Raw genomic sequence first — 113,092 nt, forward strand, 5'->3', positions numbered from 1 at the left:
AGCGACCCGGACTGGGCCGGCCACGTGGTGTACACCGACCTGCGGGAGAAGACCACCACCGCCGCGCCGGAAGCGCTCTGGCGGGTGATCGAGAGCATCGGCGGAGAAAACGGCTGGTATTCCTTCCCGTTGGCCTGGGCCGTACGAGGACTCATGGACAAGCTCGTCGGCGGCGTTGGTCTTCGTCGAGGGCGCCGCAACCCCGACCATCTGCATGCGGGGGAGGTGCTCGACTTCTGGCGAGTGGAAAGCATCGATCATGGCAGTTTTCTGCGCCTGCGGGCCGAGATGCGATTACCCGGAAAGGCTTGGCTGGAGATGACGGTCATGCCCACCGAGGACGGCGGGGCCGTCTATCGCCAGCGCGCCGTGTTCTTTCCCCGCGGTCTGGGTGGGCGCCTGTACTGGGCGGCGATCCTGCCGTTCCACAGCATTATCTTCGACGGCATGGCCACTCGAATCACGGCGACGGCGGCGGCGGAAAGCCTCGACGTCTCGCTCGCTCCCGCCTAGGATGATCGGAAGAGCATGGCCCTCTGTGCACAGGGAGGCCAGACCGTGAGCGCAAAGGAGGCCCGATGTCAGTATCTGTCGTGTTCTTGGGCGACGGCCTCATCGCGGGAGGCCAATGGACCGAGTGGATACCCGAGTACGAGGTCACCAATCTCGGAGTGAGTGGCAACACAACGGATGAGGTCATCACAGCACTCGAGTCCGTCGTCGGGCTCGCACCGGATGCCATCGTCATTCACGTCGGCACCAACGATTTGGGGTGGCGCAAGTCAGACGAGTACGTCGTGCGCAACCTGGAAACCATTCTTTACCGCCTACGCAAGGCCCTGCCCGGAACCCGGCTCCTCGTTCAATCCGTCTTCCCGCGCGATCGCGAATTCGCCGAGACCATCCGCTCGATCAATCGCCACATTCGCCAGTATGCGCCGACACAGCACGCACAGTATCTCGATCTCTGGCCCGCGTTGGCACAGCCCGACGGTGAAATCAACTCGAACCTGTCGGAGGATCATCTCCACTTGACAAACGAGGGCTACCAGATCTGGCTCGGCGAGCTTCGGGCGGGCCTCGAGCTGCTGTTTGAGCGGCCACCGATCACGACGTCCATTCCTATTCAGCACGCCTGAACGACTGCCTGACGACCGCGCTGGCGCGGCCGCGGGTAGTCTGGGGACATGCCTCGATTGCTGCGCCGCTACCTCGCTGCCACCCTCGGTGCCCTGCTGTTTGTGTGCCTCAGCGTCACCGGTGCCGCCGCCTACGCCAGCGTGCCCGAGAAGGTTGCGCCGGCCGTTCCGTCCGCGCTGGCGAGCGGCACCGGTGATTTCACCTTCGACTCGTGGCATTCCGACTTCACCCTCGGGCTGGATGGAGACGGGCGCTCAAGCCTCACAACCGTCGAGACCATCACGGCGCGGTTCCCAGACATCGATCAGAATCGCGGAATTCTCCGTGCAATTCCCACAGATTACCAAGGGCACCCGACCGACGTCTCAATCGTGAGTGTCACGGACGAGAACGGTTCTCCGCGCAGCTTTGAGACGGAGACCGTGAGTGAGGACGGTAATTTCATCCACGTCACGATCGCGGCGTCGGAATACGTGCACGGTGCCCAGACCTATGTCATCACCTTTGAGCAATCCAATGTGACGCTGTATCCGGATAACGCGGACACCGAACAGTTCTACTGGGACGTTAACGGAACGGGGTGGGAACAGCCTTTTGCCGACGTGACCGCGTCAGTGTTCGTGGAGCCCGATCTCGTGGACCGGCTGACGGGGCAGGAGGCGTGCTACCAGGGGCCGGAGGGCTCGAGCGCGCCCTGCGAGGTGCTTGATTCGGCAGCGGATGACGACGGGTGGCGTGTCGACGCGGCTGCCGGCCAACTCGTGCCCGCTGAAAACCTCACCGTCGTCGTCGTTTTCGAACCCGGCACCTTCGTTCCCCGCGATGACTCCTTCACCGCCAACGCCTTGCCGAGCCTCGGCCTGGCCGGGGCCCTCGCGGCCATTCTGGTCGCAGCCCTCGCGGGGGCTGCGCGAGTGACGCGCTGGCGGAGCGCACAGGGGCGTCCCACCCTCATCGCCGAGTATCTGCCCCCGAAGGGCATCAATCTGCTGACCTCTGGCGAGGTCACGGGCCTCAGTGCCAAGGCCACGGCCGCACAGTTCGTCAGCTTCGCGGTGCGTGGAAACGTCCGCATCCTGGAAGCGACCGACAAGAAGACGCATTACCTGCTCGAGTTCCGGCACAGCAATCGCGTCGATGAGACTGAACTGCGCATCCTCGGCACGCTGTTCCCCACGCTGCAACCGGGTGAACGCCGGGACTTGAAGAAGAAGAGCACCTCGCTGACCACGGCGCTTCAGAAGGAAATCCCCGCCGCGCGCAAGGCCTCCCTGGCCGCCGGCCTGCGCGAAGCGAAAGACACCGGACTGCGTGTGTGGTTTCTCTTGGCCGCGGTCGTGAGTGCGATACTGGCCCTCGTCGGTGCGCTCGGCGCCATGATCACGGTGGTCGGCGGATTCTGGCCCGCGCTCATCATCGGCGTCGCCGTGCTGGCGAGCGTGGCAACGTTCGCCTTCGTCGGCAATTTTCGACCACTCACCGAGAGTGGCGCAGAACTTCGTGATTATCTGAAAGGTGTCAAATTGTACATAGGCCTGGCGGAAGCCGACCGACTGCGCGTACTGCAGAGCCCAGGGGGCGCGCTTCGCTCCCCGTACCGACAGGAAGCAGGCGGCCGACCGGACGCCGATCCCGTTCAGGTGGTCAAGGTCTCTGAGCGGGTACTTCCGCTCGCGGTGCTGTTCGGCCAGGAGAAGGAGTGGTCGGGTGTGCTCGGCCACTACTACGAACAGGCTGGAACCCAGCCCGACTGGTATGTGGGAACGAACGCCTTCAGCGCCCTGTACTTCGCGAGCGCGGTCAGCGGGTTCGCCGCGACCACGACGGCGTCATGGTCCGGCAGCGCCGCGAGTTCCGGCAGCTCAGGATCCGGAGGGGGCGGTTCCTCGGGCGGCGGAGGCGGCGGCGGCGGGGGAGGGGGCGTCTGATGGGCACTCCTGCCGCTCCCACATTCACCCGCGCCGCACTCGCCCCCGGCCTGCTCGGGGCGATCGTGCTTCTCGCCGGTTTGGCTCTGCTCGATGGCGAGGGGTACATCATCATCCGCTATGCCGTCAGCATTCTGGCCCTCATCATTTCGGTCTTCGTCATTCAGGCGAAATCGTGGTGGTGGCTGCTGGGTCTTGTTCCGATAGCAGTGTTGTGGAACCCGATCGCCGTCATTCCGCTCGAAGGTCAGGGCTGGGCGTCCGCCCAATACATCGCGGCTCTCATCTTCATCTTTGCGGGCATCCGAACAAAGGTGCCGGTGCAGCACGCCTGAGGTCGGGCTTTGTGGGCGTAGACTGGTGCCGCTTGGAGAACCTGGTTTCTGTGCTGTGAACATGAGGCGCTGTGAACGTTCGGTGCTGCCGGGTTCGGTGGAGTGATCGACGGCGTCTGTAGATGCCGTAACACGTGAGCGTGGCGCCCTGTGCCGCGCGGCTGTGAAGTGGAGAACAATGGCTTATACCCGCACCGACGGTTCGAACAACCGAGGCAGCGCCGGGCGACGAATGCGTCCGCGGTCCCGTGACGACGACGCTCCCATCATCCCCATCCTGGCCCGCAAGGTACGTGAGGTCGAAGCCAAGGCCCAGACCGGCACGAAGCTCGGTCCGACCAATCGCACCAAGTACCAGGTCATCGCGCTCCTCATGCGTGAAGAACGGGCACGGGTCAAGGCTGACGCCGACCAGACGGATGCCAACCGCGCTGAACTGCTCAAGCGCCTCGACGGTATCGCCCAGATTCTGGCCAAAACAGCAGCACGGGATACGAGCCTGATCACCCTCCTCGAGCCCGATGCGGGCGTGTCCACTGTGGCCCAGCGTTTTCGCCGGGACTGGCTCCTTGAATCCGGAGCGGAGCTCAGCCCCGACGAACTCATCATCACCCGGGAGCCAGAAGTCCCGCCCGAGGTTCCGCTTAACCAGGTCGTACCGGCCTCGGTAAGGGCCCGACAGCTCGCCAACCCGTTCTTGGCCCCCGATTTCAGTGCCGCTCAGGCGCAGCCCGTCGCCCGCCCGCGGCGGCTGGCCAACTGGGAGTTGCTCGGTCCATTGTTCAAATCCTTTGAATACGGCTCGGGCGGACAGGCCGCGAGTATGGACATGCCCGAGGCTCCGGGTCTTGACCGGCTGTCGCCCCATGGCATGGAATTGATGCGTCACCAGGCCCGATTTGTGGAAAGCGCGCGCCTCGGCCACCGGAGCTATCTGCTGGCCGACGAGCCCGGGCTCGGTAAGACGGCGCAAAGCCTGCTGGCGGCATCCGTCGCGAACGCCTATCCGCTCCTGGCCATTGTTCCCAACGTGGTCAAGATGAACTGGGCCCGCGAGGTGGAACTCTGGACTCCCAACCGCCGGGCAACGGTGATTCACGGGGACGGCGACACGCTTGACGCCTTCGCCGACGTAGTGGTCGTCAACTACGACGTTCTCGACCGCCATCTGGCCTGGCTCGGAACCCTCGGATTCAAGGGCATGGTCGTCGACGAGGCGCACTTCATCAAGAACCTTCAGTCGCAGCGTTCCAAACACGTGCTCTCTCTCGCCGAGCAGATCAGGCGCCGCACCCCAGGCGGCAACCCTCTGCTGATGGCCCTCACCGGAACCCCCCTCATCAACGACGTCGATGACTTTCGGGCGATTTGGCAGTTCCTGGGGTGGATCGACGGTGACAAACCGGCTCCTGCACTGCTTCAGCGTCTCGAAGAGACCGGCCTTACCCCGGCGGACCCCGGCTTCTACAAGGAAGCGCGTGCCGCCGTCATCGACATGGGAATCGTTCGTCGCCGCAAGGTCGACGTGGCTGCGGACCTGCCGGCGAAGCGGATCGCCGACCTGCCCGTTGAGTTGGACGACGACCTCGGTCGTTCCATCCAGAAGGCCGAACGCGAGCTGGGTGCACGTCTGGTGGTGCGGTACAACGCTCTCGTTGCCGCCCGTCATTCCGGGTCGGGACCGGTCAAGCCCGACGATGCCCAGCGCGAGTCCTACATCCGCGCTGTGGCCCACGCCGAGCTCGAGGATTCCAAGGGACAGACGACAGGTGAGAATGTATTCACCATGGTGCGAAAGATTGGTCAGGCCAAGGCCGGCCTGGCGGCCGATTACGCCGCCCAGCTCGCTCGATCGGTGGGCAAGGTCGTCTTCTTCGCGAAGCACATCGACGTGATGGACGCTGCCGAGGATCTCTTCGCCAAGCGCGAGCTGCGCACAGTGTCCCTGAGGGGTGACCAATCCGCGGTCGCGCGACAGGCCGCTATCGACTCGTTCAATAACGACCCGGATGTCGCCATCGCCGTCTGCTCGCTCACCGCGGCGGGAGTCGGGGTCAACCTGCAGGCCGCATCCAACGTGGTGCTCGCGGAGCTCAGCTGGACCGCAGCCGAGCAGACTCAGGCAATCGACCGCGTTCACCGCATCGGGCAGGACGAACCCGTGACGGCGTGGCGCATCATCGCGGCGCACACGATTGACGCCCGTATCGCCGATCTGATCGGCAGCAAGCAGGGTCTCGCAGCCCGGGCGCTCGACGGATCGCAGGAAGAAGACACCTCGGCAGATTCCGTCCAGGCCAGTGCCCTGGTCTATCTGCTCACGCAGGCGCTCGACGGTCTGCTCTAGCTCGCTCCGCCCCGGTCGATTTGGGCCGGGGCAGCTCGGGCCCCACAATGGGCTCCAGTAACTTTCTCGTTCGTTTGAAGGAATTGAGCACCATGAAGATCGGTATCCTCACCAGCGGCGGCGACTGCCCCGGCCTGAACGCGGTCATCCGCGGCGCCGTCCTCAAGGGCGGGCGCGTGCACGATGCCGAGTTCGTCGGAATACGCAATGGCTGGCGCGGTCTCGTGCAGGGCGAATTCATGACACTGGATCGCCACAGCGTGCGGGGACTGTCGAGGCAGGGCGGCACTATTCTCGGCTCCTCGCGCACCAACCCGTTCGAGGGCGCCAACGGCGGCCCAGAGAACATCCAGCGCACCCTCGACGCCGAAGGCATCGACGCGGTCATCGCGATCGGTGGGGAAGGGACCCTCACGGCGGCGCACCGACTCACCGACGCTGGCCTGAAAATCGTTGGCGTGCCCAAAACCATCGACAACGATCTGGAAGCCACCGACTACTCGTTCGGCTTCAACACGGCAGTTGAGATCGCCACAGAGGCCATCGACCGCCTCCGCACCACCGCGGAATCCCATGGCCGATGCATGGTCGTGGAGGTCATGGGCCGCCATGTCGGCTGGATAGCCCTGCACTCTGGCATGGCCGGGGGAGCGCACGCCATTCTCATCCCGGAGCAGCCCAAGACCATCGAGCAGATCTGCGAGTGGGTGGAGCACGTTCGCGACCGCGGGCGTGCGCCCGTAATTGTGGTCTCAGAGGGGTTTCTGCTTGCCGGTCTGGAACAGGCGCACTCCCACAAAGGTCTCGACGCGTTCGACCGTCCGCGTCTCGGCGGAATCAGTGAAATCATCGCGCCGCTGATCGAGGAACGCACCGGCATCGAGTCGCGCGCCACGGTGCTCGGTCACACCCAACGCGGCGGTGCCCCTTCGGCCTACGACCGGGTGCTCGCGACCCGATTGGGTATGGCTGCCATCGACGCGATCTACGCCGAGCAGTGGGGATCCATGGTGTCGCTGCGCGGCACGGAGATCGAGGTGGTCAGCATCGCGGACGCGACAATCGGTCTCAAGAAGGTTTCACCGGCGCGCTACGACGAGGCAGCCGTCCTCTTCGGATAGCAGTCTCCACGTTGTGGGAATTCTCAGAACGCGGTGCAAAACTTCATCCATGACCATCAACGAAGCGAACGAACAGAGTGAGCCCGTCCTCGACGGCAGCCTCGACGCCACCCTCGACGCCAAGCGCCAGGGGATCCTCGACCAGGTTGCCGCGGATTCGACGGGGCTGGCGCTCGATGACGTCATCGCCGGACTGACGCAGCGTTTGGCCGAGGCCGAGGTGCCCACGAGCGACGCGCGCATCCGTGAACTGGCCGCGATGATCGTGAGCTGACTCCGGCGAACGCCCGAGTCGACCGCGAGCTGAATCACACTTCGACGGTCGTCACCCGGTCTTTGCCGGTGCGCTTCGACTCGTACATCGCCGAATCGGCCAGCCGCAGAAGTTCCGTCGCGGTTAGCTTCGCTCCTTCGGTCGGCTGATACACAACCAGGCCCACGCTGGCCGTGACCGGGTAGGGTGACGCGGCTTCGGCAAGCGGACGACTAACGGCCGACCGGATCCTCTGCGCGAGGCCCAGCGCAGCATCCTGGTCAACGGTTTCGCACACCACCACAAATTCATCGCCGCCGAAACGAGCGATCGTATCGACTGCCCGCACTGTAGTGCGCAGGCGCTGTGCGATTTCACGGAGGACGGTATCGCCGGCGACATGGCCGAGATGGTCGTTGACAGCCTTGAAGCCGTCCAGGTCGAAGAAAATCAGCCCCATCGTGCTACCCCGGCGTTCGGCGGACGCGAGAGCAATCTCGAGTGTATAATTTAGTAGCTTGCGGTTGGCGAGGCCCGTCAACTGGTCGTACAAGGCCAGCTGGCGAAGCTCGTCCTGGAGCCTGACCCGCTCAAGGACTTGTGTCGCTTGGCGGGCAAGAGCTTCGTGAAGCTCTCGCGAGGGGCCGTCGAAGGCGCGCTTGCGACCATAGAAGCAGATCAGGACGCCGAGTATGAGCGGACCCGCCTGAAGCGGCACCAGGCTGATGGCCTCTAGGCGCACTGCACGCAGTGTCTCTTCGAGCCCAGGGTAGAGCTGCGCGGCCTCCGTGAGGCTCGAGATCGTGACCATCGACCCGGAGCGCGCGGTGTGAATCCAGGGCCTGGGGGCGAATGCAGGCATCACCTGATCCAGAAGATCGGTGCCGGCGACGACGTTCAGCGTCCCTGCCTCGTCCGTGAGCATAACCGCCGCGCCTGCCGCGCGAAAGGCTGTCCGGGCACTCTCGGCCAGGGCGTGGGCGAGGGCCTCCGCCGTGGTGCATGGTGAGAAGGCCACTGAGGCGTCCTGCAATACCCGCACCCGGGCCTCGGACGCTTCCGCGACCCGGCGCGCGGACACGAGTTGTCGCTCCAGGTCATGCCGTTCGGTTGCATCGAAAAGTGCCGTGCGCACGAAGAGCGGGGTTCCATCGTCTTCGAATTTGGTCGTGGCGTTGATCAGGACAGGCAGCGACCGCCCGTCGGCGCAGCGCAGGGTCAGAGCGACTTCGTGCACGGACCCGGAAAGCCGCAGTATCGGCAGGTATCGCGTTTCGTAGAAGATTTGACTACCGGGAGAGAGCAGACGGTCGAAAGAGTGCCCGACGAGGTCGACGAGTGAGAATCCTGTCCACTCCAGGAACGTCGCATTGGCTTTCGTGACCAAGCCGTCCGGCGAGGTAGTGAGATAACCGCACGGGGCGTGCTCGTAGAGGTCCTCGAGAATTCCTGTCATCCCAGATACGCGCTGATAGCCCGGGCGACCTCCGCCGGTGACGAAAGATTCAGGCAATGACCCGAGACCGGCAGGATCACGAACACGCTTCCGGTGACCTGCTCGTGCACGAACGTCCCCACCGAAACCGGGGCGATGGGATCGTCCTGGGACTGGATGATGAGTGTCGGCGTCGACACTCGCGTAAGGTCCTCCCGATTGTCGGAAAGAAACCCGACCTCGGCAAAATGTCGGGCGATCACCGGGTCGGTGGCGCAGAACCTGCTCGTGAGTTCCTCGCCGAGTTCGGAACGGTCGCTGTTGCCCATCATGATCGGCGCCATGGCCGTCGCCCAGCCGAGATAATTCATGTCCAGCGCATCGACGAGCGCATCCAGCTCGACCTGGTCGAAACCGCCGCGGTAGTCTCCATCGTTCAGGTAGCACGGCGACGGGCTCAGCAGTACAAGCGCCCCAAACGAGTCGGGGTCGCGGACCGCAGCGAGAACCCCCATCATCGCGGCCACAGAGTGGCCGATGTAGACGACGTCCGAGAGCGCCTGGTCTTCAATGATCTCGAGAATGTCCGCGGCATAGCCGTGCAGCGAGTCGTATTTTCCGTGATCGTAGGCGGCCAGATTCGACCCGCCCGAGCCGACGTGATCGAAGAGGACGATGCGGTAGTCGCGGGCAAGTAACTGCGTGACTCCACGCCACATTTCCTGGCTGCACCCGAAACCGTGCCCGAACATCAGCGTCCGGCCGGAAGGATTTCCCGACACGTGCACGTTGTTTCGGTGCGAGACGACTGTGTACGGCTGCTGACGGCCCATTCTTGTTTCCGTTCGACCGGCATCGCTGCGTCACATCGCGAGAGCGCTGATACCTGCGAACTCTCTATTTTTCGTTTAACTGTATGTGAAGCCAGAGCTGGTGGGAAGTATCAGGACCACCTATCTGTAACCTGAATGGGGGTCAGGCGAGTTTTGCCTGAACCTGAGCAAGCGAGGGGTTCGTGGCGCTTGAACCGTCCGGAAAGAGGATCGTGGGAACCGTACGGTTTCCGCCGTTCAGACTCATCACGAGTTCGGATGTGCCCTCGACTTCTTCAACGTTGATCTCTCGATAGGCGACGCCCACTCGATCGAGCTGAGACTTGAGGCGCGAGCAGTAGCCGCACCAGGTCGTGGTAAACATCGTGATCGTTCCGGTAGCGGGTACAAAATCCATGCTACGAAGCGTAGCGCGTGCGCCTGTGAGCCCTGTTCGGAGCCGTCCGGACGCACCCGGAGCGTTAAGATGAAGCAATGACTGTGCCCCAGGTATGCGTGTGTTACCTCACCAGACGAACGCCAGGGGGCGCTCTCCAAGTCCTGCTTGGACGGAAGAAGACGGGCCTCGGGCTCGGCAACATCGTGGGGCTCGGCGGCAAGCTGGAAGCCGGCGAGAGCCCCGTCGAAGCGGCCGTGCGCGAGATCGAGGAGGAATCGGGCCTTACCGTCGCGCACTCTGCCCTCAAGCCGCGGGGCGTGCTGACCTACCTGTTTCCCCATCGCGAGTCGTGGAGTCAAATTTCACATGTCTTCGTGTGCACCGAGTGGACGGGCACGCCGCGCGAATCCGACGAGCTGAACCCCCTCTGGTACGACGTCGACGCCCTGCCGGTGGACGAGATGTGGGATGACGCCAGGCACTGTCTACCCGCTGTTCTCACAGGCACCCCGGCACACGAGACGTTCACCTTCGGTGCAGACCTGAAGACGGTGGTGCCCAATGCCTGACCTCACCCTCATCGTCATACTCGTCATCGCACTCGCCCTGGTCTTCGACTTCACCAACGGTTTCCACGACACGGCCAATGCAATGGCAACGCCCATCGCGACGGGTGCGATGAAACCGAAGGTCGCCGTGGGCGTTGCGGCACTGCTCAACCTCGTTGGAGCCTTCCTCTCCACCGAGGTGGCCCGCACCATCTCCGGCGGCATCATCACCGAGGGCGAGAATGGCGTGCTCATCACGCCTGAACTCATTTTCGCCGGCCTGATCGGGGCCACCGTATGGAACCTGATCACCTGGCTTCGTGGCCTGCCCTCGAGCTCAAGCCACGCGCTGTTCGGCGGCCTGATCGGCGCAGCCATCATCGGTATCGGCACGAACGCCGTGGACTACGGGGTCGTCGCGTCAAAGGTGGTGCTGCCGGCCCTGCTCGCTCCCCTCATCGCTGGACTGATCGCGCTGATCGCCACGAAGCTGGCGTATTCGATCACACGCCGTGACCTCGGCAAGCCCGACGGTCGCGGCGGGTTCCGCTCCGCGCAGATCTTCTCATCCTCGCTCGTGGCCCTCGCCCATGGAACCAACGATGCGCAGAAGACTATGGGAGTCATCACCCTCACTCTCATCGCTGGTGGTTTCCAGGCGGCCGGCAGCGGACCCACTTTCTGGGTCATCGCCGCATGCGCCCTGGCGATCGCTCTGGGCACCTACACCGGCGGATGGCGCATCATTCGTACCATGGGCACCGGGCTCACCGAAGTCAAGCCTGCCCAGGGCTTTGCCGCCGAGACGAGTACCGCCGCCACGATCCTCGCGTCGAGTCACCTCGGCTTTGCACTGTCGACGACCCAGGTTGCTTCCGGATCGGTCATCGGATCCGGGCTCGGCCGGCGCGGGGCCACGGTGCGTTGGGGCATGGCGGCGCGCATTGCGCTCGGCTGGGTGCTCACCCTTCCGGCGTCGGCAATCATGGGCGCCTTTGCCGCGGGCCTCACCCTGCTGGGACCGATCGGCATTCTGCTGGACGCGGTGATCGGAACCCTCGTTATTGTCGCGTTGTTCCGCTGGTCCCGGCGCAATCGGGTAACCCACAACACCATGCTCAATGACATCGACGACGCCGGTCGCGTTGTGAAGATCACCAAGACACCGAGGCGACCAGGCCGCCGGGAGAAGCAGGTGTCGCTGTGACCGGGTGGGGCGGCATCGAATGGGATGCCTTCATGATCGTGGCGGGTGCCGCACTCGCGTCGACAGTCGTTCTGGTGACGTTGTATTCACTCGGAATACGCCTGCTCACAACCGGGGGACGCATCCCCCTCGTCGAACCGGCCGAATTCACGGGCGCCATCACGGTCATGTGGAGCAAGAAAGCCGCGAAACTGGCGAAACGCGCGCGAAAGGCGGCCGAGGCCAGCCCGCTCAGCGACGCGCAGAAAGCCGCGGCGATTCTTGGCGGCTACCTCTGCTTCACGCTGTGCGCGGCGGCGGTGTTGTACGGCGTCTACCTGATCGTCCCGGCTTTGCACGCCTAGCCGCTCCAGCGATGCCCTCCCGTTGGTCGAGGTGCTTCTCGGACGCGAGTCAGGTGGAAGTGTCGGCGTGCGTGGTCTCGATCGCTCCATCGTCGCGCCTCGACCAGAGAAGGGGCGTCAGGCGGTTCTGCGAACGCGGCCCACGAAGGTCATCAGGTGGTAGATCACGATGGCGGCGACGGTGCCGAGGGCGATTCCGTTGAAGCTCAGGGTACCGGCGGACAGAGTGAAGTCGGCGATTCCGATAATGAGTGCGGTCGCGGCCGTGAACTGGTTCACCGGCTTGGAAAAGTCCACGCGGTTGTCGAGCCAGATTTTCACGCCGATCACCCCGATCAGGCCGTAGAGCGCCGTCGTGACACCGCCGAGCACGCCGGAGGGGATGGTGTTGATGACCGCGCCGATCTTGGGCGATAGCCCGAGCAATACCGCGGTGATGCCGGCCACCCAGTACGCGGCCGTGGAGTAGATGCGCGTTGCCGCCATCACGCCGATGTTTTCGCCGTAGGTCGTGGTTCCGCTGCCGCCGCCGAATCCGGCGAGCATGGTGGCGAGCCCGTCGGCCAGCAGAGCGCGCCCGGTCAGTCGGTTCACCTTTGCATCCGTCATCTGGGCCACACCCTTGATGTGGCCGACATTCTCCGCGATCAGCACCAGCACGACGGGAATGAAGGCCGGAAGCACTCCGAAAACCGCCGCCGGATTCTCAAAGGGGTTCGCGGGAGCGGTGAACGGCGGCAGCCCGATCCACGCGGCTGAGGCCACCTGGCTGAAGTCCACCTCGCCGAAGAGCATAGCGGCCGCGTATCCCACCAGAACGCCGAGGAAGATCGAAAGGCGGCCGAGGATGCCGCGAAAGAGCACCGTGCAGAGGATGACGGAGAGGAGCGTGATGACCGCGGTGAGCGGCGCCTCGGAGAAATTCGCCTTCGCGACGGGAGCGAGGTTGAAGCCGATCAGAGCCACGATGGCCCCCGAAACGACCGGAGGCATCAGCTTGTCGATCCAGTCGGTGCCCGTGAGCTGAACCACGACGCCGATGATGGCGAGCAGTATTCCCACGGCCATGATTCCAAACAGGGCGCTGCCCATCCCGGCCGAAGCGGTGGCCGCGGTGATCGGAGCGATGAAGGCGAAAGACGAACCCAGGTAGCTCGGCAGCTTGTTGCCGGTGATGAGGAGGAAGAGCAGGGTGCCGATTCCGGAGAAGAGCAGCGTCGTACTGGGCGGGAAGTCGGTCAGCAGTGGAACCAGGAATGTGGCGCCGAACATGGCGACCACGTGTTGCGCACCGATCCCGATCGTGATCGGCCAGCTCAGGCGCTCGGCCGGGCCGACGACCTCCTGTGCTCCGACCGATTTTCCATCACCGTGCAGGGTCCAGGGCAGTGCCATTGTTTCTCGATTCATTGTCGCGCTCTCAAACTGATCGTAGTAAACAAATAGGATCGGGGCATGACGGTTTCGGCTGACAACACTCAGACAAGGCAGGCCGACCCGGAAGACGACGCGTTGACCCGGCGTACCGGTTCCGGTCTCGTGCGCGGAGTCCGAGAGCGGGGTATTCTCGCCTGGCGGGGTATTCCCTACGCGGGGGCACCGGTGGGACCGAATCGCTTTCGCGCACCGATTTCGGTGCAGTCGTGGACAGGCGTCCGATCGGCGCACGAGTTCGGCCCGGTCGCACCGCAGAGCCACCGGGGGCAGTTCATTGGCGCACATCCGCGCATTCCGCAGAGTGAGGACTGCCTCAATCTCAACGTAATGGCGCCGGACGAGCCGGGGAAATCGGCGGCCCTGCGTCCCGTGATGGTGTTCATCCATGGCGGCGCCTACAGCGTAGGCTCGTCGCGTGAGGTTCCGCACCAGGGTGTGGGGCTCGTGCGGCGCGGGGGCATCGTCTACGTGAGCTTCAACTATCGTCTGGGAGCGCTCGGCTACCTCGATTTCACGCGCTATTCCACTCCGGAGCGGCCGTTCGAGAGCAACCTCGGCCTGCGAGACCAGGTCGCGGCGCTTCGGTGGGTCCAGGCGAATATTCGAGCCTTCGGGGGCAACCCTGATGAGGTCACGCTCTTCGGAGAGTCGGCGGGAGCAAACGCCGTGACAACCCTGATGACGGTGCCCGCCGCCGCCGGGCTGTTTCACAGGGCCATCGCCCAGAGCGCGCCGCCCAACGCGGTCTACCCGCGGGATCTCACGTCGCGCTGGGCGGGAGAATTCGTGAACAGCCTGTCGGAGTCGCACGATCCTTTGTCGACAGAGCAGGCGGCGCGGATACTCCTCGAGGCGGATACGGCGAGCCTGGCAGAGGCCACGACAGCGCTGACGCTGCGCACGCCGGACCAGGATCCCGGAACGATCCCGCTGTGCCCCGTGATCGACGGGGATTTTCTGCCCGAGCGACCGCTCGATGCCTTCCGCGACGGCCGGGCGCAACGCGTGCCGCTCATCATCGGAACCAACGCCCGAGAAGGATCGCTGTTCAGCGGGCGCATCGATATTCTCGCCACGACGCCCGCCCGCATCCGTGCCATCTTCAAGAAGACCGCGAAGAAGGCACGGAGACGCTTAAGGGCCCAGTATCCGGGGATACCCGCGCTCCGGGCGGCGCTCGACTTCGGTGGGGACTACTCCTTCTGGTATCCAAGTGTGAAGGTGGGGGAGCGACATTCGCGGTACGCCCCGGTTTACTTCTACCGTTTTGATGCCGCCCCGAGACTCGTGCGGCTGATGGGACTCGACGCGACCCACGGCCTCGAACTCTTCCCCCTCTTCGACCGCCTGAACGGGTGGCCGGGCCGCGGCATGACTCTCCTCGGCGGACGGCGCACATTTCTGGCCATCGGCGCACGCATGCAACGGTGGTGGATTCACTTCGCCACCACAGGGGTACCGGCCCCGAACTGGCCTCGCTACGACGAATCCAGTCGAGAAACACTCATTATCAATGCCACTGATCGAATCGAGGCCGACCCCGGTGCGGAACGTCGGTTGGCCTGGGGCGCGTTCGTGCCACACGTCTGAGTCGTAGACTAGTCATCTGCGCAGGGCCCACTGTGCGCCGAACGGCCCGGGAGAACACGATTTCCACGACTAACGCTTCACCTTCTGCATCAGTGCCCCCAGAATCCGTCCCTCCCGCAGCCGCACCCCCGCAGGCGTCAGGTCTGAAGGCCCGCTTCGACCGGTATTTTGAGGTTACCAGTCGGGGGTCCACCTGGGGCAGGGAGGTGCGCGGCGGTCTCGTCACATTTGTGACCATGGCGTACATTGTCATCCTGAACCCCCTCATTCTAGGTGGATTCAGCGCAGACCAGGCGAGCGTCGACGTGGAAGGCGGGTGGCTCCCCGCAGAGCAGGTCGCCGCAGTGACAGCCCTCACCGCCGGAGTCATGACGATTCTCTTCGGCGTCGTCGCGCGGCTGCCGTACGGCTTTGCCGCCGGGCTCGGCATCAACTCGTTCCTGGCGGTTAGCGTCGTCGGCCAGGTGACCTGGCAGGAGGCCATGGGCCTCGTCGTCATCAACGGCCTCATCATTGTGCTGCTCGCCTCCACGGGCATGCGGGAGCTCATCTTCAACGCGGTTCCGCGGCAGCTCAAGATCGCGATCACCGTGGGCATCGGCCTGTTCATCGCCTTCATCGGTCTCGTCGACTCCGGGTTCGTGCGCTCGAGCGGCACGGCCTCCCCGCCGGTACAGCTCGGCGACGCTGGCTCGATTGCCACGCTTCCGACCGCCGTCTTCGTGGTCGGCCTGATCATCATCGGCGTTCTGCTCGCCCGCAAGGTCAAAGCGGCGCTCCTGATCGGGATCGTGGCGACCACGCTGATCGCCATCGTGCTTGAGGCGATCTTCAAGGTCGGCCCGTCGTTCGGGACCAACCCGGCCGGCTGGAATCTCAACGCACCGGTGCTCCCTACCCAGGTGATGTCCTTGCCAGACCTGAGCCTCGTCGGCCAGGTCAGCTTCGGCGCTTTCGAACGAATCGGCATGCTCGCCGCCGTGATGCTCGTCTTCACACTGGTCTTCACTAACTTCTTCGATGCGATGGGGACCATGACTGGTCTCGCGAACGAGGCGGGCCTTGCCGACAAGAACGGCAACTTCCCTCGACTGAAGTCCGCGCTCATCGTGGAGGGCATCGGAGCGGTCGCCGGCGGAGCGGCATCCGCTTCATCGAACACTGTCTTCATCGAGTCTGGAGCGGGGATCGGCGAGGGTGCGCGCACCGGGTTCGCGAACGTGATCACGGGGGTGCTCTTCCTGGCCGCAATGTTCTTCACACCGCTGACCCAGATCGTGCCGCTTGAAGTTGCGGCAGCGGCACTCGTGATCGTGGGAGCCATGATGGTGTCGCAGATTCGGCACATCGACTTCGCCGAGTTCTCGATCGTGTTGCCGGTGTTTCTCACCATTGTCGTAATGCCCCTGACCTACTCGATCGCCAACGGTATCGGCGCCGGATTCGTGAGCTGGGTGCTCGTGCGGTCGTTGTCTGGCAAGGCCAAGGAAATCAGTCCGCTCTTGTGGATCGTCGCGGCAGGCTTTGTGCTCTTCTTCGTGCGCGGACCGGTCGAGGCGTTGCTCGGCGCCTAGTCCGGCCGCTGCGCGCTACTCGAGAAAGCCGCGCAGCAACTGGGCCGTTCCGGCGGGGTGCTCGCGCATCGCGTCGGCCGCCAGCGCAGGCTGACCGGTGAGAATGCCGCTGACGATAGCCTCATGCTGCTCGTCGGAGTGACGGATGTTGGGTGCCAGTAAGGGGATCTCGTCCAGCAGGGCCTTGATCCGCGTGCGCACGTCGGCGAAGAACGGGACGAGCGACGGAGAGCCCGCAAGTTCGCCGATGGTGATGTGGAGTCGAGAATCCAGGCGGCGGTAGTCGTCGCCGACGGCCGCGGTGGTATCGGCAAGCGTGGCCCAGAGTACCTGTCGCTCTATGGGAGACAACGACCGTGACGCGGCGAGGCGTGCCGCGCCCACCTCGACGATCTCGCGGAGGACCAGGTTGTCCTCGATGTGATCCGGAGTCGCCACGGCGACAACACGCGCTGTCTCCGGATTGAGCGGAGCCTGCGGCGGAAGCACGTCACTGACGAATGTGCCGTCGTATCGGCCCCGCCGGGAAACGAGGTAGCCCGCCTCGGTCACCGAAGCGAGGGCCAGCCGCAGGGTGTCTCGGCTTACACCCAGTCTGGTGGCCGGTTCGCGCTCCGCCGGCAGGCGCTCCCCGGGGGCGAGGAGTCCCAGACGAACAGTTTGCAGCAGGCGTTGTACGGTTCCCTCGAAGGCGTTTCCGCCCGAAACCGCCGGAGCGTCGACGACATCATCGCCCTCATGAAACGCACACCGGACCTGCGACCGCTCTTGGCCCGCGCCGGGATACCAGGGTTCGTCGCCGCGGGACGCCACGACCCGTGGCCCCTCACGCTGCACCATGGCTTCGCCCGCGCGATCGGGGCGGATTTTCGCGACGAGCACACTGGGCACAGCCCTAACGGGACGACCCCGCACGAACTGGCCCGCGACCTGCGCTCCCTGTACGCGCGTTGCGCCGCGCGGTGATCAGCGCCACCCGACGGTGCCAGGGGGACTCATCAGAAACATGCAAGGCCAGTGTGCGCGCCGACCAGCGCATGCGCCGGAAGAACCCGCTCCAGGTCGCCACGGGCCGCGCGGAAATCCCCACGCGAAGCGTCGATTCCCAGACGACCATGAGTGTCGGTGGCAGGTGCAGGCTCAGATCCAGGTCGTCGTGCACGTCTGGCAGCGCGCGGTGCACCCGTCCACGCACTTCGAGCCAGACCGCTCGACGCATGGCAAAATTCGAGCCAAAAATAGGTGGCTGGGTGAGCCACAGCCGCATGAGTCGGTGGTAGCCGCCCATGAACACGGTCTCGCCGAATCGGGTGACGATCGGGCGGCAGTCGTAAAAGTCTCCGGGCCCTGTGAGGACGTCCGGCAGAGGTGCGGTCGCGAACCGCGTCTCGATGTGGGCCAGCCAGTCCGGCGGTGGGAGGGAGTCTGCGTCCAGGCGGGCGATGATCTCGCCGGTTGCGGCATCTTACCCCGCAGCGGCGGCGGGCCAGATGCCGTGGAGAGACTCGAAGACCACTCGCGCGCCCGCCGCGCGGGCAACCTTGCACGTTGCATCCGTGCTCGCGGTGTCGACGACGATGAGGTCGTCGGGCTGCCGAGTCTGGAGCTCCAGCGCAGCCAGCACCCGCTCCAGAAGGCCGGCAGGGTTGTGGCACGGGATCACGACGGAAATGGTTGCCACGACACGATCCCGTGACTCAGGTTCGAGGCAGATCACACGCCCGTGCGGCAGGGTGCGCTCAGCTCAGCTGCTACGGCGGGCTCAGCTGGTACGGCAGTGAGTGGTGAGGAATCCGATTTTGTCGATGGAGATGGTCACTGTCGACCCGTCCCGCAGGAAGATCGGGGGCTTGCGGCTGTAGCCGGCGCCGCCGGGGCTTCCCGTGGAGATGAGGGTGCCCGGCATCAGTGTCGAGGTCTTCGAGAGGTAGGAAATGATCTCGGCGACCGTGCGCACCATGTCGCCGCTCGAGGCGTCCTGCAGGATGCGGCCGTCGACGTGGGTCGTGAGCCACACATTCTGCGGATCGCCGATCTCGTCGGCCGTGACCACGATCGGGCCGGTGGGAGTGAAACCGTCGAAGGACTTGCAGCGGGACCACTGCGCTTCAGAAAACTGTAGGTCCCTGGCGGTGATGTCGTTGACGATCGTGTAGCCGAAGACGTAGTCGAGAGCGTCATGCACAGACACGTTGCGGGCTGCTGTGCCGATGATCACGCCGAGTTCGGCTTCGTAGTCGACCTGGGAGGTGAGATCCGCCGGCCAGGTAATCGTGGATTCATGACCGGTGAGCGAGTTGGGCCACAGGGAAAACACGGTTGCCGAGGTCTCGAGCCGTAAGCTCAGCTCCGAAGAATGGGCGGCATAGTTGGCGCCAATCGCGATGATCTGCGGCGGCCGCAAGACGGCTGAGGAGTGGCGCAGCGTGTCGAGTGGCGTCAACTCGACTCCGGCCGAAACCGCGTTGAGGCTCATTGCTCGTACGCGATCTATCTCGTGCTCGCCCTTTTCGAGCAGGTCCTGCAGGTCTCGGGGGGCGTCTTCCATCACCTCGTCGAGGAAGAGCGCGTCGTCTCCAAAAGTCACCGCCAAGCGGGGTGTGGACTGGCCGTCTTTTCTTAAATGCGCAAACTTCACCTGATAAGGATATCGGGCCCTCCTCCCCCTTCGGGTGTCGGAGTGCCACAACGCATCGGCCCGGAGGTTAGAGGGGATCGACTGGGGGGACCGGTTGAGGGAACGGCGGAGCCCCGGCTGCCCGCCACAGGTGCATTCCCGCATAACTGCGCCACGGGGCCCACTCGAGGCCTCTGGCCGCCAGATTCCTGGCGTCCGCGGGCAGACCGAGATGCGATGCTCCGTGACGGATGGCGAGGTCGCTCGTGAGCAGGATGTCAGGGCTACCGAGAACCCGGAGCGCGACGTAACCGGCGGTCCAGGGGCCGATACCGGGAAGCGCAGTGAGCTTGGCTTCAAGCTCGGCCCGAGTGTCGCCCCAGGAGAGCACGAGATTACCGCGCACAAGTTCCTCCGCTACGCGCACGATCGCGTTGATGCGCGCCGCGGGCCCGCGCAAGACCTGGCGGCCCTCTGCGGCGATGCGGTCGCTGCTCGGGAACAGGAGGTGCGGTTCGTCGAGCCTCACCGCCGCGGCGTCGAGCGGCTCGCCCAGTGTGCTCGTGAGCCTGGAGAGGGTGGTTCGAGCGGCGGCGACGGAGACTTGCTGGCCGATGAGCGCCCGGAACAGGGTCTCCTGCGGGTCCATGCTGCCGGGAACACGAATGCCTGGGGTGGCGCGCAGGACTGCGGCAAGAGCCGGATCGGCGCCGAGCACTCGATCGATGGCGAGTGAATCCGCGTCGAGGTCGAGGAGGCGGCGCACTCGGCTCACCAGAGGCGCGAGATCGGCGAGGCTGGTGAGGCGAGCCGAGCAAGTCACGAGGGGTGCGGCATCCGATCCGGCGAGGGAGAGCCTGACGACGGCCGGTCCCTGGGGGAGTCGGAGGGTTCTGCAATAGGTTCCCACCGTCGCCGTCTCGACACCGTCCACGGCGCGTGTGCCGAGGAAGGCCAGCAGCCCGCGGCCGTCGAATGGCGCCCGCGCGGGCAGGTGCAGCGTGATCGCGGTGCCGCCGGGTCCGAGCCCGGACTCCGCTTGGCCCGGCTCGCGAACCCCCGGACGGGCGTGCCTGCTGCGCAGCTCCGTCGGGGTGCGTTCATACACCGCGGCGATCGTGTCGTTGAATTGTCGAACGCTGCCAAACCCCGCGGCAAACGCCACGTCCGCGGCGGAGAGCGCCGTGTTCACGAGGAGCACCCGAGCCGTCTGTGCCCGGTGAGCCCTCGCCAGGGCGAGGGGTCCCGCACCGAGTTCCGCCACGAGCACGCGGGTGAGATGGCGTGGCGTGTAGCCGAGCTGGGCGGCCAGCCCCGGCACGCCATCGCGCTCGATGGCGCCGTCGGTGATGAGGCGCATGGCGCGTGCGGCGAGATCATCGCGCAGGTTCCACCCCGGCGACCCGGGGACGGCGTCGGGCTGGCAGCGCTTGCAGGCGCGGAGCCCCGCCTCGTGCGCGGCCGCAGCGGTCAGGTAGAACGAGACGTTTGCCGGCTTGGGGGTTACCGCCGGGCAGCTCGGGCGGCAGTAGATCCCGGTGGAGTGAACGCCGGTGATGAACTGCCCGTCGAATCGGCCGTCGCGGGAGGACATGGCCCGATACCGCCGGGCGAAGACTGGATCGGCGAGGTCGGGGCGCGTTTTGTGCGTCCGGGGACTCTCTGCCGGTTGTTCCGCCGAGTGGATTGTCATTCCTTGAGCCTGCCACGCGTGAGAGATCCGCACTAGCGGAAATCGGACATCGCGCGCGCTGGGTAGTGTGGAGTCATGAGCGTTGTGGCACATCTTCAGGCCGAGCTGGGATCGATCGTGAGCGTGGACGCCGCCGACTTGGCGGCGAGCCGCACGGACAAATCGGGCTGGACGGCGGCGGGAACGCCGCTGGCGGTGGTGCGCGCGATCACGGTGCAGCACGTTCAGGCGGTGTTGCGCATCGCGACGGAATACCGGATTCCGGTTATCACGCGTGGTGCAGGCACCGGTTTGGCGGGCGGGGCCTGCGGCAGCGCTGGAACAATCGTGCTCAACGTGGCCGGCATGAGCCGCATCCTCGAGATTCGTCCCGAAGACGAACTCGCCGTGGTGGAGCCAGGGGTGATCAACCAGCACCTCAACGACGCCCTCGCCGAGCACGGCCTGTGGTTCGCTCCTGATCCGGCGAGCAAGGCCATTTCCACGGTGGGTGGCAACATCGCCACGAATGCCGGGGGGCTGCTGTGTGCCAAGTACGGAGTGACCCGGGAGGCTGTGCTCGCCCTCACCGTCGTGCTCGCGGACGGAACGCTGCTGCACACGGGACACCGCACGGTGAAGGGCGTCACGGGCTACGACCTCACGGCGCTGCTGACCGGGTCTGAAGGCACGCTGGGTGTCATTGTCGAAGCCACCGTGCGGGTGCGGGCCATTCCGATCGGGACGGCCGTAACCGTGGCCGCGGTCTTTACCGATGTGGCCGCGGCGGCCGGCGCAGCCGCTGCCATCACCGCTGCTCGCCTGGGACCGGCAGTGATGGAGCTGATCGACCCGGTCGCGCTCGCCATCGTGGCCCGCTACCTCGGACCTGCCGGGTCGGCGGGACTGCCGCTCGCCAGCGGGGCGTTTTTGCTCGTGCAGACCGATGGGCCGGGCGCCCTCGGTGAGGCCGAACAGGTGGCAACGGTAATGGGTTCACAGGGGGGAGACGTGCGGCTGTCGACGGATGAGGAATCGGGCGAGAGGCTGCTCGCCATTCGCCGAGCGATGCATCCGGCTCTGGAGCAACACGGCACGGTGCTCATCGAAGACGTGTCCGTGCCTCGGTCGCGCATGAAGGAGATGTTCGAGGTCATTGCGGGGATCAGCGCGCGCACGGGCGTGTCTATCCCGGTGATTGCGCACGCGGGCGACGGCAATCTGCACCCCAACTTTGTCATCCCGATCGATCCCCTCCGAGGCACTGACGACCCCCTCGTGCCGGATAATGTGTGGGCGGCGGCCGACGAGATGTTTCGTGCGGCGCTCGCCCTGGGGGGTACCCTGACGGGCGAACACGGCGTGGGTGTGCTCAAGCGACGCTGGCTGGCGGACGAACTCGGGGAGGCGAGCTTCGACCTGCAACGACGGCTCAAGGCCGTCTTTGATCCGCTCGGAATCCTCAACCCCGGCACGATGTTCGAGCGCTGAACAGCGGCCGGGTTCCCGGCATGTGAAGATCAATCATGAGCGACGTTCAACCAACTCTCGAGTCGGTCCCCGAAGTGTGGACCGCCGCGGTTCGGCCGTCGCGAGCCGGAACGGTGGCGCTCGCGGGTGTGGGCCTCGCGCTCGCCGGGCTGGCGCTGCTCCTCGTTTTCGTCTACCTGGCGACGTTTCTCGGGCCGGTGGAGGCTGCATCCGGTCTGCTTCTCGCGTTGATTCCCCTCACTGTGGTGTTGCTGGCCGTCAGGTGGGTCGACCGCTGGGATCCGGAGCCCCGTCCGGCCCTGTGGTTCGCGTTCCTGTGGGGCGCGGGGGTATCGGTCGTGACGGCCCTGCTTTTCGATCTGGGAGTGCAGATTACGATCGCCTCGAGTGGCGGCGCGCTCGCCGCCAGTGACTTCGCGTCGTCTGTCGTGCAGGCCCCCTTCGTGGAGGAGATCGCGAAGGGTGTGGGGATACTCGTGCTGTTCTGGGTGGCTCGCCGGCATTTCGACGGCCCTCTCGACGGGGTCGTCTATGCGGCAACCATCGCCGCGGGCTTCGCCTTTTCGGAGAATATCCAGTATTTCGGGGTGGCCATGATGGAGGGCGGCGCCGGCAGTCTCGGCATGACGTTCCTGTTGCGCGGGGTTTTCTCGCCGTTCGCGCACGTGATGTTCACGATCTGTACCGGCGTCGCGCTCGGCCTTGCCGCTCGCCGGACCACCCGGCGAAGCCACCTGGTGTTTTTCGTGCTGGGACTCATTCCGGCCATTGCCTTGCACGCGCTGTGGAACGGCGCGTTCTTCGTGTTTGTGGGGGATGCCAACCTGCTGGCCTACTACTTCTTCGTGCAGGTTCCACTGTTCATCGCGGCGATCCTGGTGGTGGTCTTCCTGCGCCGGCAGGAGGCGCGTGTCACCCTGCGACGACTGCACGAGTACGCGGTGGCGGGCTGGTTCACGGCGGCCGAGGTGTCCATGCTCGCTACCGCGACCGGGCGACGCCAGGCCCTGGCTTGGGCTAAATCGCAACCTCAGGGCAGGAAGCGGGCAATGCGGAGCTTCATCACGGATGCCACCCGCCTCGCCTTTGCCCGAGAGCACCTCGTCAACGGGCACGACGGCCCGGCCGAGCGGGCGCACGAAGCACGGCTGCTCGGGGCCTTGCAACAGGATCGCGCCGAGGTTCTGGCCTGACAGCGGTCGGTACCACGCAGAAACTCGCCGCTTCGGTGGTGTGGCGATGCCGACGACTCTACCGATGCGACGAGTTGGTGTATGACTATCGTGCAACTTTGGCGGCGTTCGCGCAAGGATTAATTTCTGACTAGGCGAATGGCCCTGGTTTCCGATTGGATAGGGGAATGATAGATTTGAATTCCAAGCCCGAAATCGACTTCCCGGAGGGCGCAGCGCCCGAACAGCTTGAGATCGACGACATCGTCGTCGGTGACGGCGCGGAGGCAACGCCCGGAGCCACCGTCGACGTGCACTACCTCGGCGTCGAGTTCGCCTCCGGCGATGAATTCGACTCGTCGTGGAACCGCGGCCAGTCGATCAACTTCCCGTTGCGTTCGCTCATCGCCGGCTGGCAGCAGGGCATTCCCGGCATGAAGGTCGGCGGCCGTCGTAAGCTCGTCGTGCCGCCCCACCTCGCCTACGGACCCGCAGGTTCGGGCCACCGGCTCTCCGGTCAGACCCTGATCTTCGTGATCGACCTTCTGGGCGTCAGTTAGGAGCGGTCGACCCGCACGCGCTTGATGCGTGAGGTGTGGCCCCGCACGACGACCACGTCGCGTTTTGCCACACCGAAGTGTGTGGCCAGCAGCGCCACGAGGGCGTCGTTCGCGGCGCCCTCCACGGCTCGCTGTTGCAGGAAGACTGTGAGGGAGTTCTCCACACCCTGATCGGCGACCACCAGGGGGCCCTTGCGGCTGCCCGGTTTCACATGCACGGTCAGGTTGATCGTGGCCGTCACATTTTCTCCGGTTCTGCCCGCATTCTTTCTGCAGGCCTGTCGCTACAACGCTAGCGCGCTGCATAATGTTGCATGATCTCCACCGATAACGCCCGTTCCCTGCAGAAGGCCGGCCTGATCTGGCGCCCGGCATTCGGCGACGCCTTCGGTATCGAACAGCCCGGATTCGAACACGACGTCTTCACCGTCAGCAATATGGCGATTGAGCCTCACGAATTCGACACCGGCACCATTCTGGGCTTCAACGGCACGACGGAGTGGGCCCTCGATTCTCTCGCACTCGAGAACGCCCTGTGGCTGCCCAGAGAGGACCAGCTCCGGGAGCTGCTTGGTGACACCTTCAACGCGCTCGAACGCACGCCCCATCGTTACAGGGTCAAAGTCGACCTCGGAGAGGGGCCCACTCACTTCGATGCCCCGGAGGCAGCGGATGCCTATGCCGCCGCTGTTCTTGCGGCGCTGGGCGTGTCTCGCATCCGTTGACGGGCCGCGAGTCAGTACCGGTCAGGCTCTGGGCCGAGCTGAAAACGCCGCCCCTGAATCTCCGTCGGCGTGATCTCCACGTAGATGTATTTCAGGGTGGGGATCAGCGGATGAAGCGGCAGCTGGTCTGCCGCGTCGATCTCAGAGTGCTTCTCCACCACGCTCGCGGTGCCTTTCACCACGACACTCCACGCCTCGTCGCGACCCACGCCGTCCGTTTCGAAGGCAACCTGGTTGTTGATCGTCAGCTCGAGGAGTTTTGTGCCCTCTGCGGTTCGAAAGAGCAGGCGGCGGTCGGCGGCCACGAAATTCACCGGGAAGATATCGGGAACTCCACCGACGCTGACAGCCAGGCGTCCGAGGCTGGCCGAGAGCAAGGCATTCCAACTCTCGTCTTCGGTGAGAATGCGAATCGGTTTGACGTCATCGATGTCCATGATTCATGGTGGCACGTGTGCAGCCTTGCCGTGGCGGGAACCGCGGGTGCGGGCCGGCGGCGGCCCTCCTGATCCACCCCAATGCGGGGGTGGATGTTGTAAAGTAGTTTGTTGCCCACTGGTGACCGAGAATCATTTCTAGGAAGTTCACTGTGAGCGCACCGTCCCCAACACCGCCCGCCCGACGGGAGAAGACTCCCCAACGCAGATTCGTCGTTCCTGCACCCCGAGTGTTCTACCCGGCGCTCGGAATCATCCTCGCCGTCGTCATCGTCGCGATCAGCTTTCCAGCGCGAACCGGTGCGACCCTGCAGACCCTGCAGAGCTGGGTAGTGGCCGGGCTCGGCCCGTACTATATTATCCTCGTCGCGGCCTTCGTGGTCTTTGCGGTGTGGATGGGCGCGAGCCGCTTCGGTGACATCAAGCTCGGGACAGACGAAGACAAGCCAGAGTTCGGGCTGATGTCGTGGTTCTCGATGCTCTTCGCAGCGGGTATGGGAATCGGCCTCGTGTTCTGGGGCATGTCGGAACCGCTGACCTTCTTCACGAACCCCAAGCCCGGCGTCGGCGGAAGCGCCCAAGAACTTGCCGCGGCCGCCATGAATCAGACCTTCCTGCACTGGGGATTCCACGCCTGGGCGATCTACGCCGTCGTCGGACTGGCCCTCGCTTACTCGATCCACCGCAAAGGCCGCCCGGTTTCCATCCGTTGGGCGCTCGAGCCGCTGCTCGGTGACAGGGTGCGTGGCCGCCTCGGGGACGCGATCGACGTAATCGCCATCGTGGGAACCCTCTTCGGTGTTGCCACCTCGCTCGGCCTCGGCGTCAAGCAGATCGCAGCGGGACTGAGTCACCTCGGTGTCGTGGGCGAAGTCAACAACACCCTGCTCGTCATTCTCATCATCGTGATCACCGCCATCGCCACCCTGTCGGTCGTGAGCGGCGTGGGCAAGGGCATCAAGTGGCTCTCCAACATCAACCTCGGCATGGCCGGGCTGCTCCTGGTCGCCGTGCTGCTTCTTGGTCCCACTCTCTATCTGCTTCGCGTGCTGGTGGAGTCGATCGGCGGATACTTCCAGAACGTGGTCGGGCTCACCTTTGACGCCGGTTCGTTCACCGGGCAGGCCGGTCTCGACTGGCAGGGCGCCTGGACCATCTTCTATTGGGGCTGGTGGATCTCGTGGGCGCCGTTCGTCGGCGTCTTTATCGCGCGGATTTCCCGCGGCCGCACCGTTCGCGAGTTCATTGCCGGCGTGCTGCTCGTTCCCACGCTCGTGACCTTCGTTTGGTTCGCGGTGATGGGTGGAAGCGTCATTAAGCAGGCCTGGGCCGGCGACGGCGGCGGACTCTTCGACCCCGAGGTCGGAATCATTCCCGAGAACGTGCTCTTCGACTTTCTGAGCGGACTGCCGCTTGGGGGAGTGCTGTCGGTCATCGCGGTTCTCGTGATCGCCATCTTCTTCATCACGTCGGCCGATTCCGGTTCGCTCGTGATCGACATGCTGGCCTCCGGCGGCGACACCAACCCGCCCAAGTGGAGCCGCATCATGTGGGCGGGTCTCGGCGGAGTCGTGGCCATCGCCCTGCTGCTGGCGGGCGGGCTCGCGGCCCTGCAGACGGGTGCCATCCTGACGGCCATCCCGGTGAGCCTCGTGATGATCGGAATGTGCATCGCAACCTACAAAGCATTCCGCGAGGAACACGAAATTCTGGTCAGCGCGGAGCGCCGCCAGCGACGCGAGGAACTAGCCCGACGCATCGGCAAGACCGTCACCGCGCATCTCGAAGAGAACTTTGACGATCACTTCGGTGATCAGGTCGACGCGCACGTCGAAGCCGCGATGACCGAAGAGGGCACGCGCCGTCGACGCGGCTTCTTGGGACGGCGTGCCAAGGACTGATCATCCGGCGTCGACCGGGTCAGACGCTGCCGTTGGCGGCCTGGACCCGGTCGACGAGTTCACGCCACTGCCCGGTGATCCGCGCGTCCAGGAGCACGACCTCGAATGGCGCGCATCTGATGCGGTACAGATAACTGCCGGAGATCGGCTCGCTGTCTGTCACCTCCGCCCAGGGGAGGGACAGCAGAAAATCGGCCCAGCTCGTGGCATCCGGTTGCTCGTCGATGCGAACTTCCCAGGTGAGGCGGATGTCTGCCATGCCGCCGCTTCGCGACACTATGACCTTCATGAATTAAGTCTGCCACCGCTCGGGATTGCATGCCAGCCCGCACCGACTCGAACCGTGCGAGACTCGAGGAATGCGTTTTGGAATCGTTATCCTCCCCCAGCGCTCCTGGCGGGAAGCCAGGGCCGACTGGATGGGCGCCGAAGCCTACGGATTTGACCACGCGTGGACCTACGACCACTTGTCGTGGCGCACGCTCGCGGCTGAACCGTGGCACGCCACAATTCCCACACTCACCGCGGCCGCTGCGGTCACGTCTCGTATCCGGCTCGGTACCTTCGTGTCGTCACCGAACTTTCGGCACCCCGTGCCGTTCGCCAAGGAAATAGCCACTGTAGATGACGTTTCCAGCGGCCGCTTCGTGCTCGGCGTCGGGTCGGGCGGAACTGGGTTCGACGCCGTCACACTCGGCCAGGATGCCTACACTCCCGGGCAACGTCATGAGCGCTTCGCCGAATTCGTCGCCGACCTCGATGTGCTCCTGCGGCACGAGTCGCCGGGCAGCGAGGGAATCAGCTTCGATGGGGACTGGTTCACGGCCGTGAACGCGCGCATGGTGGGAACGCCGGCGCAGCAGCCGCGGGTTCCCTTCGTGGTCGCGGCGAATGGACCGAAGGGGCTGGGGCTCGTAACCCGTTTCGGTGCCGGCTGGGCGACCACAGGGAAAGACGGCACGGACGGCGAAGCCTGGTGGTCAAGCGTGCGAGGGCTTGTGAACCAGCTCGAGGACGCGGCACATGCAGCCGGGCGCGACCCGCTCTCGATCGACCGCTCACTCTCGCTCGATAGCGGCGGCAGCTATTCGGTGCAGAGTCTGGGGGCGTTTGAGACGGCGGTCGGCCGCGCCGCCGAGCTCGGCTTCACGGATGTGATCAGCCACTGGCCCCGCCCGCAGGGCGTCTACGCCGGTGACCGGAATATTCTCGACCAGATAGCGGGGCGCCTGGACGGCCTCCGGTGATGGACTTGTCTAGGCTGGGGGCATGCGAGAAAAAGACGCCCAGACCCCGACGCCTGTCCGCACGCCTGCCCGTACTCTCCTGAACGACCGATTGGGGTGGATGGGACTGCGGAGTGGCCAGATTCTGCTGGTTATCGCGCTGGCCGCCGTGGTGATCTTCGGTCTCGTTCAGCTCAAACTTGTCGTTATTCCAGTGCTCATCGCCATCATTCTGGCCTCAGCCCTGAGCCCGGTTGTCAATTGGCAACGCCGCCGGGGGATGCCCGCCCTGCTGGCAACCTGGACGACCCTGCTCGTGAGTATCGCCGCCTTCGGTGCCATCATCACGCTGATTGTCTTTGCTGTTCGCGATCAATGGGATGAACTGTTCAGCTCCGCGTCGGAAGGTTTGGACCGGCTTCAGCGCTTTGTGATGCAGGGACCGATCGAGATCGATGCGACGCAGATCGATGACGCCCGAGCAGCCGTCGTCGATTTCTTCACCAGCAGTCAATTCGGTACGGGAGCTCTCGCCGGGGCGGGCGTGGTGGCCGAACTCCTGACGGGCACTGTCCTCCTCCTGGTTATCTTGTTCTTTTTCCTTAAGGATGGCGACCGTATCTGGGCGTTCTTCCTCACGCCGCTGAACGGCAGTCGGGCTGAGCGCGGCCGCCGTATCGGCAGCACGGCTCCGCGCGTGCTGGGCGGCTACGTTCGCGGAACGGCGATTGTCGCCCTCGTGGATGCCTTGGCCATCGGCACCGGACTGGCGATCCTGCAGGTGCCCCTTGCCCTGCCCCTCGCGGTGCTCGTTTTCCTGGGCGCTTTCATTCCTTTGATCGGCGCCACGCTGGCGGGGGTGCTCGCGGCCCTTGTCGCGCTGGTGGCGCACGGGCCTGTGATCGCCCTGATCGTGATCATCATCGTCATTGCCGTCAACCAGCTCGAGGGAAACCTGCTCCAGCCCGTTGTGATGGCCCAGTCACTCAAACTGCATCCGCTGGTGATCCTGTTTGCCCTGACGGCGGGAACTATCGTGGCCGGCATCGTCGGGGCCGTGCTGGCCGTGCCGATTGCCGCGGTCGCCTGGTCGATCGCGAAGGTGTGGAACGACCCAGAAGCGTCCCGCCAGGCACCCACTGCATCGCCCCCTGCGCCGCCCGCTGTGTCCAAACGGCGCCCCCGCAGACGCTGATCGCTCCGAACACAGGCCATCCCCCGCTGAGCGGGGATGGCCTGTGTCGTGAAGGTCTTAGGGATGCACGATGATCTTGACCGCGGTCTCGTTGCGGTTGATCAGGGTGTCGAAGCCCTCCGTCAGTAGGTCGTCGAGACCGATGCGGCTGGTGATGAACGGGGCGAGGTCGATCTTGCCGTCCTGCACGAGCTTGATCGTGGTGGGGTGGTCACGCACGTAGGCGATGGTGCCACGCAGGTCGATCTCCTTCAACACCAGCTTCTGCATGTCGATGCTGGCGGGCTTGCCCCAGATCGACACGTTCACGACGACGCCGGCGGGGCGCACCGCATCGAAGAGCTGGTTGAGGACGACATTCACGCTCGTGCACTCGAAGCACACATCCGCGCCGTTGCCTCCGGTGAGCTCCCGCACGCGGGCAATGAGATCTTCTGAGCTCGGGTCGATGACATGGTCGGCGACTCCGGTCGACCGTGCCTTGTCCTTACGCGCCTCGCTGAGCTCGCTCATGATCACCGTCACGCCGTTGGCCTTGAGGACGGCGGCAACGAGAAGCCCGATCGGGCCGGCACCGCCGACCAGGGCCGTGTCGCCGGCCTTGGCCCCGCTTCGCACAAAAGCGTGGTGCGCCACCGAGAGCGGCTCGATGAGAGCGGCCTGATCGAGGGGGATGTCACCGATGGGGTGTACCCAGCGTTCGTCCACGACGACCTTCTCGCTGAGCCCCCCACCGCCTCCGGACAGGCCGATGAAGCCCATTTTCACGCAGAGGTGATAATTGCCGGCCAGGCACTGGGCGCACTCGTCACAGACGAAGTATGGTTCCACCACCACGTTCTCGCCGACCGTCAGGCCGGTGACCCCGTCGCCGAGGGCGGTGATGGTGCCTGAAAATTCGTGGCCGAGGGTGACGGGCGCTTCCTCATGAGAGAGCGGATGCGGGTGGCCGGCCGGCGGGACGAAGATGGGGCCATCGAGGTATTCGTGCAGATCGGATCCGCAGATGCCGCACCAGGCCACGTCGATGGCGACCGCTCCCGGCCGAAGCTTCGGTTCGGGGACTTCTTCAATCCGGATGTCCTGTGGGCCGTGGAACCGGGCTGCCTTCATATCGACACTTCTCCTTGCACGAAACGAGAGGCGCGAGGGTGCCCGAATGGCACCCAGTGCGGCGTTTCGTTGCGCTACAAGTCTACTCCGTGGGGCGTGACCGGGCAGAGCGAGGCCCGACTTTGCTGCCTCCCGCGAGCTTCGGTGCCTCCTCGCGAACGCTAGTTCGGTTGCAGCCTGTGCACTTGAGTACGTAGCGGGGAAGCGGGGACGGGGCCACCCGGGCAGGATTAGGGGCGAGCTTGGCCATTGAACCGCAGTACGGGCACGTCATTTGCACGATTAACACTCCTGTGGGCTGGTCGTTTGTAGCCGAACGGCTGCAACTTCACCGGTGACCATTCTGAGTATGCCTCGACTCCGGTGATTTGGGTGCAGGATTGACTTCTCCGTGTCGCCCCAGTCCGGGGTGACGTATTGTTCCCGCCCACCGCGAACGGGTCCCGACTCTGCTAAAATATGGAGGTTGCCGTTCAACGGCCGCGGATAAAGAGAGCTCAGGCATCCTGCCAAGGGCACCGCGCAGTGAGAGAAAGGGGATCCCATCTATGGCACTCGAAGCCGATGCTAAGAAGGCGATCATCGAAAAGTACGCTACCCACCCAGGCGACACAGGGTCCCCCGAAGTTCAGATTGCGATGCTCACGCAGCGCATTCTGGACCTGACGGAGCACCTGAAGGAGCACAAGCACGACCACCACTCACGTCGTGGCCTGCTTCTCATGGTTGGTCAGCGTCGTCGTCTGCTCGGTTACCTGTCCGATATCGACATCACTCGGTACCGCACACTTATCGGCAGCCTCGGCCTGCGTCGCTAGTCTGACTTCGTCACACTAACCGAATGCAGCGTTGATTACGCGAACTTCTTACACACGAGCCGTCACCCGTTGGGTGGCGGCTCGTTTGTTGTCCGGTCCGCCCGGTTGCGAAGTGTCTGCGATGGGCTGAATGCGCAAAAGGGAATCCTTCGAGGGTTTAGCATGAACACGTAGAAACCAACGAAACGGACGGCATTCGACGATGAGCCTCTGGCGCACCAAGAGTATTGAAGATTCCATTGCAGACTCTCTGGAGAAGGGCCACAGCCTCAAACGCACGTTGGGAACCTGGGATCTCATGATCATGGGCGTCGCTGTTGCGGTGGGCGCCGGAATCTTCTCTGTCGGCGCCAAGGCTGCCGGCAGCTACGCGGGACCATCCGTCACTCTGGCGTTCCTGCTGGCCGCGTTCACCTGCGCCCTCGCAATCATGTGTTACGCCGAGTTCGCCTCGGCCGTACCGGTCGCAGGATCGGCCTATACCTTCACGTATGCCACGCTCGGCGAACTCCTGGCCTGGATCATCGGCTGGGATCTGATTCTCGAAATGCTCACAGCCGCGGCCGTGATTGCGAAGTACTGGGGCATCTACCTGAGTACGGTGTTCGATCTCGCCGGCTGGGACGTTCCGTCCACGATTCCGGTCCTCGGCCTCGACGTGAGCTGGGGAGCGTTCGTCATCGTGGCGATCTTCACGACGCTGCTCGTGCTCGGCACTCAGCTGTCGGCCCGGGTAGCGAGCGTATTCACTATCATCAAGGTCGCCATCGTGGTGTTCGTGATCATCGTCGGCGCGTTCTTCGTCAAGGCGGCGAACTACACCCCGTTCATCCCGGAGTCGGTGCCTTCCCCGCCCGGTGAGGGCGATGTCTGGATGCAGTCACTCTTCTCATTCATGACGGGCGCCGCTCCAGCTCAGTACGGACTCTTCGGGCTTCTCGCCGGTGCCTCGCTCGTGTTCTTCGCCTTCATCGGCTTCGACGTGGTCGCCACGTCGGCGGAGGAGGTCAAGAACCCCCAAAAGACGCTGCCGCGGGGAATTTTCGCCGGCCTGGCCATCGTCACGGTGCTCTATATCGGGGTGAGCCTTGTGCTGACCGGCATGGTGCCGTACACCGTGCTCGCCGACGACCCCAACGCCTCACTCGCGACTGCCTTCGTGGCTGTCGGGGCAGGTTGGGCGGCGCAGATCATCTCGGTCGGTATCCTCGTGGGTCTCACGACCGTCATCATGGTGCTGCTCCTGGGGCTCTCCCGGGTGCTATTCGCCATGAGCCGTGATGGCCTGTTGCCGCGCTGGCTCAGTGTCACGTCGGAGAAGCGTCGTACCCCGGCCCGCATCCAGATCATCTCCGGCCTCGCCGTGGCGCTGATCGCCGGCCTCACCGACGTGGGGGTGCTTGAGGAGATGATCAACATCGGAACGCTCTCCGCCTTCGTGCTCGTGAGCATCGCCGTGGTCGTGCTGCGTAAGAAGCGACCGGATCTGCCGCGCGCCTTCAAGGTGCCGTTCTCCCCGTTCCTGCCGATCCTCTCCGCAGTGCTGTGCGTATGGCTCATGCTGAACCTTACGACCCTGACGTGGGCGCGCTTCGGCGTCTGGCTCCTGATTGGCTTCGCCGTGTACTTCCTGTACGGCCGCAGTCATTCCGTGCTCGGGCGCAGGCAGCGAGGCCTCGCGGCCGACGGCACGCCCCTCGTGGCTGCCCCCCCCAGCCGTTGACTCCGAGGCTGCCGACGCGAAGTGACGCGGCAGCTCCGGAGTTAACGGCGCTAGAGGCGGGCTTCCCCGGGCCTCATGGCTCGATCCCGTCGCGGGCTCGCGGGAATAAGATCGAAATCGTGGTCGTTGTCACGGACGTGCATGCAGACGCATTGATATTGGGAGGCTGAGATGCAGTTCGGAATCTTCACGGTGGGAGACCGCACGGTCGACCCCGTGACCGGTCGGGAACCGAGCGAGCAGGAGCGGATCATGGCCATGGTGGCTATCGCCCAGAAGGCCGAAGAGGTGGGGCTGGACGTTTTCGCCACGGGGGAGCACCACAACCCGCCTTTCGTGCCATCGTCGCCCACGACCCTGCTGGGGTATATCGCCGCCAAGACCGAGAAACTGATTCTGTCAACCGCGACGACGCTCATCACGACGAGCGACCCCGTGAAGATCGCCGAAGACTTCGCCATGCTGCAGCATCTGTCCGGCGGGCGTGTCGACCTGACGCTCGGTCGCGGAAACACCGGACCCGTCTACCCGTGGTTCGGTCAGGACATTCGTCAGGGCATTCCGCTCGCTCTCGAGAACTATGCGCTGCTTCGGCGGCTGTGGCGCGAGGAATTCGTGGACTGGGAGGGACAGTTCCGCACCCCGCTGCAGGGATTCCAATCGACGCCGCGGCCGCTTGACGGTGTGCCGCCCTTCGTCTGGCACGGCAGCATCCGCAGCCCCGAGATCGCCGAACAGGCCGCCTACTACGGCGACGGATTCTTCGCCAACAACATCTTCTGGCCCAAAGAGCACTACATGAAGCTCATCGGGTACTACCGCGCCCGCTTCGAGCACTACGGCCATGGCCCCGCGTCCGAGGCCATCGTCGGCCTCGGTGGACAGGCGTTCATGCGCACAAAATCCCAGGATGCTGTGAACGAATTTCGGCCGTACTTCGACAATGCCCCCGTTTACGGGCACGGACCGAGCCTCGAAGACTTCACCGAGCAGACACCGCTCACCGTCGGCAGCCCGCAGCAGGTGATCGACCGCTACGCCGGTATGCGCGATCACTTTGGCGACTATCAGCGTCAGTTGTTTCTCATGGACCACGCAGGCCTGCCGCTCAAGACCGTGCTTGAGCAGCTGGACATCCTCGGCGGAGAAGTCGTTCCCGTGTTGCGCAAGGAACTTGCCCGTAACCGGCCGGCGAACGTACCCTCCGCGCCCACCCACGCATCGCTCGTGGCCGCCGCTCGACGGGTGGGAGCGGAGAAATCGGCGTCCGGCACGGAGCGCGCGGACACCGGGCGCGCAGACACCGACCGCGCGGACACCGATCTTGCCGACACCACTCGGCGGTCCTGAGATGACAGTGCGCACCGTCGCCGTAGTCTCGGCGGGGCTCAGCCAGCCCTCCTCTACCCGGATGCTCGCCGACAAACTCGCCGCCGCCACGGTGTCACGGCTGACGGAGCAGGGCGTGGAGACACAGGTGGTCACAGTCGAACTGCGTGATGTCGCCCAGGACGTGATGAACAACATGCTGACCGGATTTCCGAGCCCGCGGCTGGCTGCCGTGATCGAGGCCGTGTCGACGGCACACGGCCTGATCGCCGTGACGCCCATCTTCACCTCAAGCTACAGCGGGCTCTTCAAATCCTTCTTCGACGTGCTGGACAGTCAGGCCCTCACGGATCTGCCCGTGCTGATCGCCGCGACCGCCGGCACTCCGCGCCATTCGCTCGCCCTCGATTACGCGCTGCGCCCGATGTTCACGTACCTGCATGCCGTCGTCGTGCCGACGGCGGTTTTCGCCGCCGCAGAAGATTGGGGCACCGCTGCGGGCGCGCTGGCCACCCTGCCAGACCGCATCGAGCGCGCTGCGGGCGAGCTGGCCGCGCTGGTCGAGAATTCCCGGCGATCCACCCAGGTGCGCGATCCGTTCGCCCTCGACTCGTCCTTCAGCCCGACCGGTGGTTTCTGACGCGTCTGTTAGAGTTGACGGGGTTGATTTTTTGATATCGACCTGTCCAACTCGCCTGTCACACGGGCACGCGAGCCTTCGTCGCCAGCATGGCGAGAAGCAAACATAAAAGGAGAGAACCCCCACATGGAGGGTCCAGAAATCACTTTCGCCGAAACCGTTATCGATAACGGCAAGTACGGCAAGCGCACCATCCGTTTTGAAACCGGGCGTCTCGCCCAGCAGGCGCAGGGATCTGCCGCCGCCTACATCGACGAAGAGACGATGCTTCTCTCCGCCACGAGCGTCAGCAAGCAGCCGAAGGACAACTTCGACTTCTTCCCGCTCACCATCGACGTTGAAGAGCGCATGTACGCCGCGGGCCGCATCCCGGGCAGCTTCTTCCGCCGCGAAGGTCGCCCGTCGACCGACGCCATCCTCACCTGCCGCCTGATCGACCGGCCGCTGCGCCCGTCGTTCGTAGACGGACTCCGCAACGAGATCCAGGTCGTCATCACCGTTCTGGCCATCGAGCCCGACGAACTCTACGACGTGCTCGCGATCAACGCGGCTTCCATGTCGACCCAGCTCGCCGGCCTGCCGTTCTCCGGCCCGATCGGTGGCGTTCGCGTCGCTCTCGTGCCCGACGACAACGGAAGCGGCCAGTGGGTTGCCTTCCCGAAGCACTCGCAACTCGCCGACGCCGTGTTCAGCATGGTCGTCGCCGGCCGTGTTGTGACAGATGCGTCTGGCGCGCAGGACGTCGCGATCATGATGATCGAGGCCGAAGCCACCGACGGTGCCTGGAACCTCATCAAGGGTGGCGCCATCGCGCCGAACGAAGAGGTCGTTGCCCAGGGCATCGAAGCGTCCAAGCCGTTCATCAAGCAGCTCGTCGCCGCGCAGCAGGAAGTCGCCGACAAGGCGGCCAAGCCGACCGCAGACTTCGCGCTGTTCCCGCCCTACCAGCAGGCCACCTATGACGCCGTCGCCGCCGTTGCCTACGACGAGCTCAAGAACGTCTACCTGATCGCCGACAAGGTCGAGCGTCAGAGTGCCGACGACGCCCTCAAGGCCACCGTCAAAGCCGCCGTCGCGGCCAAGGTCGAGGCCGGAGAGCTCGACGCGAGTGCGAACAACCAGGTGAACGCCGCCTACAAGTCGGTCACCAAGCTCGTCGTGCGCTCACGCGTGCTCAACGAGGGAATTCGCATCGACGGCCGCGGCCTTGCGGACATCCGCCCGCTCGACGCCGAGGTTGCCGTCATTCCCCGTGTGCACGGTTCCGCGATCTTCCAGCGTGGTGAGACTCAGATTCTCGGCGTGACCACGCTGAACATGCTGAAACTCGAGCAGTCGATTGACTCGCTCAACCCTGTCACCAAGAAGCGTTACATGCACAACTACAACTTCCCGCCCTACTCGACCGGTGAGACCGGCCGGGTCGGAACACCGAAGCGTCGCGAGATCGGCCACGGAGCGCTCGCCGAGCGTGCCCTAGTTCCTGTGCTGCCCTCGCGTGAGGAGTTCCCCTACGCCATCCGCCAAGTCTCCGAGGCGCTGAGCTCGAACGGCTCCACCTCGATGGGCTCCGTTTGCGCTTCGACCCTGTCGCTGTTGAACGCCGGAGTGCCGCTGCGCGCACCGGTCGCCGGCATCGCCATGGGCCTCATCAGCGACACCGTTGACGGTCAGACCCGCTACGCGGCACTGACCGACATCCTCGGCGCCGAAGACGCTCTCGGCGACATGGACTTCAAGGTTGCCGGAACGAGCGAGTTCATCACCGCGATCCAGCTCGACACCAAGCTCGACGGCATCCCCGCGTCGGTCCTGGCCGGTGCGCTCACCCAGGCCCGCGACGCCCGTGCGACGATCCTCTCCGTGCTCAACGCCGCAATCGACCGCCCCGACGAGATGGCACCGACCGCGCCCCGCGTGATCAGCGTACAGATCCCCGTGGACAAGATCGGCGAGCTGATCGGCCCGAAGGGCAAGACGATCAACGGCATCCAGGACGAGACCGGCGCCGACATCTCCATCGAGGAAGACGGCACCGTGTACATCGGCGCCGTCGATGGACCGTCGGCCGAGGCGGCCCGTGCAATGGTCAACTCCATCGCCAACCCGACCAACCCCGAGGTTGGCGAACAGTTCCTCGGAACTGTCGTGAAGATCGCCGCCTTCGGCGCCTTCGTTTCGCTGCTTCCGGGCAAGGATGGTCTGCTGCACATCTCTGAGGTGCGTAAGCTTGCCGGAGGGAAGCGTGTCGAGAACGTCGAAGACGTTCTCGGCGTTGGCCAGAAGGTGCTCGTTGAGATCACCAAGATCGATGACCGTGGCAAGCTGTCGCTCGCCCCGGTTCTCGAAGAGGCCGCCGACACGGAAGGCCGCGACGCGGCATCCGCAGGTCCAGAGGCTCCGGCCGAGGGCTAATCCCACAGATCTCCCGATCACCTCTCGCCAGGTCGGTCGGGTAGACGAAAGGCCCGTACTGCTTCGGCAGTGCGGGCCTTTTCGCATAGATGGGCACGCGCGCCATTGCCGGGGTACCAGGTCGGGGGTACGGTGCCCGCATGACTCTCTCAGCGGTAGTGCACCTACCCCGTCGCCGGCGAATTCTGGCCGCGACAGCCGCGCTGCTGGCAGCGCTGATTCTCGGCGGTACCGCAGCTCCTGCGCTCGCGCAGGACACGGACTCCGGCGGGAGCGTCTCGACCGGCCAGGGGGCGGGCCGAGCGTACGTCGCGCTCGGCGATTCCTTCACCGGAGGGCAGGGCGCGCCGCCGTATCAGCTGGGCCCGTGCCTCCGGAGCAAATTTGCGAGTTACCCGGCCATCGCCGCTGCGGCCAGCGCTTATCGCCTGGTGTCCAATAACGCGTGTTCCGGGGCGTCTCTGGCCGACGTTCCCGGGCAGCTGCTGGGAATCAGCGGCAGCACGAAACTCATCACGATAACCGTCGGCGGAATCGACGCCGGATCGAATGAGGTCTTCGCAGCCTGCGCGCTGGATCCTGGGTCCACCGGCTGCCAGGCGGCAGTGATCCTCAGCATTGCCCGACTCGCCGCCCTTGCTCCGCAACTGGCGGCGACCTATGCCGGGATCGCTGCCGCCGTGCCGGGAGCGAAGATCGTGGTCCTGAACTATCCGAGGTTGTTCCAGCCCGGGATCCTTGCCCTCGGCGACATCGTGAACTCCGGCACGGATAGGCTCAATGCGGTCATTCGGGACGCCGTCGTCAGTGTCGGGCTTGCGCGGGTCTCCCTCGTGGACGTGGCGCAGGAATTCACCAACCACGGAATCGGCGCGCGGCTCCCGTTCATCGCGTACGACCCGGCGAATCCCCTGGCCAAGCAGAATTTCCACCCGAACGCGTTGGGGAACAGCCTGGGCTATGTGCGGGCTCTCCTGCACGACGGGGTGCTCAGTCGGTAGGCATCTATTTGAAAGAATCCCAAGTTAGCGATATACTCAATTTGTGCTCAGTCAAGGTCTTCCTGCCGCCCAGTTGAAGGCCGATCTGTTCAAGTCGCTCGGTCATCCTTTGCGCGTGCAGGTGTTGGAACAGCTTGTAGCGGGGGAACGTTCGGTCGGTAGCCTGGCCGAGGCCCTGGGTTGCGAGCTCTCCAATCTGTCTCAGCAGCTCGGCGTCCTGCGCAGGGCGGGCGTCGTGGTGACCCGGCGCGACGGCAACAGCATTTACTACACCCTGCGCGATGAGGGCGCCATCGAGCTGCTCTCCGCCGCCAAACGGATGCTGCTGTCCAACCTCACCGACTCCCATGCTCTGCTGCGCACCATGGAGCAGGACTCGAAGTAGCAGGACTCGAAGTAGCAAGCAGGCCGAGAGCGCCCGAGCCGAGTCTGAAGGCCGGGTCGCGGGGCGACGTCGCCTGGCTACAGGTCGTTGCCCGCGTAGGACTGGTTGAAGCTCTTGTTGGCGAGCGGGAAGTCGGGGACGATAGTTTCGGAGAGCGCGATGGGCAGCGACGGCCAGTTGAAGAACGACGGGTCCACGACCTTCACTCGGCTGAGCGTTCCGTCTGAGTCGATCTCGACGCGGTGCGCTATCGTGCCGCGCCAGCCCTCGACCAAGGAAAGACCTGCTCCCGGTGCCAGGGGGTCGACCGTCGCACCGCTGCCCGTCGATGGGCCGAGCCGAGCGACCAGGTCCGTGATCACCGCGACGGAGACTGAGAATTCCCGCGCACGCACCCGGTACCTGGCGAGAACGTCGCCGCGCTCCTCGGTGACCACGTGGAATGACTCGCCCAGATTCACGAAGGGGTGGTCCCTGCGGGCGTCGACATCGACGCCAGAGGCGCGCGCAACGTAGCCGAGGGTACCGATGGTCTCGGCCTGCTGCGCGGGCAGCGCGGCGGTTCCGGTGAAGCGACCGCGCACGATGGCGTGGCTGAGTGACACGGCGACAAGTTCCTCGACCGCGGCCTGGATGCGGCGCAGGTCGGTGGGGTCGGGGAGGCAGAACACGCGGGCACCACCCACGCTGAGCGCGCCGCGCAGAAAACGGTGGCCGGTGATGGTCTTGTTGATGCGCAGGAGCTGTTCGCGCAGCGACTGGGCGTGCGCGTCGACGATGCCGAATCCCACATCGTTTGCGAGCGAGCCGAGGTCTGTCACGTGATTGTACAGACGCTCCATCTCGAGCAGCAGCGCGCGCACGACGAGGTCCTGTTCCGAGACCTCGATGCCGACGGCGTCTTCGACGGCCATGACGAAGGCCAGTGAGTGTCCCACGCCCGTGTCGCCGGTGATCTGCTCGGCCAGGGCGATGCCCTGCGCTACCGGCAGCCCCTCGAACAACTTTTCGACGCCGCGATGCAGGTACCACTGCCTGGCCTCCATACGCACAATCGTCTCGCCGACAACAGAGAAGCGAAAGTGCCCGGGCTCAATGACCCCGGCGTGAATCGGCCCGACGGCGATTTCATACACACCGGGGCCTTCAACCTCCACAAAGGGGAACGACTCCACATCGGGTTCGAACTCGGGAACGACCGAGGCATCGCGCAGCATCGGGTACCACCCGCGCGGCCAGTGCCCGTGGCGCACGAGCCGGTGCGGCTGCGGGTGGTTCCGTGGCTCAACGCCGTAGAGGTCGCGAATCTCCCGCTCGAAGTTGCCGGCGGGAAAGGAGAGGGCGGCGAGGCTCGGAATCCAGGCGTCATGTCTCGGCACCGTCAGCGCTAGCTCCACGCGGCCGGTCGCTCCCGCAAAGCTGTACACGACACGAAAGGTATCGTCGTCTTCGTGGCAGGCCATCAGCACCAGGCGCATGCCCACGCCCAGCAGAGCGGATGCTGACGCAGCGATCTCGTCACGGGTCACGATGCGCAGGTCGGTGGGCTTCAGAGGATCAATGGGGTGGCTGTTCATCAGTTCGTCCCTCCCAGAACACTGGTGGCCTGCACAAGAAGCGTGCCGACGGGTTCGGCAACGAAGGCCATCGTCGCGGTCGTCACAAGGGCGAGGATGATCGGCAGCCGCGGGCCGTGTGCGGAACGATCCACGGTGAACGGTTCGCTCGCGGGGGGCGAGCCCATCGTCATTGCCACGGTGAGCCGGGTCAGCGCGGCGAAGATCACGAGCAGCAGCACAAGCGCCGCTGCGACGACGCCGCCCATACCCACCGACCAGCCGGCCGTGATGATGCCGACCTCTGCGAAGAAGATGCTGAACGGGGGAAACCCGATCAGGGCGCTCATGGCGATGAGCCACGGGATGGCGAGGCCCGGCCGGCGCACGAGCAGATGCTTCACGTCCGCGATCACCGGGGTGCCCTCGATCGTGAGGATGCGTCCGGAGAGAACGAAGAGGGTTGCCTTGATGAGTCCGTGAGCGAGCACGTAGAGCAGCACCGCAGGCAGCGCCGCCGGGCCGATGCCGACGCCGATGGCCATCAGTCCCATGTGCTCGATGCTTGAATAGGCCAGCATCCGCTTGTAGTCGCGCTGCCGGATGAGGAGCGACGCGGCCACGAGAAGCGACAGCAGGCCGCCGATGCTGAGCATGACGCGCAGGAAATCGGGACCGATCACGGCGTTCGTGATGGTCTGGATGCGCAGGATCGCATAGAGGGCGACGGAGAGCAGCACCCCTGACATGAGACCGGATACCGGGGCGGGGGCCTGGCTGTGGGCATCGGGGAGCCAACTGTGCATCGGCGCGAGGCCCGACTTGGTGGCGAAACCGAGCACGGCGAGGGCACCGCCCGCGGTGACAAGTGCCGGGTCGAGGCCCAGACCGCTCTGGCTCAACGCCAGCCACGAAAGCGTTGGAGTGTCGGTGTCGATCGATGCCGCGTAAATCAGCACGATGCCGAGCAGGGCGATGGCGACTCCGACGGAGCCCAGGATGACGTACTTCCACGCCGCTTCGAGGGAGCGTCGGCTGCGATGGTGGCCCACGAGGAACGCCGTGGCAATGGTGGTCGCCTCGATCGCGGCCCACATGAGGCCGATGCTGTCCGCGAGCACGGCGAGGGACATCGCGGCGAGGAACAAAGAGAGCAGCGCGCCGTAGGAGCCGGCGGTGCGGCCGCGGCTGGCCGCGAGACTGCTGATGCCGCCCCAGGTGGAAACGAGCCCGACGGCACCCACCACGGCGAGCATATAGGCGGAGAGGGCGTCGGCCCGCAGCAGGTCGCCGATGCTCGTGGCGCCCCCGCGTTCGAGAACGACGGAAATGAGCAACAGGCCGGAGCCGAGCACCGCGGCGCTCGAGGCAACGGGGGAGTAGCGGCGCAGCTGTGCCGAGTCGACGGTGAGGCTCAGCACGGCCAGGATGGCCGGGATGGCGAGGGGGGTCCAGAGGGCGAATTCCATTAGTCGTGCAACTCTCTCAACTGGTCGACGTCGGTTCCACCGAATTTGTTGCGCATCCGGCCGGCGAAGACGTGCAGGATCAGCACCACGAGCAGCACGTCGAGGGAAACCCCGAATTCGAGCAGCAGGGGAACGCCGCCGCTGGTCAGGAACGCGACCGTGGCGATGCCGTTGTCGAGCAGCAGGAAACCAATGAGCTGGGAGCGGGCGCGACGGCGGGTGATCAGCAGCAGGAATCCGGTGAGGATCATGGCGAGTCCGATCGGGGCTGCGTGGGAGCCGACGCTCGTTCCGAGGCCGATTAGCTGGCTGACCACGACGTAGCTGAGGATCGTGAGCAGTGTCACGGCCAGCAGGGCCGCCGTCGGGTTGAGGCGCGGCGATTCCTCAATTGTGCGAATTGTCGCCTTGGACTGGTGCGCGAGCACCCACGGCAGGCCGATACCCTTCGTGGCGAGGATGAGCAGTGACACGAGCAACAGCTCGGCTTCGCCCTCCTGGGCACCGATCACGGCCACGAGGGCGGCAAGGGCAACGCCTTGGGCCGAGAGCAGCCGGATGGACGCGAGCAGCGAATGACGCCAGACCATGAGCGCGCTCGTGAGGAGCAGGGTTCCGGTGCAGAGCCCTATCAGTTGGGTGTACAAAGTTTCTGTCATGGGGTCCTAAGCGACCAGGTAGGAGGCGGTCACGGCGAGGAAGGCGAGGGCGAACGAGCCTGCGAGCAGCTCGGGCACCTGGAAGAGGCGCACCTTGGCGAGGAAGACCTCGCCGACGGCCAGGAGCACTCCCAGCAGCAGCACCTTCACACCGATGGTGACCACACCAACGAGGAGCGCGAGGACGCTGAAGTCGGTGACGACTCCCCATGGAATCACGAGGTTGGCGACGAGGCCGAGCAGCGCGGCGAGTTTGAGCCAAGAGCCCAACTGGAGCCAGGCGAGGTCGCGGCCGGAGGTCTCGATCACCATGGCCTCGTGCAGCATGGTGAGTTCGAGGTGCGTGCCTGGATTGTCAATCGGCAGGCGGTTCGTCTCCGCCATGATGGCGATCGACAGGGCCACGATGGCGAGCACGCTCACCGGCGAGATGATGATCTCGGGGGTGTCGAGCCTGGTCTGCACGATCAGCGAGAGCGTCGAGGTGCCGGCCGGGATCGACAGGGCATAGATCGAGAGCAGGAGGGTGGGTTCTACGAGAGCGGCCACTGTCATGTGGCGACTGGAGCCCATTCCGCCGAAGGCCGTTCCGCTGTCCAGCCCCACGAGGGCGAGCGCGACGACGCCGATCAACATCACCGAGACGATCACGAAGAGGTCGCTCGGGATTAGATCGAACGGGATGGTGCCCACGAGGGGGAGCAGCACGCACAGGAGCAAGCTCGAGATGAGAAGGCCGACAGGGCCGACGCGCAGCATCCAACTGCTGTCGCGAGCACGCACGGGGTTCTTGCGTAGCAGCTTGCGCACATCGCGCCAAGGTTGCCAGATTCCCGCGCCGGCGCGGCCTTCGATTCGCGCCCGCACCTGGCGCATGATTCCCACGAGAAGCGGAGCAAGGAACACAAAGAGTACGACCTGCACGAGCGCGATGACGATCGCGGACCAGTTCACAGCGACACCACAATCAGCACGATCAGAAAAGCGACGAAGGAATACGTGAGGTAGCGGTGGATGCTGCCGTTGGCGGCATGACGCGCGAGAACGCCGTAACGCTGCAGCAGGTTGAGCACAGGGCGGTAGAGCCGGGTTTCAATCACATCTGAGACCCGTTGTTCCACCGTGACGCGCTCCACGAGATAGCGGGATTCGCCCACGTGGGTGACCTGCACGTCACGCGAGGGTTTGAGCACATCGTCGAAGACCCGAACAAGCGGCTCGGCATACGAGGTGGCGGTGTACTGCATGCGCGGCCGGGCGCGGGACCCTCCGCCGCCCCACGGCAGGTCGCTCGTGCGGGCCGGATGCCGGCGCGCCGAGACCACGATGGCGATCAGAATGGGGATGGCCACGAGCGCGGCGAGCACGACGAGCATGATCGGGTCGAGCACCGCGCCGATTCCGGGCAGGGCGACACCGCCGAGGCCCACGGGTACGGCCGCGAGGGCCGTCTTCGGACCGACGGTCGCGGCGACGACGGCGGCGACCGGCCCCGGCACGAGGCCGAGCGTCAGCACCCCGAGGGCGCCGAGCACGAGCGATACCCGCATGAGCGGCGGCACCTCACGGGAGAGGGCGGCCGCGGCCGACCGCGGCCGAGCCAGAAACGCGATGCCGTAGGCCTTCACGAAGGTCAGCAGCGCCAGGCCGGCGGTGAGGGCGATCACGGCGACGGCGAGCGGCATGGCAACGGATGCTGCCACCGAGACGACCTCGCCGTTCAGCCGTCCGCCGTGAATGAGCGACTGCAGCAGCATCCACTCCGCGACGAAGCCGGAGGTGATGGGGATGGCGGCGGCGCCCAGGCTCGCAATCCCGAACGAGAACGCCGTCCAGGGTATACGGGCGCCGAGCCCGCCCAGGTTGTCGAGGTTGCGTTCGCCGGTGGAGTGGATGATGGCGCCCGCACCGAGGAAGAGGGTGGCCTTGAACACGGCGTGGCTCACGGCGAGCAGCAGGGCGGCGATGAGTGCGGCATCCGCTGCGGCAGTGGCGTCGTAGGAGCGCAGGAGCACGGAGGCGCCGAGGCCGAGGAAGACGAGGCCCATGTTCTCGGTCGTGGAGTACGCGAGCAGCACCTTGAGGTCGCTCGATACCGAGGCCTGCAGGATGCCGTAGAGAGCGGATGCGCCGCCGAGGACCATGATCAGGATTCCCCACCACGGCGGGGCCTCCGGCAGCAGACGCACGCACACGAGCAGAGCGCCGTACACACCAATCTTCACCATGGCACCGCTCATCGCGGCTGACACGTGGCTCGGAGCCTCTGGGAGCACCCGCGGGACCCAGACGTGCAGGGGCACGAGCTCGGCCTTGCCGCCGAATCCGAGCAGGAAGAGCACGAAGGCCAGGTTGGCGGCCCAGGAACCGGGCTCGATGGTGGCGAGGGTCGCAAAGCTCGTGCCGCCCGTGGCCGCCGCCATCACGGCGAAACCGGCGAGCACGAGAAAGAAGCTCAACTGCGACATGGCCGAATACCAGATGCCGGCCGAAGCAACTGACACTCGGCTGGCGTGGTCGGCCATCAGCAGCACGGTGGAGCCGAGGGTCATCACCTCCCAGGCGAGCAGGAAAGACACCGAGTCGGTGGCGGCCGGGACGAGTTGCATTCCCACGAGGAATACCGGGAGGGCGGCCCATGCCGTACGCGACGACGCGGGGCCCGTTGCCGAGCTGATGCCGAAGATCGTGACCAGCACGCCCACGAACGAGACGATCACCATGAAGAGCCCGCCGAGCCGGTCGGGAGCGAGGATGAGCGGGTCCATCGGCAGAGCGACCGGAATGAGGATGCCGCCGGTGGCACCGGTCATCGCGACGGCCCCGGTCAGCAGGCCGGCCAGGGCGAGCAGGGTGCTCAGGATGCCGGTGGCCGTGGCGCGCACGGCGGGTGCGCAGGTAAGGGCGGTGACCGCGGCGACTGCGGCGAGCACGAGCTGCAGGATCAGGCCTGCGCCGAGAACCGTCATCGGCCGGTCATCCGGCGGAGGGCTTGCACGATGTCGTCTGGTGCCGGGGGACTGCCGGGCACCTCGAGGTCGACGTGCACGAAGTCAGACACCGGACCGGCGATACCGTAGCCGTGCGCGAAGATACCGCCGGTGAGGGCGCAGTCGCCGACAGCGATCACGAATCGGGGCGTGGGGGTGGCCTCGATCGTGCGGCGAAGCGGCTCGGCCATATTGCGGGTGACGGCGCCGGTGATGACGAGCACGTCGGCGTGACGGGGCGAAGGCGTGAGGCGAACCCCGTAGCGTTCTACGTCGTAGACCGGGCCGAAAGCTGCAGACACCTCCGGCGGGCAGTCGTTGCAGCCACCGGCATTGATGAACCGTACCTGCACGCTGCCGCCGAACACCTCGGCACCGGGGAACAGGGGCGGCGCGACGGGGGCGGGTTCCGCGATGCGACCGCCGCGACGGATGAGGGTGGCAAGTCGAAGGACACTCACGTCAGGCCCGGATATTCATACGTAGTCACGAAGCGGAGCCTTCCGAAATTGCATAAACTCCATTACTTCTTTATATAACAATATGAAGGATTTAGCAAATAGATTATGTTGAGTCACCGGCTGGAACGGCCGTCCGCCCGATCCAGCAGCGGTGCCACCCGGAACGGAATGACTTCACCCATGGCGAGGCTCGTTTCGGTGCGCTCGACGCCCTCCACGGCGAGTATCGTTCCGTCGATGCGGAACAGGTCCTCCGCGTCAGTGCACACGACGCGAACCAGGAGGTCGGATTGTCCGCTCATGCCGTGCGCCTGCACGATTTCGGGGATCTCCGCGAGCTTTGCGATGATCTGGCTCAGGTATTTCTGCTGCACCTGCACTTCGACGAAAGCCGTGAGCGGGTAGCCGAGCGCGATGGTGTTGATGCGCCTGTCAAAGCTCAAAAAGACATTGGAGTCTTCGAGCCTGGCCATGCGCGCCTGCACGGTGTTTCGGGAGAGGCCGAGCTTCTGTGCGAGGGCCACGAAGGTGCTGCGAGGCTCTTCGGAGAGGGCCCGCAGTAGCATCGTGTCGGTCTGGTCGAGGCTGTACATAGTGCAAAACCTAACAGCTCTGAGGCTGACGCAATAGAGCAGAATGCTCAATTCTTACGAACGAGGTTGTGCCCTTTGCCGCATCGGCTTACGATTCAGTCAACTTTAGCAACGACGCTTGGAGCGGCCCAGTGGTTGAACAGTCCCCCGAATTCGTACAACTCCTCACCCCCGACGGGGTGAGGGTCGCAAACCCTGATTGCGACTCCTGGGTGGCGGATATCACCGGCGAGCAGCTGGCCGCACTGTACGAAGACATGCGCGTGGTGCGCCGCATCGACACAGAGGCGACGGCCCTGCAGCGCCAGGGCGAGCTGGGCCTGTGGCCGCCGTTGCTCGGCCAGGAGGCCGCACAGATCGGCTCCTCCCGGGCTCTGCGCGACGACGACTTCATCTTTCCCAGCTACCGGGAGAACGCTGTCGCCTACGTGCGCGGCGTTCCCTTCGCCGACATCGTGCGGGTGTGGCGCGGAAACGCCCAGTCCGGCTGGGACCCGTATAAGCACCAGCTCGCCGCTCCCAACATCATCATCGGCGCTCAGACTCTGCACGCCGTGGGCTGGGCCGTCGGCGCAAAGCACGACGGCGTCGATTCGGTCGCGATCACCTACTTCGGCGACGGAGCAACCAGCGAGGGCGACGTGAACGAGGCCATGGTCTTCGCGGCGAGCTTCCAGGCACCCGTCGTGTTCTTCTGCCAGAACAACCACTGGGCGATCTCGGAACCGGTGGGACTCCAGGCCGTGGGCAGCATCGCCGGCCGGGCTCCTGGCTTTGGAATTCCGAGCATGCGCGTGGACGGCAACGACGTGCTCGCCGTCATCGCGGCCACGCGCATCGCTCTCGACCGCGCCCGCCGCGGCGAAGGTCCCACCTTCATCGAGGCCGTCACCTATCGGATGGGCCCGCACACCACCGCAGACGACCCCACCCGCTACCGTGACAAGAGCGAACTCGAGGCCTGGAAACTCAAGGACCCGATCCTGCGCCTGAAGCGCCTGCTCGATTCGCTCGGTTTACTCACTCCGGAGCTTGAGGCCCGCACGCAGGCGAAGGAAGACTCCGTGGCGGCCGAACTTCGCGCAGGCTGCATCGGCATGCCCGACCCCGCGCCGCTCACGGTCTTCGACAACGTGTATTCCACGCCCCACGCCACGCTCGATCGGGAGCGGGATAAGTACGCCGCCTACCTGTCGAGCTTTGACGGCGCAGCCAGCTCCGATACCAGCACAGACGCACCAGCAGGGGGACGCTCATGACCATGACATTGCCGCGCAAGAACTCCGGGACAGAGGCGACACAGATGACGCCCGACACGACCACCCAGACCCTCACACTCGCCAAGGCCATCAATGCCGGCCTGCACCGGGCGCTCACCGACGACCCCAAGGTCGTTCTGCTCGGTGAAGACATCGGCGCGCTCGGCGGAGTCTTCCGCGTCACGAGCGACCTACTCGCCGAGTTCGGGCACCGCCGCGTGATCGACACGCCGCTGGCAGAATCCGCGATCATCGGTATGGCCGTCGGCCTCGCCTACCGCGGCTACCGCCCGGTCGCCGAGATCCAGTTCGACGGGTTCATCTACCCGGGCTTCGACCAGATCGTCAGCCAGGTCGCCAAGCTGCACTACCGCACCCAGGGCGCCGTGAAGATGCCGATCACCATTCGCGTGCCCTTCGGCGGTGGCATCGGCGCCGCAGAGCACCACTCCGAGTCTCCCGAGGCCTACTTCACGCACACGTCAGGGTTGCGCGTAATCGCGGTCTCCAATCCGCAAGACGCCTACAGCCTCATTCGCCAGGCCATCGCGAGCGACGACCCCGTGCTCTACTTCGAACCGAAGCGCCGCTACCACGTGAAGGGCGAGGTCGTGCCGGAGCTCGGCCGCTCGATGGAGCGTGCCACTGTCGTGACGCCCGGAACCCACGTTACGCTGCTCACCTATGGCCCGCTGGTTCCGACGGCGCGCGACGCGGCGCTCGCCGCAGCCGACGAGGGAGTGTCAGTGGAGGTCATCGACCTGCGGTCGCTGTCGCCGGTGGACTATCCGACGCTCGAGGCATCCGTGAGAAAGACCGGCCGCCTCGTGGTGACCCACGAGGCGAACCGCACGGGAGGAATCGGCGGCGAGATCATCGCGAGCCTCACCGAGAGCTGCTTCAACTATCTGGAGTCCGCGCCGGTGCGCGTGACCGGTTTCGACATTCCCTACCCGGCCGCAAAACTCGAAAGCCACCATCTGCCCGACCTCGACCGCATTCTCGACGGCATCGACACGGTGATGGGACGGTGACCATGCTCAAGGTTTTCAAGCTTCCCGACCTCGGCGAGGGTCTCACCGAGTCCGAAATCGTGGCGTGGTACGTTTCGCCCGGCGACACGGTGACCCTGAACCAGCACATCGCCGATGTCGAGACGGCCAAGGCTGTCGTTGAGTTGCCGTCGCCGTTCAGTGGCGTCGTCAGTGAACTGCACCAGCCCACCGGCGTGGTCGTGCACGTGGGCGAACCCATCGTGTCCTTCGATGTCGCGGATGCCGCCGGCGCGTCCCCGGCTCCGGCCGACGGGTCGGCGCCTGCCGCTGCCACGCCCGAGGTGCGCGAGGCGAACCTCGTGGGCTACGGTCCCGCCGTCGAACGTGGCGGGCGCCCGGCTCGTCGAGCTCGCCCCGGGAGCCCCGCGGCACCCGTCGTTGCGGCTGCGCCCGTCGCGGTGACTGCGCCGCCGGTCGTTGTTGTCGTCGCACCCGAATCCACTCCGGTCGTCTCGGCGGGGGAGCGTCCGCGCTCCACACCGCCGGTGCGCGCCCTCGCCCGAGACCTAGGCGTGAACCTCGAGACCGTCACGGGGACCGGCCCCGACGGACTGATCACCCGCGACGACCTGCGCGCTGCGCAGGTCCAGCCCGCTGCGGCAGCGGGGGCCGTCGGCACGATGCCGGCAGCGGCGGCGGCCGCGACATCCGCTCGTGAGAGCCGCACGCCGATCAAGAGCCTGCGCAAACTCACCGCCGCGGCCATGGTGCAGAGCGCGTTCACGGCGCCGCACGTCACGGAATTCCTCACCATCGACGTGACGCCCACCATGGATCTGCTCGAATCGCTCAAGACCAATCGGGCTTTCGCCGACCAACGCATCTCGATTCTCACGGTGGTGGCGAAGGCCGTGTGCATCGCGATCGCCCGCAACCCGAGCGTCAACACGCGCTGGGACGATGCCGCCGGCGAGATCGTGCAGTTCAACTACGTGAACCTCGGTATCGCCGCGGCTACCCCGCGCGGACTGCTCGTGCCGAACATCAAGGACGCACACGGCATGGGCCTCTCGGCGCTCGCTGGGGCGCTCGCCGACCTCACCACGGCCGCGCGGGCCGGAACGACCACGCCCGCAAGCCTCGGCGGCGGCACGATCTCGATCACCAACATCGGGGTATTCGGCATCGACGCGGGAACGCCCATCCTGAACCCCGGAGAGGCCTCGATCCTCGCGATGGGCGCCATCCGCCGCACGCCGTGGGAGTATCGCGGCGAGGTGGCGCTGCGCCAGGTGCTCACGTTGAGCCTGTCGTTCGACCACCGCCTGGTAGACGGCGAGCAGGGTTCGAAGTTCCTCGCCGACGTGGGCACCATCTTGGCCAACCCGGCCATGGTGCTCACAATGGTCTAGCCCCGACGCCGGGCCGCCGCGCCCAGGTTGACCAGGGCGCGGCGGCGGGGCACAGTGGAGCCATGAACTCCACAGCCGGACTCCTCGCGCCCTTCAACACCGCCCACGCGCTCGAGGGCAGCGCATTCGTGCACTTCGACGGGGCGTTGCACGCTTCCTTCGCCACAACGGATTTCAACGCTGCGGTCATGTTTGTCAATCGGGTTGCCCAGGCAGCGGACGCCATGAATCACCATCCCGATGTGACCCTCGGCTACGGAAACGTCGGGTTTCGCCTGCGCTCTCACGACGTGGGTGGGGTCACGGCCCGAGATCTGAAGCTGGCGGCCATCGTCGACGGACTCGCGAGTGCGCTCGGTGCCGAAGCGCTGATCGCCAGGCCCGCCCGGTATGACCTGGCCATCGACTGCACCGATGCCGATGCCATCCGCCCGTTTTGGGCTGCGGCCCTGAACTATGAAGAATTGGCCGGCGTCGATGGAATCGACCTCGTCGATCCACGTGGAATCGCGCCCAAGGTGTGGTTCCAGCATATGGAGATCGCTCGAACGGACCGTAATCGTGTCCACCTCGACGTCTACGTGACCGGGGACGAGGCAGAGGAACGTGTGCAGATCATTGTCGAGGCCGGGGGAACGCTGCTCACCGACGAGCACGCACCTGACTGGTGGGTGCTCGCCGACGTCGAAGGCAACGAAATTTGTGTCTGCAGCGCCACCCTCTAAGCCTGAATCCACCGATCGGGATCGAGATCTGACGGCGCGTTAAACCGAGAATGCCCATCTGATCAGGTAAATTAGGACTTGTCAAGAGTTCAGATTTACCAACCAGAGGAGCATCTCGTAGATGCAAGTTTCCCACACCAACCGCGCCGTTTCTGCATCATTCACCGACCCGAATCTCGTGTCGTCGGCGGGCTTGGTCCCGATCATGAAATTAGCCGCCCGTGCGGGGTTGGCGACCTTGGCCGATCAGTGGCTGAGCGTCCCCACCGACAAGGGCGCCAACGCCGGTCTGAAAGTCACGTCTCTGGTCGGCGGCATGGTCGCCGGCGCGGACTCCATCGACGACCTCGCCATTCTTCGTCACGGCGGCATGCGGAAAATCTTCAGCAACTGCTACGCGCCGTCAACGTTGGGGTCGTTTCTGCGCGCGTTCACGTTCGGTCACGTCCGGCAGCTCGACGCCGTCGCTTCCCGCTTCGTGCGGGGCCTGGCCGCGGAAACTCCGTTGCTCGTGCACGACACCGACGGCTACATGTTCCTCGACGTCGACGACACCATCATCGAAGTTCACGGCCACCAGAAGGAAGGCTCCGGCTACGGGTACTCCGGGGTGCGCGGCCTCAACGCGATCCTCGCGACAGTCAAGACGGACGTATCGGCGCCGATCATCATCGGCCAGCGACTCCGGCGCGGTGCCTGCGGATCACCGCGCGGCGCGGCCCGTCTGATCCGTGACGCCCTCGCCACGATCAAACGGCTCCGCGGAGCGGGAAAAGCACGCGTGCTCTTTCGTGCCGACTCAGCGTTCTACGGGCACGCCTCCATCAGCGCAGCCCTCAAAGCCGGCGCCGACGTTTCGGTCACTGCCCGGATGGACCCCGCCATCAAACGAGCGATCGGAACGATCCCCGGCGCTGCCTGGACCGCAATTGAATACACCAACGCCATCTATGACGAAGGCAGCAAAACATGGATCAGTAACGCCGAAGTCGCCGAGGTCCCGTTCACCGCGTTCACCTCGCGCAAGAAGAGCGAGCACATCACCGGGCGCTTGGCCGTGCGGCGGATCCCGGAACTGAACAAGAAAAACCTCGACCAGCCAACCCTGTTCGACACCCACCGATTCCACGCCTTTTTCACCACCAGCACCCTCGACACCGTCACCGCCGACAAAACCCACCGCGCCCACGCGGCGATCGAGCTCGTGAATTCCGACCTCAAAAGCAGCGCCCTGGCGCACCTACCCTCCGGTGTATTCACCGCCAACGCCGCCTGGCTGGTCATGGCCGTCATGGCGTTTAACCTCACCCGCGCCGCCGCGACGATCGCGGGAAACGGTCTCAGCCGATCGACCACCGCAACGATCCGCCGGAAACTTGTCAGCGTCCCCGCACGAATCTCAACCTCGGCGCGGCGCGTGACATTGCACCTGCCCGAACACTGGCCTTGGGAGAAACCCTGGACGGCCCTGTTCACAAAGAACTTCCGGCCCCAACAACCCGCCCCCACCTGACCAACCAGCCGACACCGACATCAACAGGAGCACCAGTGGAACACCCGGGCCGCGAGACCCGGACCACAACCACGCCCGAAACTCCGAAAGCTCGCCGAAACAAAATCAGGATCCGATCAGAGGTCGACCGGTGGATTCAGGCTAAGGACGGCGGGGGCACAGCTGCGGCGCGCGCAGCCGGTCTGTCAGGCCGCGCGACCGCGTGCGCGGAGTCGCATCAGGGCCGTGCCGGCCAGGAGCAAGCCTCCACCCAGGAGCATCGGCACTAGAGCTGAGAACCCCGTGTTGGCCAGTTTGCCGGCCGCGGCCGCGGAGGCGGTCACGGTGAGGTCAAGCGACACTTCGCCACTGGCGCCGCGCAGCACGATCTGGTGCGCGCCGACGGCCGTGCCACGTGGAATGACAACGGTCGCTGTCACGCCGCCCGATGCTGACGCCGTCTCGGTGGTGAGCCGGGCCGGAGTGGAGTACAGCCACACCTCAACCCGCTCGCCGGCTTGGAACCCCGCGCCGGTCACGGTGACCGCGGTGCCGCGGACCACGGACGATGCCGAACCGCTGAGGGTCAAGGTTGCGCCCGTGTCGGCCAGCGGCGGGTCGGCAGGGTCGGTTGTGGGTGGGTCGACGGGCGGCACGACGGGCGGGTCGACGGGTGGAACAACCGGCGCCGGCAGCACGCCGAGGATACTGGCACCCCACGCTCCGGTATCGGCGGCGAGAACGAGGAAATACGAGCCAGACGGGATCCCGGCCGGAATCGTGATGCCGGCAGTGGCCCAGTCGGAGGGCAGCTCGGCGGTGTGAACGGGCTCGATGATCCAGGGGGACTGCGCCAGGGCGGGAACGATGAGTACGGTGTTCGGCGCGTTCGCGGGGTCGCCGAGCGCGCCCACCGCAGCGGTGCCGCCTGCGTCGACTGTTGCGGGAGCGTTCACCTGGAGCGAGGGTGCGGTGGGATCGAAGATCGGAACAATCGACGCGGGGGAGGAGACGTCAATGACGGCGGTGGCCACGTCGGAGCGGCTGAAGGCATCCGTTACTCGAACCGAGATGGTGGCGGATCCGGGCACAGCGAAGGTTGTCGAGGTGATGCCGACGAAATTCGTGACATCGCGGGGCCCGTCAAATCGGCCGTCGCCGTCGAGGTCGAACTCGTACTGGGCGGCGCGGGAGGAGCCGACGGCCGAAACCACGGTCGGCACACCGGCCGTGGCCATCACGGATGCCGATACCCGGGCGAGGGGGGCTGCCGTCGGGTCCGTCGCCCCTGCGTCAGCGACAATACCGTGCGCCATGTCGGCCAGCTCGGCGGCGGATGTGGCGGCCTCGGTCACGCTTGCGGCGGTGTCGTAGGCGGCCGTGAAGTAGTTCAGATGCTGCTCGACGGAGCCTGTGAGTGCCCGCCAAATGGTGTCCCAGCGCAGGTCGCAGACCGGGTCATTGCTGTGGCATAACGAGGTCGTGTCGGTGTCTAGATCGTAGAAGGCATCCCACTTGGCGGCGTAGCCGGGGTTGCTCCACCGCAGTCCGCCGTCGCCTGAGCTGGCTGCGCCGGTGTTTCCTGCCGCATCGGGCCGCTGGAGCGGGTCGCCGAGGGTGACGACACCGACGACATCAGTGGGGTTGAGCTGCGCCAGGATGCGCGCGGCCATGGCACCCTGGGAATAGCCCAGGGCGATGAACTTGGGCTGAATGCTGCAGGCAGCCGATGCGATTTTGACCTGCTTGATGATGGCCTCGCCGGCAGCGGCGCCGTTCTCGACTGACTCAATCATCGGAGCAAGGCTGGTGAGGGCAACATCGACGGCCGGGTAGCCGAGGGCCTCTGTGCCGCCATCCGGACCGACGCCGATCACCGGTACGGAGTCCGCGCGGAGTCCGTCGCCGAGAACCGTGTTGGCGAACGGAACAAGGAGGCGCTGCAGGGTTGCGCCCTCCCAACCGTTGGTGACCAGATTCGATCCGGCGTAGTTGTAGGGACTTCCAGCATTGCCGGTGGTTACCGGGTCGACGTTGAGCTGTCCGCTGCCTCGGAAAGCGAGCACCACCACGGGGGCGCAGCCTTGCCCCGCAATGGCTGCGGTTGCGGTTCCGCCCACGAGGGCCGCTGACAGCAGGCCCCCCGCCGTCACTATGCACAGCAATCGTCGAGCTCGTGACGTCGTCATGTGTTCCCCCGGTTACGTGGCCCTGAAGGCCCATCGCGGTGCGCGCCAGTGCGCATCGCTATCGTGATCACAACTTAGGGCACGCCATTGACCTCAACAAGGCCCCCCTAATGGGGTGCACTACGGGAACGGTCTTAGGGTTGTCAGCGCTTCGGCCCGCACGGCGGTCGAGACGGCATCGAGGAGGGTGGACGAGACATTCCACCGCTGCCAGTACAAGGGAACATCGACTGCGAGGAGCGGCGCGAGGTCCACCAGTCCACCATTGATGATCTCTTCAGCGCACTGCTGCTCAGGGAGCATGCCCCAGCCGAAGCCCAGCATGATGGCACGCACGAAGTCGTTCGACGTGGGGATGTAATGGGTGGGGCCGCTGCTGCCGCTGCCCGCATGTTCGTGCAGGAACGCCTCCTGTAGGTCATCGTTGCGTTCGAAGGCCACGACGGGTGCGTGAGGTAGATCGGTCAGCCCTGGTCCGGCCGGCAGCCAGCGGGCGATGAACTCCGGTGTGGCGACCGCTCGGTACCTCATGTTTCCCAGAGCTTCCGTGACGCAGCCCTGGACGGGTTCCCGTGTGGAGGTCACGGCGGCCATGACGGTTCCCGCGCGAAGTAGTTTCGTCGTATGTTCCTGGTCTTCCCGGTGCAGATCGAAGGCGACTCCGAGACGGGCACCGAGTCCGGCAAGGGCGTCCAGAAACCAGGTGGCCAGGCTATCCGCGTTCACGGCCAGTGGTATCAGTACCGAGTCGCTGTCGGAACGGCCTTCGTGCAACTCGCGGACGGTGTCTGCCTCGAGAAGCTCGACCTGTCGTGCATAGCGAAGGAGAACTGTGCCCGCGTCGGTGAGCCTAATGGGCGTCGTGCGCTGTACGAGCACGCGGCCGCACGTCTGTTCCATGGCCTTGACTCGTTGGGACACTGCCGACGGCGTGACATGAAGGCGGTTGGCGGCCGCTTCGAAGGAGCCCTCGCTAACGAGGGCAAGAAGAGTAGAAAGCTGTTCGAGCGTAAAGCGCTGCATTAGATCAGCTTACTGAGGCTAAGAAACAATAGCTGTACTGAATTGGCCGATGGATCTAGCGTTGAACAGGTGACCACCTCCTCCACTCTCGTACCCGCCCTGCTGGGTCTCGCCACCGGTCTCTCGCTCATAATCGCGATCGGTTCGCAGAACGCGTTCGTGTTGCGTCTGGGCATCGAGGGGCGCAACGGCGTCATCGTTCCTGTCGTCGCGATCTGCGCAGCGTCGGATGCCGTGCTCATCATGGCCGGAGTGCTGGGACTCGGCGTCGTCGTTGCCGCGGCACCCGTCGCGATCATCGTCATGAGGGTGCTCGGGTCGGGATTCCTGATCACGTATGGGCTCTTCGCCGCCCGCCGCGCGATTCGCCCGGGAGCGCTGGTTGTGTCGGGTGTCGTGGCTTCCACGGGCATGCGGGTCGCCGTGATGTCGGTGCTCGCTCTCACCTGGCTCAACCCACATGTGTACCTCGACACGGTGCTGTTCCTCGGTGCCGTCGCGAACCAACAGGGCACGGCGGAACGCTGGTGGTGGGCCGGTGGCGCCGTTGCCGCGAGCTTCGTCTGGTTCTCGGCGCTCGGGTTTGGTGCGCGCCTGCTGCGCCCGATGTTCGCAAAGCCGAGCTCGTGGCGGGTGCTTGACGCCGTCATCGCCGTGACAATGATCGCCCTCGGAGTGCGCCTGGCCCTCGGACACTAAGCATCCTCGATCTTGCAGAGCGGCAACCGGGCACACTTCTAGCCCGATGCGGAGCTGGCCGTATTGGCGCGGCGGGCCGCCAGGTGCGGGTGGGGTCGAAGAGTACGGGGCCTCGCACCTCGGATCGGCCTCGCACCATGCGGATTTGCCACCCGGAGGTGTCGATGGTGGCGTGGTGGTACCAGCAGAGCAAGCATCCGATGGAGCGTGGTGGGCAGGCGATCCTCGATATGGTCGCCGGAGACGATGATCTCGTGATTGCGGCGATCACGGTGTGGACTGCGCGCTGGCTCCCTAGCGGTCGGCGAGGTCTGCGATCAGCAGTTGTTGTGAGGCGGCGAATCCATTGCGCTCATACATGCGAATCGCCCCGGTGCTCGAGTGCACGCTGACGTGTTCGAGGCCGAAGCGGCGGGCGGTGGCGAGCACCACATCCATCAGCTGGCTGCCGACATGCGAGTCACGTTCCTCGGGCACGACGTAGACGCACTGCACATCTCCGGAGGAGCGGTCGAGGGCCTGCGGGCTCGGTACGCGTGGAAGCACGGCGAGCCAGGCCATGCCCACAACGGTGTCGCCGCGCACCGCTACAAACGGATGGTGCGCTCCGGTCTGCTGCACGGCAAACGACTCGACCGACGCTATATAGTGCTCGCGGGTCACGGTTGGAACGGGTCCGACCTCGAGAATCCAACGCCACCGCAGTCCGGCAATCGCCCCGATCTCGTGTGGTTCGGCCGCGCGTACTTCGATGTTCTCCATAACCCCAGTCTGTCGCGTTGAGTCCAGCCAGCCCCGCGAGGGCGGCCTGCGCACGGGTTCGGGAGCGAGAGAGCTGACGGGGATCGAAAGCTCCGACGTCCGGGGTGGGGAGGCGATGGGGCTCTGTTATCTCGCCCACCGGGCGCTTTCGTGAGGTGCCGGGGGAGTGGGCTACGGGGCGGGGAGGCCGAGGGCGGCGAGGGCCATTTCCTCGAGGAGGGCGCGCACGGCGGCCTTCGAGGAGGCACGCGCGCTGTGCGGAGTCGAGTTGAGCAGTCCGAACGTGGCATGGGCGCGGATCCGGAGCAGGGCTTCGTCCACCGAGGGATGCACTCGGTGCAGCACGTCGACCCAGAGCTCCACGTACTCGCGCTGCAGAACGCGAACCCTGTGACGATCTGCCTCGGCGAGGCTGTCGAGGTCGCGGTCCTGCACGCGGATCACGTCGGGGTTGGACAGGGCGAAGTGCACGTGGAAGCGCACGAGATCTCGGAGGGCGGCCGCGGCATCCGTTGTCTCGGTGACGACGGCCCGGCCGCCGGCAACGAGGTCCTCGCTCACATCGATGAGCAGAGCCGCGAGCACGGCCTGTTTGCCGCTGAAGTGCCTGTACACGGCCGGGCCGCTCACCCCGGCAGCCGCACCGAGGTCTTCGATGGAGACCCCGTTGAATCCGGACCGGGCGAAGAGCGTGGCGGCGGCCGTGAGCAGGGCGGAGCGGCGGTCGGCCTTGGCCTGGCTGCGCGGCGTGGTTTCGGTCTGTGCGCTCATCGGCTCTCCCGCCTTTCAACTGGACATTTTAGTTAATCGTGACTAACCTGAATTTCAGTTAGTGAACACTAACTGTACTTGATGTCGGGTCATCCGGCTTCACCAACGGGAAGATGTCGATGGAGACACTCGCGAGTCAGCTCGACTCCTCTGCTCAGGCCTTCGTGGCCAACGACGCCGCCCAACGCGGCCTCGTGACCGACCTGAAACAGCGCCTCGCCACGGCCGCCCTCGGTGGGCCTGAGAAGTCCCGGCAGCGCCACCTCGCCAGGGGTAAGCTCCTGCCCCGCGAACGCATCGATCAGCTGCTCGACGAAGGCAGCCCCTTTCTCGAGATCGCGCCCCTCGCTGCGACCGGTCTCTACAACGATGACAGTCCCGGGGCGGGCGTCATCGCCGGTATCGGGCTCGTGCACGGGCGCTACGTTCTCGTGATCTCCAATGACGCCACCGTCAAGGGCGGCACCTACTACCCGATGACGGTGAAGAAACACCTGCGCGCCCAGGAGATCGCCCTCGAGAACCGCCTGCCCTGCGTGTACCTCGTCGACTCCGGCGGAGCGTTCCTGCCCATGCAGGACGAGGTCTTCCCCGACCGCGACCACTTCGGCCGCATCTTCTACAACCAGGCACGGATGTCCGCGGCCAAGATCCCCCAGATCGCTTCGGTGATGGGCTCGTGCACCGCCGGCGGCGCCTACGTGCCCGCGATGAGCGACGAAACCGTCATCGTGCAGGGTCAGGGCACTATCTTCCTCGGCGGCCCGCCCCTCGTGAAGGCCGCGATCGGCGAGATCGTCACCGCAGAGGAGCTCGGCGGCGGCGACCTGCACGCCCGCGTTTCCGGCGTCACCGACCACCTCGCCGAGAACGACGAGCACGCGCTGCAGATCGTGCGCGACATCGTCTCGACCCTGCCTCGGGCCCAGGCCCCGGTCTGGGACGTGATCCCGACGGTCGCCCCTGTCGCCGACGAGAGCGAACTCTATGGAGCCGTGCCCGTGGACGTGCAGGGCCAATATGACGTGCACGAGGTCATCGCCCGCATCGTCGACGGCAGTGAATTCCACGAATTCAAGCGCGAATATGCCACGACCCTCATCACTGGGTTCGCCCACATCCACGGCCACCCGGTGGGCATCGTCGCCAACAACGGCATCCTCTTCGCCGACTCCGCGCTCAAGGGCGCGCACTTCATCGAGCTCTGCGACCAGCGGGGCATTCCCTTGGTCTTCCTGCAGAACATCTCCGGGTTCATGGTGGGCCGCGACGCCGAGGCCGGGGGCATCGCCAAGCACGGCGCCAAGATGGTCACCGCTGTCGCGACCGCGCGAGTGCCCAAACTCACCGTCGTGATCGGCGGCTCCTTCGGCGCCGGCAACTACTCGATGTGCGGCCGTGCCTACTCGCCGCGTTTCCTCTGGATGTGGCCCGGCAGCCTCATTTCCGTGATGGGCGGGCCACAGGCCTCGTCGGTGCTCGCCACCGTGAAGCGTGAGCAGATCGAGGGCGGCGGCGACGAGTGGTCGGCCGAGGCAGAGACCGCCTTCAAAGACCCGATCCTGACGAAATACGAGACCCAGGGCAGCCCCTATTACTCGACCGCCCGCCTCTGGGACGACGGCGTCATCGACCCCACCGACACTCGCACGGTGTTGGGCCTCGCCCTCTCCGTGTGCGCCACCGCGCCGCTCGGCGAGTCCGCCTTCGGCCTCTTCCGAATGTGAGTGAAGCCATGACAACGACAACATTCGAGACGGTTCTGGTCGCCAACCGCGGCGAAATCGCCTGCCGCATCATCCGCACACTGCGTGAGAGCGGCATCCGCTCGATTGCGGTGTACAGCGACGCCGACCGTGACGCTCTTCATGTATCGCTAGCGGATGCCGCGGTGCGCCTGGGTGGCGCGGCCCCGGCAGACAGCTACCTCAACTTCGAGGCCGTGCTCGCGGCCGCCGCGCGAACCGGCGCGCAGGCCATCCACCCCGGCTACGGATTCCTGAGCGAGAACCAGGCCTTCGCGCAGGCCTGCGCCGACGCCGGGATCGTGTTCATCGGGCCGAGCGTGCACGCGCTGAACATGATGGGCGACAAGATCCGCTCGAAGAACCACGTGGCAGGTTACGGCGTACCGATCATTCCGGGGGTCGCGCAGCCAGGCCTCAGCAACGAGCAGCTCATCGCGGCGGCCGTGGACGTGGGCTACCCCATGTTGATCAAGCCGTCCGCGGGCGGCGGCGGCAAGGGCATGCACGTGGTGGAACGCGCCGAGGACCTGCCGGCCACCCTCGAGACCGCCCGGCGCGTGGCTCTGAGCGCGTTCGGCGACGACACCCTCCTGCTCGAACGCCTCGTGCCGACCCCGCGACACATCGAGGTGCAGGTGCTGGCGGACAACCACGGTACCGTCATCCACCTCGGCGAGCGCGAGTGCTCGCTGCAGCGCCGGCACCAGAAGGTGATCGAGGAGGCTCCCTCCCCGCTGCTCGATGAGGCCACCCGCTCTCGCATCGGCGAGGCGGCCTGCGCCGCGGCCCGCAGCGTGGGTTACAGCGGAGCCGGCACCGTGGAATTCCTGGTCTCCGCAGCCGCGCCCGACGAGTTCTTCTTCATGGAGATGAACACCCGCCTCCAGGTGGAACACCCGGTCACCGAGATGGTCACCGGCATCGACCTCGTCGACTGGCAGGTGCGCATCGCCGCCGGGGAGCCGCTCACCGTGGCCCAGTCCGACGTGACCCTCACCGGGCATGCGATCGAGGCCCGGGTCTACGCCGAGAACCCGGAGCGCGGTTTCCTGCCGACCACCGGCACCGTGCTGCAGTTGCACGAGGCCACCGGTGAGGGCGTGCGCGTCGACAGCTCGCTCGCCCCTGGCCTGACGATCGCCTCGCACTACGACCCGATGCTCGCCAAGGTGATCGCCTGGGCCCCCACCCGGCTCGAGGCGCTCACCCGGCTCGACCGGGCGCTCGCCGACACTGTCTTGCTCGGTGTGCACACGAACACGGAATACCTGCGGCTCCTTCTAGCGGACGCCGACGTGCGCGCCGGGCGTCTGGACACCGGCCTGATCGAGCGCAAGCTCCCCGACCTGAAATTCCGCGGCGCCGACGCGCAGCTGCTCGCCGCCGCGGCGCTGTTCCTGCACGGGCGCACGGGCCTGACTGCCGGGTCCGATGTGGCCGGCGCGAACGGCGTGTGGACGCGACCGAGCGGGTGGCGGATGGGTTCGCCCCGTCCGGTGCGGTATTCGCTCGGGGTGAGCGCGACCGAATCCGTTGACGTGCGGGTTGTCGGAGAGGCGGGGGCGGCATCCGTTTTGATCGGAGAGGGCCCAGCTGTATCGGCGAGCCTCACGACGGTCCCGGGCCGCGCAGGCTCGTTCAGCGTCGAGTACGACGGCGAGAACACGGTCTTCGCCATCGAGCAGTCCGGGGCGCGCGTACACATCGGCGTCGACGGATTCTCGCTCGAGCTGCGCTACCGATCGCGGGCCGAACAGCTCGCGGAACACCTCGCGAATCGCGACCGGGTGCCCGGGGCGGTCAGCCCCGACGTGCGATCGCCCATGCCCGGCACCGTCATCGCAGTGCACGCCGCCACCGGCGACACCGTGACCGCGGGCCAGACCATCCTCGTGGTCGAGGCCATGAAGATGGAGCACAAACTCGTGGCCTCCGCGGCGGGCCGCGTCACCGTGAACCTGAAGGTCGGCGACCTCGTGGCCCTCGACCAGGTCGTCGCTTCCGTCCTGGCTGCCACACCCCCGGACACGGCCGCAGACACAGCCCCAGAAACCACCCCAGACAACGGAGACTCAGCATGAGCTACGAACTCACCCCCGAATACCAGGCCCTCAGCGACACCGTCCGCGACTTCGCCGACACCGTCGTGGCCCCCGCCGCCTACGAGTACGACACCAAACGCAGTCTGCCCTACGGCATCATCGCGCAGATGGGTGAGATGGGCCTCTTCGGGCTGCCCTTCCCCGTGCAGTACGGCGGCCAGGGCAAGGACTACTTCGCCCTCTGCCTCGCCGTGGAGCAGCTCGCCCGCGCGGACCAGAGCATCGCCGTGACACTCGAGGCCGGTGTGGGCCTCGGCATCATGCCCGTCTACCGCAGTGGCACAGAGGCGCAGAAGCAGGAGTGGGTTCCACGCCTCGCAAGTGGCTCCGCGCTCGCCGCGTTCGGGCTCACCGAAGCGGATGCCGGCTCCGACGCCGCGGGCACCAAGACCACCGCAGAACTCACGGGCGGCGAATGGGTGATCAACGGCACGAAACAGTTCATCACCAACTCGGGTTCTGAGATTACGTGCCTCGTCACGGTGACCGCGGTCACCGGGGAATCGACCCGCGCAAACGGTTCCATCAAGAAGGAACTCACCGCCATCTTGGTGCCCACACCGACCCCCGGTTTCACCGCGCTGCCGCCCTACGACAAGGTGGGTTGGCACACCTCAGACACCCACCCTCTCGTGTTCGACAACGTGCGAGTGCCCGAGGCGAACCTGCTCGGGGAACGCGGTCGTGGCTTCGCGAATTTCGTGCAGACCCTCGACGAGGGCCGCATCGCCTTCGCCGCGCTCTGCACCGGCGCGGCGCAGGGCTGTCTCGAAGAGTCGATCCGCTATGCGAACAGCCGCAACGTCTTCGGCCGTTCCATCGGCTCCAACCAGCACATTGCCTTCAAGATCGCGCGGATGCAGGCGCGCGTGCACACCGCGCGTCTCGCCTACTACGACGCCGCTCTGAAAATGATCAACGGCAAGCCATTCAAGATGGAAGCCTCGATTGCCAAAATGGTGGGCAGCGAAGCGGCCATGGACAACGCCCGCGACGCCACGCAGATCTTCGGCGGCTACGGCTTCATGAACGAGAATCCCGTCGCGCGGCACTATCGTGATTCGAAGGTGCTTGAGCTTGGCGAGGGTACGACCGAGGTGCAGCTGATGGTCATCTCGCGAGCCCTGGGTTTCGCCGGCTAATCGCCAACGACCGAACGCTGAACGGGAGATGTGAATGATTGACAAGGTGGTCAAGAGTGCCGCGGAGGCCGTGGCCGATATCCCCGATGGGGCGAGCATCGCCGTGGGTGGGTTCGGCCTGTGCGGAATTCCAGAGGCGCTCATCGAAGCCCTCTACGATCAGGGCACGACCGAAATTGAGACCATCAGTAACAACTGCGGCGTCGATGGCTGGGGGCTGGGTCGGTTGCTCGCAGACCACCGCATCCGGCGCACCGTGAGTTCGTACGTGGGGGAGAACAAGGAGTTCGCCCGCCAGTATCTCTCGGGCGAGCTTGAGGTGGAACTGACACCGCAGGGAACGCTCGCAGAAAAGCTCCGCGCAGGCGGCGCGGGGATCCCGGCGTTCTTCACCCCCGCCGGGGTGGGCACTCAGGTGAGCGAGGGGGGCCTGCCGCAGCGTTACCACCCCGACGGCACTGTGGCCAAGGCCTCAGAGCCCAAGGAGGTGCGCCGGTTCGACGGGGCCGATTACGTGATGGAACGCTCCGTAACGCCGGACTTCGCCCTCGTGCACGCGCTCAAGGGTGACCGCTACGGCAACCTCGTGTTCCACGCCGCCGCGGCGAACTTCAACCCGCTCGCCGCCATGGCGGGCAGGATCACGATCGCCCAGGTGGAGCAACTCGTCGAACCCGGCGAACTGAACCCTGAGAACATCCACACCCCCGGAATCTTCGTGCAGCGGGTCGTGGTCGTCGGAGAGGTCGAGAAACGCATCGAACGCCGAACCGTGTCACCCGACCCAGTGAAGGGAACCGAATGAGCCTCACCAGGGAAGAGCTCGCGGCGCGCGTCGCCCTCGAGCTCGAGAACGGCCAGTATGTCAATCTCGGCATTGGAATGCCCACCCTGATTCCGAACTACATCCCGGACGACATCGAGGTGGTTCTGCATTCCGAGAACGGCATACTCGGCGTCGGCCCGTACCCGACCGAGGCGAACATCGACCCCGACCTGATCAACGCGGGCAAGGAAACCGTCACGGTGAACACCGGGGCGGCCTTCTTCGACTCGGCGGCCTCCTTCGGTATGGTGCGCGGCGGCCACGTGGACGTGGCCGTGCTCGGCGCCATGGAGGTCGCCGCCAACGGCGACCTGGCCAACTGGATGATTCCCGGCAAGATGGTCAAGGGCATGGGCGGGGCCATGGACCTCGTCTTCGGCGCCAAGCGTCTCATCGTGATGATGGAACACATCGACAAACACGGCACTCCCAAGATCGTGCAGGACTGCAGCCTGCCGCTCACCGGGCGGGGCTGCGTCAACCTGATCGTCACCGACCTCGCCGTGATCGAGGTCACTCCGGAGGGGCTCGTGCTGCGCGAGACGGCACCCGGAGTAACCGTCGACGAGGTCGTCGCCGCGACCGGTGCCGCGTTGCGCGTCGACCTCAACCCTGTTCATAGCGACACAATCGAGGTCATCCGATGAAAGACGACCGCCCCACCGTTGAACAGCGAGGGCTGTTCTTCGAGGAATTCGACCTCGACGTGCGCTACCTGCACCGCCCGGGCCGCACGGCCACCGAGGCCGACAACGTGATGTTCACGACGATGACCATGAACACGCAGGGACTCCACCTCGACGCGGCCTGGGCCGCCACCCAGCCGTTCGGCGAACGCCTGATGAACTCGATGTGGACGCTATCCACGATGGTGGGTTCCTCCGTCGCTCAGCTCACGCAGGGCACGATCGTGGCGAACCTCGGATTCGCGGAGGTGACCTTCCCTCATCCGCTACACCACGGCGACACTCTGTACTCGGAAACCGTCGTGACGAGCAAGCGGCTGTCAAGTTCGCGTCCTGGCCAGGGCATCATCACGCTCACCCACACCGGGCGCAATCAGTACAAGGACGTGGTCGGCACAGCCGTACGCACCGTCATGGTGTGGTGCAAGGAGGCCAGACCATGACGTTCCAGCTGGGCCCGGCACTGCTCTTCTGCCCGGCCGACAGGCCGGAGCGCTACGAGAAGGCAGCCGCGCGCGCCGACGAGGTCATTCTCGACCTCGAAGATGCCGTGGCCCCGGGTGCGAAGGCCGACGCTCGGATCGCGCTGCTCAAGCATCCGCTTGACCCTGAGCGCACGATCGTGCGCGTCAACCCTGTCGGCACCGCCGACTTCGCCCTCGACCTCGCCGCCCTCGAGGCCACGGACTACCGCTTTGTGATTGCAGCGAAGGCCGAGACGGCCACCGAGATGGCGGCCCTGTCGTCGTACAGGGTGGTCGCACTCTGCGAAACGGCCGCCGGCATCCAGGCTGCGGGGCTGCTGGCCGCCGCGCCGAACGTCGTCGCGCTCATGTGGGGCGCCGAAGACCTCATCGCCTCCCTCGGCGGCTCCTCGAGCCGTTTCGCCGACGGGCGCTACCGCGATGTGGCTCGCCACGCCCGCTCCACGGTGCTGCTCGCCGCCGGGTCACGCGGAAAGGCCGCGATCGACTCCGTCTACCTCGACATTCCCGACACAGCCGGGCTCGCGCTCGAAGCCGAAGACGCCGTGGCGAGTGGATTCCGCGCCACCGCCTGCATCCACCCCAGCCAGGTCGACGTCATCCGCACCGCCTACCGGCCCACAGCGGATGCCGTGGCCCAGGCCCGCGCGCTGCTGGCCGCCGCGGTCGGCGAGCGTGGCGTCTTCCAATTCGAGGGCCGCATGATCGACGGTCCCGTGCTGCGCCATGCCGAGGCTGTGCTCCGTCGCGCCGGCGGCTGACCCTGCCTCCGCCGGTCGAGGCGCGAGGAAGGAGCGATCGAGACTAAGCGGCGGCCTCGGCGAGCGTCTTCTCGATCGCGGCCACTATTTCCTTCGACTGCGGCTCGACGGTTGAGGCGAAGCGGTCGACGATCTGCCCATCCGAGTTCACCAGGAACTTTTCGAAGTTCCACTTTACGAGCCCGGGCAGGATGCCGGTCTTGAACTTGGTCAGCTGAGCGTAGAGCGGGTGTTGGTCCTTGCCGCGTACATCCACCTTCGTGGTCATCGGGAAGGTCACGCCATAGTTCATGTCGCAGAATTCAGCGATATCGCTCTCGGTGCCGGGTTCCTGGCCCATGAACTGGTTGCTCGGCATGCCGAGGATCACGAGGCCGTCCGTCGCGTACTGCTTGTACAGCGCCTCGAGGCCCGCGTACTGCGGGGTGAAGCCGCACTTCGAGGCCACGTTGACCACGAGCACGGTCTTGCCGCGGAAGTCGCCGAATGTGGTCTCTGTGCCGTCGATGAGGGTGAGGGGAATCTCGTAGAGCGAAGGAGTGTCCATGAGGCGATGCTAGCGCTGTGCGCTCTGAGCGGGCTGCGTGCGGGCTGTGCGCCCCGTCGCCGACCTGTGCGGCGGCTGTGTAGATGCTGTCCACGCGCACATTGTCCAACAATATGCGCACGCATGAAGTACTCTCGTAACATACCCGGAATTGATTGAGGCGGATTTTCAGCCCGCAGTTCCGGACCGCGCGGCGCAGCGCAGACTTCCCGCCGAACGGGCCCACCCGAGTATGAACAGCACCTGTGTTATCTCTGTCGCCTGGCCCTTGTTCGGCTTTCGCAGAACACAAGGAGCACCATGAATTCCTACGTATCACACACGACCCGTCACTTCGATGAAACCACCGGTTATGTCAGCCTCGACGGCCGCCGCGCAGGCGTCGGCACCGGCTACGTCACCCACCAGGGCCAGAAGGAGCAGGTGGGCGGCTACGTGTCGTCAACTGGCAAGGCCTCAGGACGCCGCGCGGCCTGACTCGCAGACGCAGTATCAGGAGGGTCCCGCCGGTTGGCGGGGCCCTCCTCTGTGTGTGTCCGGTGCGAGGGTTTCCCCGGCCCCGGTACACTGGAAGAGCTAGTGGCACAACGCACGCACTTCGTGCCCGCCATTTTTATGACTCAGGCCAGGCATCCGGTTGGCGTTTCGTTGAAGTCCGTGCGGCCCAGGCCGCTGAGCTTCCCGGTATAAAACCCCTGTACTTCTGCGTCTCCTCACGCTGAGACCTGCACCACGCATACATAGAAAAGAGTTTCATGAGTACCCACGACCTTGACCTGTCCGCCCCGCCGGCCCTGCCCCCGCGCGGCCTGCGCATCATTCCGCTCGGCGGACTGGGCGAAATCGGTCGCAACATGACCGTCTTCGAGCACAAGGGCAAGCTGCTCATCATCGACTGCGGCGTTCTCTTCCCTGAAGACAACCAGCCCGGCATCAACGTGATCCTGCCCGACTTCACGATTCTGCGCGACCGCCTGCAGGACATCGAGGCCATCGTGCTCACCCACGGCCACGAAGACCACATCGGCGCGGTTCCCTACCTCCTCAAGGAGCGCGGGGACATCCCCGTGATCGGCGCCAAGCTCACCCTGGCGTTCCTCGCGGCCAAGCTGCAGGAGCACCGCCTCAGTCAGAACTTCATCGAGGTCAAGGAGGGCGAACGCCGCACCGTCGGTGCCTTCGACCTCGAGTTCATCGCGGTGAACCACTCCATCCCCGACGGCCTCGCTATCGCGGTACGCACCGAAGCGGGCCTCCTGCTCCACACCGGCGACTTCAAGATGGACCAGTTCCCCCTCGACAAGCGCCTCACCGACCTTGGCGCCTTCGCTCGCCTGGCCGAAGAGGGCGTCGACCTGTTCCTCACGGACTCGACCAACGCCGAGGTTCCCGGATTCACCACCGCAGAGAAGGACATCGGACCGGCGATCGACACTGTGTTCCGAACCTCCCCGCGCCGCATCATCGTGTCGAGCTTCGCGAGCCACGTGCACCGCATCCAGCAGGTCATCGACGCCGCAGTGAAGCACAACCGCAAGGTGGCCTTCGTCGGCCGCTCCATGGTGCGCAACATGGGCATCGCCACCGAGCTGGGCTACCTCAAGGTTCCCAAGGGCCTGATTGTGGACATGAAGGCGCTCGAGCGCATGAAGGACGACAAGGTCGTTCTCGTCTGCACGGGTTCGCAGGGTGAGCCCATGGCCGCCCTGTCTCGCATGGCCAACCGTGAGCACATCATCAAGATCGGCGAGGGCGACACCGTTCTGCTTGCGAGCTCGCTGATCCCCGGAAACGAAAACTCCATCTACAGGGTCATCAACGGCCTGACCCGCTGGGGTGCCAACGTCGTGCACAAGGGCAACGCCAAGGTGCACGTCTCCGGCCACGCGAGCGCCGGCGAACTCGTCTACTGCTATAACATCGTCAAGCCCACCAACGTCATGCCCGTGCACGGCGAATGGCGCCACCTCAAGGCCAACGCCGAGCTCGCAGTGCAGACCGGTGTCGAGGACGACCGCGTTCTCATCGTCGAGGATGGCGTTGTCGTGGACCTCATCGACGGTCGCGCGTCGATCACCGGCCGGGTCCAGGCCGACTACGTGTTCGTTGACGGCATGACCGTCGGTGGCGCTTCCGAAGCTGCCATGGAAGACCGTCGTCGCCTCGCGGAAGACGGCACGATCACCATCCTCGGAATCCTGAACGCCAAGACCGGCCTGCTCTCCGAGCCTGTCGAGTTCCTCGCGCGCGGCTTCGTGCACGACGACGAGTGGGTTCGCGGCGCAACCAAGGTCATCGACGAAGCGATGAAGGTTGCCAACCGGGTGAAGACCGTCAACGGCGCAGAGCTGGAAGACCTCTTCACCTCATCGGTGAGCCGGTGGATGCAGCGCAAGTACCGCCGCAGCCCGCTGATCACCTCTGTGGTTGTCGACGCCTAAACGTCACCCGCACGAAAAGCCGGCCGGCCCCTCGGGGCACGGCCGGCTTTTTTCGTTCTGAAACGGATGCCGCCTCACATAACTCCTGCAGATTCTGGGCCGGCCGAAACTCGACCCCGGAATCACGCGGGAGTCCGGCTAGGCCGTCCCGATTTGCAGGAGTTATGCGTCGGGAAGCGGGCGTGAGGACTAGCGGAAATCGTCTACCGTGGCGTTCGCGATGTCCACGAGCACGAGGTCGGGGTTCTCCCGGTGGATCGCCTGCAGGCGCCACGGCGTGCTGAACAGCGCGAGCAGGGTGCCGTCCGAACGGGTGAAGACCTCGACCTGGCGCATCGGGGCCAGCAGCAGTGCGCTCGCCTTGTCGGTGCGCCGAGCCACCTGGTATGGCAACGCTTCCATGCGAATGTCGGCGTGGAAGTCGTGAATCATGCGGTCCTCGACCACCTCGAACTGCATCGGGCCCACGGCGCCGAGCACGGGTGCCTGCTCTCCGCGCACCTCGGAGCGCATCACCTGGATGACGCCCTCGTGGTCGAGCTGTTCGATGCCGCGGCGGAATTGTTTGTGTTTGCTGCTGTCCACGGGGCGGATGGCCCTGAAGTGCTCCGGCGAGAACAGGGGGAGCGGCGGGTATTCCACCGGTTCGTCCTCGAAGATCGAGTCGCCCACGCGCAGCGCGGAGGCGTTCACGAGGCCCACGATGTCGCCGGGCCACGCCTGGTCGATCACGGTGCGCTCCCGGCCGAAGAGCTGCTGGGCGTACTTCGTGGCGAAAGGCCGGCCGGTAGCGGCGTGGGTCACGATCATGCCGCGGCGGAATTCCCCCGAGCACACCCGCACGTAGGCAACGTGGTCGCGGTGCGCGGTGTTCATGCCCGACTGCACTTTGAACACGAAGCCCGAGAAAGCGGATGTCACGGGGCGCGGCACCCCGGCAATGTCAGGACGGGCCTCGGCCGGGGGAGCAAACTCCACGAGAGTGTCGAGGAGCTGCTGCACGCCGAAGTTCGCCACCGCGGCGCAGAACAGCACAGGGGTCGTGTCGCCGGCGAGGAAGAGCTCGGAATCGTGGTTCTGGCCCTCGGCGTCGAGCAGCTCGGACTCGTCAGTCGCGTTCGTCCACGCCACACCCTCTTCGGCTGCGGCATCCGCTGCGCTCAAACGAGTGGAGACGGCGGCGGTCGCGCTGCCGGGCGTGCGGGTGAACCGTAGGAAGTCCCCGGACCGGCGGTCCATCACTCCGCGCAGGTCGCCGGCCTCGCCGACCGGCCAGTTCAGCGGGGTGGGCAGCAGGCCGGTGCGGTTCTGGATCTCGTCCATCAGGGCGAGAGCGGATGCCCCGGGCCGGTCCCACTTGTTGATCACGGTGATCACGGGCAGGCCGCGCTGTCTGCACACCGCGAAGAGTTTCATCGTCTGCGGCTCGAGGCCCTTGTTCGCGTCGACGAGCATCACGGCGGCGTCGACGGCCGAGAGCACTCGGAAGGTGTCTTCGGAGAAGTCCGCGTGCCCGGGGGTGTCGACGAGGTTGATGACGGCGTGGTCGTACTCGAACTGGATCGCTGCGCTCGTGACGGAAATGCCACGGGCCTTCTCCATCTCCATCCAGTCCGACACGGTGCCGCCGCGGCCGGCCTTTCCGTGCACGGCGCCAGCGTGCGTGATCGCGCGGGCGTGCAGCAGCAGGGCCTCTGTCAGCGTCGACTTGCCCGCGTCAGGGTGGGAAATCACCGCAAAGGTACGTCGACGGCGTGCCTCGACGGGCACGTTGATGTTGGACACTTCGGCGAGTTGAGTCATGAATGCTTTCCGGCGAATGATTCGGCAGGCCAAAAGTGGGCCCTACATCGGCTTCCGCACGAATTCGCTCTCCCCCCTACCCTAACTGCCGTCCATGGCTGCAGGCCCCGACGCGGCCCCCTCTATAAGAGGTAGGGGCGTGCCATTGTGTTTTTCTTGCACCTTTTTTGGCGCAACCTGTCGCGTCGTCGCGGTGGAACGGCATGATCGGGTTAGTGTCTCCTCCAAGAGTGAGGAGACGCGGATGTCTCGATTGGCCGTTCTACGCCCTGCACACCCCACCGGCGCCCACGCGATCCTGCCCGGAAGCCCCCACCGGCCGCCCGCGGCCCGGCCGGCGCCCTTCATCGGGCCCGCCCTCGACAGTGATGTGGGCTGCGCGCCGTGCAGACGCACGATCGCCGACACGGAGCTGTCCGTGCATCCGCTCGCCCTCGGCTGCAGCGCGTTCGGTTGGTCTGTCGACGACGCAACGAGTCGACAGATTCTCGACGTGCACCGTTCCCTGGGCGGAAACTTCCTCGACACCGCCGACAGCTACTCGGCCGGCCGTAGCGAGATCATGATCGGCTCGTGGCTGCGCAGCCGCGGGGAGCGGGAGAACACTGTCATCGCAACGAAGATCGGGCGCAACCGCGACAATCCTGGCCTTAGCCCGCGAAACATCATCGGCGCCGTCGACGCTTCGCTCGAGCGCCTCGGAACGGACTACATCGACCTGCTCTATTTTCACTTCGACGACGTGCGAGTGCCGCTGGAGGAAAGCCTCGGGGTGATGGCAACGCTCATCGAAAGCGGCAAGGTGCGCTACCTTGGAGCCTCGAATTTCTCTGCGGACCGGCTCTTCGAAGCGAGGGTTCTCGCCGCCAATGGCCTGCCTCGCTTCGTGGCCCTTGAGACGCACTACAACCTCGTGCACCGAGAAGAATTCGAATCAACCCTCGCCCTCGTCACGCAGGCGCAGGGACTCGCGGTCATGCCCTATTTTCCGCTCGCCCACGGGTTTCTCTCCGGCCGCTACCGCAGCAAAGCGGATATCGCCGACAACACTCGCGGTCGTCGTGCGGCCGCGTATGTCAACCGCAAGAGCCTGCGGGTACTCGGAAGCGTCGATCGGATCGCGGCCGAGCACGACGTGCCGCCGAGCACGATCGCGCTCGCGTGGCTTCTCGCCCGCCACGGTGTGGTGGCACCTGTTGCCGGTGCGAGCCAAACCGAGCAGGTCGAGGCTCTCGTGGCGGCCGCAGGCATCCGCTTGGGGAGAAGCGACGTGGTCGAACTCGACCGCGTTTCGCTCTGACGCGACCCGCGGTTAGCCGGCGGCCTCGTCCAGCACGCGCTGCACGGCGCGCAGCAGGGCGGTGTGTGCGCCTATGGGGTCCCCGAGGTTGGCGCCGGCGAAGGCCCCGTCACGGGCGAGGAAGAAGTCATCGGCTGCGTCTCCCGGGCGGGCGTGTCCCATGCCGCGGAAGAGGTCTTCCACGGCGGTGCCGTACCACTCGCGGTGGGCGGTGACGGCCTGGCGCACCGGGTGGTTAGGGTCGGCGAACTGCGCGGCGGCGTTGATGAAGGGGCAGCCGTGAAAACCCTGGCGGGTGACCTGGGTGGAGATCTCGGCGACGATGCCGCGCAGGCGCTGCTCAGGAGTGTCGAAGCGTGTGTCGACCGCCGCCAGAAACTCGCGGGCGATCCGGTCCCGGCCCTGCAGGTAGACCACGATGAGGGCGTCCTTCGAGCGGTAGTACTTGTAGAACGTGGCCTTGGTTACCTTGGACTCGCTGATGATGCGGTCGACGCCCACCGTATGCACACCCTCGGCGTAGAAGAGCCGGTCCGCCGTCGCGAGAATGCGTACCTTTGCGTGGGTTGCGGGTCGTGCCACCGTGTCTGTCAGCTGAACCATCCGGTCAACTCCTTCGTGCTGTCGGGCCAGGGATGAGGTAGCGGGTGTGGGGACTGGGGCAGACCCGCACCACGCATGCAGACTGTAGCACAGACTAGACAGACTTGTCTGTCGGCATTCGGGGGTGGTTTGCCGTAAAGGGCCGCCGTGGCGGGAGGCAGGGCGGGTCGGCGCCTGACGTAAGCTGGGTTCGATATGAACGGTGCTGTTGAATTTCCCCTGGACGTACCCGAACTCTCATTTCTGGCGGCCGGTGACGCTCTCGTGCGGCGCACGGTGCTCCCCAGCGGAGTGAGAATCCTCAGTGAGCGGGTGCCTGGCAGCCGCAGCGTCACCATCGGCTACTGGGTGGCGGTGGGCTCTCGCGACGAACTGCCGGGCCACTTCGGTTCCACGCACTTCCTCGAACACCTGTTGTTCAAGGGCACGCCCTCGCGCACGGCCTTCGACATCGCCATTTCCTTCGATGAGGTCGGCGGCGAGCACAATGCCATGACCGCCAAGGAATACACCTGCTACTACGCCAAAGTTCAAGACCGGGACCTGCCGATGGCCGTGGAGGTGCTCACCGACATGCTCACGTCATCCCGCCTCGACCCCGTCGAGTTTGAGACCGAGCGCGGAGTCATCCTCGAGGAACTGGCGATGGCCGACGACGACCCGTCCGACGTCGCCAACGAACGCTTCTTTGAAGCCGTGCTCGGCGAACATCCGCTCGGTCGTCCCATTGGCGGCAATGCCGACACCATCCGCGCGGCCACGCGTTCCGCCGTCAACGAGCACTACGAGGCAAATTATCGCCCGCAGGACCTCGTGGTGACCGTGGCTGGCGCGGTCGACCACGACACGCTCGTGGCCGACGTCGTGAGCGCTCTGGCCCGGGCCGGCTGGGACCTGGGTCTGGCCGCCGTGCCCGTCGGCCGCCGGGCAGGCAAGGCCGCGACCATTACGCAGGGCAAGCCCGTGACAATCGTGCACCGTCCGCTGGAGCAGGCGAACCTGCTCATCGGCATGCCGGGCCTGCTTGCGACCGACGACCGCCGGGTCACGATGAGCGTATTGAACTCCATCTTCGGTGGTGGCATGTCGTCCAGGCTTTTCCAGGAGGTACGCGAGAAGCGCGGCCTCGCGTACTCCGTGTACTCCTTCGCGCCAGGGTATTCCGATGCCGGCCTGTTCGGCATGTACGCCGGCTGCTCCCCGGCCAAGGCGGCGCAGGTGGCCGAGCTCATGCTCAGCGAGCTGCGCCGGCTCGCCGACGAGGGCGTCACCGCAGACGAGATGCGGCGGGCGGCCGGCCAGCTGTCCGGCGGATCCGCTCTGGCGCTCGAAGACTCCGACACTCGTATGTCGCGCCTGGGCCGGTCGGAAATCACCCTCGGGGAATTCGCCGACCTCGATGAGGCCCTGCGTCGCCTCGCTCTCGTCACGGCCGAGGGTGTGCAGGAGCTCGCCAGGGAGCTGCTGCGCGGCCCGGTGTCGATCGTCGCCGTCGGGGCACTCGACGACGACACGTTCGCGGGCATCATCCCCGTCGACGTCTAATCCATCCCACACTCCCCGTCATTCGTCTGCCGTCACGGTAGGCCGCACGAGACCGAAAGGGCCAACGATGCCCCAGTATCTCTACCTGGTTCGCCACGGCGAGCAGATGGATGCCGAGCACGGCCTGCAGGACGGCCCGCTTTCCCCCCGGGGCAAGCGCCAGGCGCAGCTCATCGCCGAACGCCTCGGCGGCGTGCCCTTCACGAGTGCCTGGCATTCCCCCCTGCAGCGGGCCGCGGAAACTGCCACGATCATTGCCGAACGGCTGCCGGCCCTGGTGTCGGCTCCGTCGCCACTGCTGATGGACTGCATCCCCTCCGGCCGCGCGTCGGAGACCCCTTCTGCCTATGATCCATTCTTCGGATCGGTCACGGAGGAGGAAATCGACGCCGGCCGGGCCCAGATGGAAGACGCCGTCGCCGAGTTCCTGCAGCCGAGGCGCAGCCAGCGGCACGACCTTCTTATCACGCACAACTTCGTGATCGCTTGGTTCGTACGCGAGGTTCTGGGGGCCCCTGACTGGCGCTGGGTCGGCATCAATCAGGCTCATTGCGGCCTCACCGTGCTGCAGCAGAAGCCCGGCCGACCGTGGACGCTCGTGACCCACAACGACCTCGGCCACCTGCCCGTGGAACTGCGCACGGGCCTGCCCGAGCCGCTGCTCTTCTAACGGAGGGCCTCTCAGCCGAGGTTCTTGCCGTACCAGTTCGTGGCGTTGGGATTGTCGTTGTATGCGGGGATGCCCTCATAGCCCGAACTGCGGTACAGGCCGGCGGCGACTTCGAGGCTCGCATTCGTGTCGAGCACAGCCTCCCGCGCGCCAAACAGCCCGGCACGGTGTTCGAGCTCGACGAGCAGCAGGCGGCCCCAGCCGCGTCCACGGGCGCGCGGCTGCACCCACAGATGTTTGACCTCGTAGCGCACAGGGTCGGTGTGAGAGTCGGCGGGGGAGTGCTCGAGGCGACGGATGCCGCCGCAGCCGCACGGATCGGCCGGGTCGCCCAGCAGCAGGAACACGCCGCGTGGCGGTACGAACTGTTCCTCAGACGGAAAAGTGGGCCGATACGTACCCTGGGCGGCGGGGAAAGACAGCTCGCGGTCGGCGAAGTACTCGGTGAGCAGCGCGAGGGCCCGGGGGTCGGAGACCGAAACGTCTGTGAATTCTGGCATGGCTCAAGGCTACGGGGCCGGGCGGGCACCCCTGCGCGGCTTGGTAGATTGGCAGTATGACAACGAGGGTGGCCGTAATCGGCGCAACGGGCAAAATGGGCCGCTTGGTCTGCGGTCTCATCGAGCAGACCGAGGGCTACGAGCTCGTGGCGCGGATGGGTTCGAGTAGCAGCCTCGACGAGATGATCGGGGCGGATGTCGCGGTCGACCTCACCCGCCCGGGCGTCAGCCAGAGCGTGGTCGACTTCGCCATCGACCACGGACTCCGCGTGCTTGTGGGAACGTCGGGGTGGTCGCAGGACCGTATCGGCTCACTCGCCCATCGCCTCGGCGACCGTGACGACGTGGGCGTCGTCATCATTCCCAACTTCTCCATCGGGTCGGTGCTAGCTACAGCGTTCTCCGCTCTCGCCGCCCGGTTCTACGACTCGATCGAGATCGTCGAGGCGCACCAGGCCGGAAAGGTCGACTCGCCCTCCGGCACCGCCGTGCGCACCGCCGAGCTCATCGGCAAGGCCCGCGTCGCACGCGGCCCGGTCTCAGCGCCGCACACCGACCAACGGGCCCGCGGCCAGCAGGTCTCCAACGTTCCCGTGCACAGCCTGCGCCTTGAGGGGCTGCTCGCCCGCCAGGACGTGTTCCTGGGCGGTATCGGCGAAACGCTCACCATCAGCCACAACACTCTCTCGCCGGAGGCGTACACGCAGGGCATTTTGCTCTCGCTCGCAGCCACCCGAGAGGCCCGCGGGGTGACAGTGGGGCTCGACCAGATCGTCGACCTCGGGCTGAGCCTGCCGGGAGCGGCAGCATGAAGGGCCGCATCGCTGTTGGTTTCATGTCCCTGCTGCTCGTGCTTTACCTCGTGCTCATGGGCTGGCGAGCCGTTCTGTTCATCCAAAGCGGAGAGCCCGTCGGGATCGTCATTGGCGTGGCGTTGCTCGTGCTGCCCCTCATTGGCTTCTGGGCGCTCATCCGTGAGATCACGTTCGGCATCCGCTCGGAGCGCCTCGTACGCCTGCTCGAGGCCCAGGGCGGCCTGCCCGTGGATGACCTGCCCCGGCGTCCGAGCGGACGGCCGTTCCGCGAGGCAGCGGATGCGGAGTTTCCCGTGTACCAGGCCGAAGCCGACGCTGAGCCCGAGAACTGGCGCGTCTGGCTGCGTCTGGGCCTCGCCTACGACGCCTCCGGCGATCGCAAGCGCGCCCGAGGCGCGATCCGCCGGGCGATCACGCTCGAGCGCCCCCCCCGCTAGCACCATCCCACGATGGCGCGAAGCGCTAGGTCAGCTCGAGACGTTCGTGCCACGCCCCTCGACAAGGGGGATTGGCGAGGGGCGGGCGGGACGACCTATGGCTGGCGGAGCATCCAGTCGATTGCGGTCGCTGGCGTCGGGTGCATGAAGATGAAACCGTCGTCTGTGAGGCGCTGTGAGCTCACGTTCTGGTCGGCGAGGAGCAGCTGTCGGGCGGCATCCTGAAGCAGCAGCGTGAGCACCTTCTCCGGTACGGGAATCTTGAACGGGCGGTGCAGGGCCCGGGCGAGCAGCCGCATGATCGCGTTCGCGGTGGCCGGCGTGGGACCCACGAGGTTCACAGGGCCGGACAGCTCCGACGTGAGCAGGTGCACAATGGCCGCGGCCTCGTCGTGCAAGCTCACCCAGGCCCAGTGCTGCCGGCCGGTGCCTAGCGGGCCTGAGAGCCCGAGCCGCGTGATGGGTAGCAGGGGCTTGAGGGCGCCCCCCTTGGCGAGCACGAGTCCCGTGCGCAACATGACGACGCGGGTTCCCTCTGGCGCACGGGTGGCCTCGCGTTCCCACGCGACCACGACGTCGGCTAGAAAGTCCGATCCTGCCGTCGCTGCTTCGTCCACACGCTCGCCCGGCCGGTTGCCGTACACGCCCACGGCGGACCCGTTGAGCAAAACCGCCGGTGGGGTCGAGGTGTGGCGCATGGCATCCGTCAGCGTGCGGGTCGCTTGAACCCTGGACCGCAGAATCTCTTGGCGGTGCCGGGGAGTCCACGGCAGGCGCGCCAGTGAGGCCCCGGAGAGGTTGACGACAGCGTCGACGCCGTCGAGGGCCGCCGGATCAAGTGACAGTGCTGCCGGATCCCACTGGATCTCGTGGGGGCCGGTGGGCGCTCGACGGACCAGGCGCACCACGTCGTGGCCGGCGACGCCGAGTTGAAGCGACAACTCGCTGCCGATCAGCCCGGACGCCCCCGAAATCAGTACGCGCATCGGCGGCTAGGCCAATTCGGCTTCGATCGTGATGGGAATACCGGTGAGTGCCTTCGAAATGGGGCAGTTGACCTTGGCGTCCTGCGCGAAGGCCTGGAATTCTTCTTCAGTGAGGCCGGGAATCTTCGCGCTGACGAGCAAGTGGCTGCCGATGACGCCCTTGCCGGCGGCGAACGTGACCGCCGCGGTGGTTTGGATGTTCGTGGGTGTGTGTCCTGCGGTGGCGAGGGCGTTCGCCAGGGCCATGGAGTAGCACGACGCGTGTGCGGCTCCGAGCAGTTCTTCGGGGTTGGTCGTGTTGGCGACGCCTTCGGAGCGCGCCTTCCAGTTCACCGCGAACTCTGCGGTGTGGGAGGAATCGAGCGTGACGGTTCCGCTTCCGGCTGCAAGCGTGCCGGTCCAGACGGTGGTTGCTTCACTGGTGAGCGTCGTGGGCATTGTGTTACCTCCTGAAGGTGGAATTCCACCCTACCCGTCGCGGTCGCCTGCAGCGCAAGTGCTGTCTGGGAAAACCCTGAGCGTGGACCCTACGCGCCGGTCACTTTCGCACGCACCAAAAGCAGGTAGATCTGGCATCCGAGGCAGTAGTCGAACACGGCGTTCAGGAAGGCGGCCACGAAGGCGGCCGCGGCGGCAACCCCCACCGCTTCGGGCACGCCCAGGAGCCCGAGAACGACCCCGACGAGGGTGACGGCCAGCCCGACAGCTTGGGCGAAAGTGGGTGGTGCCGCGTTCTCCAACTCACGGGGTGGTTCGAGCCGTGGGCGCACGAACTTCTTGAACAACACACCGTAGGGGTGGCGACCTGCGCCGGCCAGCGCGCCCCAAGCGAAGAGCGCTGTGATCACGATCAGCAACGCCAGCGCGGCAGTCGATGCCCCGACAAGGGAGAGAAAGACTGTCACGAGCAGAAGAACGGCCGTGATCGCAGCCCCGAATCGCGGACCCCGAGGGTCGATCTCCGGCCGGGCTGTTCGGTCAGACATGGCTGCCCACCAACTCGTCGAGGTGACGGTGGATGTCGGCAGGGACGGGCACGCCGCCGACGCGAGCGCGAACTCGGCCACCGGCGTCGAGGATGAGGGTGGTGGGCGTCTGCATGACCGCGAAACGACTCGCCAGGTCGGCGCGGTGCGACACGTCCACTTCGAGGTGCACCACGCCCGGGCGTTCGCCGGCGGCCGTGGCGAGCAGTCGTTTGGTTCCGGGGCAACGGGCGCACCACGGGGTGGAAAACTGCACGAGGGTCGCCTGGGTGCCGAACGGCACCTGGCTCCCGACATCCGTTGCCGTGATTACGTCTCCGGCAACCAGGGAAACCCGGCCCTGGCGGCTGCGCCAGGTAAGGCCGAGCGCGGTCGCGACGGCGACGAGGCCCAGCAGGAGGGCGAGCGCGACGAGAGGATCCATGCCGTAACTTTACGCGGGGCGAACCCCGTTCGAGGCACTGTGACGACACGTTACGTCGCCGCGCGTGAAATGCCAGACTACAATTCAGACCGTGCCTGAAATCGAATTCCGTTCCGAAATGACCGTCGAGTTGGTGCGTTCGAGCGCCCACGATTCCGACGTGTTGTTTGCCGCCCGCGTGTCCACCCTCGGAGAGCAGACCCTCGAAACGAGCCAGCTCGACGGCGCGGAGACCGAGGCGGACGAGAAGCGCAGCAGCGGCCTCATCAACTACCTCATGCGCGACCGTCACGGGTCGCCGTTCGAGCACAACTCCATGACGTTCTACGTGCGCGCCCCCATCTTCGTGTTCCGGGAATTCATGCGTCACCGCATCGCCTCCTACAACGAGGAATCGGGTCGCTACCGGGAGCTCAACCCGGTGTTCTACGTTCCCTCCAACGAGCGAAACCTCGTGCAGGTCGGCAAGGCAGGCGCCTACGACTTCCTGCCCGGCACCGCGGAGCAGACCGCCCTCGTGCAGCAGCAGACCCGCGCGGCCGCCGTGCACTCCTACGAGGCCTACCAGCGGATGCTCGAGGCCGGCGTCGCCCGTGAGGTCGCGCGCATCGTGCTTCCGCTCAACATCTATTCCTCGATGTACGTCACCCTCAACGCCCGGTCGCTCATGAACTTCCTCAGCCTGCGCACCAAGCGTGAGGGGTCGGTCTTCCCGTCCTTCCCGCAGCGCGAGATCGAAATGTGCGCGGAGCAAATGGAGAATCACTTCGCCGAGCTGATGCCCCTCACCTACGCCGCGTTCAACAAGAACGGCCGTGTCGCGCCGTAACGTGGTTTCACAGGGGGCCGGCGGGCGCTGGCAGGCGCTAGCCTGTATTTCGTGAGCTCTTCAACGAATCCCTTTGGCCAGGTGCTAGTCGCCCTCGTCACCCCTTTCACGTTCGACGGCGAAGTGGACTGGGCCGGGGTGGAGAAGCACATCGATGATGTGATCAACGCCGGCGCCGACGGCATCGTGGTCACCGGAACCACTGGAGAGACCAGCACCCTCACCGACCCAGAGAAGATCCGGCTCGTCGAGGTGGGCAAGTCAGTGGCGGCCGGGCGCGCCAAGATCATCACGGGTGGTGGGTCCAATGAGACGGCCCACGCCATGCAGCTCGCGCGCCAGAGCGAGAAGGCCGGCGCCGACGGCAACATGATCGTCACGCCGTACTACAACAAGCCCACACAGGCGGGCATCCTCACCCATTTCCGCATGATCGCTGACGCCACAGACCTTCCGGTGATCCTCTACGACATCCCCGGACGCACCGGCGTGCCGATCGCCTACGAGACGATCCTGCGTGCCGCCAAGCACCCCAACATCCTGGCCGTCAAGGACGCCAAGGGCGACTTCGCCCAGGTCAGCCGGGTGCTCAACCAGACCGACCTGATGTATTTCTCCGGCGACGACGTAAACGTGCTGCCGCACCTGTCGATCGGCGCGACCGGCCTCATCGGCGTCACCGGCAACATCACAGCCACGCCGTATCGCCAGATGGTGGACGCGGTCAACGCGGGGGACTTGAAGACGGCGACCGCTGCCCACATGCAGTTGGAGCCGCTCGTGCGTGCCGTGATGACCCACGTTCCCGGCACCGTCGCGGTCAAGTACATCCTGCACGGGCTGCGCCGCATCGGCAGTCCCCGTGTGCGCCTGCCGCTGGTGGGGCCCGAGGAATCCGAGGCCGCGCAGATCGAAGCTGAACTGGACCTCGTGAAAAACATTCCCGGAGTAGACTTCAGCAACTTTCGCCCCGATCGAAATGCGGCTGCCGGAGGCTCGTTGCCCAAGGTCGCCGGCACCACGCGGTAGGCGCGAGCCACAGCGTGTGAGAAGGAGGGACCGTGCCGAAGGTCATTCGTACCCCACCGGAACTTCCGCCTGGCACCCTGCGCGTGACTCCCATCGGGGGTCTGGGCGAAATCGGCCGAAACATGACGTGTTTCGAGTTCGAGGGCAAGATCCTGATTGTGGACTGCGGGGTGCTGTTCCCCGAGGAACGCCAGCCGGGCGTCGACTTGATCCTTCCCGATTTCAGCCCGATCGTGAACCGACTCGACGATGTCGTGGGCGTGATGCTCACGCACGGACACGAGGACCACATCGGGGCCGTGCCCTATCTGCTGAGACTTCGGGCAGACATCCCCGTGATCGGGTCGCGGCTCACGCTTGCGCTTACGCAGGCGAAACTCCAGGAACACGGCATTGTGCCGGTGACCATTCTGGTCGCCGAGGGCGACCACGAACAGGTCGGGCCGTTCGCCCTCGAATTCATTTCCGTGAACCACTCCATTCCGGATTCGCTTGCCGTGGCCATCACGACTCCCGGTGGCACCGTGTTGCACACGGGAGATTTCAAGCTGGATCAGCTGCCGCTCGACGGCCGGCTCACCGACCTCGCGGAGTTCGGCCGGCTCGGGCGGGAAGGCATCGACCTGCTGCTCGTTGACTCCACGAACGCGGACGTTCCGGGTTTCACCCCGCACGAACGCGCCATCCGCCCGGTGCTGGACCACGTGATCCGTCGGGCGCCGCGTCGAGTCATCGTGGCGAGCTTCTCCAGTCATGTGCACCGTGTGCAGCAGGTGCTTGATTCTGCCGGCGACAACGGTCGGCGGGTGACCTTTCTGGGGCGGTCGATGGTACGCAATATGGGGATCGCCATCCGACTGGGCTATCTGCACCCCCCGGAGGGCGTGCTCGTCGACTTCAAACGCTCCGGCGGCATTCCCGGCAACGAGATGGTCTACATGACGACAGGGTCTCAGGGCGAGCCGATGGCCGTTTTGAGCCGGATGGTCAGCCGGGAGCACGAGATTGTCGTCGGACCCGGGGACACCGTCATCATGGCGTCCAGCCTCATTCCGGGCAACGAGAGCGCGATTTACCGCATCATCGACGGGCTGACCAAACTCGGTGCGCATGTCGTGCACAAGGGAAATGCTCTAGTGCACGTGTCCGGGCACGCGTCGGCCGGATCGTTGCTCTTCGTCTACAACATCGCAAAACCCCGCAATGTGTTGCCCGTGCACGGCGAATTCAGGCACCTGTCCGCCAACGCGGAGCTCGCAATTGAGACGGGTGTTCCGGCCGAGAATGTGTTCATCGGGGAAGACGGCATTGTGCTGGACATTCGAAATGGCCGCGTGACTCAGGTCGGCCAGCTCGACATCGGGTACGTCTTCGTGGACGGCTCGACCGTGGGCGAGATCACAGAGGCCGATCTGAAAGACCGCCGTATCCTCGCCCAGGAGGGCTTCATCTCGGTGATCGTCGTCGTGGAGGTCGCCACCGGGGTCGTGCTCGTGGGGCCGGAGATCCACGCCAAGGGCTTCGCCGAGGACGACTCGGTCTTCGACGAGGTGAAGCCCCTGATCATCGCGGCCCTGGCCGAAGCCGCCCGCAATGATGTGCGCGACATGCACGCGCTGTCACAGATCGTGCGCCGCGTCGTCGGGCGATGGGTCAGCTCCACCTTCCACCGCCAGCCGATGATCGTTCCCCTCGTCATCGAGGCCTGAATCACGGGCGGCCGCCGTGGCCCCTGTCGGGGGACGCGGCTTTCCCGCTACGATCGGGGCAGCTGTCGACTATCGAAGGTCGACCGATTTCGGGGGCATCGGTGAAATTCGCGCGCACATGGATCTTTCCCATCCTGCGATTGCTCGTCATAGCGTTGATAGCGGTGGCCCTCGTCAAGCTCGCGTTCTTCCCCGATGGCGCCGAGGCGAGCGACCCGGCTCAGCCCACGGGCCAGATCGTCGAACCGCAGATTCCCGTCGCTCTGGGCACCATCACGAACAACGTGACGCTCACGGCCACGGTGAGCGCCGATGCCGCGCTTCCCGTGAAGGCCACGGCCGTCGGCACCGTCGACGAGCTCTTCGTTGCAGCCGGCACGCCCGTTACCGCGGGCGACAAGATCTACGACATTCGGGTCGAGACCATCAAGGATCCGGTCGAAACAACGGATGCCCTCGGCCAGGTCACGATGACCCAGCCCAAACCGGTGATCACCTTCTCCAAGGTGCTCGCGCCGACCACGGGTGTGCTGAGCTCGCTCACCGTGATTCATGGTCAGGCGGTGGCGGTGGGCGATGCGACGGGACAGGTCGCGCCGCCGAGCTTCTCGGCGAGCGGTTCGCTCAGCCCCGACCAGCAGTATCGCCTGCAGACCCGGCCGACAGAGGCATCCGTTACCATCACCAACGGACCGGCGCCGTTCACCTGCACGGGACTCACTGTGAGCACGCCGCTCGCGGGCGCGGCAGCAGAACCGGCCGCCGGAGCGGACGGCCAGACCGGCGGCACAACGGTGACCTGCGCCATCCCGGCCGACGTGGTCGTGTTCTCCGGCCTGGCCGCCAAGATCACCATTGCGGCCGGGCAGGCCGACGACGTGCTCGTGGTTCCCACGACCGCCGTCGAAGGCTCGGCCGCGACCGGAGTGATCTGGTTCGTGCTGCCTGACGGCACGACGGAGGAACGCCCGGTGACGCTCGGCATGACAGACGGCACGAGCGTCCAGATCATTGACGGTGTCGCTGAGGGCGACATGGTGAATGAATTCGTCCCCGGCGCCGTGCCGCCGGCACCCGACGGGTGCATCACCCAGCCGGACGGCAGCGTGACGTGCATGGGCGGCGGGTACGCGCAGTGACACTGCTGCACCTCGAGGGAGTCACGAGAACTGTTGATCTCGTCGATGCCCCTCCCCTCACCATCCTCTCCGGCGTCGACCTCGACGTGGACGACGGCGACCGGGTGTCGATCGTGGGACGTTCGGGTTCGGGCAAGACGACGCTGCTGAATCTGCTCGGGCTGTTGGACAACCCCACGACCGGTGTGATGCTCTTCGACGCCCGCCCAGTGCAGTCGTTCTCGTCGGCCGAACGCGACCGCGTACGCGGCCGGCACGTGGGATTCATCTTCCAACAGTTCAACCTCTTGCAGGGCCGCACCGCGCTCGAAAACGTGATGACCCCGCTGCTCTATGCGCAGGGCCGCCAATTCTGGCAGCGCTCGCGCATCGCCGCCGAGATGCTCGAGCGCGTGGGCCTCGGTGACCGGCTGGGCACCATGCCCGACCGGCTCTCCGGCGGTGAGCAGCAACGCGTTGCCATTGCGCGTTCGCTCGTGCGTGGTCCGCGGTTGATCCTCGCCGATGAGCCAACGGGGGCCCTCGACCTCGAGACCGGCGCGGCGGTCATGGACCTCATCGACGAGGTCGCCCTCGCCTCCGGGGCCGCCCTCGTCACGATCACTCACGACCCGGCCATTGCGGCGCGAGCCACCCGACACCTCCGGCTCGACCACGGCGTCTTGCAGACCGCCCCGAACATTCCCGTGGCGGCATGAACCGGCTGATGACGAGCCTCGTCGGCTCCTTTGTGGAGGCCTGGCAGGAACTTCGCATCCACCGCACGCGTGTGATGCTCTCTCTGATCGGCGTGGCCGTGGCCGTCTGTGCGATCACGACGGTCGTGGGCCTCGGCGCCGTGGCCGAACAGGCCACGATCGAGCAAAGCGAGCGCCAGGGCGGGCGCCCGGCGAGCCTCGCGCTCTACGCCCAGATGAGCGACGGCACCGCGCCGCCCGAAGCGACCATGCAGGACGCCTGGACGAGTGTGATCGCCCGGTACAAGATCACCTACGCGAGCCGGGTAATCAACGCCAACCAGACCGTGCAGTTCACGGATGGCGCCGCGCCAGTGAACGTGATCGGCGTCGACCGGGAGTACGGTACCATGCACCGCATGACGCTCAGCGAGGGCACCTGGTTCAGCGAGCGCGACGCAGTGCGGCTCGCACCCGCGGTGCTCGTCAACTCGGTGTTCTACGACCGCATCGGCCGCCCAAACCTCGCGACCCACCCCACGACCACCCTCGTGGGGGCGCAGAACACGACGGCCGTGATCACGGGCGTCTACCCGTCGGCCACCTGGGACACGTTCCCGGCGATGTATATGCTCTACGACACGCTCGCGGCGCTGTCCGTCGACGCTCCAGTCGACCCGATGGGTTACGGTGCTCCGGCTCCGCAATACGAGATGTGGGTTCCGCCAGACCTCGCCGAGGAACTCACCGTCGCCGTGCAGCGTGACGTACAGGCCGCACTGGGCACCGGCGCCACCGCCCAGATCAACCGCCAGGACTACGCGAGCTTCAACGGCGACCCGTACCTTCCCCTCAAACTCATGGTCGGAGGGGTGGCGGGCCTCGTCTTGTTGCTCGGGGCCCTCGGCCTGGTGAACATCGCTCTGGTCACGCTCAAGCAGCGCATCAGGGAGATCGGCATTCGGCGGAGCTTCGGGGCGACCGCCGGGCGGGTCTTCTTCGCCGTGATGATGGAGAGCGTCGTGGCCACTGTGGTCGCCGGTGTGGTGGGCGTGATCGCCGCAGTGCTCATCGTGAAAAATCCGTGGCTGGAGGACCTCATCGGGCAGGGACAGGTCACCGAGTTCCCGGCCTTCCCTGTCGAAGCGGCGATCCTCGGCCTGGTCTGCGCCACCGTCGTGGGCGCGCTCGCGGGGCTGGTGCCGGCGCTCGTGGCCGTGCGGGTCAAAGTGATCGACGCCATCCGCTACTGAGTGCGGTGGATCGCGGCACAATATCTGGGTGAACGACCCCGATCCACTCCCCGCCGGCCCCGGTCGGCCCCGGCCGGTACCGGATTCCCTGCTCGACGCTGCCTTCTTCGTCTTCGGGGGAGTCTCGGCCGTCTGGCTCGCGTTCCTGCTCCGGCAGGAGGGCTTCACGCTCGGGCGGGGCTAGATCTGGTTCTCGGTGTTCTACTGGGTGATGCTCGCCTACATCCTGCTGCCGCGCCTGCACCGCATCCTCACGCGCATCTACGTTCCCGACTACTTCATCGGTCGCGCCCGCAGGACTTCGCGCACCAGTAGGAAGTGGCCGGCAGTCCCGGTCGGCGCCACCATGTGCGGTTCTGGAGGTGTCCGACGGGGTGGCTGCTTCCCGGCAGGCGGCGGGCCGACTGGCTGGCTGCGGGTACCTACGACCGAAGCATGGGCTTTTCGCTCTTCACGCTCCAGATCACACACAAGATCGACGCCCGAACGGACGTGGAACGAGACCATATCGTGGAGTCGGTAACGCACGGGAACGCCGTCGTTCGACTCACGACCATTCGGGACTTCTCCACGGAATACCACGCGCGCAACGGGGGAGGGGACGCCATCGAAACGGATGGCGACCTGCCGGTTCTCGACCTGCGTCTCGTTCGTCCCCTGGCCGGCTTCAACGCCCTGCCCAGCGACAGTCGGGATGCCCGCCCGGGGGCGACGATTCTCGGTGCCGTGCTTGTCGGGGGCCGGGCGCTCGTCGCTGGCGCGCTCCTCGTGACGCTGCTGCTCTCGTGGCAGGAGCTCACGACAGAGCGGGCCCCGAAGAAATAGCTGTGCTCTCGCTCGCCACCGCCGTGCTGGCCGGCTTTGTCGCTGCCGAACTCTCGCTCGCCGTGCTCGTGTTCAGGGGGCGCAACTGGGCCCGGGTCCTGGCAATGGCGCTGAGCGGCCTTGCCGTCATCGGCCAGGCGGCTGCCGTCGTGGAGGGAGGCCCCCGCATCAGCCTCGCCACGAATCTCACCGGGCTGTCGCTCGACGTGCTGTTGATCCTGGCCTTGTCGAGCGAACGGGCCCGTGTCTACGCCAAGCGCGGGCAGGGTCTCGGCCGTTCCGGGCCGACGCGCGAGGCCGGCTGAGCCCCCGGCGCGATCCTGGGACCAACCGCAGGTGCGCTGGGCGTGGGCTCACCGGGAACCGGCGGCGCACCGGTACCGTGGGAGCATGGCAACGAGCACAAAGTCGACCGGTCGACCCCGCAGCACCCCTGCACGGGGAGCACCGGCGCGCAAGCCTGCCGCCAAGACCCCGACCGCGAAAACTGTGAAGTTCACCGAAACCGAGGTGAAGCCGAGCATGGGCGCCCGCATGTGGATGGGACTCGCCCACGTCACCGGCGGCGCCGCGCGCGCTCTCGGCCCCGAGCAGCTGTCAAAGGCGGAACGACGCGATGGGCTGCCGTTCTTCCTTGTGCTGCTCGCCATCGCTGGGGCAGTGGTCGAGTGGTTCCTGATCAACAACGCTGTCGCGCAGAACTTCGACGCCTACACGTTCGGCGGGCTCTTCGGCCGCGTGGCCTTCGCCCTCCCCGTCATCATGCTGATCTTCGCGGTCTGGCTGTTCCGCAAACCGAGTTCTGTACACGACAACGGACGTATCGGCATCGGGCTGACCCTGCTCCTGGTGTCGGTGTCTGGACTCTGCCACATTTTCGGCGGCCAGCCGGAGCCGAGCGAGGGCATGAACGTTCTCGCCCTGTCCGGCGGCGTGATCGGCTGGATGATCGCTGCTCCGCTGATCATGCTCACCACCTCCGTGGGCGCGTCGATCGTGGTGATCCTGCTGCTCGTGCTGAGCCTGTTCATCATCACCAAGACCCCTCCGAACCGAGTCGGTGCCCGGTCGCGCGAGCTCTACACGTGGCTCTTCGGCGCCCAGCTCCCCGACGACGACGAGCGCGCGGCCAGCAAGGACGCCAGGAGCAACAAGACGGCCAAGACGGAGAAGATCGAGAAGACCGAACAGGTCGAGCTAGACGGCGTCGACGGCGACACGGGGGCCTTGCCCTGGTGGCGTCGGAACAACAGCCAGCGCGAGGTAGACCCCGACTTCAGCAGCGCCGTGACATCCGAAAAGGGCCAGGCCGACGACGACCACGCCGCCGACCCGCTCGGGGTGTTGCTGGGCGGGGACAAGTCCCGCGGCGGATTCGACACTCCGATCGAGAACGCCGCCGAAGGCGCCGCGACGGCTGCCGACGATCACTACGGCACTGAAGTCCTCGAAGACCTGCGCCGGGCGGAGCTGGCCGTCAAGCGGTTCACGGGCGAGATCGACCTCTCTAAGCGCGTATCCACCGGCCTGCACTCCGATGACCCGGCGGGCCTCACCGAGGTCATACCCGAGTACGCGGCGGCCGCCGGGCAATCGGAAACTGGCGAGTTTCAGGAGCAGAGCCAGCCGGAATCGAACGTTCCCTATGTCGTGCCGTCGGCAGCCACGCTCACCGCCGGGCCGCCGGCCAAGGCCCGATCGGCCGCCAACGACGTGATCGTCAAGTCGATCACCGAGGTGCTGCGCCAGTTCGGCGTAGATGCCAAGGTCACGGGCTTCTCGCGCGGTCCCACCGTCACCCAGTACGAGATCGAGCTTGGCCCGGGTGTCAAGGTCGAACGGGTGACGGCCCTGAGCAAGAATCTCTCCTACGCCGTCGCATCGAACGAGGTGCGCATTCTGTCGCCGATCCCCGGCAAGAGTGCGATCGGCATCGAAATTCCCAACACCGACCGGGAAATCGTCACCCTCGGCGACGTGCTCCGGTCTCCGGTGGCGACCAACAGCACTCACCCCATGACCATCGGCGTCGGAAAAGACGTGGGTGGCGGCTTCGTGCTCGCGAACCTCGCGAAGATGCCCCACCTGCTCGTGGCAGGCTCCACAGGCTCTGGTAAGTCGAGCTTCGTGAACTCCATGATCACGAGCCTGCTCATGCGATCCAAGCCGAGCGATGTTCGCATGGTGCTCATCGACCCGAAGCGCGTGGAACTCGCCGCGTACGCCGGCGTTCCCCACCTGATCACACCCATCATCACGAACCCCAAGAAGGCGGCGGAAGCGCTGCAGTGGGTCGTGAAAGAGATGGACATGCGTTATGATGACCTCGCGAGCTTCGGGTTTCGCCACATCGACGACTTTAACAAGGCCGTCGTCGGCGGTGAGATCGTTCTGCCGGTCGGCAGCGAACGAAAGCTCAAGCCCTACCCGTATCTCCTCGTCGTCGTCGACGAGCTCGCAGACCTGATGATGGTTGCACCGAGAGATGTCGAAGATTCGATCGTGCGCATCACGCAGCTCGCGCGGGCATCCGGTATCCACCTCGTGCTCGCGACGCAGCGCCCCAGTGTCGACGTTGTCACCGGCCTGATCAAGGCCAACGTGCCCTCGCGGCTCGCCTTCGCCGTGACGAGCGTGACGGACTCCCGAGTGATCCTCGACCAGCCGGGAGCCGACAAGCTCATCGGCCAGGGCGACGCGCTCTTCCTGCCGATGGGTGCCTCCAAGGCCATCCGCGTTCAGGGCGCGTGGGTGACCGAAGACGAGATCGAAAAGGTTGTCAAGCACGTCACCAACCAGGCGCGCCCCGACTACCGTCCGGACGTCTCCATGGTCGTGGCCCGCAAGGAGATCGACTCCGACATCGGCGACGACCTTGAGGTGCTCCTCGCCGCGGCGGAACTCGTGGTCTCCACGCAGTTCGGGTCCACGTCGATGCTGCAGCGCAAGCTGAGGGTTGGTTTCGCTAAGGCCGGGCGCCTGATGGACCTGCTCGAGTCCCGTGAGATCGTGGGACCGTCGGAGGGCTCAAAGGCGCGTGACGTACTCGTTTCGGCGGAGCAACTGCCGAGCGTGCTCGCCCGCCTGCGCGGCTCCGACGAGGAGCAGCACTCGAAGCAGGCCGCCGCGCCGGGCAACGAGCTGCCCGATCCGCGCTACGCCGACGACCCCGTGCACAAAATGTCACAGGGGTATCCTGAAGTAGAAGGCAGCTCTGAAGACGAAGATGCCTGGAATCTAACCGACAGGGACTGACTCGCATGGCGACACCGCACGATCCCCTCGTCCGCCCCAGCAACTGGAACGTACCCAACGCCATCACGGTCGTGCGCATCCTGCTGGCCCCGCTGTTCATCTGGATGCTCCTCGCCGACGGCGGTGCCGACGGCGCGTTGCGCTGGGCGGCCGCCATCCTCTTCATCGTTGCCATCGCCACCGACGGCATCGACGGCGCCATCGCGAGAAAGCACAATCTCGTGACGGACCTCGGCAAATTGCTCGACCCGATCGCCGATAAGATCCTCACCGGGGGCGCCCTGGTCTGCCTGTCCATCTTGGGAGAGCTGCCCTGGTGGGTCACCATCGTGATCCTGGTTCGCGAAATAGGAATCACGGTGTTCAGGTTTGTCATGCTGCGCGACCGGGTGATCCCCGCGAGTCGCGGCGGCAAACTCAAGACCGTGGCGCAATCCGTGGCGATCTCGACGGCGCTGCTGCCGCTCTGGCTCGTGTTCGGCGACGAGCCGATGCACTGGGTGAACACCGTATTGATGTCGATCGCGTTCGTGCTCACCGTCGTCTCGGGCATCGACTACCTTGTGTCCGCCTGGCGGGAAAATTCGAAACTCCGGAATTCTGCGCAGGGCCAGAGTGCCTGACCCTGCTCCGACCGAGGCGAACGCGAGCGACGACGCAACGGCCGAGCTTATCGCCGAACTCACGGCCGCCCATTACAGCATCGCCGTGGCCGAGTCACTGACGGGAGGACTTCTTGTGGCAGAGCTCGTGCGGGTACCCGGGGCATCCGCTGTGGTGAACGGGGGACTGGTCGCTTACAACTCCGAACTGAAGCGGACCCTGCTCGGTGTCGACTCGAGCGTGCTCAACGTGCACGGCCCTGTACACCCCGATGTCGCCAAGCTCATGGCGATCGGGGTGCGCACGACCCTGGCCGTGAATGGGGAACGGGCGTCCATCGGGTTGTCCACCACCGGTGTGGCGGGTCCCGGACCTCAGGGCGGGCACGAGGCCGGCACCGTCTACATCGGGTTGTCGAAGGGCACGGGTTCCTGGGCGATCCCACTCCAGTTGACCGGCGATCGTACGGCGATTCGGGCGGAGACCGTGACCAGGGCAATCGAGGCTGTGCGTGAGCTGATAGCCCGGGATACGGCGGAATAGATCATGTTACGTCTGGGTTACATCGAGCACATTAACAAGAAAAGTCCAGTCCCCCTCGATAGTCTCATGTTGTCGGAACCGCTAAGCGGCGTAAAATGTCCGATGAACTACAAACCGGTTCTATCGAGTACGTTGACAGGCAAAAGAAGGAGGTTCCGATGATTCTTGTTCGTCAGGAAATCGGCGATGTGCTCAGGGACTTCCGCCTGCAAAAAGGTAGAACTCTTCGACAGGTCGCAAGTAAAGCAAGCGTTGCGCTCGGCTACCTCAGCGAGGTAGAGCGCGGACAGAAAGAGGCCTCTTCGGAGATCCTCGCGTCCGTAGCGGATGCGCTTGACACCCCGATTTCAGTCATCATGCGTGAGGTCGGCGATCGACTCGCCGTCATAGAGGGGATCGATACGTTCCCCGACACCGTTCCAGACGATTTCGGGGCCGCCTACGACCCAGGATTTCTGGTTCGCTAAACCGATTCGACAACTCCAATCAACCGACGGATGCAGTGTGCTCAGAACGTGAGCGCACTGCATCTTTCGCGAAGGTAAGACGCTGGTTCTCGTTCGACGAAGGATGACGCATGCGATTGAGTGAATTTCGCCGCGCCCTGGGCGAGGAGTTCGGTGACGCCTACGGCCGGGTGCTCACGAGCGATCTGGTGCTCGCCGCCCTCGGCGGTCGCACGGCCCAGGAAGCCCTCGACGCTGGCGTGCCGGCCCGCGACGTGTGGCAGGCGCTGTGCGCCGAAACCGACGTGCCCGAAAGCCGTCGTCACGGCGCTGGGCGGCCCGCCGCCCGCGCCTAGCCTCCACGACCTCGGTGCGGAATTGGCTGGGGCACATTCGACACGATGCTAAATAGGTGACGTCAATCCTCGAAGACGTGTTCGGTTGTTGCTAAGCTCCTCAACAGAGGTGGTCGCGGCGTTTTGTCCACTGTTCGTCGTTCTCCCGGCCCAGTGTCGGAGGGTCGGCGTACAGTCACTCAACGTCAGCGATACTCAGCAATTGCCTTGTCGAAAGCGAGCACGGGGCGTTCCCGAAACCGCGACGACAGCCTATAGGCGCCGAAACGCACGACCGAATGCATCATCAGAGGAGACCATCATGGCATCAGCAGCAGATCGCGAAAAAGCGCTCGAAACCGCACTCGCCCAAATCGACCGCCAGTTCGGCAAGGGATCGGTCATGCGCCTCGGTAGCGACGAACGAGCGCCCGTCGAAACCATCTCCACGGGTTCCGTCGCGCTGGACGTGGCCCTCGGCATAGGCGGGCTGCCCCGCGGTCGGATCGTGGAGATCTACGGACCGGAGTCGTCGGGAAAGACCACGCTCACCCTGCACGCCATCGCCAACGCCCAGAAGAACGGGGGCATCGCGGCGTTCATCGATGCCGAGCACGCGCTCGACCCTGAATACGCCAAGAAGCTGGGCGTCGACATCGACGCCCTCCTGGTGTCGCAGCCCGACACCGGAGAGCAGGCGCTCGAGATCGCAGACATGCTTGTGCGAAGTGGCTCGATCGACCTCATCGTCGTTGACTCCGTAGCCGCCCTTGTGCCCCGCGCCGAGATCGAAGGCGAAATGGGCGACTCCCACGTCGGCCTGCAGGCGCGACTCATGTCGCAGGCGCTCCGCAAGCTCACCGGTGGGCTCAGCCAGACCAACACCACGATGATCTTCATCAACCAGCTGCGCGAGAAGATCGGGGTGTTCTTCGGCAGCCCCGAGACCACGTCCGGCGGAAAGGCGCTCAAGTTCTATGCCTCAGTGCGCCTCGACATCCGCCGTATCGAAACCCTGAAAGACGGCACTGAGGCCATCGGAAACCGTACGCGTGTCAAGGTCGTCAAGAACAAGATGGCGCCGCCCTTCAAGCAGGCCGAATTCGACATCATGTACGGCGTCGGTATCTCCCGCGAGGGCAGCCTCATCGACTTCGGTGTCGACCAGGGCATCGTCAAGAAGTCCGGCGCCTGGTACACCTACGATGGCGACCAGCTCGGCCAGGGCAAAGAAAACTCGCGCAACTTCCTGTTGCGCAACCCCGACATGGCGAACGAGATCGAACGTAAGATCCTGATCAAGCTGGGCGTCGGCCCTGAGGGCATCGCGGCCAAGGCCGCCGAGAAGGCGGCTCTCGCCGAGGCTGAGGCTGCCGAGAAGGCCAAGGCCGCCGAGCTGGGAATCACGGCTCCTCCGGTCGCCGTCAAGGCAGGCCGTAAGAGCGCCTAGGCGCCCCAAACCTCGGACGCAGCACACAGATCGACGACGAGAGACAGGTCACGGGAATGGTTCATTTTGTACCGGCCGATGAGGCAGACAACACCGCAGCACGGCCGGCGGGTGTTGCGCCCGTGACCTATCTTCCCGGGGCGGGGCCCGGCATGAAACGCCGTAGTCCCGTGGAGACGACGCCGCACGCTCGGGCGCGGGAGAAGACGGTCTTCGAACAGCGCGCCACGGAGCCCACAAGTGCAGAACCCACAAGTGCTGAGTTCGCGAGTGCAGCACAAGCACAGCCCGACGACGTGTCCGACGTGGACCCGGATGCCACCGAGCGGCGGGAACGCGCCGAAGAGGTCCTCCTTCAGCGGCTGCGTGCCCGCTCCCTGTCCCTGGTCGAGGCCTTCGCTGTGATGAAGGACCTCGACCTTGACGACGGCGAGGCGCACGACGTGATCGAGCGGTTCACGCTGCTCGCCTACCTCGACGACGACAAGCTCGCCGACCAGATCATTCACACCCACCACGTGCGCAAAGGCCTGGGGCGAGCGGGGGTAGAGACCGAGATGCGTCGACGCAAACTCGACGCGAGTATCATGCTCGACAAACTCGAAGAGCTTCCCGACGACGAGCTCGAGCGGGCCATCGAAGAGGGCACCAAGCGCATCGCGCAGCTGAGCCGGTTCGACGATCAGACCATCGACCGTCGGCTCAACGCGTTCCTGATGCGGAAGGGCTACAACTCTCAGATCGTGCGTGTTGCCGTCAAGGCAGCCCTCGACTCACGCAACGGTTCGTCCACGGTGCGTTTTCGCTGAACGCCGGTGCACGGGGGCTTTGACCTCACACACACAATGCCCGCGTAAACTGAAGCCACTATGAGTCTCACCAGTGCCCCCACGCTTGCCGCGCCCCTCGCTCACCGAACCGTGATTGCCCCTTCGGCGGCTGCGGTCGATGACGAGGGCCGGGCACGCACCTACGAGGTGCGCACCTTCGGCTGCCAGATGAACGTGCACGACTCCGAGCGACTGAGCGGGTCCCTCGAGGCCGCCGGCTACGTGTCCGCCGAGGGCGCGGAGGCCGACATCGTCGTGATCAACACCTGCGCTGTGCGCGAGAACGCGGACAACAAGCTCTACGGCAACCTCGGGTATCTCGCGTCGGTCAAACGTCGTCATGCCGGTATGCAGATCGCCGTGGGTGGCTGTCTGGCCCAGAAAGACAAGAACACCATTCTCGAGAAGGCGCCGTGGGTCGACGTGGTGTTCGGAACCCACAACATGGGTGCGCTCCCGAGCCTGCTCGAACGCGCCCGCCACAATGGCGAAGCCCAGCTCGAGATCCTTGAGTCCCTGGAGACGTTTCCGTCGACTTTGCCCGCGAAACGGGACTCCACGTACAGCGGCTGGGTGTCCATCTCGGTGGGCTGCAACAACACGTGCACGTTCTGCATCGTTCCTGCCCTGCGCGGCAAGGAAAAGGACCGCCGACCGGGTGAGATCCTCGCCGAAATCCAGGCCCTCGTCGACGACGGTGCCATCGAGGTGACCCTGCTCGGACAGAACGTGAACTCCTACGGCGTGGAATTCGGAGACAAACTTGCCTTCGGGAAGCTACTTCGCGCCGCCGGCAGGATCGAGGGGCTCGAACGCATCCGCTTCACAAGCCCGCACCCCGCGGCTTTTACTGATGACGTCATTGACGCGATGGCGGAGACGCCGGCCGTGATGCCTCAGCTGCACATGCCGTTGCAATCCGGATCCGATCGGGTTCTGAAGGCTATGCGCCGCTCTTACCGCTCCACGAAGTTCCTGGGTATCCTCGAGCGCGTTCGCGCTCAGATGCCGGACGCCGCAATCACCACCGACATCATTGTGGGTTTCCCCGGTGAGACAGAGGAAGACTTTCAAGAGACTCTCCGGGTTGTCGAGGAGTCGAGGTTCGCGACGGCGTTCACCTTCCAGTATTCGATTCGTCCGGGCACTCCCGCCGCGACGATGCCCGATCAAATTCCTAAAGAGGTCGTTCAGGACCGCTACGAACGACTGGCCGTTCTGCAGAACCGCATCTCCTGGGAGGAGAACCTGGCCCTCATCGGTCGCGAGGTCGAACTTCTTGTGTCCAACGGTGAAGGCCGCAAAGATTCCGACACCCACCGTCTGAGCGGCCGCGCGGCCGATAGCCGGCTGGTGCACTTCGACGTACCGGCCGGTTCCGCGCGTCCTCGCCCGGGAGACATGGTCACCGTCGTGATCACCGAGGCCGCCCCGTACCACTTGATTGCCGACTCCACCGACGAGGCGCCGCTTCGCATCCGTGCGACGCGGGCCGGTGACGCGTGGGACCGCGCCGAGGCGGAGGCCTGCGGGGTCCCCACCCACGGCGGCACAGCGTCGTCGAACGGCACGGTGTCACTCGGTCTTCCCACACTGCGCGTGGCTGGCGCGGGCGTGCAGAGCGGTTCCACGACCATTCCCATCTACGACGTGAATGACGAGGAGCGCTAGCGCGGTGTCGGCCACGCCCCGGCCTCTCGTCGTGATTGTCGGCTCAACCGGAACGGGCAAGTCGGCGCTCTCGCTCGACATTGCCGAACGACTGGCGGCTTCGGGACAATCCGGCGAAATCGTCAATGCCGATGCCATGCAGCTGTATCGCGGCATGGATGTGGGAACGGCCAAGCTGTCGGTGGCCGAACGCCGCGGCATTCGTCACCACATGCTGGATACGCTCGAGGTCACCGACGAGGCCACCGTCTCGAACTACCAGCGCGAGGCCCGGTTGGTGATAACCGACATCCTTGAGCGGGGTGCCGTGCCCATCCTCGTCGGGGGCTCCGGCTTGTATGTGTCGAGCGTTGTGTATGATTTCAGGTTTCCCGGCACCGACCCTGTTCTGCGCGCGCGGTTGGAGAGCGAGCTCAGCGAGCAGGGTCCCGGCCTCATGTACGCCCGCCTCATGGCCGTCGACTCGGAGGCGGCGCTTCGCATCGGTTCGAGCAACGGCCGGCGCCTCGTGCGTGCCCTTGAGGTCGTTGAACTGACCGGTGCCCCGCACGTTGCTTCACTGCCCGCCGACCCTGTCTACTGGCGTCCCGCCGTCACTCTGGGCCTTCGGGTGCCCCGGGAGGACCTCACACCCCGGCTTGATGCTCGCGTGGAGCGCATGTGGTCAGACGGCATCGTGGCAGAGGCGGAGAGCTTGCTGTCTGCCGGTATCGAGCGCGGAATCACCGCAAGCCGTGCGATCGGGTATGCGCAGGCGCTCGGCGAACTTCACGGCACCCTCACCCGGGCGGAGGCGATCGAGAGCACCCAACAGCTCACGCGTCGCTATGCACGGCGCCAGGTGAGCTGGTTCAAGCGTTACCCCACGCAGTGGATCGAGGCCCAGGCACCCGACCGCGTCGAGCAGGCTCTGCGCCACATCGCCAGCCCCCTCTAAACTGGGCAGATGGGCAATCTGAACTTCACCAAGGGACACGGCACCGGTAACGACTTCGTTTTGTTCGCCGATCCCGATGGGCTCCAGGAGTTGACCGCCGAGCAGATCCGCGCCGTGTGCGACCGTAAGTTCGGTGTGGGAGCGGATGGCGTGATACGGGCCGTGCGCTCGGCCAACCTTCCCGACGGCGCGGCGGCCCTTGCCGAGGATGACCACGCCGAGTGGTTCATGGACTACTCCAACGCCGACGGTTCTGTCTCGGAAATGTGCGGCAACGGCATCCGCGTGTTCACCCGGTACCTGCTCGACAACGGCCTGACAACCCTCAATCCCGGCGACACCCTCGCGATCGGCACGCGCGCGGGAGTGCGCGACGTGCAGCGCAACGCCACGGGCTACCAGGCCGACCTCGGACGGTGGCGGCTCGACGGCGGCGAGCCCCTCGTGCGAGTGAAGAATCTTCCGATCGCCCGTCCTGGGCTGGGTATTAACGTGGGTAACCCCCACGTTGTCGTTGCCCTCGCCGACGACGACGAACTCGACTCGGCCGACCTCACCTTCATCCCGCAGCTCGACCCGGAACCCGCAGACGGCGCCAATGTGGAACTCGTCGTGCCGCTCGAACCGCTCGTGGTGAACGGCGTGGGGCGCATCCGAATGCGCGTGCACGAGCGCGGCAGCGGCGAAACGCTCTCCTGCGGCACTGGTGCCGTTGCGGCCGCCCTGGCGACCCGGCATTGGGCAGGGGCCGGCGCACCCAACCAGTGGCGGGTCGAGGTTCCTGGCGGCGTTCTCGGCGTGCGAATGTTCCCCACCGAGGACGGCGAGCACGTGTCGCTCTCCGGGCCGGCGGAACTCGTCTTCGACGGAGTCCTCGCCCTCGGGTAACCTCCGCGCCGCTGTCGCGACGCGCGCCCGCTGCTGCGGTAGCGTCGCACGAGAACGGCGCCCGCCGCTGGCACCTGCGCCGCTGTCGCGACGCGCGCCCGCTACTGCGGTAGCGTCGCGCGAGAACGGCGCCCTCGCGCGGCCGCATGACACCATTCTTTCTTGACATGACACCACCATGGTGTCATGATGGTGACATGGAACTTGGACAGTACGTGAACGACCTGCAACGCCAGCTAGCGGATGTCGCGGAGAACGGCACTGAAAACACCCGTGCCGTCGCCGAGCGACTTGCCGCCGGACTGGATGCGGCGACGCGGCTCGTGCTCCTCGACGCCCTGTCGGCCGCGGTCGGCGAGATCACCCGCGACCTGGCACCCGGATCGGTCGACCTCCGGCTACGGGGACGCGAGATCGAGTTCGTGGTGACCCAGGCGAGCACCGAGCCGGAGAGCGACGAGCGGAACGTCGTATCCGTTGACCTCGACGACTCCAGCACCTCGCGCACGACCCTCCGCCTGCCAGACGTGCTCAAGGCACGGGTCGACGAGGCAGCGACGGCCGACGGGCTGTCCGTCAACACGTGGTTGGTACGCGCGGTCGCGGCCGCCCTCCAGCCCAAGGAACGCCGGGCCGCGCAGCGCACGCTGCGCACCGGCGACAACTTTGCGGGCTGGGCGCGCTAGCCGCTCACCCATCGCACCAACCAGCCCCGCGCCCGGCGAGGTTGTCCGAACGAGCCAGAAAGGCAGCGCCAGCATGCCCACTTTCACCACCCCAGCCCCCATCGAACTCGCCATCAACCTGCAGGTGGGTGGCATCGAGGTCGTCGCCGGCGACCGCGCCGATACTGTCGTCACCGTCTCGGCCACCAACCCGACGAAGGCGGTCGACCGCCGCGGCGCCGAGGACACCAGGGTCGACTTCGACGGCCGCCGGCTCACCGTCGTGGGTCCTAAGCCCCGCATGAGCTGGTTCGGCCCGACCGAGTCGGTTGACGTGAAGATCGAGCTGCCGGCCGCATCGCGCCTCACGGCCGAGATAGCGGTCGGTGCCGTGCGCACCGTCGGAACCCTGGGCGCCACGCGCATCAAATCTTCCATGGGCCCGGTGGATATCGACGCCACGGGCGATCTGTGGCTGCGTGCCGGGCACGGCAACGCGACGGTAGGCATCGCGGCGGGCGCGATCGAGATCACAGCCGACCACGGACAGATTCGGGTGGCAACCGTCACCGGCGACGCGATTCTCAAAGCTTCCCACGGGAGCATCATGGTCGGGGAGTGCAGCGGCGACCTCGACGCGAAACTCTCTTACGGCGACCTGGAGATCACGAAGGCGCTCGCCTCCGTCTCGGCAAAGACCGCCTACGGCAGCATTCAGCTGCGCGAGATTTCGGGCGGATCCGTGCAGGTCGAGAGCGGCTTCGGCCAGGTCGCCATTGGGGTCAAGCCCGGTGTGCCCGCCTGGCTCGACCTGGCGTCGAAAGACGGCCACGTGCGCAATGAGCTCGCGGGCGACAACGCCCCAGAGTCCTCCGAGCAGACCGTCGCCGTTCGAGCACGCACCCAGTACGGCAACATCAGCATCCAGCGCGCCCGTTGAATGAATGACCAGAAGAAGGGAAAGACACCCATGAATACACCAGCGATCGAAGTCCGCGGGCTGCACAAGTCCTACGGCACACACGTCGTACTCGACGGCATCGACCTCTCTGTCGCCTCGGGTACCGTCACCGCACTGCTCGGCCCCAATGGTGCCGGCAAGACGACGACAGTGCATGTCCTGGCCACGCTCCTGCGTCCCGACGCCGGAACCGCACTCGTGAACGGATGCGACGTGCTGCGCGACCCGGACGGCGTGCGCGCCGCGATCGGGTTGACCGGCCAATTCTCCGCGGTCGACACCCTGCTCACCGGAGAGGAGAACCTGCTGCTCATGGCCAGACTGCGCCATCTGGGATCGAAGCGATCGAAATCGCGCACGGTCGAGCTCCTCGAGGAGTTCGACCTGGTCGACGCCGCCCGCACGCCGCTTGCCACATACTCCGGCGGGATGCGGCGCCGCCTCGATCTCGCGATGACTCTCGTGTCGACTCCGAGCGTGATCTTCCTGGACGAGCCCACAACGGGACTCGACCCGCGCAGCCGCCACACCATGTGGAGTATTGTGCGCCGTCTCGTGGCGGAGGGCTCGACGGTGCTTCTCACCACCCAGAACCTCGAAGAAGCAGACCAGCTCGCGGGCCGCATCGCTGTGCTCGACGGCGGTCGTATCGTCGCCGAGGGCACTCCGGACGAGCTCAAGCGCCTCGTGCCCGGCGGACACGTCAGACTGCGATTCGCCACCGTCGTGGAGCTCGAAGCAGCCTCCCGCCTGCTCGTCGACTCTGCTCGTGACGACGCCGCCCTCGCCCTCACGGTGCCGAGCATCGGCGGGGTCGGCGCGCTGCGCAGGGTGCTGGACCGCCTCGATGAGGGCGGCCTCGAAGTCGACGACCTCACTATTCACACCCCTGACCTCGACGACGTCTTCTTCGCCCTGACAAGCAAGAAGGCCGAGCCCGGCCGGGTCGACGCGAAAGGAATGATCTCATGACCACCACCACCACGCTCACGCAACCGGCTCCGGGCAGCCATCGCCGCTCGCATGTCGTTGCCGACTCGATCACCATGCTGAACCGCAACCTGCTGCACATGGTGCGCTACCCGGGCCTGTCGCTGTTCACCATCCTCGGGCCGGTCGTATTTTTGCTGCTGTTCGTGTTCGTGTTCGGCGGCACGCTCGGGGCCGGCCTTCCCGGAGTCGATGCGGCGGGCGGGCGTGCCGCCTACCTCGCGTACGTCATACCAGGCATCCTGCTCGTGACCATCGCGGGCACGGGCGGCGGCACGGCCACGACCGTGGCAATGGACATGACTGAGGGCATCACGGCGAGGTTCCGCACGATGGCGATCTCGCGCGCTGCGGTGCTCGCCGGGCACGTACTGGGCAATACCATCCAGGCGATCATTGCCGTCGTGCTTGTGCTGGGTGTCGGTCTGCTCGTCGGGTTTCGGTCGACGGCGGGGCCGATGGAGTGGCTCGCTGCGTTCGGCCTGGTCGCCCTGATCGCGTTCGCGATCACGTGGCTCACGGTCGCAATGGGAATGCAGACGAAATCGGTCGAGACGGCGAGCAACCTGCCGCTCGTGCTCCTCCTGCTTCCGTTCATCGGCAGCGGATTTGTGCCGACGGAGTCCATGCCCGCAGGGCTGCAGTGGTTCGCAGAGTACCAGCCGTTCACACTCTTCATCGAGACCATCCGGGGGTTGCTGCTGGGGACCCCGCTCGGTTGGAACTCGGTGCTCGCCGTCGGCTGGTGCATCGTGATCGCCGTGGCCGGCTACGTCTGGTCGATCGTGATTTATGAGCGCAAGTCGGTGCGGTGACCCGACTCGCGGTCAGTCCCGGGAAACTAGGAGCACGCGGAAACCCTTGCTGATGGCCTCCCGGGACACGGCATACTCGTCGCTCAGTTCCCCCTCGAGCCAGCGCTGCAGCGAGTCGGACCCGAGGTTGCGCTGCACGACGAGCCAGGCATCCGCTTCGGACTCCAGACGAGGCAGCCACGTGGTCATCAGGTTGTGGAGTTCGTCCTTGCCCACGCGGATGGGCGGGTTCGACCAGATGGTGCGAAAGCGGATGTCGGCGGGCACGTCGGCAGGCTGCACCGCCCGGATGTTGGTCAGCCCGAGTGCGGCGGCGTTAGTGCGCACAAGGTCGAGGGCTCGTTCGTTCACGTCAACGGCCCACACTGTGGCGTCGGGGGAGGCCAGGGCGAGGTGCAGGCTTATCGGGCCCCAGCCACAGCCGAGGTCGAGGAAGTCACCGGTGGCAGGCGGGGCCGGCGCGTACTTGATGAGCACCTCGGTGCCCCCGTCGATATGTCCGGGGCTGAAAACGTTGTTCGCAGTCGTGACCTCCCGCTCGGCGCCGCCAAGTTCGACGGTGATAGTTCGCGTGCGCAGCTCGGTGCCGGGCGCGGGGGAGAAGTAGTGGTCGGATGACATAAGTGGAACCTATCCGAGTTCATTGAACTAGAGTTAAAAGAATGGTTGATCCAATCGTGCCCCATGATGAAGACGATGTTGTAGCCCGCGTGCTCGCAAGCGCGGAAACACGCGCCGCAGGCTACTCGCTGTTCCGCAGCGGAAGCGCCCAGGCGCTGCAGGCGGAATCCGCTTCCGGCGCTCCGGAGTACAACGAACACGATGGTGAACAGACCCAGCGTGAAGACCGCAACGCCCTGCGTCGCGTCGGCGGGCTCTCCACCGAACTGCAGGACGTCACCGAGGTCGAGTACCGGCAGCTACGTCTCGAAAACGTCGTGCTCGTGGGCGTCTACACGCACGGCACCGTCGACGATGCCGAAAACTCCATGCGCGAACTTGCCGCCCTCGCGGAAACCGCAGGTGCCACGGTGCTCGATGGCCTGCTTCAGCGCCGAGCGACGCCGGACCCCAGCACCTACCTCGGCAAGGGCAAGGCCCAGGAAGTGGCCGACATCGTGAAGGCGATGGGAGCCGACACCGTCATCGCCGACACCGAGCTCGCCCCCAGCCAGCGGCGCGCCCTCGAGGACGTCGTCAAGGTCAAGGTGATCGACCGCACCGCCGTGATCCTCGACATCTTCAGCCAGCACGCCACGAGCCGGGAGGGCAAGGCCCAGGTCGAACTCGCCCAGCTTGCGTACCTGCTTCCCCGCCTGCGCGGCTGGGGCGACTCGATGTCACGCCAGGCCGGTGGCCAGGTTGGTGGCGCCGGCGCCGGTATGGGCTCGCGCGGCCCCGGTGAGACGAAGATCGAACTCGACCGCCGCCGCATTCACACCCGCATGTCCCGGCTGCGCAAGCAGATGATCGAGATGAAGCCGGCCCGCGAGGCGAAGCGCGCGAACCGCAAACGCAACGCCGTGCCATCCGTTGCGATCGTGGGCTACACGAACGCGGGCAAGTCGAGTCTGCTGAACCGCATCACGCGGGCCGGCGTGCTCGTGGAGAACTCGCTTTTCGCCACTCTCGACGCCACCGTGCGCAAGTCCACGACCGAAGACGGTCGCCTGTACACGCTCACCGACACTGTCGGTTTCGTGCGCAACCTGCCCCACCAGCTCGTCGAGGCCTTCCGCTCGACCCTCGAGGAAGTCGCCGACGCCGACGTCATTGTGCACGTCGTCGACGGGTCCCACCCCGACCCGGTGGCACAGCTCTCCACCGTGCGCGACGTCATCTCGGAGGTCGGTGCCCGGCATATTCCCGAGCTCGTGGTGTTCAACAAGAGCGATCTGATTAGCGATGACGACAGGCTCGTGCTGCGCGGCCTCGAGCCGCAGGCCACGTTCGTGTCGGCACGCAGCGGTGAGGGCATCGAGACCGTGCTCGCGGCCATCTCAGCCCTGCTACCCACGCCGCAGATCGAGCTCGAGCTGCTCATTCCCTACGAGCGCGGTGACCTGATCGCCCTCCTGCACGACGAGGGCCGGGTCGTGTCCACCGAATACGTGGAAACCGGAACCCGGGTGAACGCCTTCGTGACGCCCGAAATCGAGCCGCAGTTCACGCCGTTCCTGAGCCTGCCGGCGGTCACCGCTTAGCCAGTTCCAGACCGTTCGATCGATGGTCGCCTTCCCATCGGGAGGGCGACTTCGTCGTTTCCGGGTGCGTGGCGACTTCTGGCGTCACACACTGGCGAGCATTCGCCTCCTGTTATAGGTTCTATCCAATCGTTGCCTTCGGATTTGTCCGCTCGGCATGGAGCGACAGCCGAGCCCGGCACCCGCCCGCGAGTTTCCGCCACGTTACTGTGGCGGTCCGCGGCCGCCCGGCCACACTGAACACCGCTTCTGCCGAATGAGGACCCCATGACCGTGACGCGAATCAGGAACACGAGCCCGACCCGCGTGCCGTTCTCGTTCGAGCTGTATCCGCCGAAAACGGATGCCGCGGCATCCGCTCTGCACACCACCATCGATCACCTGGCCGCGGCCGGCCCGGATTTCCTGTCCGTGACCTATGGTGCCAACGGGTCAAGCCGCGACTCATCGCTCGATGTGCTGCGCTATATCCTGGCGCACACCAACGTGGACCCCATGGCCCACCTCACGTGTGTGGGTTCCTCGCACGCCGAAGCCAGCGTGCTGATCCGTGAATTTCTCGACGCGGGCATCCGCAGCTTCTTGGCGCTCCGGGGCGATCCGCCGCAGGGCACGCAGGAGGGCGAGGCGTTCCTGGGCGATCTGCACAGCGCCGCCGAACTCGTTCAGCTCATCCACCGAGTGCAGGCCGAACGCGTGCCCTACCGCGAAACCGTGATCCCCGGTCTTCCCGGCGCGCGAAGTGTGAAGACGGAGCGCGAAAAGGTCCGCATTTCGGTGGCGGCCTTCCCGAACGGGCACCCCCGATCCCGGTCCGCAACCCAGGACATCGACACGCTTCTGGCCAAGCAGGCCGCCGGAGCGAACCTGGCGATCACCCAGTTGTTCTTCCACGCCGACGACTTCCTCTGCTTCAGCGAGCGCGCCCGATTGGCGGGCGTGGAATTCCCGATCCTGCCGGGCATCATGCCCGTCACGAGCCCGGGAAGGCTGCGTCGCATCCTCGAGCTTACCGGTGAGCCACTGCCCTCGGAGTTGGCCATCAGCCTCGAGGTCGAACCGACGGCGGAAGGCCAGCGTGAGATCGGCATTGAGCATGCCGCCGGTCTGGCCGCGGCCGTGCTGGCCGGCGGAGCCCCGGGTCTTCACCTGTACGCCTTCAACCAGCATGAAACCGTGCTCGAGGTGCTCCGTCGCTGCGGAGCACTCGCCACTGCAGTCCCAGAGCATCACCCCGCGCCCACCCACCCCGCCGCGCACGTCACGGCCCACAACGTCAGGGAATCAGCATGACCACCACCGCACAGTTTCCGTCCGCCACAATCCTGGGATATCCGCGCATCGGTCGCCGACGCGAGATGAAGAAGGCCGTGGAGGCCTTCTGGGGCGGCACGATCACGGCCGCGCAACTCGAAGCCGCCGCCGCCGCACTGCGCACCACCACGCGCGAGCGCCTCGCCGACCTTGGCCTCGGTCGCACCGACTCCGCCATCCCCGAGTCCTTCTCCTTCTACGACCAGGTCCTGGACGCCGCCGTGACCGTGGGTGCCGTCCCCACTCGGTTCGCGTCCCTTGTGGGCATCGACGGACGCATCGACCTCGCGGGCTATTTCACCCTCGCCCGCGGTGAGGGCGACAATCTGCCGCTGGAAATGACAAAGTGGTTCGATTCCAATTACCACTACCTCGTGCCCGAGATCGGACCGGAGACGGTGTTCTCCCTCGCCAGCGATCGCATCGTGCGGGAATTCAACGAGGCCAAGGCTGCGGGATACCTCACGCGGCCGGTCATCGTCGGACCCGTCACCTTCCTGCTGCTGAGCAAGCCGAGCGACGAGGCTCCCGCCGGATACCAACCGCTGTCCCGCCTCGATGACCTGCTGCCGGTGTATGCCGCGCTCCTCGACCGTCTCGCTGCTGCGGGCGCCGAGTGGGTGCAGCTCGATGAGCCGGGGCTTGTGAGCGAGAGTATCGACGTTCCCCGCGTGAAGACGCTCGAGGCCCTCGCCTGGAGCTACGCAGCCCTCGGCAGGTTGGCACGCCGACCCGCGATCTTCGTGGCTGCCCCCTACGGCAGCCTCGACGACGCGCTTCCCGTGCTGGCAGCGACCCGGGTGGACGCCATCGGCATCGACCTCGTGCGCGGAACGCTGCCGGAGCCGACGCCGGGCCTGGTCGACAAGGTGCTCGTGGCCGGAGTCATTGACGGCCATAACATCTGGCGCGGCGACCTCGCGGCGGCCCTCGACCGTGCGGTGGCGCTGAAGGAGCTGTCGCCGACGGTTTCCATCTCCACGTCCACGTCGCTGCTGCACGTTCCCCACGACGTCGCCCACGAATCGTCGCTCGGAGCCGAACTCACGAGCTGGCTCGCCTTCGCCGACCAGAAGGTCGGTCAGGTCTGCACCCTCGCGCGCGGCCTCTCCGCTGGCGCGGCCGCGGTGGAGCCCGAGCTCTCCGCAGCGGATGCCGCACTTACGGCCCGCAGCTCCGCCCCCGGCGTTCGGGACGATGCTGTTCGCGCTCGCGCCGCCGCTCTCCTCGACTCGGACTTCTTACGGGGCGACTACGCCACACGGCTGGCAGCCCAGGAGGTCGCACTGGGGTTGCCGCTCTTGCCTACGACGACGATCGGGTCCTTCCCGCAGACCGCGGACATCCGTCGCGCCCGCGCCAGATTTCTGACGGGCGTCCTGACCGAGGGCGCGTACCGAGAGCTCATGCAGGCCGAGATCGCGCGCGTGGTCGACCTGCAGGAGGAGATCGGACTCGACGTGCTCGTGCACGGGGAGCCCGAGCGCAACGACATGGTGCAGTACTTCGCGGAGAACCTCAACGGCTTCGCGGTCACCGAGAATGGCTGGGTGCAGTCCTACGGCAGCCGCTGCACACGACCCTCGATCCTCTGGGGCGACGTGTCGCGTCCGAAACCGATCACCGTGGAGTGGTCGGGCTACGCCCAGAGCCTCACGGCCAAGCCGGTCAAGGGAATGCTGACAGGTCCGGTCACGATTCTCGCCTGGTCCTTCGTGCGTGAGGATCAGCCGCTCGGAGAGACCGCCCGCCAGGTGGCGCTCGCGCTGCGCGACGAAATCAGCGACCTCGAGGCGGCGGGGATCGGTATCGTGCAGGTCGACGAGCCGGCCCTGCGTGAGCTCCTTCCCCTGAAGAAGAAGGACCACGCCCACTATCTGGACTGGTCGGTGGGGTCGTTCCGACTGGCGACCGCCGGAGTGGCCGACAGCACCCAGATCCACACCCACCTGTGCTACTCCGAGTTCGGCGTGGTGCTCGAGGCCATCGGGAACCTGGATGCCGACGTCACCAGCATCGAAGCCGCCAGGTCACGCATGGACGTGGTGCACGACATCGAAGCCGGCGGGTTCGACCACGGAATCGGCCCGGGTGTCTGGGACATCCATTCCCCGCGGGTGCCCGGCGTGACTGAGCTGACCGAGTTGCTCCACATCGCCGTGGGAGCCATCCCCGCTCGCCAGGTCTGGGTGAACCCGGACTGTGGTCTCAAGACCCGCGGCTACACGGAGACTGTGGAGTCCCTGCAGAACATGCTGGAGGCGACGCGAATCGTTCGCGAGCGCATCGACGCGTCCGTCACGGCCTGAGGATGCGCCAGGGGAGCCACCGCTATTTCCAGCGGCGGGCGGTTCCCCCGATGAACTGCGCGTAGCCCACGAGGGAGGCGACCGAGCAGAAGACCTGGTAGAAGAGGAGGAACGACAGATAGCCGCGCAGGTTCTTGCGCACGAACAGGCCGAGCGGCCCGAAGACGCGCAGACGTTGGTAGCGACGCAGGCCGCCGTAGATGATGAGCGTCGCGGGGATCACGGTCAGCGCCCAGATCGACACGATTGTCGGATCTCCGAGGAAGACGAAGATCAGCAGTCCGGGGAGCCAGATGAGGGCGTAGCCGATGTCGAGCAGCGGGATCAAGAGGTTGATGCCGGCGATCATTCCGGCCAATCGTCTCGTTTGGCGCCACGGCGGCACCGCGCGAAGGCCTTCGAGCATTCCCCGTGCCCAGCGTGAGCGCTGGCGCATGAAGTGCTTCACAGCGTCGGGGGCATCGGTGAACGCGACGGCGGTGGGTTCGAAGATCACCCGGTCGCCCTGTTCGAGGAGTTTCCACGTCATCACGATGTCCTCCCCGATGGCATCGGGCCACCCGCCGATCCCGCGCACGCTGTCGGCAAGGTAGACCGAGAAGGCGCCCTGAGCCACGAGGGTGGACTGGTACAGCCCCTGCATGCGCTTGACGCCAGCGATACCGAGGTAGTAATCCCACTCCTGCATGCGGGTGAGAAGGTTCGTGCGCGAATTGCGAACAAGGACCGTTCCGGCCACGGCCACCGTGTTCTGTGGCGCAGATTCGAGTCTGGAGATCAATCGACGCAGTGCGTCGCGGTGCAGCAGCGTGTCGGCGTCGACGGTGATGACGTATGTCGTGGTGACGTGCTCGAGAGCCGTGTTTAGAGCGTGGGACTTTCCGGGGCGTTCCTCCCTCACGATCAGAAGGTCCATGCCCATCTCAACCGCAGCGAGTTCGGCGAATCGGGCAGTGTCGTCCGTCGAGCCGTTGTCCGCAAGAATCACCGTCACGGGGCCCGCGTAGTCCGTGCGACCGATACAGCGCATGGTCTCCGCGATCCCGGTCATTTCGTTGCGGGCGGCCACGATGATCGTGAGCGGGCTGGTCGGATTCAGCACACGCAGGGGCGGCTGGCGATCGAGAATGAGAGACATGGCCATCAGAGCGACAACGTACCCGGGTAGATAGGCCACGAGGGACACGATTATCCACGCCACGGGCGCTCCGAATGACTCTGTCAGGTCTTTGATCCAGGGCTGAGACAACCACACGGCCACGCTTGTCCACAGGACTGCAAAGGTGACGGCGATCACGAACTTCGTGGTGACCGACAGATAGAACCGTTTATAGTGAGCAGGCCTGGCCGACTCGGCGTCGCTGGTGGCTGAACGGTCCGCTGTCGGACCACCCGCTGTCGGACCACCCGCTGTCGGACCATCCGCTGTCGGACTATTCGGTGAGGTTGTCTCCGTCATGCTTCCCCCGGGGTATGGTGCGATGTGCACGCCACGGTTCACGGACTACGCAAGCTCAGTGTTCAACGGCTAGTAGCGACCATACGTGACCTGAAAGCCAAACGAGCCAGTTCAATCCAAGAAAAGCCGAGATGTTAGCCGGATGTAACAAGTCCCCTTTCGTGGGTCAGTCGGAGCGATGCGAGTTGAACTCGCCTGTGGGGGGCTCAGACGGAACGGAGTACCGCCACAACCTTGCCGAGGATTTCAGCGAAGTCCCCGACGATCGGCTCGAAATTCGTGTTGCGGGGAAGTAGCCACGTGTGCCCGTCTCGCTGGCGGAAGACCTTCACGGTCGCCTCGCCGTCGAGCATTGCGGCCACGATTTCGCCGTTCTCCGCTGTTTTTTGCTGGCGAATGACCACCCAGTCACCGTCGCAGATTGCCGCGTCGATCATGGACTCACCGATGACTTTGAGCATGAACAGTTCGCCCTTGCCTACGAGCTGGCGGGGAAGGGGAAAGATCTCGTCGATCTGCTGCTCGGCCATGATGGGCACGCCGGCGGCAATCCGACCGACGAGGGGAACCATCGCCGCGTCGCCGACCTGTACCGGGCTGTGGAAGCTCTCTCCCTCGCGCGCTGCCGGGTCCTCGGCGGCACGGGGTACCTCGATGAGCACCTCAAGGGCGCGGGGACGATTCGGATCGCGGCGGAGGTAGCCGCTCAGCTCCAGTTGGTTGAGCTGGTGGGTCACGCTCGACAACGAGGCGAGACCGACCGCATCCCCGATCTCGCGCATGCTCGGCGGGTACCCGCGCTGGCTGACCGATCTCTGGATCACGTCGAGGATGGCGAGCTGTCGCTCGCTCAGGCTTTTGCGGCGTCTGGTGCCGCCCTTTTCGCGGGAACCGCTGGTGTCTGTCGTCACGTTGTCGCTCCTCGAGTCGGTCCCGATGCGGCCTGAAATCTCGGCCGTTGATCGGGAATGTCGGTGGTGTCTGGTGAAGTGTGAAATGAACATCTTCTCTATCGAAACTTTATCCAGTTTGAACGTCCTAGACAAACATCTATTCGATCATGTCGCGATCAATTTATGGAAAAAGTCTTGAAAAGGGTTGATTGTTCGAATATTCGAAGATACATTCGGAACATAGTTTCGTACCCGGCCCTCCCGGCCGAGGGGCGGGTACGGAACTGCACGACCAACACCTGGAGGTTCGACATGAGTGCAACTCTCACCACAACAAAGCTTCGACTGACTCGCCGCGGACGGGGCGTCATCATGGCGCTCGTGGCGGCGCCCGTCGTGGCCGCCGCTATAGTGTTGGCGCTCAATGGGGGCGGCGCGTTCGCCGCTGGTGCTGGCCCGGCAACCGGCCCGTTGCAGACGGAGCTCGTGTCGTTCACGTACGTCACTGTCGCTGCCGGGGAGTCGCTGTGGGACGTGGCCCAAAACATCGCACCGTCCAAGGACCCTCGCGATGTCATCGTCGAGATCATGAGTCTCAACCAGATGCCGGGCGACTCCGTGCAGCCGGGGCAGCGTCTGGCGCTGCCAACCGGCTACTAGTGCCGCGCTTCGGCTCTAGCATGGAAGAGTGACTCTTCTCAGCGATCTTCCCCTGCGCGACGACCTTCGTGGTCAGGTTCCCTACGGAGCCCCGCAACTTCACGTGCCCGTTGCGCTCAACGTGAACGAGAACACCCACCCGATTCCCGAGCCGGTAGCCGTGGATATCGTGCGTGCGCTTGCGCAGGCCGTGCAGACCGTGAACCGATATCCGGACCGGGAATTCACCGAACTCCGCGAACGGCTCGCCGGCTACCTCGGGCATGGCCTCACTGCGAATAATATATGGGCCGGCAACGGATCCAATGAGGTGCTTCAGCAGGTGTTGCAGGCTTTCGGGGGTCCGGGCCGGTCGCTGCTCGGGTTCGTACCCACGTATTCGATGTACTCTATACTCGCCTCCGGCACCGGAACCGAGTGGGTCGCGGGCGATCGAGACGCCGACTATCGGTTGTCGCCCGACACCGCCGTCGCGTGGGTCACCCGCACCAACCCCGACCTCGTCTTTCTGTGTTCTCCAAACAACCCCACCGGCACACCGCTGTCCCTCGACACGATTGCCGCCGTCTACGAGGCGAGTACCGGGATCGTCGTCGTCGATGAGGCCTATGCCGAGTTCGGCCCGGTTGGCACCCCGAGCGCCCTTAGCCTTCTCCCCGGGCGCGAGCGCCTGCTCGTGTCTCGCACCATGAGCAAGGCGTTCGCCTTTGCCGGGGCCCGCGTGGGATACCTCGCAGCGGACCCGGCCGTGACGGATGCGCTGCGCCTGGTGCGCCTGCCGTACCACCTGTCTGCCCTCACCCAGGCGGCCGCGAACGCCGCGCTCGCGCACACCGACGAGATGCTCGCGATGGTCGATGACATCCGCGGACAGCGCGACCGCCTGGTACAGGAGCTGACGCGACTCGGGTACGCCCCGCACGAGAGCGGCAGTAACTTCGTTCTCTTCGGTGGCGTCGCCGACCCGCACGCCACCTTTGAGGCGCTCCTCGCCGAGGGCATTCTCATCCGCGACATTGGAATCCCCGGTCACCTCCGGGTGACGGCCGGCACGCGAGCCGAGACCACCGCCTTCGTGGAGGCACTGGAACGGCTCGGTCGGGCGACCGGGGCTGAAGCCGAATAAACTAGGCACATGAGTTCTTCTTCACCTGCGGCCGCGCCGCGCGACGCCCACCTGCAGCGCGAGACCAGTGAATCGAGCATCGAGCTGTCGCTCAACCTCGACGGTACGGGGGTGAGCGACATCAATACGACTGTGCCGTTCTTCGATCACCTGCTCACGGCCTTCGCGAAGCACTCCCTGACGGACCTCGCCGTGAGGGCACACGGCGACACTGACATCGACGTTCACCACACGGTGGAAGACGTCGGTATTGTGCTCGGCCGGGCCATCAAACAGGCACTCGGCGACAAGTCGGGCATTGCCCGCTACGGAGATGCCCTCGTTCCCCTGGACGAAGCCCTTGCCCAGGCTGTCGTGGACGTTTCGGGTCGGCCCTACCTTGTGCACTCCGGCGAGCCTGCCGGTTTTGAGTTTCACCTCATCGGTGGACACTTCACCGGATCCATGGTGCGCCACGTCTTCGAGGCTATTGCTTTCAACGCCGGCCTCACCATGCACGTCACCGTGCTGGGCGGCCGAGACCCGCACCACATCGCGGAAGCGGAGTTCAAGGCCTTCGCTCGAGCCTTTCGGCTGGCCAAGGCGCTCGACCCGCTCGTGACCGGGATCCCCTCGACGAAGGGCGCTCTGTGACGCGCGTCGTCGTCTTGGACTACGGAACGGGCAACGTTCACTCGGCAGTGAAGGCCTTGGAGCTTGCCGGCGCCGACGTCACCCTCACGCACGATCGCGGGATCGCACTCGAAGCCCACGGCCTCGTCGTTCCCGGCGTCGGTGCTTTCAGCGCGGTCATGAGCGCTCTGAAGGGCGTGCGCGGCGATGAGATCGTCGACCGACGGCTGGCCGGTGGGCGGGCAGTGCTCGGAATCTGCGTCGGCATGCAGGTGCTCTTCGAGCGCGGCGTCGAGCGCGGCATCGACACTGAGGGACTCGGCGAATGGCCGGGAACTGTCACGGAGCTTCCGGCCGCAGTACTGCCCCACATGGGGTGGAACACCGTAGCCGCAGGCCCGGATTCAAGGTTGTTCAGCGGCATCGAAGACGAACGCTTCTATTTCGTGCACTCTTACGCCGCGCAGTCGTGGACGCTCGACGTGCAGCCGCCCTTTCCTCAGCCCTGCCTCACCTGGGCGGACCACGGGGCGCCGTTTCTGGCCGCCGTCGAGAATGGGCCGCTGTCGGCGACCCAATTCCATCCGGAGAAGTCCGGGGACGCGGGTATTCGCCTGCTCACGAATTGGCTCAGCACCCTTCACGAGTAAGTATTTATCACACCATCAGGCTCTGTCACACAATCAAGGAAAATCATGAGTGAGTTCAACACCACCCCCCGTCTCGTGCTTTTGCCGGCCGTCGACGTCGCCGACGGTAAGGCCGTACGTCTGACCCAGGGCCGCGCCGGTACCGAAACCAATTACGGCACGCCCGATGATGCGGCCGCCGACTGGGTGCGTCAGGGGGCGGAGTGGATTCACCTCGTCGACCTCGACGCAGCGTTCGGTCGCGGAAACAACACGAGCGTTATCAAGAAGGTCATTCGCCAGGTGAAGGGCGTCAATATCGAGTTGTCTGGCGGGATCCGTGACGACGAGTCGCTCGAAGCAGCCCTCAGCACGGGCGTCGAACGCATCAACCTCGGAACCGCAGCGCTCGAAAACCCCGAGTGGGCCGCGAGCGTCATCGCGCAGTACGGCGAGGCGGTGGCCGTGGGACTCGACGTGCGCGGCACCACCCTCGCTGCGCGCGGGTGGACCAAGGACGGAGGCGACCTGTGGCAGGTTCTCGGGCGTCTCGAAGCCGCCGGCTGCGCCCGCTATGTCGTGACCGACGTGACCAAGGACGGCACCCTGCAGGGGCCGAACATTGACTTGCTGCGTCAGATCCTGGACAAGACCCGCCGCCCGGTCATCGCCTCAGGTGGCGTGTCGAGCCTGGACGATCTCATTGCCCTACGCGAACTCGTGCCCCTGGGGCTGGAGGGCGCCATCGTCGGGAAGGCACTCTACGCCGGTGCGTTCACCCTCGCCGAGGCCCTGGATGTCTCGGGCTCGTAACCTCGGTTCCACCGGTCGACCCGACGGGCCAGGGCTGACGGATGCACGCGGTGGCGCGGATTCCGCGGGCCAGCCCTGGGCGGGGCGCACATTCGAACCCAACGACAGCGCCGACGACGACGGGCTCGCCCCCGAAGCGTTAACCGCAGCCCTGCGCAGTTTCCGCGCGCGCGAAATCGGTGAGGAAGGCGTCGTGGACGCTCTCCGCGCATCCAGGCTCCTTATTCCGCTGGTGACCGCGCTCGGTGAGGCCGGCGAGAACGAGTACGGCGTCACGATCGACAAGACGCAGGAGCTGTCGATCATTACGGTCGCCGGTCCCGACGGGCGCAACGTGCTCCCGGCTTTCACGTCCGCCGCGGCCATGAAGGTGTGGAACCCCGACGCACGCCCGGTTCCCGCCGATGCCGTTCGAGTGGCCCTCGCCGCCGCCCAGGAGAATACCGACCTCGTCGTGATCGACCCGACAT

113 protein-coding genes (2 of these 113 cut by a window edge) are annotated in these 113,092 nt (G+C 65.6%); 78 read left to right on the forward strand and 35 right to left on the reverse strand.

Translation table 11 applies throughout. The features are described 5' to 3' along the window. The 7 genes from BJ997_RS04010 to BJ997_RS04040 form a co-directional block, all read left to right on the forward strand. Positions 1–513, forward strand: partial view of an SDR family oxidoreductase gene (locus BJ997_RS04010; protein ID WP_035835298.1) — the 3' end only. It extends 981 nt beyond the left edge of the window; 513 of the gene's 1,494 nt are visible here — the last part of the coding sequence; the start codon falls outside the window, past its left edge; its stop codon occupies positions 511–513. 65 nt (positions 514–578) lie between these two features. Next, entirely contained in the window at positions 579–1,139 is a 561-nt protein-coding gene (locus tag BJ997_RS04015; RefSeq protein WP_035835300.1) for a GDSL-type esterase/lipase family protein, read from the forward strand. Positions 1,140–1,187: 48 nt separating this feature from the next. After that, a complete protein-coding gene (locus BJ997_RS04020; RefSeq protein WP_052541945.1) occupies positions 1,188–3,068 on the forward strand; it encodes a DUF2207 family protein in 1,881 nt (626 codons plus the stop codon). Continuing rightward, complete coding sequence (locus tag BJ997_RS04025) at positions 3,068–3,403, forward strand: DUF6804 family protein (RefSeq protein WP_035835302.1); 336 nt, start codon at positions 3,068–3,070, stop codon at positions 3,401–3,403. The genes BJ997_RS04020 and BJ997_RS04025 overlap by 1 nt, the downstream gene beginning before the upstream one ends. A 232-nt stretch (positions 3,404–3,635) precedes the next feature. Beyond that, positions 3,636–5,750, forward strand: a complete 2,115-nt coding sequence (locus tag BJ997_RS04030) for a DEAD/DEAH box helicase (protein ID WP_035835351.1) — start codon at positions 3,636–3,638, stop codon at positions 5,748–5,750. Between the two features lie 92 nt (positions 5,751–5,842). After that, the gene (locus tag BJ997_RS04035; protein WP_035835304.1) at positions 5,843–6,871 is read left to right on the forward strand and encodes a 6-phosphofructokinase; all 1,029 of its coding nucleotides are present in this window, start codon (positions 5,843–5,845) and stop codon (positions 6,869–6,871) included. Between the two features lie 49 nt (positions 6,872–6,920). Next, positions 6,921–7,145, forward strand: a complete 225-nt coding sequence (locus BJ997_RS04040; protein ID WP_035835305.1) for a hypothetical protein — start codon at positions 6,921–6,923, stop codon at positions 7,143–7,145. 34 nt (positions 7,146–7,179) lie between these two features. Here the strand turns inward: BJ997_RS04040 and BJ997_RS04045 are convergent, their stop codons facing one another. The 3 genes from BJ997_RS04045 to BJ997_RS04055 all read right to left on the reverse strand — a co-directional run bounded on the left by BJ997_RS04045 (position 7,180) and on the right by BJ997_RS04055 (position 9,789). Continuing rightward, positions 7,180–8,580: a sensor domain-containing protein gene (locus BJ997_RS04045; protein ID WP_035835306.1), complete on the reverse strand. Its 1,401-nt coding sequence runs from the start codon at positions 8,578–8,580 to the stop codon at positions 7,180–7,182. Further along, positions 8,577–9,392 carry an alpha/beta fold hydrolase gene (locus BJ997_RS04050; protein ID WP_052541946.1) on the reverse strand — a complete coding sequence of 272 codons (816 nt, stop codon included), beginning with the start codon at positions 9,390–9,392 and terminating at the stop codon, positions 8,577–8,579. The genes BJ997_RS04045 and BJ997_RS04050 overlap by 4 nt, the downstream gene beginning before the upstream one ends. Positions 9,393–9,534: 142 nt before the next feature. Continuing rightward, the gene (locus tag BJ997_RS04055; protein WP_035835307.1) at positions 9,535–9,789 is read right to left on the reverse strand and encodes a mycoredoxin; all 255 of its coding nucleotides are present in this window, start codon (positions 9,787–9,789) and stop codon (positions 9,535–9,537) included. Between the two features lie 77 nt (positions 9,790–9,866). Between BJ997_RS04055 and BJ997_RS04060 the strand changes: the two genes are divergently transcribed. The 3 genes from BJ997_RS04060 to BJ997_RS04070 are packed head-to-tail and all read left to right on the forward strand — an operon-like array spanning position 9,867 to position 11,870. Further along, positions 9,867–10,340 (forward strand): 8-oxo-dGTP diphosphatase, encoded by a 474-nt coding sequence (locus BJ997_RS04060; RefSeq protein ID WP_035835308.1) that lies wholly within the window; start codon positions 9,867–9,869, stop codon positions 10,338–10,340. Beyond that, positions 10,333–11,526 (forward strand): inorganic phosphate transporter, encoded by a 1,194-nt coding sequence (locus BJ997_RS04065; protein ID WP_035835309.1) that lies wholly within the window; start codon positions 10,333–10,335, stop codon positions 11,524–11,526. Before BJ997_RS04060 ends, BJ997_RS04065 begins: the two co-directional genes overlap by 8 nt. Further along, entirely contained in the window at positions 11,523–11,870 is a 348-nt protein-coding gene (locus BJ997_RS04070; protein WP_236628782.1) for a peptidase, read from the forward strand. Before BJ997_RS04065 ends, BJ997_RS04070 begins: the two co-directional genes overlap by 4 nt. A gap of 117 nt (positions 11,871–11,987) precedes the next feature. Here the strand turns inward: BJ997_RS04070 and BJ997_RS04075 are convergent, their stop codons facing one another. Beyond that, the gene (locus tag BJ997_RS04075) at positions 11,988–13,265 is read right to left on the reverse strand and encodes a uracil-xanthine permease family protein (protein ID WP_035835310.1); all 1,278 of its coding nucleotides are present in this window, start codon (positions 13,263–13,265) and stop codon (positions 11,988–11,990) included. A gap of 60 nt (positions 13,266–13,325) precedes the next feature. Between BJ997_RS04075 and BJ997_RS04080 the strand changes: the two genes are divergently transcribed. Both BJ997_RS04080 and BJ997_RS04085 read left to right on the forward strand, forming a co-directional pair. Beyond that, positions 13,326–14,897, forward strand: coding sequence for a carboxylesterase/lipase family protein (locus tag BJ997_RS04080; RefSeq protein ID WP_084141049.1), 1,572 nt, complete (start codon positions 13,326–13,328; stop codon positions 14,895–14,897). Positions 14,898–14,989: 92 nt separating this feature from the next. Further along, entirely contained in the window at positions 14,990–16,471 is a 1,482-nt protein-coding gene (locus BJ997_RS04085) for an NCS2 family permease (protein ID WP_420827173.1), read from the forward strand. A gap of 15 nt (positions 16,472–16,486) precedes the next feature. On the opposite strand, the gene BJ997_RS04090 is transcribed toward BJ997_RS04085, so the two are convergent. The 5 genes from BJ997_RS04090 to BJ997_RS04105 all read right to left on the reverse strand — a co-directional run bounded on the left by BJ997_RS04090 (position 16,487) and on the right by BJ997_RS04105 (position 20,781). After that, positions 16,487–17,362: a FadR/GntR family transcriptional regulator gene (locus tag BJ997_RS04090; RefSeq protein WP_236628786.1), complete on the reverse strand. Its 876-nt coding sequence runs from the start codon at positions 17,360–17,362 to the stop codon at positions 16,487–16,489. A 4-nt stretch (positions 17,363–17,366) separates the two neighbouring features. Then, positions 17,367–17,759 carry a hypothetical protein gene (locus tag BJ997_RS21340; protein ID WP_236628787.1) on the reverse strand — a complete coding sequence of 131 codons (393 nt, stop codon included), beginning with the start codon at positions 17,757–17,759 and terminating at the stop codon, positions 17,367–17,369. 177 nt (positions 17,760–17,936) lie between these two features. Continuing rightward, positions 17,937–18,152 carry a glycosyltransferase family 2 protein gene (locus BJ997_RS21720; RefSeq protein WP_236628790.1) on the reverse strand — a complete coding sequence of 72 codons (216 nt, stop codon included), beginning with the start codon at positions 18,150–18,152 and terminating at the stop codon, positions 17,937–17,939. Between the two features lie 81 nt (positions 18,153–18,233). Next, positions 18,234–19,109, reverse strand: coding sequence for a fumarylacetoacetate hydrolase family protein (locus BJ997_RS04100; RefSeq protein ID WP_035835313.1), 876 nt, complete (start codon positions 19,107–19,109; stop codon positions 18,234–18,236). Between the two features lie 67 nt (positions 19,110–19,176). Next, positions 19,177–20,781: an AlkA N-terminal domain-containing protein gene (locus tag BJ997_RS04105; protein ID WP_084141051.1), complete on the reverse strand. Its 1,605-nt coding sequence runs from the start codon at positions 20,779–20,781 to the stop codon at positions 19,177–19,179. 75 nt (positions 20,782–20,856) lie between these two features. On the opposite strand from BJ997_RS04105, the gene BJ997_RS04110 reads away from it, so the two are divergent. From BJ997_RS04110 to BJ997_RS04120, 3 genes are all read left to right on the forward strand, one after another. Continuing rightward, complete coding sequence (locus BJ997_RS04110; RefSeq protein WP_035835314.1) at positions 20,857–22,251, forward strand: FAD-binding oxidoreductase; 1,395 nt, start codon at positions 20,857–20,859, stop codon at positions 22,249–22,251. A gap of 35 nt (positions 22,252–22,286) precedes the next feature. Then, positions 22,287–23,444 carry a PrsW family intramembrane metalloprotease gene (locus BJ997_RS04115; RefSeq protein ID WP_035835315.1) on the forward strand — a complete coding sequence of 386 codons (1,158 nt, stop codon included), beginning with the start codon at positions 22,287–22,289 and terminating at the stop codon, positions 23,442–23,444. 167 nt (positions 23,445–23,611) lie between these two features. Further along, positions 23,612–23,983 (forward strand): FKBP-type peptidyl-prolyl cis-trans isomerase, encoded by a 372-nt coding sequence (locus tag BJ997_RS04120; protein WP_035835316.1) that lies wholly within the window; start codon positions 23,612–23,614, stop codon positions 23,981–23,983. Here the strand turns inward: BJ997_RS04120 and BJ997_RS04125 are convergent. Then, positions 23,980–24,225 (reverse strand): DUF167 domain-containing protein, encoded by a 246-nt coding sequence (locus tag BJ997_RS04125; protein WP_236628793.1) that lies wholly within the window; start codon positions 24,223–24,225, stop codon positions 23,980–23,982. The two genes, BJ997_RS04120 and BJ997_RS04125, sit on opposite strands and share 4 nt — an antisense overlap. 72 nt (positions 24,226–24,297) lie before the next feature. Between BJ997_RS04125 and BJ997_RS04130 the strand changes: the two genes are divergently transcribed. Further along, positions 24,298–24,708: a hypothetical protein gene (locus tag BJ997_RS04130; RefSeq protein WP_035835317.1), complete on the forward strand. Its 411-nt coding sequence runs from the start codon at positions 24,298–24,300 to the stop codon at positions 24,706–24,708. Positions 24,709–24,719: 11 nt separating this feature from the next. On the opposite strand, the gene BJ997_RS04135 is transcribed toward BJ997_RS04130, so the two are convergent. Further along, positions 24,720–25,145: a pyridoxamine 5'-phosphate oxidase family protein gene (locus BJ997_RS04135; protein ID WP_035835319.1), complete on the reverse strand. Its 426-nt coding sequence runs from the start codon at positions 25,143–25,145 to the stop codon at positions 24,720–24,722. Positions 25,146–25,297: 152 nt separating this feature from the next. Between BJ997_RS04135 and BJ997_RS04140 the strand changes: the two genes are divergently transcribed. Next, the gene (locus tag BJ997_RS04140; RefSeq protein WP_236628795.1) at positions 25,298–27,046 is read left to right on the forward strand and encodes a BCCT family transporter; all 1,749 of its coding nucleotides are present in this window, start codon (positions 25,298–25,300) and stop codon (positions 27,044–27,046) included. Between the two features lie 19 nt (positions 27,047–27,065). Here the strand turns inward: BJ997_RS04140 and BJ997_RS04145 are convergent, their stop codons facing one another. Beyond that, a complete protein-coding gene (locus BJ997_RS04145; protein ID WP_152602069.1) occupies positions 27,066–27,335 on the reverse strand; it encodes a hypothetical protein in 270 nt (89 codons plus the stop codon). Positions 27,336–27,405: 70 nt separating this feature from the next. On the opposite strand from BJ997_RS04145, the gene BJ997_RS04150 reads away from it, so the two are divergent. Together BJ997_RS04150 and BJ997_RS04155 are read left to right on the forward strand one after the other, a co-directional pair. Then, entirely contained in the window at positions 27,406–28,293 is an 888-nt protein-coding gene (locus BJ997_RS04150; protein ID WP_035835321.1) for an LLM class flavin-dependent oxidoreductase, read from the forward strand. A gap of 22 nt (positions 28,294–28,315) precedes the next feature. After that, positions 28,316–29,467, forward strand: a complete 1,152-nt coding sequence (locus BJ997_RS04155) for an AI-2E family transporter (RefSeq protein WP_084141052.1) — start codon at positions 28,316–28,318, stop codon at positions 29,465–29,467. Positions 29,468–29,524: 57 nt separating this feature from the next. Here BJ997_RS04155 and BJ997_RS04160 read toward each other — a convergent pair whose 3' ends face one another. Further along, entirely contained in the window at positions 29,525–30,580 is a 1,056-nt protein-coding gene (locus BJ997_RS04160) for a 2,3-butanediol dehydrogenase (RefSeq protein ID WP_035835323.1), read from the reverse strand. A 548-nt stretch (positions 30,581–31,128) separates the two neighbouring features. Here BJ997_RS04160 and rpsO point away from each other — a divergent pair. From rpsO to BJ997_RS04195, 7 genes are all read left to right on the forward strand, one after another. Beyond that, positions 31,129–31,398: a 30S ribosomal protein S15 gene (gene rpsO, locus BJ997_RS04165; RefSeq protein ID WP_035835325.1), complete on the forward strand. Its 270-nt coding sequence runs from the start codon at positions 31,129–31,131 to the stop codon at positions 31,396–31,398. A gap of 202 nt (positions 31,399–31,600) precedes the next feature. Next, positions 31,601–33,121, forward strand: coding sequence for an amino acid permease (locus BJ997_RS04170; RefSeq protein WP_035835327.1), 1,521 nt, complete (start codon positions 31,601–31,603; stop codon positions 33,119–33,121). A gap of 171 nt (positions 33,122–33,292) precedes the next feature. Beyond that, the gene (locus BJ997_RS04175; protein ID WP_052541949.1) at positions 33,293–34,471 is read left to right on the forward strand and encodes an LLM class flavin-dependent oxidoreductase; all 1,179 of its coding nucleotides are present in this window, start codon (positions 33,293–33,295) and stop codon (positions 34,469–34,471) included. 1 nt (position 34,472) lies between these two features. Then, complete coding sequence (locus tag BJ997_RS04180) at positions 34,473–35,090, forward strand: FMN reductase (protein ID WP_035835328.1); 618 nt, start codon at positions 34,473–34,475, stop codon at positions 35,088–35,090. A 126-nt stretch (positions 35,091–35,216) separates the two neighbouring features. Continuing rightward, a complete protein-coding gene (locus BJ997_RS04185; RefSeq protein WP_035835330.1) occupies positions 35,217–37,505 on the forward strand; it encodes a polyribonucleotide nucleotidyltransferase in 2,289 nt (762 codons plus the stop codon). Positions 37,506–37,645: 140 nt separating this feature from the next. Further along, positions 37,646–38,506 carry a GDSL-type esterase/lipase family protein gene (locus BJ997_RS04190; RefSeq protein ID WP_035835332.1) on the forward strand — a complete coding sequence of 287 codons (861 nt, stop codon included), beginning with the start codon at positions 37,646–37,648 and terminating at the stop codon, positions 38,504–38,506. A 43-nt stretch (positions 38,507–38,549) separates the two neighbouring features. Beyond that, complete coding sequence (locus tag BJ997_RS04195) at positions 38,550–38,891, forward strand: ArsR/SmtB family transcription factor (RefSeq protein WP_035835334.1); 342 nt, start codon at positions 38,550–38,552, stop codon at positions 38,889–38,891. Between the two features lie 77 nt (positions 38,892–38,968). On the opposite strand, the gene BJ997_RS04200 is transcribed toward BJ997_RS04195, so the two are convergent. The 7 genes from BJ997_RS04200 to BJ997_RS04230 all read right to left on the reverse strand — a co-directional run bounded on the left by BJ997_RS04200 (position 38,969) and on the right by BJ997_RS04230 (position 46,619). Beyond that, entirely contained in the window at positions 38,969–40,468 is a 1,500-nt protein-coding gene (locus tag BJ997_RS04200) for a hydrogenase large subunit (RefSeq protein WP_035835336.1), read from the reverse strand. Then, positions 40,468–41,916, reverse strand: a complete 1,449-nt coding sequence (locus BJ997_RS04205; RefSeq protein ID WP_035835337.1) for a proton-conducting transporter transmembrane domain-containing protein — start codon at positions 41,914–41,916, stop codon at positions 40,468–40,470. Before BJ997_RS04205 ends, BJ997_RS04200 begins: the two co-directional genes overlap by 1 nt. Then, on the reverse strand, positions 41,916–42,575 hold the full coding sequence (locus BJ997_RS04210) for a hypothetical protein (protein ID WP_035835339.1): 660 nt from the start codon (positions 42,573–42,575) through the stop codon (positions 41,916–41,918). Before BJ997_RS04210 ends, BJ997_RS04205 begins: the two co-directional genes overlap by 1 nt. A 6-nt stretch (positions 42,576–42,581) precedes the next feature. Beyond that, positions 42,582–43,529, reverse strand: coding sequence for a respiratory chain complex I subunit 1 family protein (locus BJ997_RS04215; protein ID WP_035835340.1), 948 nt, complete (start codon positions 43,527–43,529; stop codon positions 42,582–42,584). Further along, positions 43,526–45,544, reverse strand: coding sequence for a proton-conducting transporter transmembrane domain-containing protein (locus BJ997_RS04220; RefSeq protein ID WP_035835341.1), 2,019 nt, complete (start codon positions 45,542–45,544; stop codon positions 43,526–43,528). Before BJ997_RS04220 ends, BJ997_RS04215 begins: the two co-directional genes overlap by 4 nt. Continuing rightward, positions 45,541–46,026 carry an NADH-quinone oxidoreductase subunit B family protein gene (locus tag BJ997_RS04225; protein ID WP_084141055.1) on the reverse strand — a complete coding sequence of 162 codons (486 nt, stop codon included), beginning with the start codon at positions 46,024–46,026 and terminating at the stop codon, positions 45,541–45,543. Before BJ997_RS04225 ends, BJ997_RS04220 begins: the two co-directional genes overlap by 4 nt. Positions 46,027–46,139: 113 nt before the next feature. Next, on the reverse strand, positions 46,140–46,619 hold the full coding sequence (locus BJ997_RS04230; RefSeq protein ID WP_035835342.1) for an Lrp/AsnC family transcriptional regulator: 480 nt from the start codon (positions 46,617–46,619) through the stop codon (positions 46,140–46,142). A 50-nt stretch (positions 46,620–46,669) separates the two neighbouring features. Between BJ997_RS04230 and pdhA the strand changes: the two genes are divergently transcribed. The 5 genes from pdhA to BJ997_RS04255 all read left to right on the forward strand — a co-directional run bounded on the left by pdhA (position 46,670) and on the right by BJ997_RS04255 (position 52,523). After that, on the forward strand, positions 46,670–47,878 hold the full coding sequence (gene pdhA / locus BJ997_RS04235; protein ID WP_420827193.1) for a pyruvate dehydrogenase (acetyl-transferring) E1 component subunit alpha: 1,209 nt from the start codon (positions 46,670–46,672) through the stop codon (positions 47,876–47,878). A 44-nt stretch (positions 47,879–47,922) separates the two neighbouring features. Continuing rightward, on the forward strand, positions 47,923–48,912 hold the full coding sequence (locus BJ997_RS04240) for an alpha-ketoacid dehydrogenase subunit beta (protein WP_035835368.1): 990 nt from the start codon (positions 47,923–47,925) through the stop codon (positions 48,910–48,912). Between the two features lie 2 nt (positions 48,913–48,914). Next, the gene (locus BJ997_RS04245) at positions 48,915–50,285 is read left to right on the forward strand and encodes a dihydrolipoamide acetyltransferase family protein (protein WP_035835343.1); all 1,371 of its coding nucleotides are present in this window, start codon (positions 48,915–48,917) and stop codon (positions 50,283–50,285) included. A gap of 62 nt (positions 50,286–50,347) precedes the next feature. Next, a complete protein-coding gene (locus tag BJ997_RS04250) occupies positions 50,348–51,010 on the forward strand; it encodes a VOC family protein (protein ID WP_035835344.1) in 663 nt (220 codons plus the stop codon). A 121-nt stretch (positions 51,011–51,131) separates the two neighbouring features. Next, entirely contained in the window at positions 51,132–52,523 is a 1,392-nt protein-coding gene (locus BJ997_RS04255; RefSeq protein ID WP_035841060.1) for an IS1380 family transposase, read from the forward strand. A gap of 185 nt (positions 52,524–52,708) precedes the next feature. On the opposite strand, the gene BJ997_RS04260 is transcribed toward BJ997_RS04255, so the two are convergent. Together BJ997_RS04260 and BJ997_RS04265 are read right to left on the reverse strand one after the other, a co-directional pair. After that, on the reverse strand, positions 52,709–54,691 hold the full coding sequence (locus BJ997_RS04260; protein ID WP_183323261.1) for a cutinase family protein: 1,983 nt from the start codon (positions 54,689–54,691) through the stop codon (positions 52,709–52,711). Positions 54,692–54,811: 120 nt separating this feature from the next. Continuing rightward, a complete protein-coding gene (locus tag BJ997_RS04265; protein ID WP_035836420.1) occupies positions 54,812–55,714 on the reverse strand; it encodes a LysR family transcriptional regulator ArgP in 903 nt (300 codons plus the stop codon). A gap of 69 nt (positions 55,715–55,783) precedes the next feature. Between BJ997_RS04265 and BJ997_RS04270 the strand changes: the two genes are divergently transcribed. Next, positions 55,784–56,413, forward strand: coding sequence for a LysE/ArgO family amino acid transporter (locus BJ997_RS04270; RefSeq protein WP_201771709.1), 630 nt, complete (start codon positions 55,784–55,786; stop codon positions 56,411–56,413). Positions 56,414–56,707: 294 nt separating this feature from the next. Here BJ997_RS04270 and BJ997_RS04275 read toward each other — a convergent pair whose 3' ends face one another. Both BJ997_RS04275 and BJ997_RS04280 read right to left on the reverse strand, forming a co-directional pair. Next, positions 56,708–57,175, reverse strand: a complete 468-nt coding sequence (locus BJ997_RS04275) for a GNAT family N-acetyltransferase (protein ID WP_035836421.1) — start codon at positions 57,173–57,175, stop codon at positions 56,708–56,710. A 171-nt stretch (positions 57,176–57,346) separates the two neighbouring features. Continuing rightward, on the reverse strand, positions 57,347–57,946 hold the full coding sequence (locus BJ997_RS04280; RefSeq protein WP_035836422.1) for an SACE_7040 family transcriptional regulator: 600 nt from the start codon (positions 57,944–57,946) through the stop codon (positions 57,347–57,349). Positions 57,947–58,065: 119 nt separating this feature from the next. Between BJ997_RS04280 and BJ997_RS04285 the strand changes: the two genes are divergently transcribed. From BJ997_RS04285 to BJ997_RS04315, 7 genes are read left to right on the forward strand one after another with little or no spacing between them, the layout of a single operon-like run. After that, the gene (locus tag BJ997_RS04285) at positions 58,066–59,673 is read left to right on the forward strand and encodes a carboxyl transferase domain-containing protein (RefSeq protein ID WP_035836423.1); all 1,608 of its coding nucleotides are present in this window, start codon (positions 58,066–58,068) and stop codon (positions 59,671–59,673) included. Between the two features lie 8 nt (positions 59,674–59,681). Then, positions 59,682–61,775, forward strand: a complete 2,094-nt coding sequence (locus tag BJ997_RS04290) for an ATP-binding protein (RefSeq protein ID WP_052542188.1) — start codon at positions 59,682–59,684, stop codon at positions 61,773–61,775. Next, a complete protein-coding gene (locus BJ997_RS04295; protein WP_035836425.1) occupies positions 61,772–62,938 on the forward strand; it encodes an acyl-CoA dehydrogenase family protein in 1,167 nt (388 codons plus the stop codon). The genes BJ997_RS04290 and BJ997_RS04295 overlap by 4 nt, the downstream gene beginning before the upstream one ends. A 34-nt stretch (positions 62,939–62,972) precedes the next feature. Further along, complete coding sequence (locus BJ997_RS04300; RefSeq protein ID WP_035836426.1) at positions 62,973–63,743, forward strand: CoA transferase subunit A; 771 nt, start codon at positions 62,973–62,975, stop codon at positions 63,741–63,743. Next, positions 63,740–64,411, forward strand: coding sequence for a CoA transferase subunit B (locus BJ997_RS04305; RefSeq protein WP_035836427.1), 672 nt, complete (start codon positions 63,740–63,742; stop codon positions 64,409–64,411). Before BJ997_RS04300 ends, BJ997_RS04305 begins: the two co-directional genes overlap by 4 nt. Then, on the forward strand, positions 64,408–64,893 hold the full coding sequence (locus BJ997_RS04310) for a MaoC family dehydratase (RefSeq protein ID WP_035836428.1): 486 nt from the start codon (positions 64,408–64,410) through the stop codon (positions 64,891–64,893). Before BJ997_RS04305 ends, BJ997_RS04310 begins: the two co-directional genes overlap by 4 nt. Next, entirely contained in the window at positions 64,890–65,696 is an 807-nt protein-coding gene (locus BJ997_RS04315; protein WP_035836429.1) for an HpcH/HpaI aldolase/citrate lyase family protein, read from the forward strand. The genes BJ997_RS04310 and BJ997_RS04315 overlap by 4 nt, the downstream gene beginning before the upstream one ends. 43 nt (positions 65,697–65,739) lie before the next feature. Here BJ997_RS04315 and BJ997_RS04320 read toward each other — a convergent pair whose 3' ends face one another. After that, entirely contained in the window at positions 65,740–66,243 is a 504-nt protein-coding gene (locus BJ997_RS04320) for a glutathione peroxidase (RefSeq protein ID WP_035836431.1), read from the reverse strand. A gap of 300 nt (positions 66,244–66,543) precedes the next feature. Here BJ997_RS04320 and BJ997_RS04325 point away from each other — a divergent pair, with 300 nt between their 5' ends. Then, a complete protein-coding gene (locus BJ997_RS04325; RefSeq protein WP_160175864.1) occupies positions 66,544–66,720 on the forward strand; it encodes a hypothetical protein in 177 nt (58 codons plus the stop codon). Positions 66,721–66,998: 278 nt separating this feature from the next. Continuing rightward, positions 66,999–68,684, forward strand: a complete 1,686-nt coding sequence (locus BJ997_RS04330) for a ribonuclease J (protein WP_035836432.1) — start codon at positions 66,999–67,001, stop codon at positions 68,682–68,684. Positions 68,685–68,873: 189 nt separating this feature from the next. Here BJ997_RS04330 and BJ997_RS04335 read toward each other — a convergent pair whose 3' ends face one another. Next, positions 68,874–70,487, reverse strand: a complete 1,614-nt coding sequence (locus BJ997_RS04335; protein WP_052542189.1) for a peptide chain release factor 3 — start codon at positions 70,485–70,487, stop codon at positions 68,874–68,876. Between the two features lie 244 nt (positions 70,488–70,731). Between BJ997_RS04335 and BJ997_RS04340 the strand changes: the two genes are divergently transcribed. Beyond that, positions 70,732–71,787, forward strand: a complete 1,056-nt coding sequence (locus tag BJ997_RS04340; RefSeq protein WP_084141183.1) for an aldo/keto reductase — start codon at positions 70,732–70,734, stop codon at positions 71,785–71,787. 12 nt (positions 71,788–71,799) lie between these two features. Here BJ997_RS04340 and BJ997_RS04345 read toward each other — a convergent pair whose 3' ends face one another. Beyond that, positions 71,800–72,390 carry a TetR/AcrR family transcriptional regulator gene (locus tag BJ997_RS04345; RefSeq protein ID WP_035836433.1) on the reverse strand — a complete coding sequence of 197 codons (591 nt, stop codon included), beginning with the start codon at positions 72,388–72,390 and terminating at the stop codon, positions 71,800–71,802. Between the two features lie 195 nt (positions 72,391–72,585). Here BJ997_RS04345 and BJ997_RS04350 point away from each other — a divergent pair, with 195 nt between their 5' ends. Next, positions 72,586–73,935, forward strand: coding sequence for a M16 family metallopeptidase (locus tag BJ997_RS04350; protein ID WP_035836434.1), 1,350 nt, complete (start codon positions 72,586–72,588; stop codon positions 73,933–73,935). A gap of 67 nt (positions 73,936–74,002) precedes the next feature. After that, positions 74,003–74,605 (forward strand): histidine phosphatase family protein, encoded by a 603-nt coding sequence (locus BJ997_RS04355; RefSeq protein ID WP_035836435.1) that lies wholly within the window; start codon positions 74,003–74,005, stop codon positions 74,603–74,605. An 11-nt stretch (positions 74,606–74,616) separates the two neighbouring features. Here the strand turns inward: BJ997_RS04355 and BJ997_RS04360 are convergent, their stop codons facing one another. Further along, positions 74,617–75,105 carry a GNAT family N-acetyltransferase gene (locus BJ997_RS04360; protein WP_035836436.1) on the reverse strand — a complete coding sequence of 163 codons (489 nt, stop codon included), beginning with the start codon at positions 75,103–75,105 and terminating at the stop codon, positions 74,617–74,619. A 56-nt stretch (positions 75,106–75,161) separates the two neighbouring features. Here BJ997_RS04360 and dapB point away from each other — a divergent pair, with 56 nt between their 5' ends. Together dapB and BJ997_RS04370 are read left to right on the forward strand one after the other, a co-directional pair. Next, a complete protein-coding gene (gene dapB, locus BJ997_RS04365; RefSeq protein WP_035836437.1) occupies positions 75,162–75,917 on the forward strand; it encodes a 4-hydroxy-tetrahydrodipicolinate reductase in 756 nt (251 codons plus the stop codon). Then, positions 75,914–76,357 carry a tetratricopeptide repeat protein gene (locus BJ997_RS04370; protein ID WP_035836438.1) on the forward strand — a complete coding sequence of 148 codons (444 nt, stop codon included), beginning with the start codon at positions 75,914–75,916 and terminating at the stop codon, positions 76,355–76,357. Before dapB ends, BJ997_RS04370 begins: the two co-directional genes overlap by 4 nt. A gap of 95 nt (positions 76,358–76,452) precedes the next feature. Here BJ997_RS04370 and BJ997_RS04375 read toward each other — a convergent pair whose 3' ends face one another. The 4 genes from BJ997_RS04375 to BJ997_RS04390 form a co-directional block, all read right to left on the reverse strand. Beyond that, complete coding sequence (locus BJ997_RS04375; RefSeq protein WP_035836440.1) at positions 76,453–77,343, reverse strand: TIGR01777 family oxidoreductase; 891 nt, start codon at positions 77,341–77,343, stop codon at positions 76,453–76,455. Between the two features lie 6 nt (positions 77,344–77,349). After that, a complete protein-coding gene (locus BJ997_RS04380) occupies positions 77,350–77,781 on the reverse strand; it encodes an OsmC family peroxiredoxin (protein WP_035836441.1) in 432 nt (143 codons plus the stop codon). Between the two features lie 89 nt (positions 77,782–77,870). Then, positions 77,871–78,329, reverse strand: a complete 459-nt coding sequence (locus BJ997_RS04385) for a DUF4395 domain-containing protein (protein ID WP_035836442.1) — start codon at positions 78,327–78,329, stop codon at positions 77,871–77,873. Beyond that, positions 78,322–78,753, reverse strand: coding sequence for a TlpA family protein disulfide reductase (locus BJ997_RS04390; protein ID WP_035836443.1), 432 nt, complete (start codon positions 78,751–78,753; stop codon positions 78,322–78,324). Before BJ997_RS04390 ends, BJ997_RS04385 begins: the two co-directional genes overlap by 8 nt. Positions 78,754–78,871: 118 nt before the next feature. On the opposite strand from BJ997_RS04390, the gene thyX reads away from it, so the two are divergent. From thyX to BJ997_RS04500, 23 genes are all read left to right on the forward strand, one after another. After that, the gene (gene thyX / locus BJ997_RS04395) at positions 78,872–79,582 is read left to right on the forward strand and encodes an FAD-dependent thymidylate synthase (protein ID WP_052542196.1); all 711 of its coding nucleotides are present in this window, start codon (positions 78,872–78,874) and stop codon (positions 79,580–79,582) included. Positions 79,583–79,633: 51 nt separating this feature from the next. Beyond that, positions 79,634–80,611 (forward strand): 4-hydroxy-tetrahydrodipicolinate synthase, encoded by a 978-nt coding sequence (gene dapA / locus BJ997_RS04400; protein WP_035836445.1) that lies wholly within the window; start codon positions 79,634–79,636, stop codon positions 80,609–80,611. Between the two features lie 83 nt (positions 80,612–80,694). After that, complete coding sequence (locus tag BJ997_RS04405) at positions 80,695–82,320, forward strand: ribonuclease J (RefSeq protein ID WP_420827194.1); 1,626 nt, start codon at positions 80,695–80,697, stop codon at positions 82,318–82,320. Between the two features lie 101 nt (positions 82,321–82,421). Further along, complete coding sequence (locus BJ997_RS04410) at positions 82,422–83,459, forward strand: permuted SH3 domain-containing protein (protein WP_035836447.1); 1,038 nt, start codon at positions 82,422–82,424, stop codon at positions 83,457–83,459. Further along, positions 83,456–84,157 (forward strand): ABC transporter ATP-binding protein, encoded by a 702-nt coding sequence (locus BJ997_RS04415; protein WP_035836448.1) that lies wholly within the window; start codon positions 83,456–83,458, stop codon positions 84,155–84,157. Before BJ997_RS04410 ends, BJ997_RS04415 begins: the two co-directional genes overlap by 4 nt. Beyond that, complete coding sequence (locus BJ997_RS04420) at positions 84,154–85,389, forward strand: ABC transporter permease (protein WP_236628930.1); 1,236 nt, start codon at positions 84,154–84,156, stop codon at positions 85,387–85,389. Before BJ997_RS04415 ends, BJ997_RS04420 begins: the two co-directional genes overlap by 4 nt. A 28-nt stretch (positions 85,390–85,417) precedes the next feature. Further along, positions 85,418–85,573, forward strand: coding sequence for a hypothetical protein (locus BJ997_RS21350; RefSeq protein WP_236628931.1), 156 nt, complete (start codon positions 85,418–85,420; stop codon positions 85,571–85,573). 164 nt (positions 85,574–85,737) lie between these two features. Further along, positions 85,738–86,214 (forward strand): LssY C-terminal domain-containing protein, encoded by a 477-nt coding sequence (locus tag BJ997_RS21355; RefSeq protein ID WP_236628933.1) that lies wholly within the window; start codon positions 85,738–85,740, stop codon positions 86,212–86,214. Then, complete coding sequence (locus tag BJ997_RS04430) at positions 86,175–86,519, forward strand: hypothetical protein (protein ID WP_152602162.1); 345 nt, start codon at positions 86,175–86,177, stop codon at positions 86,517–86,519. Before BJ997_RS21355 ends, BJ997_RS04430 begins: the two co-directional genes overlap by 40 nt. Before the next feature lie 85 nt (positions 86,520–86,604). Further along, on the forward strand, positions 86,605–89,469 hold the full coding sequence (locus BJ997_RS04435; protein WP_035836449.1) for an FtsK/SpoIIIE family DNA translocase: 2,865 nt from the start codon (positions 86,605–86,607) through the stop codon (positions 89,467–89,469). Positions 89,470–89,474: 5 nt separating this feature from the next. Then, a complete protein-coding gene (pgsA, locus tag BJ997_RS04440) occupies positions 89,475–90,092 on the forward strand; it encodes a CDP-diacylglycerol--glycerol-3-phosphate 3-phosphatidyltransferase (RefSeq protein WP_052542192.1) in 618 nt (205 codons plus the stop codon). Continuing rightward, positions 90,085–90,615, forward strand: a complete 531-nt coding sequence (locus BJ997_RS04445) for a CinA family protein (protein WP_035836450.1) — start codon at positions 90,085–90,087, stop codon at positions 90,613–90,615. The genes pgsA and BJ997_RS04445 overlap by 8 nt, the downstream gene beginning before the upstream one ends. Positions 90,616–90,773: 158 nt before the next feature. After that, complete coding sequence (locus BJ997_RS04450; protein WP_035836458.1) at positions 90,774–91,082, forward strand: helix-turn-helix domain-containing protein; 309 nt, start codon at positions 90,774–90,776, stop codon at positions 91,080–91,082. A 110-nt stretch (positions 91,083–91,192) separates the two neighbouring features. Further along, on the forward strand, positions 91,193–91,417 hold the full coding sequence (locus BJ997_RS04455; protein WP_035836451.1) for a DUF3046 domain-containing protein: 225 nt from the start codon (positions 91,193–91,195) through the stop codon (positions 91,415–91,417). A 301-nt stretch (positions 91,418–91,718) separates the two neighbouring features. Beyond that, positions 91,719–92,846 carry a recombinase RecA gene (gene recA, locus BJ997_RS04460; protein ID WP_052542193.1) on the forward strand — a complete coding sequence of 376 codons (1,128 nt, stop codon included), beginning with the start codon at positions 91,719–91,721 and terminating at the stop codon, positions 92,844–92,846. A gap of 56 nt (positions 92,847–92,902) precedes the next feature. After that, positions 92,903–93,655 carry a regulatory protein RecX gene (locus tag BJ997_RS04465; RefSeq protein ID WP_084141184.1) on the forward strand — a complete coding sequence of 251 codons (753 nt, stop codon included), beginning with the start codon at positions 92,903–92,905 and terminating at the stop codon, positions 93,653–93,655. 60 nt (positions 93,656–93,715) lie between these two features. Continuing rightward, the gene (miaB, locus tag BJ997_RS04470) at positions 93,716–95,347 is read left to right on the forward strand and encodes a tRNA (N6-isopentenyl adenosine(37)-C2)-methylthiotransferase MiaB (protein ID WP_183323263.1); all 1,632 of its coding nucleotides are present in this window, start codon (positions 93,716–93,718) and stop codon (positions 95,345–95,347) included. Next, entirely contained in the window at positions 95,331–96,284 is a 954-nt protein-coding gene (gene miaA / locus BJ997_RS04475; RefSeq protein ID WP_052542070.1) for a tRNA (adenosine(37)-N6)-dimethylallyltransferase MiaA, read from the forward strand. Before miaB ends, miaA begins: the two co-directional genes overlap by 17 nt. Positions 96,285–96,293: 9 nt before the next feature. Further along, complete coding sequence (dapF, locus tag BJ997_RS04480) at positions 96,294–97,172, forward strand: diaminopimelate epimerase (protein WP_035835902.1); 879 nt, start codon at positions 96,294–96,296, stop codon at positions 97,170–97,172. Between the two features lie 197 nt (positions 97,173–97,369). Beyond that, the gene (locus tag BJ997_RS04485) at positions 97,370–97,858 is read left to right on the forward strand and encodes a hypothetical protein (RefSeq protein ID WP_035835901.1); all 489 of its coding nucleotides are present in this window, start codon (positions 97,370–97,372) and stop codon (positions 97,856–97,858) included. Between the two features lie 73 nt (positions 97,859–97,931). Continuing rightward, positions 97,932–98,777 carry a DUF4097 family beta strand repeat-containing protein gene (locus BJ997_RS04490; protein ID WP_035835900.1) on the forward strand — a complete coding sequence of 282 codons (846 nt, stop codon included), beginning with the start codon at positions 97,932–97,934 and terminating at the stop codon, positions 98,775–98,777. 30 nt (positions 98,778–98,807) lie between these two features. After that, positions 98,808–99,770 carry a daunorubicin resistance protein DrrA family ABC transporter ATP-binding protein gene (locus BJ997_RS04495; RefSeq protein ID WP_035835914.1) on the forward strand — a complete coding sequence of 321 codons (963 nt, stop codon included), beginning with the start codon at positions 98,808–98,810 and terminating at the stop codon, positions 99,768–99,770. Continuing rightward, positions 99,767–100,603, forward strand: coding sequence for an ABC transporter permease (locus tag BJ997_RS04500; protein WP_035835899.1), 837 nt, complete (start codon positions 99,767–99,769; stop codon positions 100,601–100,603). Before BJ997_RS04495 ends, BJ997_RS04500 begins: the two co-directional genes overlap by 4 nt. A 12-nt stretch (positions 100,604–100,615) precedes the next feature. Here the strand turns inward: BJ997_RS04500 and BJ997_RS04505 are convergent, their stop codons facing one another. Next, entirely contained in the window at positions 100,616–101,224 is a 609-nt protein-coding gene (locus tag BJ997_RS04505) for a class I SAM-dependent methyltransferase (RefSeq protein WP_035835898.1), read from the reverse strand. Positions 101,225–101,265: 41 nt separating this feature from the next. Between BJ997_RS04505 and hflX the strand changes: the two genes are divergently transcribed. The 3 genes from hflX (at position 101,266) to metE (ending at position 106,430) form a co-directional block, all read left to right on the forward strand. Then, the gene (gene hflX, locus BJ997_RS04510; RefSeq protein WP_035835897.1) at positions 101,266–102,807 is read left to right on the forward strand and encodes a GTPase HflX; all 1,542 of its coding nucleotides are present in this window, start codon (positions 101,266–101,268) and stop codon (positions 102,805–102,807) included. A gap of 267 nt (positions 102,808–103,074) precedes the next feature. Further along, positions 103,075–104,100, forward strand: a complete 1,026-nt coding sequence (locus tag BJ997_RS04515) for a methylenetetrahydrofolate reductase (RefSeq protein ID WP_084141117.1) — start codon at positions 103,075–103,077, stop codon at positions 104,098–104,100. Continuing rightward, positions 104,097–106,430, forward strand: a complete 2,334-nt coding sequence (gene metE / locus BJ997_RS04520) for a 5-methyltetrahydropteroyltriglutamate--homocysteine S-methyltransferase (protein WP_152602114.1) — start codon at positions 104,097–104,099, stop codon at positions 106,428–106,430. The genes BJ997_RS04515 and metE overlap by 4 nt, the downstream gene beginning before the upstream one ends. A 22-nt stretch (positions 106,431–106,452) precedes the next feature. On the opposite strand, the gene BJ997_RS04525 is transcribed toward metE, so the two are convergent. Both BJ997_RS04525 and lexA read right to left on the reverse strand, forming a co-directional pair. Next, complete coding sequence (locus BJ997_RS04525) at positions 106,453–107,889, reverse strand: glycosyltransferase family 2 protein (RefSeq protein WP_084141116.1); 1,437 nt, start codon at positions 107,887–107,889, stop codon at positions 106,453–106,455. A 206-nt stretch (positions 107,890–108,095) separates the two neighbouring features. Then, entirely contained in the window at positions 108,096–108,800 is a 705-nt protein-coding gene (gene lexA / locus BJ997_RS04530) for a transcriptional repressor LexA (protein ID WP_035835911.1), read from the reverse strand. A gap of 294 nt (positions 108,801–109,094) precedes the next feature. On the opposite strand from lexA, the gene BJ997_RS04535 reads away from it, so the two are divergent. The 6 genes in view from BJ997_RS04535 to BJ997_RS04560 are tightly spaced (at most 45 nt apart) and all read left to right on the forward strand, a layout consistent with a single transcriptional unit that may run on beyond the window. After that, entirely contained in the window at positions 109,095–109,442 is a 348-nt protein-coding gene (locus BJ997_RS04535) for a LysM peptidoglycan-binding domain-containing protein (RefSeq protein WP_035835895.1), read from the forward strand. Between the two features lie 28 nt (positions 109,443–109,470). Further along, positions 109,471–110,568 (forward strand): histidinol-phosphate transaminase, encoded by a 1,098-nt coding sequence (locus BJ997_RS04540; RefSeq protein WP_035835894.1) that lies wholly within the window; start codon positions 109,471–109,473, stop codon positions 110,566–110,568. A 9-nt stretch (positions 110,569–110,577) separates the two neighbouring features. After that, entirely contained in the window at positions 110,578–111,201 is a 624-nt protein-coding gene (gene hisB, locus BJ997_RS04545) for an imidazoleglycerol-phosphate dehydratase HisB (protein ID WP_035835893.1), read from the forward strand. Continuing rightward, entirely contained in the window at positions 111,198–111,830 is a 633-nt protein-coding gene (hisH, locus tag BJ997_RS04550) for an imidazole glycerol phosphate synthase subunit HisH (RefSeq protein WP_035835891.1), read from the forward strand. Before hisB ends, hisH begins: the two co-directional genes overlap by 4 nt. 45 nt (positions 111,831–111,875) lie before the next feature. Then, positions 111,876–112,622 carry a bifunctional 1-(5-phosphoribosyl)-5-((5-phosphoribosylamino)methylideneamino)imidazole-4-carboxamide isomerase/phosphoribosylanthranilate isomerase PriA gene (gene priA / locus BJ997_RS04555; protein WP_035835890.1) on the forward strand — a complete coding sequence of 249 codons (747 nt, stop codon included), beginning with the start codon at positions 111,876–111,878 and terminating at the stop codon, positions 112,620–112,622. Continuing rightward, positions 112,606–113,092, forward strand: partial view of an SseB family protein gene (locus tag BJ997_RS04560; RefSeq protein WP_084141113.1) — the 5' portion only. The gene runs 332 nt beyond the window's last position; the window shows 487 of its 819 coding nt (coding positions 1–487); the start codon lies at positions 112,606–112,608; the stop codon falls past the right edge of the window. Before priA ends, BJ997_RS04560 begins: the two co-directional genes overlap by 17 nt.

This window comes from Cryobacterium roopkundense, from assembly GCF_014200405.1.
Lineage (GTDB): Bacteria > Actinomycetota > Actinomycetes > Actinomycetales > Microbacteriaceae > Cryobacterium > Cryobacterium roopkundense.

Coding starts and splice junctions, on each gene's coding strand:
- BJ997_RS04015 (WP_035835300.1), top strand. CDS start 579: ATGTCAGTATCTGTCGTGTTCTTGGGCGACGGCCTCATCGCGGGAGGC.
- BJ997_RS04020 (WP_052541945.1), top strand. CDS start 1,188: ATGCCTCGATTGCTGCGCCGCTACCTCGCTGCCACCCTCGGTGCCCTG.
- BJ997_RS04025 (WP_035835302.1), top strand. CDS start 3,068: ATGGGCACTCCTGCCGCTCCCACATTCACCCGCGCCGCACTCGCCCCC.
- BJ997_RS04030 (WP_035835351.1), top strand. CDS start 3,636: ATGCGTCCGCGGTCCCGTGACGACGACGCTCCCATCATCCCCATCCTG.
- BJ997_RS04035 (WP_035835304.1), top strand. CDS start 5,843: ATGAAGATCGGTATCCTCACCAGCGGCGGCGACTGCCCCGGCCTGAAC.
- BJ997_RS04040 (WP_035835305.1), top strand. CDS start 6,921: ATGACCATCAACGAAGCGAACGAACAGAGTGAGCCCGTCCTCGACGGC.
- BJ997_RS04045 (WP_035835306.1), bottom strand. CDS start 8,580: ATGACAGGAATTCTCGAGGACCTCTACGAGCACGCCCCGTGCGGTTAT.
- BJ997_RS04050 (WP_052541946.1), bottom strand. CDS start 9,392: ATGGGCCGTCAGCAGCCGTACACAGTCGTCTCGCACCGAAACAACGTG.
- BJ997_RS04055 (WP_035835307.1), bottom strand. CDS start 9,789: ATGGATTTTGTACCCGCTACCGGAACGATCACGATGTTTACCACGACC.
- BJ997_RS04060 (WP_035835308.1), top strand. CDS start 9,867: ATGACTGTGCCCCAGGTATGCGTGTGTTACCTCACCAGACGAACGCCA.
- BJ997_RS04065 (WP_035835309.1), top strand. CDS start 10,333: ATGCCTGACCTCACCCTCATCGTCATACTCGTCATCGCACTCGCCCTG.
- BJ997_RS04075 (WP_035835310.1), bottom strand. CDS start 13,265: ATGGCACTGCCCTGGACCCTGCACGGTGATGGAAAATCGGTCGGAGCA.
- BJ997_RS04080 (WP_084141049.1), top strand. CDS start 13,326: ATGACGGTTTCGGCTGACAACACTCAGACAAGGCAGGCCGACCCGGAA.
- BJ997_RS21340 (WP_236628787.1), bottom strand. CDS start 17,759: ATGGGCGGCTACCACCGACTCATGCGGCTGTGGCTCACCCAGCCACCT.
- BJ997_RS04105 (WP_084141051.1), bottom strand. CDS start 20,781: ATGACAATCCACTCGGCGGAACAACCGGCAGAGAGTCCCCGGACGCAC.
- BJ997_RS04110 (WP_035835314.1), top strand. CDS start 20,857: ATGAGCGTTGTGGCACATCTTCAGGCCGAGCTGGGATCGATCGTGAGC.
- BJ997_RS04115 (WP_035835315.1), top strand. CDS start 22,287: ATGAGCGACGTTCAACCAACTCTCGAGTCGGTCCCCGAAGTGTGGACC.
- BJ997_RS04120 (WP_035835316.1), top strand. CDS start 23,612: ATGATAGATTTGAATTCCAAGCCCGAAATCGACTTCCCGGAGGGCGCA.
- BJ997_RS04130 (WP_035835317.1), top strand. CDS start 24,298: ATGATCTCCACCGATAACGCCCGTTCCCTGCAGAAGGCCGGCCTGATC.
- BJ997_RS04135 (WP_035835319.1), bottom strand. CDS start 25,145: ATGGACATCGATGACGTCAAACCGATTCGCATTCTCACCGAAGACGAG.
- BJ997_RS04145 (WP_152602069.1), bottom strand. CDS start 27,335: ATGAAGGTCATAGTGTCGCGAAGCGGCGGCATGGCAGACATCCGCCTC.
- BJ997_RS04150 (WP_035835321.1), top strand. CDS start 27,406: ATGCGTTTTGGAATCGTTATCCTCCCCCAGCGCTCCTGGCGGGAAGCC.
- BJ997_RS04155 (WP_084141052.1), top strand. CDS start 28,316: ATGCGAGAAAAAGACGCCCAGACCCCGACGCCTGTCCGCACGCCTGCC.
- BJ997_RS04160 (WP_035835323.1), bottom strand. CDS start 30,580: ATGAAGGCAGCCCGGTTCCACGGCCCACAGGACATCCGGATTGAAGAA.
- rpsO (WP_035835325.1), top strand. CDS start 31,129: ATGGCACTCGAAGCCGATGCTAAGAAGGCGATCATCGAAAAGTACGCT.
- BJ997_RS04170 (WP_035835327.1), top strand. CDS start 31,601: ATGAGCCTCTGGCGCACCAAGAGTATTGAAGATTCCATTGCAGACTCT.
- BJ997_RS04175 (WP_052541949.1), top strand. CDS start 33,293: ATGCAGTTCGGAATCTTCACGGTGGGAGACCGCACGGTCGACCCCGTG.
- BJ997_RS04180 (WP_035835328.1), top strand. CDS start 34,473: ATGACAGTGCGCACCGTCGCCGTAGTCTCGGCGGGGCTCAGCCAGCCC.
- BJ997_RS04185 (WP_035835330.1), top strand. CDS start 35,217: ATGGAGGGTCCAGAAATCACTTTCGCCGAAACCGTTATCGATAACGGC.
- BJ997_RS04190 (WP_035835332.1), top strand. CDS start 37,646: ATGACTCTCTCAGCGGTAGTGCACCTACCCCGTCGCCGGCGAATTCTG.
- BJ997_RS04200 (WP_035835336.1), bottom strand. CDS start 40,468: ATGAACAGCCACCCCATTGATCCTCTGAAGCCCACCGACCTGCGCATC.
- BJ997_RS04205 (WP_035835337.1), bottom strand. CDS start 41,916: ATGGAATTCGCCCTCTGGACCCCCCTCGCCATCCCGGCCATCCTGGCC.
- BJ997_RS04210 (WP_035835339.1), bottom strand. CDS start 42,575: ATGACAGAAACTTTGTACACCCAACTGATAGGGCTCTGCACCGGAACC.
- BJ997_RS04220 (WP_035835341.1), bottom strand. CDS start 45,544: ATGACGGTTCTCGGCGCAGGCCTGATCCTGCAGCTCGTGCTCGCCGCA.
- BJ997_RS04230 (WP_035835342.1), bottom strand. CDS start 46,619: ATGTACAGCCTCGACCAGACCGACACGATGCTACTGCGGGCCCTCTCC.
- BJ997_RS04240 (WP_035835368.1), top strand. CDS start 47,923: ATGACGCCCGACACGACCACCCAGACCCTCACACTCGCCAAGGCCATC.
- BJ997_RS04245 (WP_035835343.1), top strand. CDS start 48,915: ATGCTCAAGGTTTTCAAGCTTCCCGACCTCGGCGAGGGTCTCACCGAG.
- BJ997_RS04250 (WP_035835344.1), top strand. CDS start 50,348: ATGAACTCCACAGCCGGACTCCTCGCGCCCTTCAACACCGCCCACGCG.
- BJ997_RS04255 (WP_035841060.1), top strand. CDS start 51,132: ATGCAAGTTTCCCACACCAACCGCGCCGTTTCTGCATCATTCACCGAC.
- BJ997_RS04260 (WP_183323261.1), bottom strand. CDS start 54,691: ATGACGACGTCACGAGCTCGACGATTGCTGTGCATAGTGACGGCGGGG.
- BJ997_RS04265 (WP_035836420.1), bottom strand. CDS start 55,714: ATGCAGCGCTTTACGCTCGAACAGCTTTCTACTCTTCTTGCCCTCGTT.
- BJ997_RS04275 (WP_035836421.1), bottom strand. CDS start 57,175: ATGGAGAACATCGAAGTACGCGCGGCCGAACCACACGAGATCGGGGCG.
- BJ997_RS04280 (WP_035836422.1), bottom strand. CDS start 57,946: ATGAGCGCACAGACCGAAACCACGCCGCGCAGCCAGGCCAAGGCCGAC.
- BJ997_RS04285 (WP_035836423.1), top strand. CDS start 58,066: ATGGAGACACTCGCGAGTCAGCTCGACTCCTCTGCTCAGGCCTTCGTG.
- BJ997_RS04290 (WP_052542188.1), top strand. CDS start 59,682: ATGACAACGACAACATTCGAGACGGTTCTGGTCGCCAACCGCGGCGAA.
- BJ997_RS04295 (WP_035836425.1), top strand. CDS start 61,772: ATGAGCTACGAACTCACCCCCGAATACCAGGCCCTCAGCGACACCGTC.
- BJ997_RS04300 (WP_035836426.1), top strand. CDS start 62,973: ATGATTGACAAGGTGGTCAAGAGTGCCGCGGAGGCCGTGGCCGATATC.
- BJ997_RS04305 (WP_035836427.1), top strand. CDS start 63,740: ATGAGCCTCACCAGGGAAGAGCTCGCGGCGCGCGTCGCCCTCGAGCTC.
- BJ997_RS04310 (WP_035836428.1), top strand. CDS start 64,408: ATGAAAGACGACCGCCCCACCGTTGAACAGCGAGGGCTGTTCTTCGAG.
- BJ997_RS04315 (WP_035836429.1), top strand. CDS start 64,890: ATGACGTTCCAGCTGGGCCCGGCACTGCTCTTCTGCCCGGCCGACAGG.
- BJ997_RS04320 (WP_035836431.1), bottom strand. CDS start 66,243: ATGGACACTCCTTCGCTCTACGAGATTCCCCTCACCCTCATCGACGGC.
- BJ997_RS04325 (WP_160175864.1), top strand. CDS start 66,544: ATGAATTCCTACGTATCACACACGACCCGTCACTTCGATGAAACCACC.
- BJ997_RS04330 (WP_035836432.1), top strand. CDS start 66,999: ATGAGTACCCACGACCTTGACCTGTCCGCCCCGCCGGCCCTGCCCCCG.
- BJ997_RS04335 (WP_052542189.1), bottom strand. CDS start 70,487: ATGACTCAACTCGCCGAAGTGTCCAACATCAACGTGCCCGTCGAGGCA.
- BJ997_RS04340 (WP_084141183.1), top strand. CDS start 70,732: ATGTCTCGATTGGCCGTTCTACGCCCTGCACACCCCACCGGCGCCCAC.
- BJ997_RS04345 (WP_035836433.1), bottom strand. CDS start 72,390: ATGGTTCAGCTGACAGACACGGTGGCACGACCCGCAACCCACGCAAAG.
- BJ997_RS04350 (WP_035836434.1), top strand. CDS start 72,586: ATGAACGGTGCTGTTGAATTTCCCCTGGACGTACCCGAACTCTCATTT.
- BJ997_RS04355 (WP_035836435.1), top strand. CDS start 74,003: ATGCCCCAGTATCTCTACCTGGTTCGCCACGGCGAGCAGATGGATGCC.
- BJ997_RS04360 (WP_035836436.1), bottom strand. CDS start 75,105: ATGCCAGAATTCACAGACGTTTCGGTCTCCGACCCCCGGGCCCTCGCG.
- dapB (WP_035836437.1), top strand. CDS start 75,162: ATGACAACGAGGGTGGCCGTAATCGGCGCAACGGGCAAAATGGGCCGC.
- BJ997_RS04370 (WP_035836438.1), top strand. CDS start 75,914: ATGAAGGGCCGCATCGCTGTTGGTTTCATGTCCCTGCTGCTCGTGCTT.
- BJ997_RS04375 (WP_035836440.1), bottom strand. CDS start 77,343: ATGCGCGTACTGATTTCGGGGGCGTCCGGGCTGATCGGCAGCGAGTTG.
- BJ997_RS04380 (WP_035836441.1), bottom strand. CDS start 77,781: ATGCCCACGACGCTCACCAGTGAAGCAACCACCGTCTGGACCGGCACG.
- BJ997_RS04385 (WP_035836442.1), bottom strand. CDS start 78,329: ATGTCTGACCGAACAGCCCGGCCGGAGATCGACCCTCGGGGTCCGCGA.
- BJ997_RS04390 (WP_035836443.1), bottom strand. CDS start 78,753: ATGGATCCTCTCGTCGCGCTCGCCCTCCTGCTGGGCCTCGTCGCCGTC.
- thyX (WP_052542196.1), top strand. CDS start 78,872: ATGACCGTCGAGTTGGTGCGTTCGAGCGCCCACGATTCCGACGTGTTG.
- BJ997_RS04420 (WP_236628930.1), top strand. CDS start 84,154: ATGAACCGGCTGATGACGAGCCTCGTCGGCTCCTTTGTGGAGGCCTGG.
- BJ997_RS04435 (WP_035836449.1), top strand. CDS start 86,605: ATGGCAACGAGCACAAAGTCGACCGGTCGACCCCGCAGCACCCCTGCA.
- pgsA (WP_052542192.1), top strand. CDS start 89,475: ATGGCGACACCGCACGATCCCCTCGTCCGCCCCAGCAACTGGAACGTA.
- BJ997_RS04450 (WP_035836458.1), top strand. CDS start 90,774: ATGATTCTTGTTCGTCAGGAAATCGGCGATGTGCTCAGGGACTTCCGC.
- BJ997_RS04455 (WP_035836451.1), top strand. CDS start 91,193: ATGCGATTGAGTGAATTTCGCCGCGCCCTGGGCGAGGAGTTCGGTGAC.
- recA (WP_052542193.1), top strand. CDS start 91,719: ATGGCATCAGCAGCAGATCGCGAAAAAGCGCTCGAAACCGCACTCGCC.
- BJ997_RS04465 (WP_084141184.1), top strand. CDS start 92,903: ATGGTTCATTTTGTACCGGCCGATGAGGCAGACAACACCGCAGCACGG.
- miaB (WP_183323263.1), top strand. CDS start 93,716: ATGAGTCTCACCAGTGCCCCCACGCTTGCCGCGCCCCTCGCTCACCGA.
- miaA (WP_052542070.1), top strand. CDS start 95,331: ATGACGAGGAGCGCTAGCGCGGTGTCGGCCACGCCCCGGCCTCTCGTC.
- dapF (WP_035835902.1), top strand. CDS start 96,294: ATGGGCAATCTGAACTTCACCAAGGGACACGGCACCGGTAACGACTTC.
- BJ997_RS04485 (WP_035835901.1), top strand. CDS start 97,370: ATGGAACTTGGACAGTACGTGAACGACCTGCAACGCCAGCTAGCGGAT.
- BJ997_RS04490 (WP_035835900.1), top strand. CDS start 97,932: ATGCCCACTTTCACCACCCCAGCCCCCATCGAACTCGCCATCAACCTG.
- BJ997_RS04495 (WP_035835914.1), top strand. CDS start 98,808: ATGAATACACCAGCGATCGAAGTCCGCGGGCTGCACAAGTCCTACGGC.
- BJ997_RS04500 (WP_035835899.1), top strand. CDS start 99,767: ATGACCACCACCACCACGCTCACGCAACCGGCTCCGGGCAGCCATCGC.
- BJ997_RS04505 (WP_035835898.1), bottom strand. CDS start 101,224: ATGTCATCCGACCACTACTTCTCCCCCGCGCCCGGCACCGAGCTGCGC.
- hflX (WP_035835897.1), top strand. CDS start 101,266: ATGGTTGATCCAATCGTGCCCCATGATGAAGACGATGTTGTAGCCCGC.
- BJ997_RS04515 (WP_084141117.1), top strand. CDS start 103,075: ATGACCGTGACGCGAATCAGGAACACGAGCCCGACCCGCGTGCCGTTC.
- metE (WP_152602114.1), top strand. CDS start 104,097: ATGACCACCACCGCACAGTTTCCGTCCGCCACAATCCTGGGATATCCG.
- BJ997_RS04525 (WP_084141116.1), bottom strand. CDS start 107,889: ATGACGGAGACAACCTCACCGAATAGTCCGACAGCGGATGGTCCGACA.
- BJ997_RS04535 (WP_035835895.1), top strand. CDS start 109,095: ATGAGTGCAACTCTCACCACAACAAAGCTTCGACTGACTCGCCGCGGA.
- hisB (WP_035835893.1), top strand. CDS start 110,578: ATGAGTTCTTCTTCACCTGCGGCCGCGCCGCGCGACGCCCACCTGCAG.
- priA (WP_035835890.1), top strand. CDS start 111,876: ATGAGTGAGTTCAACACCACCCCCCGTCTCGTGCTTTTGCCGGCCGTC.